Source organism: Sphingomonas sp. BE123, from assembly GCF_031456015.1.
GTDB lineage: Bacteria > Pseudomonadota > Alphaproteobacteria > Sphingomonadales > Sphingomonadaceae > Sphingomonas.
The window spans coordinates 1397213-1505365 of record NZ_JAVDTW010000002.1; the positions used below are offsets into that span (position 1 = coordinate 1397213).

Genomic DNA, 108153 nt, shown 5'->3' on the forward strand with positions numbered 1-108153 from the left:
GGCGTCGATTGCCATCTGCTTGCCGGGCATCGCGTCGAGGCTGAAGCGCGCGGCGACTTCGGCGATGCGGCCTGCGCCCTTGGTGATGACGACGAAGTTGATGACGATAAGGATGATGAAGATGGTGAGGCCGATCACCATCTGGCCGCCGATCAGAAAGTCGCCGAACGCCGCGATGACGCCGCCGGCCGCATCCGGCCCCTCATGGCCGTGCGCCAGGATCAGGCGGGTCGACGCGAGGTTGAGGCCCAGCCGCAGCATCGTCGCGATCAGCAGGATCGTCGGGAAGGACGACAGCTGCAGCGGCTTTTCGATGAACAGCGCGGTCATCAGGATCATCGCCGACAGCGTGATCGACAGGGCCAGGCCAAGGTCGAGCAGCCAGCCCGGCATCGGCAGGATCAGCATGCCGATGATCGCGATGACGCCGACCGCGAGCGCGATGTCGCGCGTCGCGCCGATGCGGGTCAGAAAGGCGTTCAGGCCGTCCATGGTTCAGCTTTCGTCAGGTGGCCGGGGCGACGGCGATACCGGCCTCGACAAAGGCCTTGAGCTTGTTGCGCATCGTGCGGACCGAGATGCCGAGGATTTGCGAAGCCGAGGTGCGGTTGCCCTGGCAGCGCTCGAGCGTCTCGAGGATCAGCGCGCGCTCGACCTCCTCGACCGTCTGGCCGACGAGCGAGGCGATGATCGGCTTGTCGCCGCCCGGGACTGGCGCGGCGATCCGCGATCCATCGGCCAGCACGATCGCCTCCGGCCCGATATAGCCGTCGGGCGACAGCAGCACCGCGCGGTGCATCGCATCCTGCAGCTCGGCAACGTTGCCGGGCCAGTCATAGCTGGTCAGCAGCGTCTCGGTCGCCGGATCGATCAGCGGGGAGGGCAGGCCCTGCATCGCGGCAAAGCGAGCGGCAAAGGTCGCGGCGAGCAGCCGGATGTCGCCGCCGCGCGCGCGTAGCGGCGGCAGGGCGATCGTCGCCAGGGCAAAGCGGGCGAGCAGGTCGCTGCGGAACTGGCCTGCTTCGACCATTTCCGACAGGTCGCGCCGGGTGCTGGCGATGACATTGGGCGCGCCGGGTGCGGTCATCGCCTTGAACAGGCGCAGCTGCAGCGCGGCGGGAAGACGGTCGATATCGCGCAGGAACAAGGTGCCGCCGCTGGCGGTGGCGACGGCGCCACGCCGGTCGGCCAGCGCGCCTTCGAACGCCCCGGCGACATGGCCGAACAATTCGGATTCGAGGACTTCGGGTGCGACGCCGGCGCATTCGATCGTGACGAATCCGCTGCGCCCCGACGCGGCATGGGTGGCATGCGCGACGCGCTCCTTGCCGGTCCCGCGTTCGCCGCTGATCAGGATCGGGGCATGGGCAGGGGCCATGGCGCGGGCGAAATCGAGTGCGCGCAGCCATGCCGGATCCTCACCCACCATCGGGGCAAAGTCCGCTTCGGCGATCTGCGCGATCGCGGCGGCGATCAGCTCGCGATCGGGGGGCAGGGGGATATAGTCGCGGGCACCGGCGCGGATCGCCGCGACCGCGCGCTCGGCCGGCGCATCGATGCCGCAGGCGAGCACCGGCACGGCAAAGCGTTCGGCGATCAGCGCGCGCATGAAGCCCGGAACATCGCTTTCCACGTCGATCATCACCAGCCCGGCGCCGGTTTCGCGCAGATGGGCGAGTGCCTCGGCAGGGGTGTCTGCAATCATCACCTCGGCGCCCAGGTTGCGCGCGATCCGCGCGGCTTCCCCGAACGGGCCGCTGCCGGCGCCGACGATCATCAGGCGAAGCTGCATGATCAGCTGTCCTGCCGCACGATTTCGGTCAGCGTCACGCCCAGCGCGTGATCGACCAGCATGACTTCGCCGCGCGCCACCAGGCGGTTGTTCACGAAGACGTCCACCGGCTCACCGACGCGACGGTCGAGTTCGAGCACCATGCCCGACTTCATGCGGATCAGCTCGCCGACCGGCACGCGCGCGCGGCCGAGTACGGCCTGAACCCGCACCGGGACCTCGGCGACGGCATTGAGCGAGGCCTGACCGCCCACGTCGCCCATCGGGCCGTCGGAGTCGAATTCCTCGAACGAGGGCGGCGTTTCCGTTTCGATCATGGCACCGCTTTCGGGCGTCTCGATCGGTTCGCCGGGGTCGGACATCGGGGTCTCCATCATGCGTTCATCCACTGGCGGATCACGGCGGTCGCTTCGGGGGCGTTGGCGGCGACCATGTCGCCGATCTTGCGCACCTGCGACGCCTTCACCTGGCCATCGACATTGTTGAGGGTGATGTCATGGTCGAGCAGCGGCACATTGGCCTGCCCGCCCTGCATCGCTTCGAGCTGCTTGAGCGCGTCGGGGTCGCCATCGGCGGCCTGCTGCGCGATCGCGAGCATCTCGGCATTCTGGTCGCTCGGCAGCAGCGGCGGACCGGCTTCCGCCTCGGCCTCCTTGTTGGCGCGCGAGCGGAGCATGCTCAGCACGATCAGGCCGATGATGCCGACAATCAGGATCTTGAGCAGCCCGACCACCTGGTCGGAGGTGAAGAAGCTGTACCATGCCGACTGGGCGTCGGCCGGCTCGGCCGGGGCGGCGAAGGCCAGGCTCTCGACCACCACGCTGTCGCCGCGTTCGGTGTCGATGCCCACGGCGTTCTCGACCAGCCGGGTCAGCTGCTGCTTGCGCGCCTCGGGCAACCCCTGCGCGCCGCCGTCGATCGTCACCGCAACCGACAGTCGCGTCACCTTGCCCGGTTCGCGCGTCACCACGCTGCGGGTCGAGCTGTTGGCATAGGTCACGTCTTCCGACGTTTCCTTGCGCGCCTGTTCGCGCGTGTCGCCGCCATTGGCGCCGACCGGCTGCTGCTGTGCTTCGGGAAGCTGGTTGCCGACCGTGGCGGCCTGTTCCTGATTATTCTCGCGCGACTGGTCGTCGCTTTCGACCGTCACCTGGCGGGCAATCACCTGCTTGTCGGGGTCGAAGACGTTGGATTCCTCGCGCGTCGCGTCACGATCGATCTGTGCGGCGACTTCGGCGCGCACCTTGCCCTGGCCGACAATCGGTTCGAGCAGCGCGATGATCTCTTCGCGCATCTTGGCTTCGATCTTGGCCTGGCGCTCGTCGATCGTGCCGCCGCCGGCCGCACCCTGTTCGCCCGCACGGGCCAGCAGGGCGCCGGACTGGTCGACGATCGACACCGATTCCGGCGACAGTTCGGGCACGGCCGAGGAAACGAGATAGCGGATCGCTTCGATCGTCTCGGTCGGCAGGCGCCCGCGCGTCTTGACCGTGACCGATGCGGTGGCGGGGCGGGCTTCGGCCGCGAACATCGCGCGTTCGGGCATCACGATGTGAACGCGCGCGCCAGTGACGGCGTCGAGGCTCTGGATCGAGCGGACCAGTTCGCCCTCGATCGCGCGCGTCTCGTTCATCTTGGCGCGGCTGGCGGAAACGCCAAAGGGCTGTTCCTCGTCGAGCACCTCATAGCCGATCTTGCCGCCCAGCTTTTCGCCCGCCATCGCCATGCGCAGCTCGGCCAGCTTGTCGACCGGTGCCATCACCGCGGTGCCGTCTGCCGACAGCTCGAACGGGACGTTCTGCGCCTTCAGTTTTTCGGTGATCGCGGCAGCGCCGGCGGGGTCCAGATCCGTGTACAGGAACCCCATCGTCGTATTCTCGCCGCGCAGCGCGACCATGGCGAGCGCCGCCATGATCAGCGCCGCGACACCGCCCATGATGATGAGCCGCTTGGCTCCCAACTGTGCGATCAGCCCTTTAACCTGCTCCAAGCGGCACCCTATCAGCCTAGCGGGACGGCGTGTCCCTCAGGTCAATTATAGATGCCGGGTGCGCGGCAGGTTTTGCCGGTGGGAAAAAATTGCCGAGCGGATCCGGGCGGGTTGCCGGACGCCACGATGGGGATAGGCCCAAACGTAAAACGCCCCCGGACGGGGGAGTCCGGGGGCGTCAAACAGGCGGAGGGGCCGGGCAGGGGAGCCGGGCCGTCCGACACTGACCTTATAGAGTTTTATTCGGCGGGACCGTCGCCGGCCGGAAAAAGATTGTTGAGTTCACGCAGTACCGCGGCCTCGCGCATTGCACGGTCGAGGGTCAGGCCGCCCTCGTCCCATTCGATCCGCGCGTCGCCGGCCGCCAGCCCCGCATCGGGGGTGACGTGGAGGTTCAGCCGGCGGCGATCATTGGCCTGACGCGCGGCAATCCGCTCCTCGATCTGCTCGGCCATGTCGGGATGGACGCGGACCACCAGCTCGGTGCCGCGGGCGACCTGGGACAGCGCGCGGCCGATGGCGTCGTCGATCGCTTGCGCGGGCGAGGCGAGCAGCGGGTGGCCGGCGAGATGCTGCGCAACGGCCAGCACCAGCTCGGCGGCTTCGCGCGCGGTATCGGCGCGAAACCCGGCGCGTTCCTCGACCATGCCCTCGACTTCGGAATGCAGCGCATCCATCGCCGCGAGCAGGGCGTTTTCGCGATCGCCGCGCGCCGCATCGAGCCCGGCCTGAAAGCCGTCGGCGCGGGCGCGGGCCAGCTCCTCATTCTGCATCTGGCGCAGATGGGCGAGTTCGTCCTCGAGCGCTTCGATCTTGATGACCAGCGACAGGGTGTCGTCATGCTGGACGGTACGGGTCGGCTCGCCATTCGCGAAGACGCGGTCGAACCCGAACGGCTTGGTACTGAACGAAAGGTCCATCGGCCGTCCCCTAGATGATCATCGTGTCGTCGCTCTTGGGGTCGACCAGCACGATCTCCCCCATGTCGGCGAGGTTCTTGGCCAGGCGGACCAGCGCGGACTGGGCCTCTTCGCAGTCGCGGGCGCGCACCGGGCCCATCGACGCCATGTCCTCGCGCAGCAGCTTGGCCGAGCGTTCGGTCATGGTCGAGAAGAACAGCGCGCGGATCGATTCCGGCGCACCCTTGAGCGCGAGCGCCATCTGGCGCTTGTCGGCCTGGCGCACGATCACCGCGATCGATGCCGGCAGCAGCCCGCCCAGATCCTCGAAGGTGAACATCAGCGAGCGGATGCGGTCGGCCGCATCGGGCGAGCGCGCGTCGAGCGCGGACAGCATGCTTTCCTCGGTCGAGCGGTCCATCGCGTTGAAGATTTCGGCCATCGCCTCGTGCGGATCGCGGCGCTGCGCGCGCGCGAAATTGGCCATGAATTCGGTGCGCAGCGTTGCCTCGACCTGCGCCAGCACTTCCTTCTGCACCGTTTCCATGCGCAGCATGCGCTGGACGACATCGACGGCGATGTCGCGCGGCAGGGCGCCGAGCACGCGGGCGGCGTGGTCGGACTTGAGCTTCGACAGGATCACCGCGATCGTCTGCGGATATTCGTTGCGCAGATAGCCGGCGAGCACGCCTTCGTTGACGTTGGACAGCTTGTCCCACATCGTCCGGCCCGACGGACCACGGATATCCTCCATGATCTCCTTGACCCGCTCGGGGTCGAGGACGCTGTTGAGCAGCCGCTCGGTCGTCTCGTACGACCCGTGGCACGAGCCCATCGAGGTCATTTCGACCTGGAACTGGTTCAGCAGATATTCGACGAGGTTGGCCGGGATCCGGCCGAGCTGCGACATGCTCGACGACAGCTCCTTGACCTCGTCGATCGACAGCTGTTCCCAGATCGGCCCGCCATGCTCCTGCCCCAGCACGAGCATCAGCGCGGCGGCACGCTCGCGCTGGTTGAGCCGCTTATATTCCGGCGGTTCGACGACCGGATTCATCAACATCGTCTACATCCCCTGCATTTATTCATGGTCACCGCGTCGGTAACGCGCGCGCCCCTTCTATTATGGACTCGAAAGGGGGCGAGCGGTCGCGTGAGGACAGGATGATGAATATCTCCTCGGGATTGGCAGGACTGACCTTGCTGGGTGGCGACACCAGCTGGTACTCGGCGTCGGGCGCGGGCCTGACCGTCGAGAGCAAGGCCGTGCGCGAGGCCAAGGCCCAGTTCACGCTGCCCGAAACCACGCCGCCCTGGCGCGAGGCCGGCGCCACCGGATCGATCTCGACCCAGGTTGCGACGATCCGGCGCCTCGCCACCATCATCGACAAGCCGTTGACGGGGGCGCGCGCGCTGCCGACCGACGTGCAGACCGCCTTCACCACCTGGAAAGCGCTCGACCGGCTCAACATCCTCGCCCAGACCGCGGCGAAGCCGGGGCTGTCGGCGACCGAGCGCGGGCAACTCGCCGCGACCTTTGCCAAGGGGCTGGCCGACCTGCAGACCTATATGGGCACCGCGCCGTCCGACAAGCTGGAGCTGTCCTTCGGCCAGCCGGTCCGCCGCGCCGAAAGCACGGTGGTGGCGCCTGGCACCGGCGGGCTGACGGTCAGCGTGTCGGGCAAGGGCGTCGTTGCCAAGCGCGACGAGGTCCTGTCGCAAATGTCGGGAACCGAGCGGTTTCGCGTCACGCTGGAACGCGGCAGCTCGGTCGATACCGTCGTGATCGACCTCGGCTCGCTGCCTGAACCGCCCACGCTCGACAGCGTCGCCAACCTTGTCAATCAGGCGATCGCGAACATCCCGATGCGTGATGCCGGTGGCAATGTCATGCTCAATGACGACGGCACGCCGGTCCCGAAATGGAAGGTCTCGTTCGAGCCGAAAAAGACCGAAAAAGACGGCTGGACCATGGGGATCAACCGTCAGGGTCTGGAAAGCGTGTCGATCGACCAGGTCGATGCGCCGGACGCGCTGATTGTCGCGACCGGGCGGACCGGGCTCGAGACGCCAACCGCCGCGCGCGTGCTGCGGATCGACGATCCCGAAGCGGCGATGACCAACAGGACGCTGGCGACGATCGAGGCGAAGGACCGGCTGACTGCCAAGGCGGTGGCGACGACCACCGATGCGGTCGCGACCGATGCCGACGGCTTCGCCTATGTCGTCGGAACCGCGTCGGGCGATCTCGACGAACTGCGTGCCGCCGGGACCCAGGACCTGTACCTCACCAAGATGGACAGTGTCGGCAATGTCGTGTGGCAACGCGCGCTGGGCGCCGCCGACAGCGCGTCGGGTGCTGCGGTCACGGTTGCGCAGAATGGCGACATTGTCGTTGCCGGCACCGTGTCGGGCAATTTCGGCGGCACCGATGCCGACGCCGACATGCTCGTCGCGCGCTTTGCCAATAATGGCGACGAGATGTTCGCCAGCCGCATCCGGTCGTCGGGTGACGATCGCGCGACCAACATCGCCATCGCCGATGACGGCGCGATCCTCGTCGGCGGGCGGTCTGCGCAGGGCGGAGGCGACTCATTCGTCGCCCGGCTCAGCGGCACCGGAGCGGTGACGCAGCGCGTGAAGCTGCCCGGTACCAGCGGCGACGAAAGCATCACCGCGATGACGATGACCGCCGACGGTCGTCTCGCCGCGCTGACGAAGGAGGGCGCGACCTCGAAGCTGCGCTTCCTCGATCCGGCCAATCCCGGCACCGCGCTCGACACGATCGACCTTGGCACCGCCGATGCACGCGCGATCGCGATTGCCCCGGACGGATCGATCGCGATCGGTGGCACGACGCTGGCGGCGCTGCCCGGTAGCCAGGTCAACGGCATCAGCGGTGGGCGCGACGGATTTGTCATGCGCCTTGCTGCGGACGGCAGCGGCATGGCGACCACCTATCTCGGCACGGCCGGTAACGAACAGGTCGACAGCATCGCCTTCAGCAATGGCAAGCTCTATGTCGGCGGCCGCACCACCGGCGATTTCGGAGGGACGCGTAGCGGCCCGACCGATGGCTTTGTCGCGCGGATCGATCCGGCCAGCGGCGGCCTCGAGAAGGTCACACAATTTGGCCAGCCGACCCTGCGCACCGAGCCGGTGCGCGTAGCCGCATCCGAAGGCGGATCGAGCAAGGTCGACGCGCTCGGCCTGGGCCGAGGTGTCGCGACGCCCGACGGCTCGCTTCGCCTGACCACGGGGTCCAGCCTGCGCGAAGGCGACGCATTCCAGATGCGCGTCGCTGGCGGCCCGCTCCGCACGATCACGATCGCCAAGGAAGAAACGCTGGCCAGCCTGGCCGACAAGATCCGCAAGATCACCGGGTCAAAGGCGCTGGTGACGACGCCCAAGAAGGACGATGGCGCCATGCTGCGCGTTGCGCCCAAGGCGGGGATCGACATCGAATTCGTCGCCGGGCCTGCCGGTCGCGACGCGCTTGAGAAGCTTGGCCTGCCTGCGGCACGCGTGTCCGGCATGGATCCGATCGACAAGAACGCGCCGCGCGTCCGCCCGGGCGGCAGCTATGGCCTCGGCCTCAATCCGGGCCTGTCGATCGTGGATCAGAAGGCTGCCACTGCCACGCTCGCCAAGCTGAAATCCGCGCTGTCGGTCGCCCAGACCGGCTATCGTTCGCTCTATTGGGACGATGGCAAGCAGGCGCTGGTCGAGGGCGCGCGCAAGGGCGGCAGCACCGCGCGCGAACAGGCTCAGATGGCAAATTATCAGGCGGCGCTCAGCCGCCTCTCGACCGGCCCCTCGACATCGATAGGGTTCTGACATGACTGATCTGATCGGCGGCATCGCCCGCAACATGAAGCATCTCTCGGAACGCCAGCGTGTCGTTGCCGAGAATATCGCCAATAGCGAGACGCCGGGGTTCAAGGCACGCGACGTGCGCGCGCCCGATTTCGGCGACCTGATCGATACCGGGTCGAGCAGCGCGTCGGTCGCGCGTCCGCGCGTCCAGCTTACCGGTGGCATGGCCGCGCTTGGCGCCCGTGCGCCGATCTCGGCGGGCAGCCTGATGCTCGACAACGGGACGAGCGAGACCAAGCCTGACGGCAACAATGTCACGCTGGAAGACCAGCTGCTCAAGATGGGGCAGATTCAGGCGGACTTTGCCGCGATGACCAGCCTGTATCGCAAGAGCCAGGGGCTGATTCAGTCGGCGCTCGGGCGCAAGGGCGGCGGCTGACCCGCGCAATTCTCGGGTTTCCGGCACGAAAAAGGGGCCGTCCCAGCCGGGACGGCCCCTTTTTTGTTGCGCGCGTCCGCGCCGCCCTCAGGCGGCGTGGCGCAGCGGGACCGGAATGTCGCTGTCATCGAAGCTGAACCGTTCGGTCAGCCGCGCCAGGGCGCGGGCCTCGTCCGACAGCGCGCGTGCCGCCGCGTTGCTTTCCTCGACCATCGCCGTGTTCTGCTGGGTTGCATCGCTCAGGCTGCCAAAGGCGGCGCTGACGTCGCTCAGCGCCCCGGAATGCGATCCATAGTCCTCGGCCAGACCGGTCAGCAGGCCATGGACGCCTTCGACAACCCGCTCGATCCCGTTCAGCGCCCCGTCGATCTGGCCGATCGCGGTGACTGCGCTGGACACCTGATCCTGGGTCGAGGTGAGCTGTTCGCGGGCGCGCTTGGCCTCTTCCTCGGACCGCATCGCCAGCTGGCCGACTAGGTCGGCAACGACCGCAAAGCCGCGCCCCGCCTCGCCGGCGCGCCCGGCCTCGACCGCTGCGTTCATCGCAAGGACGCGGGTCTGGAACGCGATCTTGTCGAGCCCCTCGATCACCGCATCGATGCCGCGGGCGCTGTCGGATACGCGCTCCATCGTCTGCACGGCTTCGTCGGTGACGGCGCGGCCGCGCTGGACGCTTTCGATCGCTTCGTCGGCGCGCGCCACGGTTTCACGTACCGTGTCGTTGCCGCCGCTCAGCCGCGCGTCGATCCGGGCGATGGCGGCCGATGCTTCCTCGATCCGCGCACTGGTCCGTTCGCTGCGTTCGGCGAGCTGCTCGGCGGCCTGCGCGATCTGCGCCGAATTGCCTTCCAGCTCGACCGCGCCCCCGGAAACCGCACGCACCAGCATCGCCAGCGATTCGATGGCGTCGTTGAAATGGGTCTGGATCGTCGTGTAGCCGGCCGGCATTTCGCCGGCGATGCGATGCTGCAACTCGCCGCGGCTCAGCCCTTCCAGCCCGGTCGCCAGCGCGGTGGTTGCGCGCTCGAGTTCGCGCATCCGCTGCTCGCGCTCGGCGGCGACGGCGGCTTCGGTCGCACGCTGGGCGGCGTCCTTGGCGGCGATCGCGTCGAGCAGGGCGACCACGCGGGCGGAAATGAAGATCAGCGCTCCGGCCTCGGCCAGCAGGATCACCGCGTGCAGCAGGATCCGGACAAAGGAACTGCCGCCGCCGAACACCCAGTCGGGGATCGCCATGCCCAGCACCAGGTGATGGACCGCGACCACTGCCGTTGCCGCGAGAATCGCCCGCCAGTCGCACAAGACCGCGGTGATCGCGAGCGCGGCAAAGAAGATCATGTGCAGATCGACCTGCCACGCCATGCCGCGAAAGGCGAACAGCATCACTGCGGGAATGGCGACGATCGCCATGCTTGCCGCGGCGCGCGAAGTCGCCCCGGAATCGCCTTGGTGCCAGAGCCATGCGGGGAAGGCGAGCAGCGCCGCGAGCGCGATCGCGACGGTCAAAATATCTTCCGCCCCGATCACGACCATCGCCGCCAGCGCCGCCAGCGACAGCGCCGCGGCAACCCCCAGCACGAGGGTCAGGCCGGCCTTGCGGATGCCCTCCAGCGTCAGTTCATCCATTTCAGTTGGTCCTTGCCGTACAGTTATTGGGACGTGCCGCGACGACGATGGCGCCGTGGCGCAGGCTTTCGCGCACGATTGCAGAGCGGTTGCCCCATACGATCAGCGATCCCGGAACCGGACCGGTGCCGAGCAGCCCGGCATCGGCGCGGGCGATCCAGCCGATCATCTCGGCGTGCCGGGTGGGGGTGAGCGGGACGATCATCATCGCCCCGTCGCGCGGCGGCACCGCCAGCGCAGCGGCGGGCACTGCAAGCGGTGCGGCGATCGCCAGAACAAGGTGGGTCAGCTGGGTCAAAGGCTCGCGTTCACCGAAATCGGGATCGCGGTATAGGCGCCCGCCATCATCCCCGACGCGCCATAGGCGGCGCTGGCGCCACCGCGCCGGCGGCGGGCATCGGCGGCAATCTCGCCCATCATCTCGTCCGAAAGGTCGATCTGTCGCTTGAGCGTTGCACCGTTCTCGGCACTCACCTCGCGCAGCCGGGCAGCGAGGTCGGCGAGTTCTTCGCGCAGTTCTGCCGGCAGTGCGTCGCGCCATTGCGGCGTCACCCGGTCGAGCCGCGCGACTTCGCCGTCGACCGCGCCGACGAGGCGCGTCTTGGCTTGGACCAGCGCCGGAATCTCGCTGCGGCGCCCGTGGCGCAGCAACAATGTTTCCTCCTCGGTGATCGAGATCAGCGAGCGGAACAGGTCGACAAGGTCAGTCTGCATCGGGATTGCCCCCTTGGAGCTTGATGATCGTATCCATCACGGCGGGGGCGAGGCCGATCCCGCCCTTGGCCGCGATGGCAGTGCCCAGATTTTCGGCGAGCACGCCGCGGAACATCTGTTCGCCATGGCCGCCGGAAAACTCGCCATCCTCGACGCTCTCGAGCATCAGCTGGGTCATCTGGCCGATGAACACCGCTTCGAATGCCTGCGCCGTTTCCTTGCTCTTGGGCGTCGGAACGGCGGGGGCGGCGCCGGTCGTGGCGGCGGCGGGCGTCGTCAGCGGACCCATCACTGCACCTCGATATCGGCCTGGAGCGCACCCGCGCTCTTCACCGCCTGAAGGATGGTGATCAGGTCGCGCGGGCTGACTCCGAGCGCGTTGAGGCCCGCGACCAGCGATGCCAGCGACGTTTCGCCGCCCAGCGTGCCGAGCGAGCGGCCGCTGCCGTCATCGACCGTCACCTGCGTGCGCGGCACCACCTGGGTCTGGCCCTGCGACAGCGGCGCGGGTTGCGACACCTGCGGCGTTTCCGCGACGCTGATGGTCAGGCCGCCCTGCGCGATCGCGACCGGGCTGATCCGGACATTCGACCCCATCACGACGGTCCCCGATGCTTCGTTGACGATCACCTTGGCCGGCTGATCGACCGTAACGGGAAGGTTTTCGACGCGCGCGATCAGGTCGACGACCGATCCGGGGAAGCCCGGCCCGGGCTTGAGTTCGACGGTTGCGGGGTCGAGCACTTCGGCGGTCCCGGCAAAGGTCGAATTGATCACGCCCGCGATCATGTTGGCGGTGGTGAAATCGGGGTTCTTGAGCGCCAGCTTGAGGCTCTGGGCGCTGCGCAACGCAAACGGGACCTCGCGTTCGATGATCGCGCCATCGGCGATCCGTGCGCTGGTCGATACGCCGCGGCTGATGCTGGCTGCTGCGCCCTGCGCCTTGAAGCCCGAGACCGAAACCTGCCCCTGCGCGACCGCATAGATTTCGCCGTCCAGCGCCCGCAGCGACGACGCGATCAGCGTCCCGCCCTGCAGGCTGGTGGAATCGCCGATGGCCGACACGGTGACGTCGATCCGCGATCCGGCACGCGCAAAGGGCGGCATTGTGGCGGTGATCGACACGGCGGCGACATTGGCGGTCTTGAGCTGCGAACCGCGGACATTCACGCCCATCCGCTCCAGCATCGCCTGCATCGATTCCTCGGTAAAGGGCGTGTTGCGGGTGCGATCGCCGGTCCCGGCAAGCCCGACGACCAGGCCATAACCGACCAGCTGGTTGGGCCGGACATTCTCGATATCGACGATGTCCTTGATCCGGTGCGCGCTGTTGGCGGCAGCGGTGCCGGGCACCGCCAGCACCAGCGCCAGCATCAGGATTCTCAAAATGTGCATAAACCTGTCCATCGTCTCCGGAATGCTGTTAATCTTCTTATAGAAAGAGAAAGGCCGTTCCGGTCTTCGCGGAGGTGAGAAGGAAGTGCAGATCCAGGGCGTCTCGATGCCGGTGCAGATGGTGCTGAACGCACTGTCGAAGGCCGACGTCGCCCTGCCGCTGGCACTCGCCAAGGCGGCCATGCCCGAAGCGCCGCCGCCGACCCAGCCCCAGGCCGGGCCGACGCTGCAGGCCGCGACCACGGTTCATGTCCTGCTCGCCGCCGGGACCGCGCTCGAAACGCCGCGCGACAAGCGCCGCCGCGATGCGCGCCCGGCCGCCAGGGGTCTGGAAATCCTCGAAAAACTTCATGCCGCACAGGTCAAGGGCGTGCCCGGGGACCAGCTGCTCGACGCGCTGGCGCAATGGGCGGCGGTGTTCGAAATGCCCGACGATCCGGCGTTGGCCGAAATTGCGCGTGACGTCGAACTGCGCGTTCGCGTCGAGCTGGCGAAGCACGACCGCACGGTCTGACCGCAAGTTTCAATCGATACGGTTAACGGCGCGACCGACCGCCGCGCGGTATCAGCCGGGCTGTCCGCCCCCGCGCGCCAGCTTGAGGACGTAGCTGATGACTTCGGCCACCGCCTGATAATGTTCGAGCGGGATCGGATGGTCGATCTCGGCGCTGGCGTGCAAGGCGCGGGCGAGCGGGCGGTTTTCGACCAGCGGCACGCCGTTGGCGGTCGCGATTTCGCGGATCTTCAGGGCGATGGCGTCGGTGCCCTTGGCGACGACGATCGGCGCTGCCATCGCGCCATGATCATATTTCAGCGCGACCGCATAGTGGGTCGGGTTGGTGATCACGACGGTGGCTGACGGCACTGCAGCCATCATCCGCTTGCGCGAGCGCTGCATGCCGATCTGGCGCATCTTGCCCTTGATCTTCGGATCGCCTTCCTGCTCCTTGTGCTCGTCCTTCATGTCCTTGAGCGACATCATGTTCTTCTTGGTCCAGCTGTAGCGCTGGTAGAAGAAATCGATGGCGGCGATGATCGCGACCAGCACGACCACGATCACCAGCACCTTCATGATCATCTTCTGCGACAGGTCGGCGATTGTCGCCGGCCCGATTCCGACCATGGTTTCAAAGCCGGGGAGGAAGGGCGTCAGCACCAGCGTGCCGATCGTCGCGACGATGATCAGCTTGGCCAGGGTCTTGGCGAATTCGAACAATCCCTGCGCGCCGAACATGCGCTTCACGCCCGACACCGGGTTGATCTTGGAGAATTTGGGCGCAATGCGGCTGAAGCGGAGCATCGGCCGCCCCTGGGCAAGGCCGCCGAGCAGCGCGAAGCCGAACAGGGCGCCGAGCAGCGGCAACAGCCCGCCGGCAAGCTCGCCCAAGATATAGCCGCCGAAGCTCTGCGCTCCGTCGGGATTGAACATGAAGTCGTCGGCACGGCCCCAGATGCGCGCGAGCGACCCGGCCAGCGATGACGCGGCATGCGCGCCAAGCCCGCCGGTGACGACGATCAGGCCCATGAACATCGCCGCCTGGCGCATCTCCGGCGCCATCGGCACATCGCCCTTCTTGCGCGCATCGGCGATGCGCTTTTCGGACGGGGCGAATGTCTTGGAGTCCTTGTCCTGTGTGTCATCGGCCATGGCGTCAGCTCCAGCCCATGTTCATCCAGGTCGCGATGCTGTTGGCAAAGGCGATCAGCATCGCACCAAAGGTCGCGGCAGTGATGGTAACGCCAAGCAGCAGGTTGAGCGGCTGGGCAATGAAAAAGACCTGCAGCGCCGGGGCGACGCGCGCAACCAGGCCGAGCACGGTGTTGAACACGATGCCATAGACGAGCAGCGGGGCGGCGAGCGAAACGCCGAGCGCGAGCGCATTGCCGGCGACGCGCACCGCGAGCTGGGCGAAGTCATGCGTGTTCGGCAGCACCCCGACCGGGAACAGGCCATAGGATTTGATCAGCGCGCCGAGCCACAGGTGATGCACCGCCATGGCAAAGCATACGACTGCCGCCGCGACGCCGACGAATTTGGACAGGATCGGCGCCTGACCCGACTGGCCCGGGTCGAACACCATGGCCGAGGTCAGACCGATCTGCAGGCTGATCAGCGATCCGGCGATCGAAATCGCCTGGTACATCATCCGCATGATCAGGCCGAGGCCGATGCCGATCAGCAATTCGACCACCAAGATACCGGCAAGCACGGCATCAGTGACATCGGCGATCGGAAGGATGCGCGGCGAGAGGAAGCTCCACAGGCCGAGCGTCATGCCGAGCCCGGCGAACAGGCGGATCTGTGCCGGGACGGCGTCTTCGGAAAAGACCGGCAACAGCATCAGCACCGACCCCACCCGTGCGAACAGGATGAGGAAGGCAGTGACCTGAAGCGGCAGATCCTCGATCATCGGCGCGTCAGCCGCCCTGAACGATCTTGTCGCCGAGCACGCGCATGAAATCGCCGAGCGCGCCCCCGATCATCGGAAAGCTGAGCAACAGCGTGATGCCCATGATGATGATCTTGGGAACGAATGTCAGCGTCTGTTCCTGAATCTGGGTGAGCGCCTGGAGCAGGCCGATCGCGACGCCGGTGAACAGCGCGGCGAACAGCAACGGTCCGGCGACGGTGAGCGTCAGGATCAGCGCGGCGCGCCCGATCTCGATGGCGGAATTGGCATCCATCGTCCGCGCCTAGATCTGCATTCGCATGATTTCGGAATAGGCGTTGACCACCCGGTCGCGCACCGCGACGACGGTGTCGAGCGCGACTTCGGCCGCGCCCATCGCGGTCACGACGTCGATCAGGTCGCCCTTGCCGGCGATCTGGCGCGCCGATGCGGTCTCGGCCGCCTTCAGGCTGGACGATGCATCGCCGACCATCCCCTGGACCAGCTGGCCAAAGCCGCCGGCAACGGGGGCTTCGCCGGTCTGGGCCGGGGCAAGGCCGTTGCCGCCGCGCGAAAGCGGGGCGACGCCGGCGGCCCGGCCATAGGCAGTGGCTGCGTCAAGTGCTCCGATGGACATGGATTTCCCTTATTTCAGCAGGTCGATGGTGCGCATCGTCATGCCCTTGGCGGCTTCGATGGCGCTGAGATTGGCTTCGTAGGAACGCTGGGCCGCCTTCATGTCGGCGGTTTCGACCAGGCCGTTGACGTTCGGCATCAGCACATAGCCCTTGGCATCCGCCGCCGGATTGCCCGGCTGATAGACGCGCTGGAACGCCGACTTGTCGGCAGCGACGCCCTTGACCGACACCTTGGTCGCGCCCGTCGCGCGATCCACCTCGGCGGCAAAAGTTGCCACGCGGCGGCGATAGGGATCGCCACCGGGCGTCTGTGCGACCGAGCTCTGGTTGGCGAGGTTTTCCGCGATCACCCGCATCCGCAGCGACTGCGCACGCAGCCCCGAGGCGGAGACCGAGACGGCAGATTTGAGGTCCATGATCCCGTGTTCCGGCGCGGCGGGCAGGAATTGCCCCCGACACTCATCTTATAGGCAAGATTTTCCGGGTCGGTCGGACCGGGGGCAAAAACTGCCCCCTATAAACACGGTATGACAACCGTTCTGGGAAATGCCGTGCTCAACGACGTGATGGTCGAACTGTCGATCGTGCTGGGGTCCACCCAGTTGCCGATCCGTCAGGTCCTGAAGATGAGCCGCGGCGCGATCGTCGCCCTCGACTCCACCGACGCCGATCCGACGCTGATCTATGTCAACGAGACATTGGTGGCGCGCGGCCGGGTGATCGTGAGCGGCGAGCATATGTCGATCGAGATTTCCGAAGTGCTTCCGGCGACCGGTGCGGCATGACCATTCTTGCGCTGCTTCGCATGTTCGGTGCGCTCGCGATCGTGCTCGGCCTGCTGGCCGGCGCGCTCTGGGCGGTACGCCGCTTCGACATTCGCCTGCCAGGGCGACTGGGGGCAGGGGGCGCGCCCGACAAGCGGCTGGAGGTGGTCGAGCGGCTGACCGTCGATCCCAAGCGTTCGCTACTGCTGGTCCGGCGCGACAATGTCGAGCATCTGGTGCTGATGGCGCCCGAGGGCAATGTCGTGCTGCACGAAGCACGGACCGACAGCCCTGCGCTGCGCCTGATCGAGGCGCCGGCACGCACGCCGGCAGTTGCCGCTGCGCCCGAGCAACCGGTCTTCACCCTTCCGGACGATCCGGCGCCAGCAGTGATGTTCGACGCCGCCCGCGACGGCAGCAACGCGCCCGGATCGACCCGCTTTCTCAGCAATCTTGAGCGCGTTCAGGATTTTGCGAGCGCAAGGCTGGCGCGTCATGCCTAAGCTGCTGCGCATCGTGCTGGCCGCGGGCTTGCTGCTCGCGCCGATGGCCGCTGCGGCGGCAACCGGCGGGGCCGGGGCGGGTGGAAGCGCGGACTCCCCCTTGGGCCTGCTCGGCGGGTCGATGAGCGGCAAGGCGATCGGCCTGGTCGCGATGCTGACGGTGCTGAGCCTTGCGCCCGGCATCCTGATGACCGTCACGTCCTTCACCCGCATCGTCGTCGCGCTGTCGCTGCTGCGCACGGGGCTGGGCGCGCAGGGCGTACCGCCGAACCCGGTGATCATCAGCCTTGCGCTGTTCCTGTCAATGTTCGTGATGACGCCGACCTTCGAAGCGGCGTGGTCCGCCGGGATCAAGCCCTATACCGAGGGCAAGATCAGCGAGGACGTCGCGTTTCAGAAGACGGCCGAGCCGTTCCGCAAATTCATGCTGAGCCAGGTGCGCGACGACGACATCGCCCTGTTCAACGGGCTCGCCGCCGAACCGGCCAAGACCCGGGCCGAGGTGCCGCTGGGAACGCTGGTGCCGGCGTTCATGATCTCCGAACTGCGGCGCGCGTTCGAGATCGGGTTTCTGCTGTTGCTCCCGTTTCTCGTGATCGATCTGGCGGTGTCCGCCGTGCTGATGGCGATGGGCATGATGATGCTGCCGCCAACGACGATCGCGTTGCCGTGCAAGATTATCTTTTTCGTGCTGGTCGACGGCTGGGCACTGGTCGCGGGAAGCCTGATCCGCAGCTTCGGATCCGGCTGACCGCTCGTCAACCGCGATGGCCGAACCGGCTTGCCGGGTCGATCAGCCACGCCGACAGCGTCTCGAACCGCAACGCGGTCAGGAACTGCAGCCCGGCAACGTCCTCGCGCTGCCAACGGATCGTCGCGTTGACCGTGCCCAGATTGGGAATGTGCACCGACAGCGTGCCCATCGGCAACGTGCGCTGAATCCCCTCGATCCGCATCCCGCGCTGGTTGATGTCGCGCAGCGTCGCGGCGAGCCGGCGCCCGTCATAGGTGACGAGCACGGCACATTCGGCGGCAAGCCGGGGCAGGCGGTTGTGCCAGCCTTCTTCCTTTGGCGTCGGCTTCAGGATCAGTTCGGCCGGCACCGGCGACAGGAAGTGCAGGCCGCACGCACCGCCCTGGGCCCATGCGATTTGCGCGTCGAGCAGATCGGCGCCGCGCAGTTCGAGCTGGACCTTGTCCCCGCGTTCGAGCGGCAGCGCGCATTCGACCCGCGCGCCATGTTCGGAAATGTTCCGCACGCGGCACACCACGTCGCCGCGCGCACTCGCCAGTCGGCCGACCAGCAATGTGGTGACAAGCCGCGTGTCCCCGCCGGAGCGGCGATCCTGTTCGGGTGGCCGGTCGCGGTCCCAGCTGTCGGGGTTGTCGCTGTACATTACGCGGGTTCCGCCTTGGTGATGGTCACCTTGCGGACCTTGTCGGGGCCGATCGCCTCGCGTGCGGCCTCGATCACCACCCGACGAAAATTGTCGAGATCGGGCAGCATGCCGTCGGCGCCAGCCGCCATCGGAACCTTGAAGGTGCGCAGGTTGATCGCATGCTGCAGGAACGGCAGCCGCGCAGTGACCGCGGCGGCATCGCTCTCGCTGACTTCCAGCTGGATCTCGAACTTGGCGTAGCCCGACAGCTTGCCGTCTTTCAGCACCAGCGGCGCCGTCATCTGCGGCACGGTGACGAACGTACCCGGCTCCTCCTCGGCAGGCTCGGGCTTTCCGGTGGCACCCGCCGGCGGGGCGAGGAACAGCGTCGTCGCATAGCCGCCGCCTGCGCCGATCGCGGCGCCGGTGATGAGAAGGATGAGGGGGAACAGGATCTTTTTCATCGGATCACATCTTGAAGCTGGAGTCTGCCGGGGTGGCGGGCGCCTCGCCCTTGACGATGATGGTGATACGGCGGTTTTCGGCGCGGTCGGGTTCGCCGGGATAGAGCGGCTGGCTCGAACCGCGCGCGGTGACGCCGGCTATCCGGTCGGGCGTGATCCCGCCGCCGAGCAGCACCGACCGTGCGGCAAGCGCGCGCTCGCCCGACAGGCGCCAGTTCGTCTCGGTGTCCCCGCCGGCGCCGTCGGTATGCCCCTCGATCGTCAGCCGCGCGCCGGACCGGACCAGCTTGTCCGCGACCACGCCGATCTGGCGTCGCGCGAAATCGTTGAGCTGCGCCGTGCCGGGGCGGAACATCGGCTGGCGGACGCTGTCCATCAGCGTGATGCGCAGCCCGTCCTCGTCCGATTCCACCTTTTGCTGCTGGCTGGCATCGCTCGCGATCGCGTCGAGCGACACGCGCAGTTCCTGGGCAAGCACGCGCATGGTCGCGTCGGGAATCGTGGCGGTGCCGCCACGCGCCGTGCCGACGCTCTGCGATTCCATCGCTGGAACGCCGACGGCCTTGGCTTGGTCGGCATTCTTCGCGCGGCCATGGCCGCCCGATCCGGCCTGTGCGCCGCCGGCGGCGTTGCCGGCGCTGCCCACCATCGGCGGGCCGGGCGAGAAATATTCGGCAAGCCCCTTCAGCGTATCCTTGTCCGGATTGCTGATCAGCCAGAGCAGCATGAAGAACGCCATCATCGCGGTCACGAAATCGGCATAGGCAACCTTCCACGCACCGCCGTGATGGCCGCCGACCACTTTCTTGACCTTGCGGATGACGATCGGGCGCGTGTTGGGTGCCTGGCTGGCCATGGTCAGTGCGCCGCCTGCAGCGCGGCGTGCAGCCGTTCGTGGATCTGGCCGAGACGGACCGGGGCGATCGCGCTGCGGGTGCAGGCGCCATCAGCCAGCCGGTCGAGTACGGCCGCGCTTTCCTCGGTGCACTGGACGAGCAGGTCGAACGCCTGGAGCTTGTCGAGATAGCGGTCGACGAAATGCTCGTCGCCGACCAGCACTTCGGCCAGTTCCTCGATCAGCGCGCGAACATGGCGCAGCTCGCCCGCGACCGCGCTGTGCAGCGTGCTGATCAGCGGATCGGTCGCGGCGGTGACGCTCACGGAATTGCGGTTCTCGTCCATAACTAAACCCTTCAGAACAGGTCGATCTCGCCGCCATGGGCGGGCATCTTTGGCGGCAGCGTGACCGGCGGCGGCTCGGCAACATAGGTGCATCGGATTTTCCCGTCATAAGGCCGGAACTCCACCTTGCGCGGCTGGGTGCCGCCGGTGTCGTTCAGGCCGATGGCGATGCCTTCGGTCTGCAAGAAGCGCAGCGCGAACGCGGCGTTGGCGGTCCCGATCCCGCCAAGGCCGGCGATGATGTTCGCGCCCCCATAAAGGTGCGCACGCAGCTGGGCGCGCTCGGCCCCGGCCTTCATCATGCCGTTGATCAGCAATTCCATCGCGTGCACGCCATAGCGCTGCAGCTCGGTCGCGCTGACCTTGTGGTCCGGGCTCGGCTCGCCCAGCAGGAAATGGTTCATCCCCCCGATGCGCCCGCGGGCATCGTGCAGGCACACGGCGATGCACGATCCCAGCAGGGTGGAGATGACCATCTCCGGCTTGGAGACGACCGCGAACTCGCCCTGGATGATCGAGATTTTGCTGGCGGTTGCGACGCTCATGAGAGGGCGCCGAACACGCGCTCGATCTTTTCCTTGAGCGCCGCCGGCGCAAAGGGCTTCACGAGATAATTGTTGACGCCCAGCGCCGCTGCCTTGGCCACGACCTCGCGGTCGGACGAGCCGGTCAGCATGATGAACACGGTTTTGGCCAGCACGGAATCGTTGCGGACTGTCTCGAGAAACTCGAGGCCGTCCATCTCGGGCATGTTATAGTCCGAGATAATCAGGTGCACACGATCGACACGCATCGCCGACAGCGCTTCGGGGGCAGTCGCCTTGTCGCGAATGTCCTTGAACCCGAAGTCCTGCAGGGCGCGGCGAATCATCGCGCGCATACTCGTCTGGTCGTCCACGACCATGACTCGAATGGCTGACGCGGCGGGCATTTAACGCTCCTGGTGCAGGCCGCCCCGAGAGGCGGCAAGGATTGCGCCTGCCATTGCGGACAGGCTGGTTTCGGTTTCCACGGCGCCGATCTGGAGCGCCGCACGGGGCATGCCCCAGACGACGCAATCGTCGCGGGACTGGCCAAAGGTTCGGGCACCGGTCTGGCGCATGGCCAGCATCCCGGCGGCGCCGTCGCTGCCCATGCCGGTCAGGATCGCGGCAACCGCGCCCTTGCCCAGCCGGGCGACCGAGTTGAACAGCATGTCGACCGAGGGACGGTGGCCATTGACCGGATCGCTGGCGACCAGCTTGATCCGCCCGCGGCTGCCGCCGTCGAGGATCATGTGGTTTGCGCCACCCGGGGCGATGTACACCGTGCCCCGCTGCAGCTGCATGCCGTCGGTCGCTTCGACCACCTTGACCGCGCACCCGCGGTCGAGCCGCGCGGCGAAGCTGGCGGTAAAGGCCGCCGGCATGTGCTGGACGACCAGCACGGGCGGGCAGTCGGGCGGCAGTTCGCCGAGCACGCGGAACAGCGCTTCGACGCCGCCGGTGGAGGCACCGATCGCGATCACGACATCGCGAAACGGCGCCTGGCTGCTCGCCGGGCTGGCGGGGCGGACCGCATCGCTGCGCATCCCGGCGCGGGCACGCGAACGCGCCGCACCCTTGACGATTGCGCGCAGCTGCTCGGCGCCGAGCGCCAGCTCGACCGGGCCGCCGGCGGGCTTGGCGATGCAGTCGACCGCGCCCAGGCGCAGCGCCTCGATCGTGACGTCCGCGCCCGCCGCCGTCAGCGACGAGCACATCACGACCGGCATCGGCCGCAGCCGCATGATCCGCTCCAGGAACGACAGGCCGTCCATTCCGGGCATCTCGACGTCCAGGGTCAGAACGTCGGGATTGAGTTCCTTGATCATCTCGCGTGCCCGGTGCGGTTCGGGCGCGGCGCCGACGACCTCGATCTCCGGATCACCCGACAGGATGCGCGTCAATGCTGCCCGCATCGACGGGCTGTCATCGACGATCAGGGCGCGAACCGGGCTCATGCGGCACCGTCCGTGCGCTGATAAATGGTATTGCCACAGCTGCGCATCCGCGCGACCGCCGGGCCGATCAGCCGCTCGCTATGGCCGATATACAGGAAGCCGCCGGGCTTCAGCAGCTCGACCAGCCGCGCTTCCAGCTCCGCTTTCGCGGTGTCGTCGAAATAGATCATGACGTTCCGACAGAAGATCGCGTCGTAACGCTGGCGCATCGGCCAGTCGCCGAACAGGTTGAGGACACGCGCGGTGACCAGCGCGCGCGCCGCTTCCGCCATGCGGTACCCGCCATTTTCGGGCACCATCCACGCCTTGAGATAGGAATCGGGGATCCCGTTGATTCCGCCAGCGGGGTAAAAACCTTCTGCTGCGGCCTTGACCACCGGCTCGGAAATGTCGGTCGCCAGCAGGCGGACGTCGCGGTTGCGCATCCATTCTGCCTGCGACCGGTCGGGACCGAGCAGGGTCATCGCCAGCGTGTAGACTTCCTCGCCGCTCGAGCAGCCGGCCGACCACATTCGCACCGGGGCGCGGCTGGGATCGCTCTTCAACTGCGGCATCAGCACGTCGCGCAGATGGTCGAAGTGATGGCTCTCGCGAAAGAAGTGCGTGTGGTTGGTGGTCAGCGCCGTGACCAGCAACCGCAGCTCCTCCGGATCGGACTCGGCAAAGGCGATATAGTCCTTGAACGACGCCAGCTTGCGGTCGCGCAGCCGGCGCGCAAGGCGCGAATGCACCAGCACCTTCTTGGTCGGCGGGAGGTGGATCCGCGCCTCGGTCTGCATGATCCGCGCGATCGCTGCGAAATCGCTGTCGCCGAGCGGCGGAGCGCCGTCGGACAGCAGCGGGTTCGCGCCAGCGGGGGCAAGGACGGTGCTCATCAGGCGGCCAGGTCCAGGTGACGGGTGATCGACAGCGCGTCGAGATCGAGCAGCAGCACCATCTGGGGCTTGGGCTCGCTGCCGTCGCGCGAACGGGTGGTGATCTGGACCAGGCCCGAAATCACATTGGCTTCCTGCAGCTCGACATCCGGCGCCGGCTGGATCGCGCTTTCCTGGATCGCGACGATGTCATCGACTTCATCGACGAGGAAACCGGCCTGCTTGCCCGCGATGTTGACGACCAGCACGCACGAGCGGGCATGGATCGTGCTCGGCGTCCAGCCCAGCCGGTCGGCAAGGCCGACGACGGGCACGACATTGCCGCGCAGGTTGGTCACGCCCAGGATGTAGCCCGGAACGCTGGGGAGCGGGGTCGGCTCGGCCCATTCGCGGATTTCGATCAGCGAGCGCATGTCGATGCCGAAATGACGGCTGCCGAGCGTGAAGGTAACGATCTTGATCTCGTCGGCGGGGGTTTCATGTTCGTTCATGCTGCCAGTCCTCTCAGGAGGTTGCGGGTCTGCGGGCCGTTCGAGGCGACCAGCGCCTCGACGTCGAGGATGAGGGCGATCGATCCGTCGCCCAGGATCGTTGCTCCGCCCAGCCCGCGGATCGGGTGGAGATTCTGCTCGAGGCTCTTGATCACGACCTCGCGGCGATCGTCGATCGTGTCGACCAGCAGGCCGACGCGGCCGGCGCTCTCGCTTTCGACGATGATCACCAGGCTCTCGTGCACCGGCCGGTCTTCATTGGCATGCAGCCCGAAGACCTGGGTCAGGCGCCGCACCGGCAGATAATCGCCGCGCAGTTCGATGACCTCGCTGCCCGGGGTGGTCGCGCTGACCTGGCCCGGTTCGGGGCGGATCGCCTCGATCACCGTCGCCAGCGGCAGCACGAAGCGCTGTCCGGCGAGGCGCACGACCATGCCGTCGAGGATCGCCAGCGTCAGCGGCAGGACCAGGGTAAAGGTCGTGCCCTTGCCCGGAACCGACGCGATTTCGACCCGTCCGCCCAGCGCTTCGACATTGGAGCGGACCACGTCCATGCCCACGCCGCGGCCCGAGATGTTCGAGATCGTCGCGGCGGTCGAGAAACCGGGGGCGCAGATCAGCTGATCGATTTCCTCGTCGCTCAGCACGGCGTCGGCCGGAATGATGCCCTTTTCCACTGCCTTGGCGCGGACGCGGGCACGGTCGATTCCCTTGCCGTCGTCCGACACGGTGACGATGATGCGGGCGCCCTTCTGCTCGGCCGACAGCACGATCGTGCCCTGCGGCGACTTGCCGGCGCGCAGGCGATCCTCGGTGCTTTCGAGGCCGTGGTCGACCGCATTGCGGATGAGGTGGGTCAGCGGGTCGCCGATCTTCTCGATCACGCCCTTGTCGACTTCGGTCATCTCGCCATGCGTCTGCAGCTGCACCTGCTTGCCGGTTTCGGCCATCAGGTCGCGCAGCATGCGCGGCACGCGGCTGAACGCCTGCTTGATCGGCTGGGCGCGCAGGCTCATCACATTGTCCTGGATCTCGCGCGTCAGGCGGGCGAGTTCGGGCAGCTCGACGCGCTCCTGGTCCTTGGCGCTCAGCCGATCGGACAGGATCGAGTTGCGGATGACCAGCTCGCCGACCAGGTTGAGCAGCATGTCGAGCTTGACCAGATCGACGCGGATGGTCTGCGATGCATTGTCGCTGGCGCGCATCTCGGTCGCGGGCGGGGCCGCGGCTGCCGGAGCGGCCGGGACTGCGGCCGGCGTCGGCGCGGTCGCTGCCGCGACCTGTTCGATCAGCGCGAGCGCATCGTCCAGCCGTTCGCTGCGCGCATCTGCGGCCGGCGTTTCGACCGCCGCTGCCTCGACCCGCTCGATCACGATGTGCGAATCCGGCGCGACGAAGTCGAATGCGTCGCGAATGCGCGACTCCTCGGTCCAGCCGGGCAGTTCGATCGTCCAGCGCAGATAGGCCTGTTCCGGGTCGAGGTCGCGCAGCGGGGGCAGCGTGTCGGCATCGACTGCGACGACGCGGCCGCCATTATCTTCGAGCTCGCGGATCACCAGGATCGGCTCGGCGCCGGCGGCCATCGCGTCGCGCGACGGGCCGAACTCGACGCGCCACACCGCTTCGGCGGGGGCAGCAGCCGGCGTTTCTGCCGCATCGGCATCGGCCGGCGCGTCGAAATCGAAATCGAGTGCCACGGCGACCGGTTCGAACCCGAACGGATCCGGCTCCGCTTCGACTGCGGCTTCCGGCTGCGCCGCAGGCGCTTCGGGGGCAGGAGCGGGGGCCGAGTGATCGGCGTCGAGGATCGCCTGGATCGCGGCGAGCGAGTTGCTGTCATCGGGCAACGGGACGGTACCCTGCGACGCACCGACATGGTCCGACAGGATGTCGAGCGCGGAGAGCATGACGCCCACCGTCGCCGGGGTCGGGGCGATCCGTCCGGCGCGCACTTCGTCGAGCAGATTCTCGAACTTGTGCGCAAAGGCGGTCAGCGCGACATGGCCGAACGCACCCGCGCCGCCCTTGATCGAGTGCACCGCGCGGAACACGGCCGCGATCGTGCCGGCCGACACGTCGCCGGCCTGCATTGCCGACAGCCCCTGTTCGGCGGCGGCCAGCCCCTCGGCGCATTCTTCGAAGAAGATCGCCTGGATATCGTCCATATCGTCGCTCATGGGCAGACGCGGCGGATCGCCGCTCCCAGCTTCTCGGCCTCGAACGGCTTTGTGATCCAGCCGGTGGCGCCGGCGGAGCGGGCGCGCGCCTTCTTCTCGTCCGAGAATTCGGTCGACAGGACCAGGATCGGCGTGCCGCGGAATTCGGGCAGGCCGCGCACTGCTTCGATCAGCTCGAAGCCGTCCATTTCGGGCATGTTGATGTCGGTGATGAGCAGGTCGGGCTTGACCTCTCGCATCCGCTCAAGACCATGGCGACCATCATTGGCGCTTTCGATCTTGAAACCCTGGGCGCTGAGCGACGCCTTGAGCAGCATGCGCATGCTGGCGGAGTCGTCGACGGTAAGAATCAGCTTGCTCACGATTGCAGTTCCTCTGTGTGGCTCAGGCCCAATCGGTCGGTCAGACCAAGCGCCTCGGTCCTGGCCAGGAAGGCGGGGCTGGGGTTTTGGATGATGAAACGATGGCCATTCGCTTCAGCTTCGGTTCGGGCGGCCAGCAGCAGCTGCAGCACGGCCTGGCCGACACTTTCGACCGCGCTCGCATCGACGAGAATGTCGCTCTGGGCATCGGCGGCGAGCACCAGGCGCACCTTCAGCTCTTCCGCGGTCACGGTAACCCCGTGGGCGGGAAGGCCGATGATGCCGCCGGGCGACGGCGCCAGTTCAGGCGGGTTGGGCTGCGAAGTCACTCTTTGCCTCCTCGAGCGCGGATTCGAGTTGCTGGAAGGTCGGCGCCTTGTCCGAAGGCGTCGCGCGGCGGGCGATTTCGACCGCGACCTGGGTCGGCATGCCCTGAGCATGTGCGACGATCGCGGTCTTGGCGATGACGAACGGCTTGCCGTCCGCCTCGATCACCTGGCCAAGCTTGGCGGCCAGCGGGCCGACGAAGCAGTAGGACAGGAGCACGCCCAGAAAGGTGCCGACGAGCGCGCCGCCGATCATGGCGCCGAGCACCTCGACAGGCTGGTCGATCGACCCCATGGTCTTGATCACGCCCAGCACCGCAGCGACGATGCCAATCGCGGGCAGGCCGTCGGCCATCTGCTGCAGCGCGTGCTGCGGGTGCATCTCGTGATGATGATGCGCCTCGATGTCGTTTTCCATCGCCTCGGCGATCTGATGCGGATCCTCGAAATTCACCGTCATCATGCGCAGATAGTCGCAGATGAATTCGATCAGGTGGTGATCGGCGAGCAGACGCGGAAAGCGGCTGAAGATCGGGCTGTCCTTGGGCGAATCGAGATGCGGCTCGATCGCGGTCGCGCCGCCCTTCTTGAACGCCGACAACAGTCCGAACATCAGCGTCAGTAGGTCGCGATAGTCGCTGTCCTTCCAGCGGCTGCCCTTGAACGATTTGACCACGCCCTTGCCGGCGGCCTTCACCACCGACATCTGGTTGGACACCAGGAACGCGCCGATTGCCGCGCCGCCGATCGCCATCATTTCGTGCGGCAGCGCGTGCAGAATCACGTCCATCTTGCCGCCAGCCATGATGTAGCTGCCGAACACGCAGATCATGATGATCACGAAGCCGATGCCGTTAAGCATGTTGGTGGCGGTCCCCTGCCGTAAGTGGTGGTCCCGTGGATTATAGGGCGGGGGCAGGGGCGGCGGACGCGCCGGACGTGTTTTAGATATTTGTTTGCCACGCCGCGCGTGGCGCGACCGGAGGCGCGTGGACCACTCTAGATAGGGATAAACGCGAACGAGGAACCCGCATGTCGCTTAGCGCCTATCAACGTGCCCGCACGCTCGTCGAAACCCCGCGTGCTACCGAGCAGCGGCTGATCCGCGCAGTGACTGCGTCGCTGATCGAAGCGCGCGATCAGGGCTATAGCGGCGGGCGCCTGATGGAGGCGCTGCACTGGAATCGCGAAATGTGGGATACGTTCGCCAGCGCCTGTGGCGCTCCCGGAAACGGGCTGCCCGACACGCTGCGCGCGTCGATCATCTCGATTGCGCTGTGGGTCAACCGCCACGCCAGCGAAGTGATGAAGGGGCGCGAAAGCATCGACCCGCTGATCGAAGTCAACCGCTCGCTGCTCGAAGGGCTCGGCGAAGGCCGCATGGCCGCCTGAGCGCACGGACCGCCTGCTTCATCGGCCCGTCGCCGGCCCGCCCCGCACCATGGTGTGCAGGGCGGGCAGGGCGGCGGGCCGATGGCATTTGGGCCATCGGCGATCGCTTCAGACCGGCGCTGCGACCTCCGCCGCATAGGCCAGACGCAGTGCTTCGGACAGGCTGCTGACGTCCAGCTTCTCCATCATGTTCGCGCGGTAGATTTCCACCGTGCGCGGCGACAGGTCGAGCTGGTGTGCGATCACCTTGTTCGGCCGGCCTTCGATCAGGCCCATCAGCACCTCATGCTCGCGCGGCGAGAGTCGGGCGATGCGTTCGCGCGCCTGTTCGCGGCGCTGGGCAATCCCGTTCGTCTCGTTGAATCGCTCGAAGGCATGGTCGAGCAGGTTGAGCAGGTGATGGGGATCATAGGGCTTTTCGAGAAAGTCGGTTGCCCCCGCCTTCATCGCCTGAACCGCGAGCGAGATGTCGCCCTGGCCGGTCAGCATGATCGTCAGGAACTTGGCGTTGCGCTCCTGCAGCTCGCGCATCACCTCGATCCCGTTGCGGCCCGGCATCTGGAAATCCAGCAGCAGGACGCCGCCATCGCTCGGCTCGAGATTGTCGAGTAACGCGTCGCCGGATGCGAACACCCGGATGACCAGATTGGGCCGTTCTGACAGCAGTCCGTGCAGCGACTGGCGGACCGCCTGATCGTCGTCGACGATATATACGCTCTGCATTACTCCTCCCCTGTCTCCCGTCCGGCGCCGGGAACGGTAAAGCGGAAGGTTGCCCCCCCCGCGTCGTTGTTGTGCGCCGACATCGCCCCGCCATGTGCCTCGACGATCCTGCGACAGATCAGCAGGCCGATGCCCATATTTCCCTGACCCTTGGTCGATGCGAAGGGTTTGAACAGATTGTCCAGCTTTTCCGGGCACAGCCCCGGGCCATTGTCGGCAACGGAAAACTCGATCCAGTCGTCATCGATACGGCGGGTCGCGACCCGAATACTGGGCTGGGTGGCGGCGGTTGCACGCACGGCCTCCAGCGCGTTGCGCATCAGATTGACCAGAACCTGTTGGATCTGGATCTTGTCGGCGAACATGTAAGGCGCCTCTGGAGCAAGATCATAGCTGAAGGATACGTCGATCCGTTGTGATCCGACAAGTACCAAAGCAACTGCTTCGCGAATTGCCGTTTCGACCGGCTCGACGCGCAGATCCACTTCGCGCCGGCTGACAAATTCGCGCAGGCGCCGGATGATCTCGCCGGCGCGCAACGCCTGCTCGCGGGTCGATTTGAGCTGCAGGATCAGGCGGTCGTGCAGCGGGTCGGGAACGCGCTCGTCCTCCAGGATCATCTCGGCGGTCGCGACATGATTGGTGATTGCGGCGAGCGGCTGGTTGATCTCGTGCGCCAGCGCGGCGGCGAGTTCGCCCATCGCGTTGATCCGTCCGATCTGGGTCAGCTCGCTGCTCAACTGTTCCAGCTTTTCCTCGGTCCGCAACTGGTCCGACAGGTCGGTGATGAACGCGGTGAAGATGCGGCGGTCCTCATGCACCGCTTCGCCGACATTGAGTTCGATGGGAAACTCGGTGCCGTCGGCATGCAGCGCGCTCAAAATCTGCGGCTTGCCGATGATCCGCCGCTCGCCGGTGCGCAGATAGCGCGCGAGTGCCGCGTCGTGCCGGGCGGCATAGGCGTCGTTCATCAGGATCGCGACGCTCGATCCGATCACGCTATTGGCCTCATACCCGAACATCCGTTCTGCGGCCGGGCTGAAGCTCAGAATCCTGCCCTGTACGTCGATCGTGACCATCGCGCTCGGAACGGTCTCCAGGATTGAGCGCATTTGCGCCTCACGCGCAGCGAGCTGGGACGTCTGTTCGACCCGGTCGGTCACATCGATGCTTGCCCCGACCAGCCGGACAAGCTGGCCATTTGCATCATAGAAGCAGCGCGCCGAGCCCTCGATTGCCCGGATCGCGCCATCGGGAAGACGCAGACGGTAGAAAAAGCTGATCTGGTCGGCCTTGGCCCAGGTTGCCGCCTCAATTCGCTTGCGCAACATGTTCCGGTCGTCGGGTACCACCGCGCGCTGCCAGCCTTCAAAGGTGCTCAGCATCCCTTCGGGGACGCCCATGAACGGCTCGGTCCCGGCAAACCAGGTCAGCTGTCCGCTGGGCACGTCCATGTCGAAAATCCCGATGCGATGCGCCTTCGCGGCCAGAATCAGGCGCTGGTCGCTGTCCGCGCTCGCGCTTCGCACCTCATCCAGCGTCGATCCCTGACGCGCCAGCCGGATCACCGCCCACAACAGCACCGACCCGACCACCAGCGTGTTCGCGAACATCCCCCAAATCTCGGTGGACGCAGGAAAGCCGCTGTTGCGGAACAGGATCAGGCCGCCCGCCAGCACCAGCGCGGGCGCAACCATCAGTGCCGGTACCGCGCGCAACAGGATCGGGCGCGGACCATGGCCCTCGGTGCGGTACTCCGCCAGCGTCCGCTGGGTCGCCAGCAATAGCAGGCCCGCGCCGATCGCCAGTTCGGCCAGATTGGTCGGAATCGGAATATGCCACGGCAGGTCCGCGCTGGCTGGCGCGCCGCCGCCGATCAGCTGCCCGGCAAGGATCAGCAGTGCAAAGCTGATCACCAGTGCAGCGATCAGTGCGGCAATCGGCGCTGCCGGCGCGTCGCGGCGCATCAGTCCCAGAGCCGATACCGCCAGTCCCGTCACCAGCAGGCACGAGACCGGGCTGCCGCGTGTCTGGCCGGCCAGCGACAGGATCAGCATCACCAGCGCGCCGCCTGCGACTGCGGCGGCGATGATCGGGGCGGCGCGGTGGAGCCACGATAGTGGAGGGCCCAGCGTCAGCACGAGCAGCATCGCTGCCAGTATCAGCATGGCGATCAGCGAAGGGGGCCAGACCGGCGCCGAGCCCGGAAGCGGGCTGCTCAGCGCCGGAACCGCAAAGATGGCACCGGCCAGCCCGGCGAGGCAGATCAGGCAGGCGAGCGCAAAGCAGATGGCGGCCGCCTTGCCGCGCATCGTGCCCTGCGGGAGTGTTGAAACGCCCCTTGCCACAGTCTGCCCACCACCGTCCCGGTCGCCCCGGGCAGTGGTGACTTTAGCGCACATGCGCGACAGAACAACCGTTTACAGAAAACGCGCCGCAACCACGGCGTGAACATCATCCTGGGTCAGCGGGCTGAGCGGCAGGGTAAGCGGCGGCTGCTGGCTATGGCCGACCAGCACCCCGTCGCGATCGATCGTGACCGCCAGAATACGAAACCCGCCCGCCTCGCGCAGTGCGGCCAGCCCGCCCGCGACCGGATAGCGGTCCGGGTCCACGAACAGGATCGCCTGGCCGGGCAATCCGGCGCCCAGCGTCGCGCGGCACAGCCGCAGCGCAATGACCCGGGCGCCGCACCCCGGCGGCGGCTGGATCCGCTCGCCGGTCGGATCGTCGAGGATCAGGCCATCGGCGCCGGCGATCCCCCGCACCGCGAGCGTGCCGCTGGTCGTGGCGGCGAATTCGGCTGGCGCAGCTGTGGCGAGCGGCGCGCGGGCGCCGGCGGTGGTGCGGTCACCCGCCAACTCCGCGCGCAAGGCCGCGATCCGCTCGCGCGTGCGCCGCAGCCGTTCGCCCGGATCGGAAACCGCCGGGATCCAAGGATCGAGTTCGCCCGCGCGATGCAATTGATCGATGCGCGCGCGCAGCGCAGCGGTGCTGCCGGTTCCCATCAGCGTCGCGATCGCGGCCTGCGTCGCCGGATTCCAGTCCTCGAAATGCCGCTGGGCATTCTCGATCCGCGACAGATTGACCGCGGCGATGCCCAGCCGCTCGCCAATTGCCTGGATCGTCAGCGCGCGGTCGGTGGAGCGGATGTGGCGAACCGCCGCAGCGACCAGAATGGCGAAGCGCTCGCGTTCGATGTCGAGCGTTCCGGGATCGATGAACGGTGCCGCCCAGCTATCGATGGCAAAGCCCGGCGCGTCGACATCGACCAGCAGCGCGTCGGGCGCCACGCCCAGCACCGCGGCGATCTCCACCAGCTCGGCCGCGCGGGCAATCACCTCGCCGCGCTCGATCTTCGACAGGCGGATATAAGTGATGCCCGGCAGTCGATGGGACAGGACGATCAGTTTCTGCAGACCCGCGCGGCGGCGCAGCTCGCGAATGTGGTTGGGAAAGATGAACGCGCGATAGGGGTCGATCGGCATCGCCCCCGCGCCGGGCGCGGGTTTGAGCTTGACCGGCGCGTCCATCTCCACCTCCGCTGAACTATCCCAAATTGAGTATAGGATAGCATTACTGTCCCGATGTTCCAAATGTCGGGATTGCAGCGACTTGGTGAGGAAACTTAACTAATCTGACGCGCCGCCGACGTGCGCGGCGGATGGGAGATCAGCGCCCAGTTACCGGCCGGGTCGAAACGCCGCAGCGCGACCAGGCTGCCGGGCCGGGCGATCCGGCGGTCGAGCCAGCCCGGAGCGAGCGGCCAGGGGTCCTCCGGCGCCAGCGCAACGCCGGTTCCATCGCTCAACAGGCCGATGCTGTGCGGCGCGGTGCCCAGCGGCCAGCGGTGGCGGACGCGGTCGAGCAGCTGAGCTGCCAGCCGTTCGGCCGGACGCGCGCTGCGCGCCGGGGCGATGTCATGACGCTTCAGCCAGCGATCCCAGCTGGATCCGAAATTACCGTTGGCCCCGGTGCCCCACACCGCGATCAGATGGCCCGACTGGTCCAACCAGTGCCGGGCGTTGTGACAGAATTCGCGGACGACCTCGTCCAGTCCCGGTTCGATGAACGGCATCAGCGGTTCGGCGGCGGCGTGCGCGGTCATGGTGCTCTCGCGGATCATGGCGACGGCTCAGCGCGAACGGACAGTGCCGGGGGTGAGTGCGGCGTCGCGCTCGTCCCGATCGATCTCCGGGCTGTCCGGCGTCGGGGCCGGGATGACCGCGATCACCCGGCTCAGCCGGTTGTGCGGGGCATTGTGGTCGGGAAGCACGCTGCTGGCGACCGGTTCGACCGTGTCGCTCGCGCGGCGGCGGGGCTGGGCGCGGGGGCGCTCGAACATCCCGCCAAAACGCGGATCGTTCGCGGCGATGTCGGCGATCGTCTTGGCGGCGCGCTTGGCCACCTGGCGCTGACGCTCGCGCTCCTGCGGGTCGCACTCGACATCCAGGTCGGCGGCATCGTCGGACAGGCGGCGCGCAACCATGCGGCGCTGCGCGTCCAGCTTTTCCTCGAGCTCGGCGATCTCCGCCGGATCGATGATCGCGGCACCGGCGCGATAGCGGGGCAGGCGGGGGTCCTGAACCTGCACCGACCGGGCATTGCGGGCGCGGCGCTTCATCTGCTCCATCGCGACGCCGCGCAGATGCTCGACATAGGCGTCGAGCAGTGCCTCGCGGGTCTTGACGGCGAGATGCTCGCCAGCCGCCGCTTCGGTGCGCTCCAGCGCGAATTCGTCCTCGATCATGCTGTCGAGCGTGTTGGCTTCGCCTTCGGCCCCGACGCTGATCGCGTGGAGCGAGACGGTGGTCGCCTCGACCTTCTTCGCCGACGGGCGCTGGTCGGTCATCACGCGGAAACGCAGGCTCTGCAGTTCGCCGCGCAGCTGCCAGTTGACGAAGGTGGTGAACTGGGCGCGCTCGGGGTCATAGGCCTGGATCGCGCGGTGCACGCCGATCGCGCAGCACTGCTCGGCATCGTCCCAATGGGCGGCAAGGCCATACTGACGGATGAAGTGGCGGATGCGCGGCGCGAGCAGCTTCAGCACCTGGGCGAAGGCGCGCTCGCCATACACGCGCTGGCGATTGGTCTGCGCCTGACCGTCCTTGGGCAGGTTCTCGATAACGACGGCAACTGCGGCTTCGAGCGCGGCGGTGGTGTTCGACATGATCGTCCCCTCGATCGTCTTCGCCGTCCGCCATGAGTGCGTCGGCTACAGGGACATCATCGCCGTTTGCGGTAAATAGGAGTAAACCACTCCTATACGTAATTCCACAATATGTACTTCTACGGTAGTTTCGGTCTTACGCCGCGCGGACCTGTTCGACGAAGCGATGGACCTGATCCGACAGGGTCCCGGCCTGCCCCGACAGGGCGCTGGCGGAGGAGAAAATCTGCGTTGCGGCGGTCCCCGTCGCCTCGGATGCCTGGCTCACGCCGACGATGTTTGCCGACACTTCATGTGCCGCCTGGGCGGTCTGCTGGATGTTCCGGCTGATGTCTGCGGTTGCGCTGTTCTGCTGATTGATCGCACTTGCGATCGTGTTGCTGATCTCGGCGACCTCGCTGATCGTGCGCGTGATGTTGCCCAGGCCCGATACGGCGCGGCGAGTCGCGTCCTGAATCTCGCGGATCTGGCTTTCGACTTCCTCGGTCATGCGTTCGGTCTGGCTGGCGAGCGCCTTGACCTCGGCGGCGACCACCTCGAACGCCTTGCCCGCCTCGCCGGCGCGCGCGGCCTCGATCGATGCATTGAGCGCGAGCATGTTGGTCTTGCCCGCAATCTGGCCGATCAGGCCGACGACGGTGCCGATCCGCTCGGCCGCCTCGTCGAGCGCGCGGACGACCTGGTCGGTCTGCTCGGCATCGTGCACCGCACGGCTGGTCGTGCGGCTCGAATCCGCCACTTGCTGAGCGATCATCTGGATCGACGCCGAAAGCTGCTCGGCGGCCGAGGCGACGGTCTGAACACCTGCGCTGGCCTGTTCCGCCGCAGCGGCGACGGCGAGCGCGCGGTTGTTCGCCTCACCGGTATTCTGGGTCATCGTTTCCGCGCTGGCTTCCAGTTCGGTCGATGCGACGCTCAACTGGTCGACCAGCCCGGCTACCTGCGCCTCGAACTCCGCCGCGAGCGCGGTCAGTTTCTCGTCATAGGTAACCTTGTTCTCAAGGATATAGCCCGAGATGGCGAGGTCCATGTCGATCATCGCCGCCATGTTGATCGCGGTGCACAGGTCGCTCGTGCGACGGGCCGCGGCGCCGGTCAGGGTGCGGCCCTGGCTCCGCGCGGCAAGCGCGAACAGGTGCTGCAGGATGAAGCTGTAGCCGCCGATATACCAGCGCGGGCTCAGCCCGATCTTGCTGTGCATCAGCCCGATCCGCTTGACGGATTCGACATAGGCATCGTTGAACCGCCCGGAGAACAGAGCCTCCCAGTGGGTTGCCTGTGCCCGTGCGGCGCGCGGCATCGCCTCGGCATCGGTGAACATCGCGGCGAGCTCGGGCCAGGTGCGCAGGTTGGCGTAGAATTGGTCGAGAATGCCGGGCAGCGCGCGCTTCAGCGTCGGACCGAACCGGATCAGGGCGTCGCGATGCGCGTCGGTAAACCCGGCAAAGGCGAGGCGATCAACCAATTCCGCGCTGATGGACATGACGAACCCTTCGAACTCAAACTTGTCCTACCCATATAGGATAAATACCGGAGGGTTGGTCGGGCTCCGCAAACTTACCTAGATTTAAGCATAACGCTCGGGGCGCACGCGGCTGCCGACATAATTGTCCAGCCAGGCGCGGTGCGCGGCGCTGGCGTCGCCCGTCCGGGCAATCGCCTGCTGCGCGCGCGGCGAGCCGATCTGGGCGCGCAGCAGCAGCCCGGCGCGCTCGTCGGTCAGGCCGGACTTGAGATATTTGATCGCGTCGCCCGGGCCGAGATGGTGCGCCAGATAGGCGGTGCGGGCGACTGCCGACGGATCGCTGCCAGTCGCCACGCCCGAGCGCTCGAGCAGCTTGAGGTTGTTGCGTGCGTAGTCGGCGGTCGTTTCGATCGACGCCGTGGCGTTGTAGCGCAGTTGCAGCAGCTCGGCGCGGGCGCCGGCGCGGACTTGCCCGGAACGGTCGAGCCAGCCTTTCGCCTGTGCGGTCTGGTTCAGCCAGGTTCCCCGCGTTTCGGCCATCCCCTCCCAGGTGCGGCTGAGAAACTGGCCAAGCCCGGCGGCGGACGATCGGCTGTTGCGCGAATAGACATTCCACTGGCCGGACGAATCCTTGGCCGCCTCGGCGTTGACGATCGCGGCCAGTGCGGTCGCGGGAATGCCGGTGCGCTCCGCTGCCCGCTCGAGCGCCGGGGCATGGCGGGCATTGGCACCCAGCCGCGTCGCGTCCAGCGGCAGCGCGCCGCTGGTGCTTTCGATCGCGATCGCCGGCGTTGCCTGGACGTCGAACCCGCGAAAATCCGGACTGTGCAGATCGGCGGCAGTGATGCGGGGCTGGGTCGCCTTGCCTGCCAGTTCCAACAGGCTGTCGAGGTCGATCTGCTCGTTGCCCGGCAGCGGCTGGGTCTTGGCCTCGACATCGGGCGACGCGGTACCGATCGCGGCGGCCCATAGCCGCTTCTGGGCAGCGCCCAGCGCGTTGCGATGGATCGCCGCAGCGGTCGCGGCGGTGTCGGGTGACCCCAGCGGGCGGGTGTGGATGGTGGTCATCGGTGGTTCCTCCGGGCCTCGCGCGCGCGGCGCACGAAGCGCGATGCGGTCAGGTCGTCGAGCATCGCCTGCTCGGCGGCCTGCAGCGCGCGTTCCGCTTCGGCCTTGTACTGATCGGCAGCGTTGCCGATCGCCTTCATCGATGCATATTGCTGGGCGGCCTGGCGGCGCAGCATCGCCAGTTCGACCTCGGCCTCGTGGCGCAGCTGCTCGAGCTGGCGGCGCTCGGTGCGCGCGCGTTCGAGATAGGCGTCGCCGTACAGCTGCCAGTCCATCGCCGACAATTGCCGCTCGCGCACGATCTGCGTGCTCAGCGCGTCGTGCAGCGTCGCCATTTCCTCAAGCCGCGCGGTGGCGTCGGCGATCAGCCCCTTGAGCGCGTCCATGTCACGGTCGAGCGCGCGCAGCGCGGCGTCATAGGGCGTGCGCATGCGCTTCCTCCACCAGTGCATTGAGTTCGGCAAAGGACTGGTCGGCATTGCCGCGATCGCCCTTGCCCTGAGTCAGCATCGCCTCGATCCGGGGCGCGATCGCGACGGCGCGGTCGACCTCGGGGTTGGACCCCATCTTGTAGGCGCCGAGCCGCACGATCTCTTCCATGTCGGCATAGGTGCCGAGCACGCGCCGCGCGGCGAGCCGGGTCGCGTTCTGATCCTCGTTGAGGCAGCGGGGCAGGGTGCGCGACACCGATTTGAGCAGGTCGATCGCCGGATAGCGGCCGCGCTCGGCAATGCGGCGCGTGATGACGACATGCCCGTCCAGAATGCCGCGTACCGCGTCGGCGACCGGCTCATTATGGTCGTCGCCATCGACGAGCACGGTGAACAGGCCGGTGATCGATCCTTGTCCGGGCAGGCCGGGGCCAGCGCGCTCGAGCAGGCGGGGCAGCTCGGCAAAGACGGTGGGGGTATAGCCGCGCGTCGCCGGTGGCTCGCCATTGGCGAGGCCGATCTCGCGCTGCGCCATGGCAAAGCGCGTGACCGAGTCCATCAGGCACAGGACGCGCAGTCCCTGATCGCGAAAATATTCGGCGAGCGCGAGTGTCGTCCATGCCGCCTGGCGCCGCATCAGCGCGGGCTCGTCGGAGGTCGCGACGACGACGATGCTGCGGGCGAGACCTTCCGGCCCCAGATCGTCCTCGACAAATTCCTGCACCTCGCGTCCGCGCTCGCCGATCAGGCCGATGATCGCGACATCGCATTCGGTCCAGCGCGCCAGCATCGACAGCAGCACCGACTTGCCGACGCCCGATCCGGCGAACAGGCCAAGTCGCTGGCCGGTGCACAGCGGTACGAACAGGTCGAGCGCGCGGACGCCGGTCTCGATCCGGTCGCCGACGCGTGCGCGCGCGGCGGCGGGGGGCGGGGGCGCCTTGATCGGCTGGCGGGTCGGGCCAAGCGGCAGTTCGCCCTTGCCATCGACCGCGCGGCCAAGGCCGTCGACCATCCGTCCCAGCCAGCCATGCGACGGGCGCAGCGACAGGGCGCCGGGATGCAGCCAGGCAATCGTCCCCGAACTCAGCCCCTGCGGTTCGCGGAACGGCATGCACTGGGCAATGCCGGCCTCGATCCCGGTCACTTCCGACGGGACCATCCCCTCGGGCGTGTCGATGTCGATCCGCGCGCCGATCTGCGCGGCGCCGGCCAGTCCCTCCACCTCGATCAGCGCGCCGCGGACCGCGGTGACGCGGCCATAGCGTTTCTCCAGTGGCAGGCTGGAAATCGTGCGCGCAGTGGAGGACAGGCTGTGCACGGCGATGGCCTCAGGCCGCCTCGTCCGCGGGCGCGGTTGCGGCGTCCTCGAACTCGATCAGGGTGCGGCAGGCGCCGAGACCCCGGTAATAATTGCCCTCTGCCACCAGCCGGGCAAAGCGGACGCACGCCGCGCGGCCCTCGTCGCTCGTCATCGTCGGGATGAGCAGCGTGAGCTGGTCGATGACCTGGTTCTTGTGCTCCTCGGGCGAGTCGCCAAGATATGCCATCATCGTGGCCAGATACAGTCGGCGGGCCGTCGTCGTCGCCTCTTCCGGCGCCATGATCTCGCGCCCGCGCAGCAGCGCGACCTTGTTCTCGATCACCAGCTCGGTGCGGCCCTTGGCGCGCAGCAATGCGCCGTTGATGATCAGCGCCTCGCCGTCGCGCAGGGAAATTCGCAGCATGGGTTCGTCCTCGTCACTTGGGTTGCTGCTTTCATAGAGGGGCGGGGAAGGGCGCGGTCCCGCACCCGGAAATTTTTGCCCACCAGGAAATATTGGCGTGCCGCGCGAACCGGCCACCCTCCCGACTGTCTATCATGGCCATGTCCTGCCCGTTGGGGCGTGAACTGGAGACAGTCCTTGAGCCTTTATTCCGCTCTGTATGCCGGCGTGTCCGGCCTTGGCGCCGAAGCTACCGCAATGGCGGTCGTCGCCGACAATATCAGCAACATCAACACGATCGGCTACAAGGGGAACGATACCCAGTTCCGCACGCTGGTCAGCGACGGACGGGCCAAGTCGACCTATACCGCAGGCGGCGTGATGGCCGCGCCCCAGGCGCTGATCTCGAAGCAGGGCCTGCTTCAGGCGTCGAGCAGCACCACCGATCTCGGCATCGAGGGCGGCGGCTTCTTCGTCGTGCGTGAAGCGCTGACCGGCAACGATGTCGCCTTCACCCGCGCCGGCTCGTTCCGGCCCGACGAATTCGGCTATCTGCGCAACGCGGCCGGCATGTATCTGCAGGGCTGGCGCCTCGACAGCTTCGGTGAATTCACCAACACCGGCAACGTCGCGGCGTTGACGCCGGTTCGCGTCAGCGACCTGACCGGTGCTGCCGCGCCCTCGACCAAGATCGACGTGCGCGCCAATCTTCAGTCGACCGCACCGATGCACACCGGCGCCTATGCGTCGGGCGACATCGCCAATGGCACGGTCGAGCCGGCGTTCAGCCGCTCGTTCGACATTTTCGATGCGCAGGGCACGTCGCACCGCGTGACCATGGCCTATATCCGCACCGGCGCGAACACCTGGCAGGGCGAGCTTTATGCCGAGCCGGCGAGCGACGTCACGTCGGCGAACGGCGTGCTGGCGAGCGGCGAATTGCGCTTCAACCCGGACGGCAGCCTGATCCGTGACGACAGCGTCTACACCTCGGGCCTGTTCGATCCGGTCAACGTGACCTGGACCAACGGCGCGGGCTCGGTTCCGATCCGGCTGGGCCTCGGTGAAGACGGCACGATCAGCGGCCTCAGCCAGTTCGGCTCGGAATCGGCGATGATCGCCGCGACCACCGATGGCGGTGTGCTCGGCAACATCGCCTCGATCCAGGTTTCGGAAACGGGCCTGCTCAGCGCCGTGTTCGACAATGGCGTAACCCGCCCGGTGTTCCAGCTTCCGGTCGCGACCTTCCCGAACCCGGACGGCCTGACCCGCATTTCGGGCAACGCCTATCTGCTGTCGGACAAGTCGGGCAATGCGTCGATCGACATCGCCGGGGCGCTTGGCGCCGGCACGATCCGTTCGAGCACGCTCGAGGCGTCGACCGTCGATCTGGCGCAGGAGTTCAGCAACATGATCCGCTTCCAGCGCGCCTACAGCGCTGCGTCGAAGATCATCACGACGGTGGACGACATGCTGTCCGAAGTCAGCAACCTCAAGCGCTGATCGCTGAAACTGCGGGGGACTGGACGTGTCGATCGGGGAAATTCTGGGGGCGGCCGTATCCGGCATGAGCGCGGCGCAGGCCGGGCTCAAGACGGTGTCGACCAACATCGCCAATGTCGGCACCCCCGGCTATGCCCGCGAACGCGCGAACCAGTCCGCCTCGGTTCATGGCGGGCGGGTCACCGGCGTTGTCGTCGGCGAGCCGACCCGCATCGCGGACAAGTTCCTCGAAGCGGCGGTCTATCGCCGCGCCAACGATCTCGGCAATTCCGAGGTGACGGCAAGCTATCTCGACCGGATGCAGACCCTGTTGGGCGCACCCGGATCGGAGTCGGGGATCCCGGCACGGCTCAACGCGATCAACAGCGCGGCGATCGCCATGACCGGGGCGCTCGGTGCCGAGCAGAATGCCGCCGATTTCGTCGCGCGCGCGACCGATGCGGTCGGCACGCTGCAGCGGCTCGACACCGATATCTCGATGCTGACCGGTGACGTCGATGCCGAAACCGGACTGACGGTCGAGCGGATCAACGCGCTGCTCAAGCAGATCCATTCGCTCAACGATGCCGTCTCGCGGCTCGACGGGCTCGGTCGCAGCGCGGCCGGCACCGCCGACCAGCGCAACAATGCGGTTCAGGAACTCAGCACGCTGATGGCGGTCACGGTCCGTGAACAGCCCAATGGTCGCCTGATGATCGAAACCGCGGGCGGCGCGCCGCTGCTCGACACGCGGATGCGGCTGCTGTCCTATCCGACCTCGAAATCGGGGTCGGGCGCCGCGCTTGCCGAATATCCCGGCATCGATATCCGCTTTGCGACCGACTCCGGCGCGCTCGGCGCAGCGACCGGCGATCGTGTCGAATCCTCGGCAGTGGGTGGCAAGCTCGGCGGGCTGCTCGAACTGCGCGACCGCACGCTCCCCGGATTTCGCGACCAGCTCGGCACCTTGTTCACCGGGCTCGCCCGCGCGATCAACGGCGCGTCCAATGCATCCAGCGCGGCGCCGCCGCCGTCGCGGCTCAACGGCGCGACCACCGCGCTCGCCACGACCGACCGGCTCGGCTTCACCGGCGCCAGCATCTTTGCGGTCATGGGTTCCGACGGCACGATCGTGGCACGCACGCGGGTCGATTTCTACGCGCTCGGCCCCGGCGCGACCGTTGCCGATGCGGTTGCGGCGATCAACGCCGGCCTCGGCGGCGCCGGCACTGCCAGCTTCACCGACGGGCGGCTGACGATCGACGCCGTCGGGGTCGGACGCGGCGTCGCCGTGGCGGACGATCCGCTGACCCCGTCGAACCGCGGCGGGACCGGCTTCAGCCAGTATTTCGGACTCAACGACGTCATCCGCACCGAAGGCGCGCTGATGGTGCCTGCCGGCTTTGCCAGCGGCGATCCGCACGGCTTTGCCGATGGCAGCACGTCGGACATCATGCTGCGCGATTCCTCCGGCCGTGTCATCGCCCGGACCACGCTGACCGCCACCGGCGGCGGGACGATGGGCGACCTCGTCACCCAGCTCAATGCGAGCGAGGTCGCCAGCTACGGCACCTTCTCGATCGACTCGAGCGGGCGATTCCGGTTCGACCAGGCCGCCGGCGTAACCGGGACCAGCATCTCGATCCCGTCGGACTCCACCGGGCGCTACGGCACCGGGATTTCGTTCAGCGCGCTCTCGGGACTGACCGGCAGCACCAGCGGCCTCGCCGCCGGGCAGGTCTCGCCCGAATTCCGCAACAGCCCCGGTCGTCTGCCGCTCGCGGTGTTCGATACCGATGCGGTGGTGGGGGAGCGCGGCGTGCTCGCGTCCGACACCCGCGCCGCCCAATTCTATGCCGACAGCTTCGGCAAGGTCACCGACCTTGGCAAGGAAGGCAATGTCACGCTCGAGCGCTACGCTTCGCTGATCCTTGGCGAAACCGGCACCACCGCCGCGAACGCCCAGACGCGCTACGAAGACGCCAGCGCGCGCAGCCAGGACGCGATCACGCGTCGCGACACCTATTCGGGCGTCAACATCGACGAGGAACTGTCGATGATGATCGTGCTCCAGAACAGCTATTCCGCCGCAGCCCGCGTCGTGCGCGTGGCCGATGAAATGTACCAGGCCCTGCTCGGGACCGTGGGTTGAGGATCTGACCGATGCGCGTCGCTACCATTCCGCTCCAGCAGACCACGGCCTTTTCGATCCAGCGCACGCAGGGCAAGCTGGCCGAAACCCAGGCGCAGTTGTCGACCGGCAAGAAAGCGCCCGATCTCGCCGCGCTCGGCAGCGAGGCGGTGCGCACGCTGTCGGCGCACACGCTGCTCGCCAAGCAGGAATCGCACGCGCAGAACGCGACCCGGCTCGGCACCACGCTCAGCCTGTACGAAACCTCGATCACCGCGATCGAAAACGGATCGATGGAGCTGGGCAACCGGCTGTCGCTGGCCGTCGGCACCGGCGAGGCCGCCGGCCTCGGCGAGGCAATTTCGGCTGCGTTCGATCAGTTCCGCTCGATGCTCAACACCTCCGAAGGCGGGCTGCCGCTGTTCGGCGGCGGCATCGCGACCACGCCCTATACCCCGTCCAAGATCGAGGATCTGGTCGGCACCGTGCCGGCGGATCATTTTGTCGATGGCAAGGCGATCGCCCGGGCGCGTGTCGGCGACGGTCTCGACCTCAACTATGGCATCACCGCCACCGAGCTCGGCACGGCGATGACCGAAGTCTATCGCAAGCTGCAGGAGGCGGGTCCGTTCGGTGAACTGCTCACCGACGCTCAGAAAACGGCGCTGACCGATATCAAGATCGAGCTTGATGCCGCCGTCACCGACATCCGCCGTGTGAACTCCGAGAACGGCCGACGCCTGGCGCAGACCGAGACCCTGGTCGATCGCGCCAACGAACGCGCGCTGGTGCTCAAGGACGTGATCAGCCGCAACGAGGATGCCGACCTGGCACAGGTCGCGATGGACCTCGCCCTGCACAAGACGACGCTGGAGGCGAGCTATTCGGTCTTCAGCCAGCTCAGCGATCTGAGCCTGCTCAACTACCTGCGATAAAGCGAAGAATGCGATCTGCGGCGCGGACGACAAACTCCGGCGCGATGCGGAACCGGCAGAAAGAGAGAATTTGATGAACGCCTTCACCAATTTGAAGATCGCCTACAAGATCGCGGCGCTGATGCTCATGCTCGGCGCGGTCACGCTCGCCCTGGTGCTCAACGGCGTTACTTCGATCCGCTCGGTCGATCGCAGCTATTCGCAGCTGACCGACGTCACCCTGCCCAACAATGTCGAGCTCGCCCGAGCCTATCAGGGGACGATCGACATGACCCTGGCCGGCTATCACGTCATGGCCTATCCCGGCGGCAGCGCCGAGGGGAAAGCGGCGGTTGCGCGCGAAAAGCAGGTCTATGACGAAACGCAGAAGCGTCTGCGCGACATGGCCGCAGCCGAGCCCGAGACCAAGGCGACGATCGACGGCATCACTGCCCAGATTGACGGGCTGCACCGGACGGTGGGTGAGGCAATGGCTTTTGGCTCCGTCAATCGCAACGAAGAGGCGCGCCTGAAGCTCGCCGAAGCTGATGCGCTCGCGCTCAAGATTCGTGCGGATCTGCGCCAGTTCACGCGCGATCGTGCGGAAAAGGCGACGGCGGACGCCCACGCGCTCACCGCGTCGACCAACACCACGGTCACGACGATGCTGCTCGTCGGTCTGCTCGGCCTCGCGGTCGCGGTCGGCCTTGGCATCTTCATCGCGCGCCGCACCATCATCGCGCCGCTGCTCGGGGTGGAGGGCGCGATGCGCACGCTGGCCGGCGGCAACAACAACGTCGCGGTCGAGGGGACCGACCGTCGCGACGAAGTGGGCGCAATGGCCCAGGCAGTGCTCGTCTTCCGCGACGCGGCACAGGAACAGGAGCGCGCGCAGGTTGCAAAGGCCGCCGCCGATGCCGAACAGCAACAGGTCATCGACACCGTGTCGGCGCATCTCGAGGCGCTCGCGCAGGGCGACCTCAGCCGCCCGATCAACGCCCAGTTCACCGGCCCCTATGTCGCGCTCAAGGACAATTTCAACAACGCCATCACCTCGCTGCGCGACCTGATCGTCTCGGTTACCGAAAGCGTCCGCTCGATCAGCTCGGGATCGACCGAGATCCAGGCGGCGTCCGAGGATCTGGCGCGGCGCACCGAAAGCGCGGCAGCGTCGCTCGAGGAAACTTCGGCCGCGATTGCCCAGATCAACGATCGCCTGCGCACCGGCGCCGAATCCGCCAGCCGCACCGTCGGCCGCGCCGATCAGGCGATGGCGACGGTCGGCACGGGCCGCGGTACCGCCGAGGAAGCGGTCTCGGCGATGGGCCGCGTCGCCGACAGCGCCAAGGGCATCGACAGCGTGATCGAGGGTCTCGACAAGATCGCGTTCCAGACCCGCGTCCTTGCGATGAACGCCGCGGTGGAAGCGGGCCGCGCCGGCGAGGCTGGCCGTGGCTTTGCGGTCGTCGCCGATCTCGTCGGCCAGCTCGCCATGCGCTCGGAGGAAGAGGCCAAGCGTGCGCGCGAACAGCTGACCACGACCCAGAATGACGTCGAGATCGCGGTTGGCGCGGTTGAGCGCGTCGATGGCGCGCTGGTCGGTATCTCGGCCGACGTGACTGCGGTTCACGAACTGCTCAGCGCCATGGCGCAGGACAATCAGGCGCAGGCAGCAGCCATCCAGCAGATCGCTTCGGCGATCGGCACGATGGACGAATCGACCCAGCAGAATGCGGCGATGGTCGAAGAGACGTCGGCCGCTGCGCGCAGCCTCAATTCCGAGGTTCGCCTGCTCGGCGATCGCGCCGCCACCTTCCGTACCGGTAGCGAAGGTCCGGCGCGTGCGATCCCGGCGGCCCCCGTGCCGATGCCTGCCAAGCCCAAGGCCGCCGCACCGGCGCCTGCCAAGCCCAAGCCCCAGCCCCAGCCCAAGCCGGCGCTCAAGGCCGCCGCCGGCGGTAACGCTGGTGCCATGTACCAGTCGCCGATCAAGCCGCTGCCGGCTGCAGCGATCCCTGCGCTGGTCCGTCGCAACGACGATTGGGACGAATTCTGATCGGATCCCCAGACCGGCCGGGCTCTGCTTCCGGCCGGATCGACACCTGACGGCGGCATCCCTGCGGATGCCGCCGTTTTTGTATGCGCCGCTGGCTCAGGGCCGGGTTCCGCGCGATCGGAACGCAGGCGTCAGCAATCGGCCCGCGCCGTTGCGGCGCATCCGGATTGCAACGATCGGATGGGGAGGGGGCTGCGGCTCAGCCGCGGCCGAGCAGCAGCAGGTCGCTGTCCGCTGGCGGTTCGCTCAACCCGGCCATGGCGGCGTCGAGTGCCGCAGGGTTCACCGCGCCGGTGGCATTGGCCAGAGCGCCGAGCGCCTCGCCGGCCTTGGTCCCGCGTAGCGAAGCGAGGTAGCGTGCCCGCAGCGCCGCAAGACCGGGCTCGTCGCCCAGCATCACCAGCGCGACCGCCTGGCGCAGGATCGGGCCGCTGCGCCGCGGCGCCAGCAATGCGCGGTTGGCCTCGGCGAACCGGGCCCAGTCGCGCGCCTGCCACAGCATTTCGGCGCGCAGTCCATCGGGCGAATCGACCTGATCCAGCATCGCCAGCGCATCCTTGCGCCGGCCCATGCGATAGGTTGCGATCACCTCCATCCGGCGCCGATCCTGCTGGATCGTGGCGGGATAGTCGGGTCCGTCGCTGCGTCGCATCACTGCCAGCACCTGATCGGGCTTGTCGGCGAGCAGCAGCAGGCGGGCGATCCGCACCGACAGCGGGCCCTTGGCAATGTCGATCGCGCGGTTCAGCATCTGGTGCTGCAGCAATTCTGCGGCGCGCTGATGCAGCCCGGCGGCGGACAGCCGGTCGGCCAGCTGCATCACCAGCAGGTCGCCCGGCGCGCCGGTCGGGGTCAGGTCGCGATATTCCCAGAACAGTCCGGCGGCGTCGGAAATCTTGCGCTTGGGGTCGTCGACCAGCGCCTTGAGCTGTGCCTGGATACGCGTGAGCGTCGGGCCGGTCTGCGCGCCAAGGTCGAAATGACGGAACAGCGTTGCCGACGCGATCAGCGCGCGCACCGGATCGCCGGCACGCTCGGCAATCTGCCACTTCAGCGTCAGCGCATCCTGCTCGATCGTGCCGCCGCGCCACCGGAAGGTGAGGGCGTCGAGCTGCTTCATCGCGTCGCCGGGCTTGACTGCACCCCGCGCCACCGCATCGCGGATCAGCGCCAGGTCGGCGGCGGCGCGTTCTTCGGCGCTGCCCGAAAGCAGGACGCGCTCCAGCCGCAGCTTACCCGCTTCCTTCTGACCGGTGGCGAGCAGCGCGATGCCGCGCTGCAGATTGGCGGGCGCCGACTGGTCGGGCAGCACTGCCAGGAAGCGCAGCGCGCGGTCGGGATGGCCCGATTGCATCAGCCCGCGCGCGGTCGCCAGCAGAAATGCCGACCGCTCGGCGCCACGCCGCGCGAGCATCGCGGGGAGCGCACAGCGAACCAGGATACCGCCGGCCGGCCCGTCAATCGCTGCGCCGGCTCGGATCCGCCAGGCGCAGGCCTCGGCATCGTTGATCAGTTCGGGGGCATTGAACCAGGCGATCGCGGCGGCGTTGCGGCCGGCCAGGACGCTCGCGGTCCCGATCGCCAGCCGCCATGCCGGCACCATGTCGAGCGCGGGATCGTCGCGCTGCATTGTTTCGAGCACGCCCAGCGCTTCGGGCCCCCGCTGATCGGCGAGCAGCGCGGTGGCAAGCTTCCAGCGCGCTGGCTGGCGCGTCTCGGCGGTACTGCGCGCGATCATCGACCAGGCGAGCGGCACGTCGATTGCGGGGCGCTCGCCGGGGGCTGCGCGCGGCTGCTCGGCAAGGAATGCGGCAAAGGGCGCTGGCTTGACCACCGCGCCGCCCGGCGCCGCTTTGGCCTTGGGCGCAGCGTCCGCCGCCGGAGCCGCGGCTGGCGCGGGCTTGGGATCTCCGGCGGCGACCGCCGCGCTGGCGGAACTCGCGAGCAGCGCCGCGAGCAGCAGGCGATGGGTCAGGGTCATGCGCGCAGGACCAGAATTGCCTGGGCAATGCCGCCGATCAGCGCCGCCCCGAGGAACAGGAATGCGATCATCCCGCGGCCCAGCCCCGGCGCGGCCGGCGGCTTGGGGCGCGGCGCCTTGCGGGCCGGGCCGGTGGCAAAGCTGCCGCCCAGCGGCCCTTTGCCAAGGCCGCTGCCGACGATGCGGATCCGCGCAGGCTTTTGATCGTGGCTCATTCCGGTCCCAACACGGGGTTTTGCGTCTATTATAGAGAAATGGGGGGCGATCCGGTCCCCGCCTGCTGCTTTCATGGAGTGCTCATGCGCCGACCCGTTGCCCGCCTGACTGCCGCTGCGGCACTGCTCGCCGTTGCCGCGCCTGCCGGAGCCGCCGGAGGGGGCGGGGGCGGTGACAGCGCCGTCGTTCCGCTCGGCAAATTCCGCGTGCCGATCATTGATGCCGGCCGCATGGACGGCGATCTGGAGCTCGAGCTGGCGGTGACCCCGGGCGAAGGCGGCGATGCCGCGGCGCTCGGTGCGGCGCAGCCTGCGCTGCGCGCGGCGATGCTCTCGGCATTGCTCGATTTCGCCCAGTTGCGCGCCTCGCCGCGCGTCGCGGTGGATGCAGAGGCGCTCGCCACGCTGCTCGACAATGCCGCGCACGCTGCCGACCCCCAGGCCGGGCATGTCCTGATCCTTGAGGTAAAGACGCGGGCGGCGCGCGGCGCGCCCTGAGCGTCAGACGCCGCGCAGCCCGGTCCGCGGCAAGACGTCGCGCATCACCTTGTCGATCGCGCTGACCAGCGCATCGTCGCCGTCGCGCGTTGCCTGACGGATCAGGTCCTCCAGCCCGTCCAGCGCCATGCGGCCGATGCGGCGCATGTGATGCGGCGCGCCGGCCTCTTCCATGATCCGCACCGCGACGTCTTCGAGTGCCGGGATCGCCCGCGCCGGAAAATCGGGCCGCGGCTTGGTGTCGGCGGCGATCACCGTGCCGATCGCGGTGCCGCCAACGCCGCGTAACGGTGCGGCGGCATAGGCCCAAAAATTGAGCGGCGCGCGCGTCAGCAGGCCATCGGCATGCTGCGGTTCGGTCGTCAGGTCGGCAAAGGCGATCGGGGTCAGCGTTTCGACCACCTGCACCGCAAAGGTGTCACGCTCGGCAATCGGCGCGCTGGCCAGGCCGTGCGCGACCGGCAGCCAGCAATGGCCATGGCCAAGAACACAGATTCCGGCGATCGGTACGGTCAGCGCGTCCGCCAGCTCTGCAAGCAGTTCGTGCAGCCGCGGCGATTCGTGCAGCGCCAGCAGGCCGGACGCGAACAAGGCCGCGCGGCGGTACACGTCGTCACTCGAACGAGACCCGTCGTCCGCACCGGACTCAGCCACGCAACTCTCCGTCCATTTCCCCCGTTCCGTGGAGGATGGGCGTGATCGCGGGCGTCTGTCAGTATTGTAGAATTACAATAAGCCTGTCCTGCTATCGTGCCGCCGGGCGCGCGCCCTTGCTGGCCGGGGCGGGGGCGGGCTTGGCGGCGCCGGTCCCGCCGCGCGCCAACGCCATGCCCAGCGTCGCCGCCGCGTCCGGAGACATTGCCTGCATCATCAGCGCCGCGTTGCGCTCGCGCATCCGCTGCGCGACCTGATATTGCACATCGGGACTCAGCTTCTCGAACACGGGCGCGGCCTTGGCCGGCTTCATCGACTGGAAGATGCGGGCAAGGTCGCTGTAGCGCTGTTCCTCCGCCGTCGGCGCACCGGCGGCGGCACCGGGCGCGCCGGCTGCGGGCGCTGCAGCGGCGGCATCGGCCGCGGCCTTGGCCTCGGCCTGCTGGCGCTGGAGCCGCAACCGCGCCGCCTTCAGCGCCTGTTCGCGCAGGTCGAGCGCGCGCCGCCGTTCGGCTTCCTTGCGCTGCGCATCGTTGAGTTCGCCTTCGATCTGGCTGCCCAGCCGGGTCTTGGGCACGGCGGATTCGCCGACCGTCACGGCTGCATCGACGCCATTGGCCACCGCGCCAATTCCGGCAGCGGCGGCAGTCAGCAACAGGAAGGGGATCCGCATCAGTAACGCTCCACCGGCTCGGCGCGGCGTGCGGCGGCGGCCGCCTCGACCAGGCGCTCGGCGGTCGAATCGGCGATTTCGATCATCATCTTCAGTTCGTCCGCGACCGCCTTGGCACGCGCGGCGTCGTGCGTGCCGCGCGCATATTGCGTCAGCGTCCCCTTGAGTTCCGACAGGACCAGCCGGGCCTGCACCGTTGCCTGATCCAGCGTCGACACGACCTGTGCCAGGTCATTGCGCTTGAGCGCGTTGAGCGCACGCATCATGCGGATGCTCTGGACGAACACCACGGTGCAAAACACCATCGTCAGCACATTCGCTGCCAGCGAATAGGTCATGCGCGCTTCTCCTTGGCGATGTCGGACACCAGCCGCACCGCAATCTTGCTTGACCGCTGCCCGATCTGGGCCCGGCCGACGGTGACGCCGCCACATTGCATGTCGAGCGGCTGGTCTGGATCGGCGAACAGCGGGATGGTGTCGCCGACCTTGAAGTTGCGGACCGTGCCGAGCTGCATCTCGCGTTCGCCCAGCACGACGTCCAGCGTCACGTCGACCTTGCGGACTTCGGACGCCATGTGCGATTCCCAGATCGTGTCGCGGCCCAGCTTTTCGCCCATGAACCGCTGGCTCAGCAGGTGGCGGACCGGTTCGATCGTCGCATAGGGCAGCAGGATGCTGAACCGTCCGCCGCGCTCGTCCATGTCGACGCGGAAGGTTGCGACCGCGCAGACGTTGGTCATGCCGGCGATCGCGACGAAGCGCGGGCTGCTCTCGACGCGTTCCAGCTCGATCGTGGTCGGCGTGATCGGCGCCATCGACGTCGACAGGTCGCTCAGCACATGGCCCAGCATGCGCGAGACCAGATCGGTCTCGATCGTGGTAAAGCCGCGCCCGTCGATCATCACCTGATCGCCACCGCCGCGCCGTCCGCCGAGCAGCGCGTCGACAACGGCATAGATCAGCCCGGAATCGACCGAGACCAGCCCGTAATTCTCCCACTCCTCGACCCGGAACACGCCGATCATCGCGGGCAGCATGATGTGGTTGAGATAGTCGCCGAAGCGGATCGAGGTCACTTCCTCAAGGCTGACGTCGATCGCGTCCGAGGTCAGGTTGCGCATCGAGGTCGCAAAGATGCGGACCATGCGGTCGAACACGACTTCCAGCATCGGCAGCCGCTCGCGGCTGATGACGTTGGACTCGATGACCGCGCGCAGGCCTTCCTTCGGCTGGCTGAAGCCGCCGACCTGGCCGAACAGCGCGTCGATCCCCGCCTGATCCAGCGCGCCATCGGCGCCGGGGTCGAGCACGGGCGGCTCGGGCAGTTCGAAATCGTCGAAATCGTCGCTCATTGTTGCACCAGATCCTGGATCAGCACGTCCTTGACCTGGTTCGGCCCCAGCGTCTGGGTCGCACGGACCAGCAGCTCTTCCTTGACGCGATAGACCGCGCCCGAACCGTTCAGATCTTCGGGGCGCAGCTCGCGCAGGAACGGCTGATAGGCATCGATCAGCAGTGGCAGCTTGCCCTGCAGCTTCTCGACCGAGCTTGCCGATCCGGGCACCAGCACGAAATGGACCTTCAGGAAGCGCGCGGCGCCGTCTGCGCTGCGCAGGTTCACGACCAGCGGGGGCACGTCGAGATAGGCGGCGCCGGCCTTGCCGTCCTTGCCGCCCTTTTCGTCGCCCTCGGCCTCACCCTCGGCTTCGGCTTCTGCCTCGGCTTCCGCTTCGGCCTCGCCCTCGGCAGTTTTTGCCGCCGGCTTGTCCGATCCCATCAGGAAGAAGGCCGCACCGCCGCCGCCGCCGCCCAGCACCAGCACGGCCGCGCCGATGATGATCATCAGCTTTTTCTTGCCGCCCTTGGGCTTGGCTGCCGCCTCGCCGTCCTTGGCCTCGACGATGATGTCGTCGCTCATGTCTTGCGTCCCAATCTCTTTGCCCATCCGCGACCGGACCGGCGGAATGTTCCTATTATAGGGGAGTGGGGCGGCAACATTTGCCTAGCCGCAAAAAACTTGGACGAATTTTTTCGAAGGGCGGTCGCGATGGATATCTCATCCTATGTGCTGCTGAGTCACAATCAGGCGCTCCGGCGTCGGCTCGACGTGAGCGCGAACAACATGGCCAATATCTCGACGGCCGGGTTCAAGCGCGAGGCGCCGGTGTTCCGCGAATTCGTGGAGCAGACGGCGGGCGGTTCGGACGCACCCGTGCGGACGACGTCGATGGTGCTCGACTATGGCGCAGTGCATGACCAGAGCGCGGGTGCGTTCATGGCTACCGGCAACCCGATCGACGTGATGATCGACGGGCCGGGCTATCTGGCGGTCGAAACGCCCGAAGGCGGCACCGCCTATACGCGCGCGGGGTATCTCAAGGTCGGTGAGGACGGGACGCTGCAGACCGCAGGCGGCCTTGCGCTGCTTGGCGAAGGTGGCCGGCCGATCACGATCCCGCTCGAACAGGCCGGACAGGTCAGCATCGGCAAGGACGGCACGGTCAGCGCGGGCGACGCGCAGGTCGGTCGCGTCGCGGTGACGGTGTTCGACGACGAACGCATGGTCGATCCGCGCGGCGACGGCACCTTTGCCGGCACCGGCGGGCGCGAACTCGCCGCTGCCGATACGAAGCTCAAGACCGGCGGGGTCGAAGGATCGAACGTCCAGGCGATCGTCGAAACCACCAACATGGTCGAAATCCTGCGTGCCTATCAGACCAGCATGAAGATGTCGGAGGCGCTGGGCGACTTGCGCAAGTCCGCGATCGACAAGCTTGGCCGCTTCGGCTGACCCCATTTCCACGGAGACTGATCCATGCGTACCCTCTCCATTGCCGGCACGGGCATGCTCGCGCAGCAGACCAATGTCGATGTCATCTCGAACAACATCGCGAACATGAACACGACGGCGTACAAGCGCCAGCGTGCCGAGTTTCAGGACCTGCTCTATCAGCAGGTGACCCGGCCCGGCGGCGCGTCCGGCCCCGACAGCCGCGTGCCGACCGGCATCCAGATCGGCGCGGGCGTCAAGACCGGCGGCGTCTATCGCATCGCGACCCAGGGCGCGATGACCCAGACCGACAACCGCTATGACATGGCGATCCAGGGGCGCGGCTATTTCGCGGTCACGCTGCCGTCGGGTGAAACCGCCTATACCCGCGACGGTTCGTTCCAGCTGTCCGACCAGGGCGAACTGGTCAACGCCGACGGCTTCCCGGTTCAGCCCGGGATCACCATTCCGGCCGAGGCGATCGACGTCACCGTGTCGAAAACGGGTGAGGTCCAGGTGATCCTCGCCGGCCAGCCCGAGCCGCAGAATGTCGGCCAGCTCCAGCTCGCGACCTTCATCAACGAAGCCGGGCTTGAAGCACAGGGCGGCAACCTGTTCCTCGAAACCGCGGCATCGGGTCAGGCGACGCTCGCCAATCCGGGCGAAGCCGGGTTCGGCGTGCTGCAGCAGGGCTTTGTCGAGGCGTCGAACGTCAATCCGGTGGCCGAAATCACCGCGCTGATCACCGCGCAGCGCGCCTATGAAATGAACAGCCGCGTCGTGAAGACCGCTGATGAAATGCTGGCCACGACCAGCCAGCTGCGCTGATGGTCTACCGTCTCGCCTTCATCGCACTGGCGCTCGTGCCGGTGCCCGCCCCCGCCCAGACCGGAGCTGCACCTGCTGCCGTGCGGACCGCGCCGGCCCAGGTCGAGGTCGCGATCCTCGCGCGTCCGGTTCAGCGCGGCGAACTGCTTTCCGCCGACGATTTCGTCTATGAAAAGCGTTCGCCCAACATGGGCCGCGGTGCCCTGGAAGCCAGCGCCGCGCAGGGGCTCGAAGCGCTGCGCCCGCTGGCGCCCGGATCGATCGTCCGGATCAGCGACGTGATTACCCCGCGGCTGGTCCGCCGCGGTGAACCGGTGCTGATCGCCTACAAGACCGGCGGCCTCACCATCACCACCCAGGGCCGTGCCCTGACCAGCGGCGGTGCGGGCGATTCGGTCCGCGTCGTCACCAATTCGACCCAGCGTACGCTTGACGGCTTTGTTGCCGGCAACGGGCTGGTGCGCATCGCTTATTGAGGGAAGACCCGATGAAGAAGATCGTTCTCGCCATTACCGCAGCGACGCTCGTCTCCGGCTGCGGCTCCGTCGAGCGCCTCGGCCGGATCGGCAAGGCGCCCAAGATGACCGCGCCCGAGGAAATGGCGATGCCGGGCGGCGAACGCTCGCTCGGTACGCCGGGCTATAGCGGCGGTGCGGTTGCCGCGGCCGTCGCCAATGCGCCGGCGGCACCCGGCGCCGCGCCCGCCAGCGCGCCCGCGCCATCGGCCTCGCTGTTCCGCGCCGGCGCCGGCGCATTCCTCAGCGACCAGCGCGCGACGCGGCTCGGCGACATTCTGACGATCAAGATCAACATCGCCGACAAGGCCGAGGTCGGCAACAACACCTCGCGCGTGCGCAACGGGTCGGAAAGCGCCAGCATCGCCTCGCTGCTCGGCCTTGAAAAGCTGCTGCCCAAGTCGCTCGACCCGACCAATCTCGCCAGCACCAATTCCAAGTCGCAATCGGGCGGCGGCGGTAACATCAGCCGGTCCGAAACGATCAACATGACCATGTCGGCGATCGTCACCAACGTCTTCCCCAACGGCAATCTCGGCATTCGCGGCCGTCAGGAAGTGCGCGTGAACAACGAACTGCGCGAACTGGTGGTCAGCGGCGTGGTCCGTCCGCAGGATATCGGCCGCGACAATTCGGTCCGCCACAGCCAGATCGCCGAAGCGCGGATCAGCTATGGTGGCCGTGGCCAGCTGTCCGATGCGCAGCAGGCACGCTGGGGCCAGCAGATCTACGACGCGCTCTTCCCGTTCTGAGGACGCCGTCACGAGCTTGTCTGTCCCAGCCGGGGGGCCGTGGACGGACAAACCCCTTTCCCAGCCGGGGGGCCGTGGAAAGGGAAGGGCGCGCAGAAGCGCTGCCATTCCAAAGAGGGGGAGGGAGAAACCCTCCCCCTTCTTTGCCTGCTAGATCAGCGATCCGCGCCGCCGCGCCGCGCATCCCACCAGGCAAGCCGCTCGGCAATCCGCTTCTCCGTCCCGCGATCGGTCGGCGCGTAGAAGATTTGCGGCGTCATTTCCTCGGGCCAGTAATTGGTGCCGCTGAACCCGTCCGGCGCATCATGGTCATAGGCATAGCCCTTGCCATAGCCGATGTCCTTCATCAGCTTGGTCGGCGCGTTGAGAATGTTCTGCGGCGGCATCAGCGACCCGGTTTCCTTCGCCGACCGCCACGCCGCCTTCATTGCGGCATAGGCTGCGTTCGACTTGGGCGCGGTCGCGCAATACAGGCACGCCTGTACGATCGCCAGTTCGCCCTCGGGCGACCCCAGAAACTCGTAACTGTCCTTGGCGGCAAGACACTGGACCAGCGCCTGCGGGTCGGCGAGGCCGATATCCTCGCTGGCAAACCGCACCAGCCGCCGCAGGACGTAGAGCGGCTCTTCGCCGGCAACCAGCATCCGCGCGAGATAATAGAGCGCCGCCTGCGGATCGCTTCCGCGCAGCGATTTGTGCAGCGCTGAGATGAGGTTGTAATGGCCGTCGCGATCCTTGTCGTACACCGCCACGCGGCGCTGCAGGAATGCCGACAGGCCCGCCGGGTCGAGCGGCGCGTCGAAGCTGACCGAGTAGAGCGTTTCCGCCTGGTTGAGCAGGAAACGCCCGTCGCCATCGGCGCTCGCTACCAGCGCATCGCGCGCCTCGGCGGTGAGGGGCAGGGGGCGCCCCTCCAGCGTTTCGGCGCGGTCGAGCAACTGGCTGAGCGCGCGATGATCGAGCCGGCGCAGGATCAGCACCTGGGCGCGGCTCAGCAGGGCGGCGTTGAGCGCAAAGGACGGGTTTTCGGTCGTCGCCCCGACCAGCGTGACCGTGCCGTCCTCGACAAATGGCAGGAACCCGTCCTGTTGCGCGCGGTTGAAGCGATGAATCTCGTCGACGAACAGCAATGTGCGCGTGCCCGACCGGGCATGCGCCTTGGCCTCGGCGAACACCTTCTTGAGGTCGGCGACGCCCGAAAACACCGCGCTGATCGCAACGAAGCGCAGGCCGACCGCGTCTGCCAGCAGCCGTGCCGTCGTCGTCTTGCCCGTCCCCGGCGGTCCCCACAGGATGATCGACGACAGCCGCCGCGCCGCGACCATGCGCCCGATCGCGCCCTCCGGCCCGGTCAGGTGATCCTGCCCGACCACGGCGTTCAGGTCGTGCGGGCGCAAGCGGTCGGCAAGCGGCCCGCCCGCAGCGGCGGCGTCCATGGGGGCGGGGTCGTGAGCGGCAAAAAGGTCGGCCATGTCCTGCCTAAATAGGCGGTGCAGCACGATTTTGCATCCGGATTGACGCAGCGCAAATCGCTGCGCGCCGCTTCCTCGCACCGCCGGGGAATGAAAACCGAATTCGATTGCGACATTGTCATCGTCGGCGCTGGCCCGGCCGGTCTTGCCTTTGCCCGTTCGCTCGCCGGCAGCGGGCTCGCGGTCGCGCTGGTCGAGGCGCAGTCTGCCTCGGCGCTTGCCGCCCCGGCCTATGACGGCCGCGAAATCGCGCTGACCTGGCGCTCGGTCGCGATCCTGCGCGATCTTGGCATCTGGCCGATGCTGCCGGCGGCGGATGTCGCGCCGTTGCGCGCGGCGCGGGTGCAAAATGGCGTGTCCAGCTTCGCGCTCGACTTCGATCCGGGGGAGGCGGGGCAGCTTGGCTGGCTCGTGTCCAACCATCGCATCCGCGCGGCGCTATGGGCGGCCGTGCAGGGGCAGGCGGGGCTGACGCTGAACACCGGCCGGCGTGTCGTCGCGGCGCAGGCGGATCGACGCGGCGCGCAGGTCCGGCTCGATGACGGAACCCAAATTGCCGCGCGCTTGCTTGTCGCTGCCGACAGCCGCTTCTCGCCGGTGCGCACGATGCTCGGCATCGCGGCGGCGTTGACTCCGCTCGACCGGTCGATGCTGGTATGCCGGGTCGCGCACGATCTTCCGCACGACGCGGTCGCGACCGAATGGTTCGGCCTCGATCAGACCGTCGCGATGCTCCCGCTCAACGATCAGCAGACCTCGATCGCGCTCACTCTGCCCACAGAAGCGATCGCAGCGCTGGCGCAGTGCGACGATGCCGTGCTGGCGGCGGAACTGACCCGGCGGACCGACCGGCGGCTCGGCGAACTCCGGCTCGCCAGCACGCGCCACGTCTATCCGCTGGTCACCGCCTGGGCACATCGCTTCGTCGGGCCGTGTTGTGCGCTGATCGGCGATGCCGCCGTCGGCATGCATCCGGTGACCGCGCATGGCTTCAACCTCGGCCTGTCGGGGCAGGCCCTGCTCGCGCAACAGGTGCTGCGCGCGGTGCGGCGGCGTCGCAACCCCGGCGCAGCGCCGGCGCTGTGGCAATATGAGGCGGGACATCGCGCGGCGGCGGCGCCGCTGTTCGCTGCCACCAATGCGCTGGTGCGGCTCTACACCGATCCGCGTCCGGCCGCCCGCGTCGCGCGCGATGCGGTGCTGCGGATCGGCGCGAAGATGCCGGTTGTGCAGGCGGGTATACGCTCGATGCTCACGCGCGGCTGAAAAAATCCGTCGATCCGGACTTGCACACAGCCTTACAAGATATATCTTGGGCGCATCGAGAATCGCTCAAGAAGGATTAGAGCATGTTTGGAAGACAGCATCGCGGACCTGGCCCGCACGGGCTTCACGCCGGTCGCGGCCGCCGCCAATGGGGGCCGTTCACGGTCGAATGGGACATTGCGGGGGAAGCGCCGCGCGGCGGCGGTCGCGGGCGGCGCCGCATTTTCACCGGCGACGAGCTGCGGCTCGTCCTGCTCGCGTTGATCGCCGATCAGCCGCGCCACGGCTATGATCTGATCCGCGAGATCGAGGAGCGCACCGGCGGCGCCTATGCGCCCAGCCCGGGCGTGGTCTATCCCACCCTGACCCTGCTCGCCGAGATGGATCATATCGCCGAACAGGCGGCCGAGGGCGCCAAGAAGCTCTACGCGATCACCGCGGCGGGGCAGGCGCATCTGGAGGAACATGCCGAACAGGTGACGCTGCTGATGGGCCGCCTTGCCGAACTCGGCACCCAGCGCGAGCAGAGCGGGCGCAGCCCCGTGCGCCGCGCCATGGGCAACCTCAAGATGGCGGTGATGCAGCGGCTGGGCGATGGCGACGCCGATCAGGAGACGCTCGACGCGATCGTCGACATCATCGACGCCGCCGCGCGCAAGGTGGAGCGACTCTGATGACCGCAACCGCAACTGGCTTTGCCGCAACCGACAAGGCGTCGCGCTACCTGCAGCAGCTGTGCAAGCATTGGGAGCATAATCTGAAGGTCGACTATACCGCCGACCACGGCACGATCGTGTTCCCGAAGGACGCGCGCGGCGCGAACTGGCCCGGCGACGGGCTGGTCACGCTCGACGCCAGACCCGACGGCATCGCGATCCGCATCGACGCCAGCGCTCCCGAACAGGCCGAAGGTCTGAAGGGCGCGATCGAACGCCATCTCGACCGCTTCGCGTTCCGCGAGGACGGGTTGAAGTACGATTGGGCCTGATCAATCCTCCCCCGCAAGGGGGAGGATTGATGGGCTCAGCGCCCCGCCATCACCTCCAGATATGCGTCCAGCACCGCCTGATTGACCTGTGGCCAGACATGCGCCTGCATCCGCCGGTGCCCCAGCGCGCCGAACCGGTGGCGCATGTCCGGATCCTGCGCGAGCCGCGCGATCGCGTCGGCATAGGCGGTGACATCGCGTGGCGGGACCAGGAATCCCGTTTCGCCCTCGACCACCAGGTCCATGGCTCCGGTCGCGCGCGCGGCGACGACCGGGACGCCGCACGCCATCGCTTCGGACGTCACATTGCCGAACGTCTCGGTCACCGACGGGTTGAAGAACACGTCCATCGACGCCACCGCGCGGCCCAGCGCGTCGCCCGACTGAAAGCCGGTAAAGATCGCCTCGGGCACCTGCTCCGCAAACCATTCGCGCGCCGGCCCTTCACCGACGACCAGCACCTTGTGCGGCACCCCGCGCCGGGTCAGTTCGCGCGCGACCTCGGCAAAGATGTCGAGCCCTTTTTCGAGCACCAGCCGCCCCAGAAAGCCGATGGCCGGGACATCGTCGGCGATCCCCAGACCGCGCCGCCACTCCAGATCGCGCCGCTGCGGGTTGAACCGGGCATGGTCCACCCCGCGTGACCAGATCCCGACCGGGGTCGTCACGCCCCAGCTCTGGATCAGGTCGGCGATCGACTTCCCCGGCACGACCACCCGGTCGACCTTGTTGTAAAAGCGGGTGAGGCGGCGGATCAGCCATGGCTCGACAAAGCCGAGCCCATAATAACGCGGATAGGTTTCGAACCGCGTGTGCAGCGATGCTACCGTCGGCAGGCCGTTGCGCTTGGCCCAGGCAACCGCGGCATGGCCCAGAAATTCCGGTGCGGACACGTGCACCAGGTTCGGCCGGAACGTCTCCAGATCCGCGCGCGGCGCCTTGGGCAGGCCCAGCGCGATCTTGTACTCGCCGCGCCCGCCCGGAACCGGCAGCGCCGGCACGCTGACCAGATCCCCCTCGGGCGCGAACGCCGGCTGTGCCACGGTCGGCGAATAGACGCGCACCTGTACGCCCGCGTCGAGCAGATGGCGCACCAGCTTGTTCAGCGCCTGGTTCGCGCCGTCGCGGACATAGTTGTAATTGCCGCTGAACAGCGCCACGCGAAGATCGGTCGGGTTCATGCGCGCGCCCATAACGCCGGGATTGCGGCATTCCTATGTCGGAGTCGATGTCAAATCGGCCCGGGGGGCGGGTTCGCCACGTCGCGTCCGTCCGGCGATGGCGCGGGCGTCGGCGGCGACCCGGTGCTATTCATTGCGCATTCACGCCAATGGTGTTCAGATCGCGTGTCGCCCCGAGACGGTCGGCCTGTGCCCCGTTCCACGCCGTTTGATGGAGGGCTTCGATGTCCGTTCTCGCTCCCTTCGCTGCGCTGTTGCTGTCCGCGCCGATCCAGACGGCTCCTCCGCCCGGTGCCGCGACGGGGGATGAAGCGGCCAATCACAATACGGCGCGGTCGAACAAGTCGACCATCGCGGCACCGGATGGACCGGCGGTCGAGACGGGCGATGCCAAGGCCAATCACAACACCGCCCGGTCGAGCAGGAACAAGGGCGGCCGTGGCCCGGCTCCCGCCAGCGGCGGCCCCCCGCCGCCGGGCAACACGCCGGAAAGCGCGCCGAAACCCGATTGATCGCCCCCCGTTTCTAAACGCATATTCCCTTTTCGTTCCGCTCGGGTTAGGCATGGCGCATGGCCAAACCCAAGAAGCGTTACGTCTGTCAGGCATGCGGGTCGGTGACCGCGCAATGGGCGGGGCAATGCGCCGATTGCGGCGAGTGGAACACGCTGGTCGAGGATGCCGGCGCGGTCGTCACGCCGTTTCAGGCCAAGCATAATCTTCAGGGCGGCGGGCGGATGATCCTGCTGTCCGGGCTTGATGCCGATGTCCCGCTGCCCGCGCGGATGGGGACCGGCATCGCCGAGCTCGACCGTGCGCTCGGCGGCGGTTTTGTCGAGGCATCGGCGACGCTGATCGGCGGCGATCCCGGCATCGGCAAATCAACGCTGTTGCTGCAGGCGGCGGCCAGGATGGCGCTGGCGGGCAAGAGCGTCGCCTATGTCTCGGGCGAGGAAGCGGCGGATCAGGTGCGGTTGCGTGCCCGCCGTCTCGGCCTTGGCAATGCCCCGGTTCAGCTCGCTTCGGCGACCAGCGTGCGCGACATTTTGACCACGCTCGGCGGCGCGACCCCGCCGGACCTGCTCATCATCGATTCGATCCAGACGATGCACAGCGACCTGATCGAAGGCGCGCCCGGCACGGTCAGTCAGGTGCGCGCTTCGTCGCAGGAGCTGATCCGCTTCGCCAAGGAACGCGGCACCGCTTTGGTGCTGGTCGGCCATGTCACCAAGGATGGCAGCCTCGCCGGGCCGCGCGTGCTCGAACATATGGTCGACACCGTGCTCGCGTTCGAGGGTGAGCGCAGCCACCAGTATCGCATCCTGCGCGCGGTCAAGAACCGCTTCGGCGGCACCGACGAGATCGGCGTGTTCGCGATGCAGACCGAGGGGCTGACCGAAGTCGGCAACCCGTCCTCGCTGTTCCTCACCAGCCGCGACGAAAGCGTCAGCGGCACCGTTGTCTTCCCCGCGCTGGAGGGGACGCGCCCGGTGCTGGTCGAGATTCAGGCGCTGGTCGTCCGCCTCGCTTCCGGCGCCACCCCGCGCCGCGCGGTGGTCGGCTGGGACAGCGGGCGGCTCGCCATGATCCTCGCGGTGCTGGAGGCCCGCTGCGGGCTCAGCTTCGCGACCAGCGAAGTCTATTTGAACATTGCCGGCGGCTATCGCGTGCAGGATCCCGCCGCCGACCTCGCCGTCGCCGCCGCGCTGATCTCGGCCCTCTCCGAACGCCCGGTCGCGACCGACATGGTCGCGTTCGGCGAGATTGCGCTGTCGGGGGAGGTGCGCCCGGTCGCCCATGGCGCGCTGCGCCTCAAGGAAGCGGGGAAGCTCGGCTTCACCCGTGCGCTCGCCCCGTCGGCACAGGCGCAGGAGGGGAGCGTCGCGCTAACCGGGTTTCGCAACCTCGCCGGGTTCGTCGACCATATGCTCGGGCGCTGAGCGCCTGCGCCGCCGCCCGAGCACGCGCCGCGCCGGGTCGAGGATCGCGAGCATCGCCGCGGTGGCGGCAATATCGGCGAACCAGTCGTCGAGCGATGCAGTTCGGCCCAGCGCAGGATAAAGCTGCGCCAGTTCGATCAGCGCGCCGAACAGTGCAAAGGCCAGCAACAGCGTCAATGGCCGCATCCGCGGATAGGCCAGCCGCGCCAGCCCGGTCAGCACGACAAAGGCGATGATATGCTGGACCTTGTCGCTCGGCTCCCCCGGCAGGGCCGGCGGCTGGGGCAGCACCGCCAGCACGAATGCGGTGATCAGGGCCACCCAGAAGGCGACCAGGAAGAAACGGCGAACCAGGGTCATGCGCTTGAGATAGGGCGTGCCACACCGTTTATCCAAAGCCGATCCGCGCGTCATACGCTCCGCTTCACCGGGGGGCGCCGCGCGCGCCACGCCGCGAGGATGCCCGACGCGGCGATGATTGCCATGCCGGTCATGCTCCAGCCGTCCGGAATATGCGCAAAGATCAGCCAGCCGAGCAGCGCGACGAACAGCAATTGCAGATAGTTGAGCGACGCCAGCACCGACGCCGGCGTGTCGCGATACGCCGCAGTGAACAGGAAATGACCCAACCCGCCATAGACGCCCAGGCTCAGCAACAGAAGCAGGTCGAACCCGCCGGGCATCTGGTCGGGGATGAACCATGGTGTCATCGCGCCAAAGATTACCGTCCCGGTCAGGGTGGTGTAGAACAGCATCGCGATGGTGCTCTCGGTCCGCGCCAGGCTGCGTGACAACAGCTGGTAGATGCTCGTGGTCACCATCCCGACCCCGGCCAGCAGCACGCCGACCGGATCGAGCCCGCCGCCGGGCCGGACGATGAACAGCACCCCGACAAAGCCCAGTGCCGCCGCGCCGATTCCCGCCATGCCGACCTTCTCGCCCAGCAGTGGCCCGGCCGCCAGGATCACCACCACCGGGGCAAAGAACAGGATGGCGCTGGTCTCCGCTACCGGCATCCGCTGCAGCGCAAGGCCGATCGACAGCGATCCGATCGACAGCGCCAGCGCGCGGGCGATCACCCATCCGGTGCGCTGCGTGCGCAGCATCTCTGGCCCGCGACGCGGCGCGAGCAGCGCAGTCATCAGCACCAGATTGCATGCATAGCGGATCGCGACGATCATCGGCACATCGTACCGCGCCCCCAGATATTTGACGGTCACGTCAAGGCACGCGAACAGCAAAATCCCGAAAATGAACAGGGATGCGCCGCGCAGCGGGTGATGGGCAGTCATGCGGGGCTCCCGATGGCGGTGTGCAGCGGCCATGCGCATAAATCGGGGCTTCGACAAGCTGCACGCTGCGGCTATGACGCTGCGGACCGAGGGAGCAGGCAATGGGACTGACGGCAATCGACATCTTGGTGCTGCTGGGGATTGGCGCGGCGGCGATCACCGGGGCCATGCGCGGCTTCGTCACCGAAGTGCTGTCGCTGATGGCGTGGCTGCTCGTCGTCGCGGCGATCCGCTTCCTCCACACCCCCGTCGCCGCCGCGCTGGCCGAACCGGTCGGGACGGTGCAGGGGGCGGCGGTGCTGGCCTTCGCGCTGCTCGGCGGCATCGCCTATTTCGGCGGGCGGATCGTCGCCAATGCGATCGGATCGCGCACCCGCTCGGGCTTTCTCGGTCCGGTCGATCGCGCGCTCGGCCTCGGCTTCGGAGCGGTGAAGGGCCTGATTCTCGCCAGCCTCGCCTTCCTCGTCGTCGCGCTCGCGGTCGACACGGTCAGCGGCGGCCCGGCGCAGCGCCCCGAATGGATGACCGCCGGCCGCACCTATCCGTTGCTCAACGCGACCAGCGCCAGCATCGCCGAATTTGTCGACCGCCGGCGCCGCGGCGAACCGGTATTCGGCAATGATACCGATGCCGATGCGCTTGCGAACGGGTCGGAGCAGGTTACATCGGAGCCATGACGGCTCCGCTCTACAACACCGAAATCCTGCGGCTCGCCGCCACCGTCCCGCATCACCAGCGCCTGCCCAACCCGATGGCGAGTGTCGAGAAACGCTCGCCCGTGTGTGGCAGCCGCGTGACCGTCGACGTCGATCTCGACGGGGCGGGTCGCGTCGCTGCGCTCGGCATTCAGGTCCGCGCCTGCGCGCTGGGGCAGGCCTCCGCCGCGCTGATGGGTGCGCATGCCGTGGGGCGCACCGCGGCAGAACTCGACGCGACCCGCGCCGCGCTGACCCGCTGGCTGGCGGGGGAGGGCGATACGCCGCCCGACTGGCCTGGCCTCGCGCTGTTCGCCCCCGCGCTCCCGTACAGCGCGCGCCACCCCTCGATCCGCCTCGCGTTCGAGGCGGTTGCCGAAGCCGCCGCGCGCGCCGGCACCGAACGGGCCGCCTGATGGATCACGGTGCCGCCCACAGCTTCGTCGCCGAAAGCGCCCCGCTGCTCGGCTTTGCGCTGCTGTTCGTCCTGATCTTCCGCCGCATGGGGCTGGGCGCGACGCTCGGCTATCTCGTCGCCGGCGCTTTGGTCGGGCCGCAACTGCTCGGGCTCGTCGGCGGTGCGGAAAGCAAGATGGGCATCGCCGAATTCGGCATCGCCCTGCTGCTGTTCCTCGTCGGCCTCGAACTCAGCCCGTCGCGATTGTGGCGGATGAAGCGCGACATTTTCGGTTTCGGCCTGTTGCAGGTTGCGCTGTGCGGCATCGCGCTCAGCGTCGTGATCGGCTTCGGCGCGAATTTCTCGCTCGCCGCCGCACTCGCGCTCGGCCTCCCGCTCGCTCTGTCCTCGACCGCACAGGTGCTGCCGATGCTGCAAAGCGCCGGCCGCCTGCGCACCCCGTTCGGCGAGCGCGCCTTTTCGACCCTGTTGTTCCAGGACATTTCGATCGTCCCGCTGATCACGATCATCGCGATCCTCAGCCGCAATCCGGCGGATGCGCAGGGTCCTCCGGGCTGGCTGCTCGCGATCTACACCGTCGCCGCGATCACCGGGCTGGTGCTGGCCGGCCGCTATCTGCTGCGCCCGCTGTTCCGCCTGATCGGCAATTGGGGCGAGCGGGAGCTGTTCGTGTTCGCCGGCCTGTTCACCGTCGTCGGCGCCGCCGCGCTGATGCAATCGATCGGCCTCTCCACCGCCCTCGGCGCATTCATCGCCGGCGTGATGCTCGCCGACAGCCCCTACCGGCACGAGATCGAGGCGGATATCGAACCGTTCCGTTCGATCCTGCTCGGCCTGTTCTTCCTCTCGGTCGGCATGATGCTCGACTTGACCGCCATCGCCGAGCGCCCGGTGTTCGTCCTCGGCATGGCCGCCGCGCTGATCGCGACCAAGACGGTGGTCATCACCGGCCTCGCCATGGCCTTCCGCATGCCATGGCGCCAGGCGCTCGGCCTCGGCCTGTTGCTCAGTCAGGGCGGCGAGTTCGGCTTCGTCCTGTTCGCCCAGGCACAGAACGCCCTGCTGATCGCGCCCGAGGCGGTGAGCATATTCAGCGCGGTCGTCACCCTGTCGATGGCCACCACCCCGTTCCTGATGATGTTCACCAAACGCTTCCGCGCCGATGCGGTCGCGGTGCAGGGTGAGCGCGAAGGCCCGGTGTCCGATGGCTCGAACGCGCTCATTATCGGCTATGGCCGCTTCGGTCAGACGGTCGGCCAGATGCTGAATGCGCAGGGCATCGCCGTCACGCTGATCGACACCGATATCGAGATGATCGACATCGCCGGCCAGTTCGGCGCCAAGGTCTATTATGGCGACGGCACCCGCATCGACATGCTGCGTCAGGCCGGGGCGGGGGAGGCGCAGCTGATCCTGTTCTGCCTCGATGGCGACAAGATCGAACCGGAACTGGTCGAGGCGGTCCACGAATCCTTCCCCAACGCATCGATCTTCGTGCGCGCCTATGACCGCCGCGCGCTGCTCAAGCTCAAGGGCGGCCCGGCCGCCGGCGTCGTGCGCGAAGTGCTCGAATCCGCTATCGTCATGGCGCGCAAGGCGATGGCCGCGGTCGGCGTCGATATCGAAGAGATCGAGCGCACCGAGGATCTCTACCGCCGCCGCGACCGCGAACGGCTGCGCATCCAGCACGAAGCCGGCAGCCTGACCGCCGCGCGCGAAGCGATCATCGGCGACCCCGACCTCGACTGGCGACCGGGCCGGCGTGACGCGCCCGACCCGCTTGAACCCAAAGCCGCGACCGGGAGCGAATGCGGATGAACCTGATCGTGGCCCTCGCCGCGCTGTCCGGCGCCATCGCGGTTGGCGCGGGTGCGTTCGGTGCGCATGGTGCGGAGGGCAAGGCCGCGGAATGGCTGCGTACCGGCGCAACCTATCAGCTGATCCATGTCGTCGCCGCGCTGGTCGCGGTGCAGATGGGCGCACGCAGTGCAGGCTGGCTGTTCGTCGCCGGGGCGGCGATCTTTGCCTTCACCCTCTACGCCATGGCGTTCGGCGCCCCGCGCTGGCTCGGCGCGATCACCCCGATCGGCGGCACCGCGCTGATCGTTGGCTGGCTGTGGCTGGCATGGCACGCACTACGCGGCTGAGCGTCTGTCGCCGCAAGCGCAGGTTCGCGGATGAAGGGGAGGCGATTACCGCTGCACTGGCCGCGACCATCACCCTGCGCCCCTATCGCTGCGACCGCTGTTTCGGCTTTCATCTGACGGGGCGGACGAAAGGCAAGCGGGTGCTCTAAAAATCCTCCCCGGAACGGGGAGGGGGACCATGCGAAGCATGGTGGAGGGGGCTCGAGGCAAGGGATTCCGGTGCCTCGGGCCCCCTCCGTCAGCGCTGCGCGCTGCCACCTCCCCGTTCCGGGGAGGATTGTTCAACCCGCCGCCCGCAGCTCCATCGCCGCACCCCGGATCGCCGCCAGTGGCTGCGGCCGCCCCAGCAGATACCCCTGGATCAGGTCGATCCCCAGCGCCCGCAGCACGGCCAGCTCATCCTCGCGCTCGACGCCCTCGGCGATCAACCGGCTGCCGGTGTCGCGCGCAAACATCATCAGCCCGGCGGCCAGCGCGCGGCGGCCCGGATCATGCTGGATATCCTCGATCAGGAAGCGGTCGAGCTTCACCAGATCGGGGCGCATCTGGATGATCTGCTGCAGCCCGCTATAGCCCGATCCGGCATCGTCGACCGCGATCTTCAGCCCCTCCGCCCGCAGCGGGGCGAGCCGGTCGAGCAGCGTGGCGACGTCCGAAACCCGGTCATGCTCGGTGACTTCCAGCACCACCCGGTCCAGCGGCGCGCGCCGCAGGATCGCGGGCAGCTCGGGCGACATCGCGGTCGCGGGGCTGGCATTGACCGACAGATAGGCATGGTCGGGCAGCTGCGACAGGCCCTGCAGCGCGCGGTCGATTGCGAACAGCTCGAACGCCTCGCCCATGCCGACCAGCGCCGCCTGGATGAACCATTTGTCCGGCGAGCGATATGGCTCGACCGTGATCCGCGCCAGCGCTTCATAGCCGGCCGGGCGGTTCTGCGAGAGGCTGAAGATCGGCTGATAATGAATGTCCATCAGCCCGTCGGCGATGACCTGCTCGATCGCGCTGCGCGATGCCGCCGCTTCCTCGCGATTGCCCAGATCGCGCTCGATCTCGTACGCGGCGAGGTCGGCAAAAGCGCGCATCATGCCCAGATCGCGCGGGTTCAGCGTGGGGCTTGCAAAGGGGCCAAGGCAGCAGAACATGCCATAGGTGCGTCCGTCCGACAGGCGGATCGGCACGCTGACATGCGCACCGATCGGCACCGCTGCCGTGATCGGCATGGCCGCGGCAATCGGCTCGACGGCGGTATCGGGGATCAGCTCGGGGAGCCGCCCGGCCAGGATATGGCGGCAATAGACATCGTCGAGCGAATGGACGTCGCCCGCCTTGGCCAGATGCTCCAGCCCCGGCGCGTCGACCACGCGGAACACCGAGTCATTCCCGACGAACTCGGACACATAGGCGACCTGCAGGCCCAGATGCGCGCGCACCGCCTGCAATGCGCGGGCGATGATCGCATCCGAACTGCCAGTGCTGCTCGCCGACGATATGATCTCGCGCAGCGCCGTTGCGCCCAGCGTCTCGCCGTCAACCGTCATCTCGCCTTCACCCCGTCCAACCGTCACATGCGTAGTTCTACGGGGTGGAGTATGAAGATTCGGTCAGCGCGCCTCTAGGATCCGCGTGACTGCCCCGACCGTCACCGGATGATATCCCGGCTTGGCCTTGGCGAAGATCCGCTGCGCGATCGGCATGCCCCACTCGCCCTGTGCCTTCAGCCCGCGATAAAGCGGCGTCACCAGCAGGTTGCGGCCAACCCGCGTCAGATACGCCTCCAGCGCGGGGACCACCGGTGCATAGCGGTTGGCGATCGCCAGGTCGAACCAGGCCGACTGGACATAGGCGTTCTGCGACTTGGTCAGTCCCAGCGCCGCGTCCAGCTCGGCCAGTCGCGCCGCGCTTTGCTGACGCGGCAGGCCGCCCAGCAGCCGCTGCCACTGCTGGGTCTGCCAGCCCGTCGTGTCGATCGCCGCCGCCGGCCCGCCCGCATTGAACGCGGCAAGCTGCGCATCGACCTTCGCCAGTGTCTCCGACTTCACCTGCACCGCGTTCGACGGCACACCGGGCTCATAGACCCAGCGGTCGAGCTGCAGCTTGGCCTCCAGCGCCGTGTCGCCCTTGATCAGGTGCGTGCGGATGTCCGCCAGGAACCCCGCGCTGGTCTGCGGCTGGAAGGCGTGGCGGTCGAAATAGCCGCGCAGATAGGCGTCGAACCGCTCGCGCCCGACCGCGTATTCGATCGTGCGCAGGAAGGTGCTGCCCTTGAGGTAATCCAGCTGCCCCGCGCCTTCGCCCGGCGCGCCGTGCAGTCGCGTCGACGGCGCGCTGTCGCCGCCGGCATTCTTCACGTCGCGCAGCATCCCGGCATAGTCGAGGTCGGAATAGATCGCCGCGCGCTCCTTGCCGTACAGCGCCTCCATGATCCGGTTCTCGAAATAGGTGGTGAAGCCCTCGTTCAGCCAGCCGTCCGCCCAGGTCGCGTTGGTGACAAGATTGCCCGACCAGCTATGCGCCAGTTCATGCGCCAGCACATCGGTGTTCGACCGGTCGCCGGTGATGATCGTCGGGGTGAAGAAGGTGAGATTGGGGTTCTCCATCCCGCCATAGGGAAAGGATGGCGGCAGGACGAGCATGTCGTAACGGCCCCAGCGATACGGGCCGTACAGCGCCTGCGCCGCATCGATCATCTTTTCGATATCGGCAAACTCGGACACCGCGGCATCGATCATGCCCGCCTCGGCCCAGACGCCGGTGCGCGGCCCGACCTCCTTGAACTTGAGGTCGCCGACCGCAATCGCGATCAGATAGGGCGGTACCGGATTGTCCATGCGAAAGCGGAACTTGCGGCGCTGGTGCGGCAGCAGCTCGCCATTGGCGCCGTCCAGCATCTGCGCGCTCATCACCGGGATAAACCCGTCGGGCACGGTGATCGTCGCCGACCAGGTCTGGCGGATGCCGGGGCTGTCCTGGGTCGGGATCCAGCTGCGATTGTTGATCGCCTGTCCCTGGCTGAACAGAAAGGGCAGGGTCTTGCTCTGCGTCTGTGCCGGGGTCAGCCACTGCAGCGCGCGGGCGCCGGGGCTGGCGGTATAGGCGATGCGGATCTTTTTCGCGCCATTGAGCTGCACGGTCAGCGGGCTGCCCAGCTGCGGGTCCTTCGCACCCAGTTGATGCGCCAGCTTCACATGGTTCTCGTCGGTCACGGCGGCGATGGTCAGGTCGAGCGTGTCGAGCACGATCTCGCGCGCGCCCTTGGCCGCCGCAACATCGAGCACCGCGACGCCGCTGATCGTCCGGCTCGCGAAATCGATGCGCAGGTCCAGGTCGACATGCGTCACCCGCGCCTCGGCCGGGCGGGCATAGGTCCACACGTCCTTCGCCTCGGGCGTGGTCAGCACCGGCGCGACCTTGGCGGTCTGGGGATGGGCGAGCGCGGGGGCGGCGGAGGCGAGCAGCAGAGCTGCAAGGGTCAGGATACGCATGGTGTCATCTGCTACGACCCGATTTGGTTCGGCACAAGCGCGGCGCTCATGCGTTGAAGGCATATCCCTGAAATTGAAGGAGAGATGCGATGAACACCGCCGTCGACAGTCCCAACCGCCTGATTGCCTCCGACCGGGTCGAAGGCACCAGCGTCTACGATCCCAGCGGCGAAAAGCTCGGCCATGTCGAACGCTTCATGGTCGACAAGGTATCGGGCCGCGCCGAATATGCCGTGATGGCGTTCGGCGGCATTCTCGGCATCGGCCACCGCCACTATCCGGTGCCGTGGCAGGCGCTGACCTATGACACCGACAAGGACGGCTATGTCGTGTCGCTCAGCCGCGAAAAGCTCGAAAATGCGCCGAACTACGACCGCGAGGGCGAAGAGCCGAGCTACGACCGCGCTTATGGGCAAGAGGTCTACGCCTATTACGGCATCCCCGCGCTCTAGTCGCGCGGCAGGCTCCAGCGGCCGGTTTCCATCCAGCGCAGCAACGGCTTCAGCGGCAGGATCCAGACGACCCCGGTGAAGAGATAAAAGACCAGCTGGATGAGGACCGGCCACTGGCCGACGGTCTGCGACAGGCTCGCGACCGCGACGCACCATATCAGGATGAGCGCGATGATCGCAAACGCGCCAACGGGCTTGCGCCAGGACGGGGTCATTCGGCCAGGTCTCCATAGGCTGCCGCTTCGGTGACCACGCCATGCAGCGGCATGTCCCAGCTGTCCACTGCCAGTGCCTCCACGCGCTGTACCGACCACGCCACGCCGATGCGCCACGCGTCGGGCAGGCGGGCGAACACGCGGTCATAATGCCCGGCGCCCTGGCCCAGCCGGTTCATCGCGGGATCGAACGCCAATAACGGCGTCAGCACGATCTGCGGATTGCATTCGGGCCCGCTGTCGTCGGGCTGGCGCAGCCCCAGCGGCCCGTCGACCAGCGCATGTTCGGGCTCCCACACAAAGAACCGCACCGGTGACTCGCGGCTGGTGACGTGCGGCAGCACGATCCGGCACCCGGCCTCGCGCGCGGCCCAGGCGATCGCGGTCGGATCCGCCTCGCTCCCGACCGGCACATAGGATGAAACCGTAACCCCCGGCGCAAACCGCGCGAGCAGCGCGGCGGGCGGCTGGATCACCCCGCCGATCGTCATCGCGAACTCGTCGCGCAGCGCCCGCATCCGGGCGCGCAGGGTCCGTTTGTCGTCAGCCATAATCGCGCTTCGCACCCTGCGAAGCCGCGGCCTCGCTGACTAAATCCGTTGGCGGGACCACCATGGGCCGTTTGCGGTGATATCCACTGACGCCCAAAACGTCAGGTGGGGACCATGTACGTCAGACCTGGATCTGCGCAGGGACAGTCCCCGTGGATGAAGAATAGCCTCAGGGATGATCGTACGCTCGTACCGGGCAGTACCCGCCGCCGCCAATTTAGGGGGGTGTCGCGAAATCCTCAAGGGCCGCCGCCACTGCCTCCAGCCGATCGGCCAGATTCTCGAGCAGCACGGGCGACACGCCGCCGGGCGGGTTGCGCTCCGCCTCGTCCAGCTGGTCGGCCAGGATCAGCGCGAGGAACAGCATCGTGCGCTCGCCGCTCAGCCCGCCCGACGCGCGCGTCGCCGTCTCGGCGTGCCGTTCGAGCAACGCGCCCAGCCGCTCGATATGCAGTTCCTCGCCATCGCGGCACGCGATGCTGTGGCTGCGCCCGGCGATGGTCAGCGTGACCTGGCCCATCAGTCCGCGCCCTCGGCGTCGCTTTCCTGCGCGATCAGCGTGTCGAGCGCAGCGATCGCCGCCTCGACCCGACCGCGCATCGCGGCGTGGCGCCGCTCCAGCCGTTCGGCATCGAACGCGCGGCGCGCCGCTGCCGTCTCGATACGCGCCAGCGCCCGTTCGATCCGCTCCAGCGCAGGGGGTGTCGCATCCGCCATCGCTGCGGGGATAGAGTCGCATGACGTGCACGGCAACCCCATGTGCACCGCCGCCGGTTGACGCCCGCGTCCGCGCGCCCCATTGGCACGCCAACTTCGATTCGCCGGGCCGTGGCGAGACTCAACGCGACGCGCGCAGGCCCGAAAGGGGATATGCCGTGACCATTTCATTCGCCGACCGCGCCAACGCCATCCGCGCCCTGTCGATGGACGCGGTCGAGGCCGCCAATTCCGGCCATCCCGGCATGCCGATGGGCATGGCCGATGTCGCGACCGTGCTGTTCAGCGACTATCTGAAATACGATCCGACCGACCCCAAATGGGCCGACCGCGACCGGTTCGTGCTGTCCGCCGGTCACGGCTCGATGCTGATCTATGCGCTGCTGCACCTGACCGGCTATGCGCGCCCGACGCTCGACGACATCAAGAATTTCCGCAAGGTCGGCAGCCCCTGCGCCGGCCACCCGGAGAATTTCGAGCTGCCCGGCGTCGAATGCACCACCGGCCCGCTGGGTCAGGGCCTCGCCATGGCGGTCGGCATGGCGCTCGCGGAGCGTCACCTCAACGCCGTGTTCGATGACTCGATCGTCGACCACCGCACCTGGGTGATCGCTGGCGACGGCTGCCTGATGGAGGGCATCAACCACGAGGCGATCGGTCTTGCCGGGCACCTCAAGCTCGGCCGCCTGATCGTGCTGTGGGACGACAATGACATCACCATCGACGGCAAGGTGTCGCTGTCGTCGAGCGAGGACATCCCCGCACGCTACGCCGCGACCGGCTGGCACGTCGTCGCCTGTGACGGTCACGATCCCGCCAGCATCGCCGCCGCGTTCGACGCCGCCATCGCCGATCCGCGCCCCTCGCTGGTCCGCTGCAAGACCGTGATCGGCAAGGGCGCCCCGAACAAGGGCGGCACCAGCAAGGTCCACGGCTCGCCGCTCGGCGCGGACGAAGTCGCCGCCGCCCGCGCAGCGCTCGGCTGGGGCCACGCCCCGTTCGAAATTCCCGCCGACATCGCCGCGGCATGGGCAGAGGCCGGCAAGCGCGGCGCCGCACCCCATGCCGAGTGGAAGGCGCGCCTCGCCGCCCATGCCGACCGCGCCGAGTTCGAGCGCCGGATGGCGGGCGAACTGCCGGACTTCGACCTCGATGGTTACATCGCCGACCTGCTCGCCAACCCGGCCAAGGTCGCGACGCGCAAGTCGAGCGAGATGGCGCTCGAGCCGCTGACGGCGAACCTGCCCGAACTGATCGGCGGCTCGGCCGACCTCACCGGCTCGAACAACACCAAGACCAAGGCCACCGGCCCGCTCACCGCCGAAAACTATGCCGGCCGCTATGTCTATTACGGCATCCGCGAATTTGGCATGGCCGCCGCGATGAACGGCATGGCGCTGCATGGCGGGATCATCCCCTATGGCGGCACCTTCCTCGTTTTCTCCGACTATGCGCGCGGCGCGATCCGCCTCTCGGCGCTGCAGCGCGCGCGCGTCGTCTATGTGATGACGCATGACAGCATTGGCCTCGGCGAAGACGGTCCGACCCATCAGCCGATCGAGCATCTGCAGAGCCTGCGCGCGATGCCGAACCTGAACGTGTGGCGTCCTTGCGATGCGGTCGAGACCGCCGCCGCCTGGGACATTGCGATCCGGACCTGGGACGGCCCGTCGCTGCTGGTGCTGACGCGTCAGAACCTGCCGCAGCTGCTCGGCGAAGATCATGTCGCACAGGTCGAATCCGGCGGCTATCGCCTGCGCGCGGCGACGGCACCGCGCAAGGTGGTGCTGGTCGCGACCGGTTCGGAGGTCGAGATCGCGGTCGCCGTGCGCGATGCGCTGGAAGCGCAGGGGATCGGTGCCGATGTCGTCTCGATGCCCAGCACCGATGCGTTCGACGCCATGTCGCCCGATTATCGGGCGCACATCCTGCCCGACGATGCGCTGCTTGTTTCGATCGAGGCCGGCACCACCTTTGGCTGGGAACGCTATGTCGGTCGCGACGGCCTGCGCTTCGGCATCGACGGCTTCGGCGCGTCGGGTCCGGCCGAAGACCTGTACAAGCATTTCGGGCTGACCGCCGACGCGATCGTGCCCCAGATCATCGAACGGCTCGGCGCGTAACGCGCGATCATCCCGCGGCTTGCCGCGAAAAAGGCCCATCATTCAGCGGCTTGCCGCGAAAAGGAGAGACGAATGACGAAGGTTGCGATCAACGGGTTCGGACGCATCGGGCGCCTCGTGGCGCGCGCCATTCTGGAGCGTCCGGAAAGCGGTCTGGAACTGGTCACGATCAACGATCTGGCCGATGCCAAGTCGAACGCCTGGCTGTTCAGCCGTGACAGCGTGCACGGCAGGTATCCGGGCACCGTCGCGGCCGACGGCGATGACCTGGTCATCGACGGCAAGCGGATCAAGGTGACCAAGGAGCGCGATCCGGCGAACCTGCCGCACGCCGCCAACGGCGTCGATCTGGTGCTCGAATGCACCGGTTTCTTCACCGATCGTGCATCGGCCCAGAAGCATATCGATGCCGGCGCGAAGAAGGTGCTGATCTCGGCCCCGGGCAAGAATGTCGACTTGACCGTCGTCTATGGCGTCAACCACGACAAGCTCGAGGCGGGTCACACGATCGTGTCGAACGCATCGTGCACCACCAACTGCCTCGCGCCGGTCGCCAAGGTGCTTAACGACGCGATCGGCATCGAACGCGGCCTGATGACCACGGTTCACGCCTATACCAACGACCAGAAGATCCTCGACCAGATCCATGACGATCTGCGCCGCGCCCGCGCTGCGGCGATGAGCATGATCCCGACCACCACCGGCGCTGCCCGCGCGGTCGGCGAAGTGCTGCCCGAGCTCAAGGGCAAGCTCGATGGTTCGGCCATCCGCGTGCCCGTGCCCGATGGCTCGCTGATCGACCTGACCTTCACGCCGAAGCGCGACACGACCAAGGAAGAGGTCAACGCGCTGCTCAAGGCCGCGTCGGAATCGGGCCCGCTCAAGGGCGTGCTCTATTATTCCGACGAGCCGCTCGTCTCGATCGACATCGTCCACACCCCGGCCAGCTCGACCATCGACAGCCTGGAAACCGCAGTGCTCGACGGCAAGCTCGTCCGCGTCGTCAGCTGGTACGACAATGAATGGGGCTTCTCGAACCGCATGGTCGACACCGCCAGCACCATGGCGAAGCTGGGCTGAACCAAAGCCGCTGACTGAACTCTATACCGTCACCCCCGCGAAAGCGGGGGCCCATCTCCGAACCGTGCCGCTTGGCGAGCGGGCAGGAGATGGGTTCCCGCTTTCGCGGGAATGACGAGGGAGGGAGGTGGGCCGGCTTTCCTACAGCCGCTCCTTTAGGTTAGGGTCGAACCATGACGCACCGTCACCCCCTCCCTGGCCGAACCGACACGACAAACTGCACGCCGGACACCCTCTCACATATGGGCAAAGACGTCCGATTTGTCCGGAACGGGTATCTTGCTACCCGAAAAACCGGAGAAGCCGCATGACTGGCCGCATTGCTGGCATCGCCCGCCACGCCATCCCCAAGGGGCCGATGGAGGTCATCGATCGTGCCACCGTCACGCTCGAAGCCGGCATCGCCGGCGATTTTCGCGGCGCGATGAAGGGCAAGCCGTACAAGCGGCAGGTCAGCCTGATCGAAGCCGCCGACTGGGATGCGGCGATGGCCGAGGTGGGGCATTCGATCCCCTGGGAACAGCGCCGCGCCAACCTGCTGGTCGAAGGGCTCGACCTGCCCCAGATTGTCGGCGCGCGGCTCCGCATCGGCGCCGATGTCGTGCTCGAAGTGCGCGACGAAACCAACCCGTGCGAGCGGATGGAAGCGCTCGCTCCCGGCCTTCGGGCGGCGTTGACGCCCGACTGGCGCGGCGGCGTGTTGACCATGGTAATCCAGCCCGGCGAGATCGTCGTCGGCGACAGCATCAGGATCGAAGAATGACCCGAGCCTTCAAGACCCTCGACGATATGGGCGACATCACCGGCAAGCGCGTGCTGGTGCGCGAAGACCTGAATGTGCCGATGGCCGATGGTGCGGTCACCGACGACAACCGCTTCCGCGCTGCCGTACAGACCGTTGCCGAACTCGCCGACAAGGGCGCGATCGTCCTGATCCTCGCGCATTTCGGCCGCCCCAAGGTGCCGAGCCCCGAGCATTCGACCGCGCAGCTCGCCCGCCCGTTCAGCCAGGTGCTGGGTCGCGAGGTGCGGTACATCGACTGGGAGGGCGACGCCGAATCCACCGCCACGCTTCAGCCCGGCGACATCGCGCTGCTCGAAAACACCCGCTTCTTCGGTGGTGAAGAAAAGAACGATCCGGCGACGATCGACCGTTTCGCTGCGCTCGGCGACCTCTATGTCAACGACGCCTTCTCCGCCGCGCACCGCGCCCATGCCTCGACCGAGGGGCTGGCGCACCGTTTGCCCGCATTCGCCGGTCGCCAGATGGAGGCTGAACTCGACGCGCTCGACAAGGCGCTGGGCAACCCCGACCACCCCGTCGCCGCAGTCGTCGGCGGGGCCAAGGTGTCGACCAAGCTCGATGTGCTCAAGGCCATGGTGGGGAAGGTCCATCACCTCATCATCGGCGGCGGCATGGCCAACACCTTCCTCGCCGCGCGCGGCGTCGACGTCGGCAAGTCGCTGTGCGAGCATGAGCTGACCGGCACGGCCGAGGAGATCTTCGACGCAGCGGACAAGGCGAACTGCACGATCCATCTGCCCTATGATGTCGTGGTGTCGAAGGAATTCGCCGCCAATCCGCCTAGCTTGCGCACCTGCAACGTCCATGAGGTCGCCGCCGACGAGATGATCCTCGACATCGGCCCGGCGGCGAGCGAGGCGCTGGCGGATGTGCTCAAGAATTGCCGCACATTGGTGTGGAACGGCCCGCTCGGCGCGTTCGAAACCAAGCCGTTCGACACCGCCACCATGGCGCTCGCTCACACCGTCGCCGCGCTGACCAAGGAAGGCTCGCTCGTCTCGGTCGCCGGGGGCGGGGACACCGTCGCCGCGCTCAACCAGGCCGGCGTCGCGGGCGACATGAGCTTCGTCTCGACCGCCGGCGGCGCGTTCCTCGAATGGATGGAGGGCAAGGAGCTGCCCGGCGTGGCGGCACTGACGCGCTGACGGCATTTTTTCGGTCGGTTGGCTATCGTTGTCAGTCTTTTCAGCCCGTTGCCGCGCTGCAATAGGCCGCGCAACAAAGTGTCGGAACAGGGATGCCAGCGATGAACACCGCCGAAATGACCGCCAAGATCGCCGAAGGTAACGGCTTCATCGCCGCGCTCGACCAGTCGGGCGGTTCGACGCCCAAGGCGCTGGCCGGCTATGGCGTGGCGGACGATGCCTGGTCGACCGAAGAGGAAATGTTCGGGCTGATCCACGCGATGCGCAGCCGCATCATCACGTCGCCCGCCTTTTCGGGTGACAAGGTGATCGGCGCGATCCTGTTCGAACGCACCATGGACGGACAGGTCGATGGCAAGCCGACCCCGGCAGCGCTGATCGAGCGCGGCGTCGTGCCCTTCATCAAGATCGACAAGGGCCTTGAGGCTGAGGAAAACGGCGTCCAGCTGATGAAGCCGATGCCCGATCTCGACGCGCTGTTGACCAAGGCCAAGGGCCTCGGCGTGTTCGGCACCAAGGAGCGCTCGGTCGTCAACCTCGCCAATGCCGAAGGCATCGCCGCCGTCGTGAAGCAGCAGTTCGAGATCGGCGCGCAGGTGCTCGGCCACGGCATGATGCCGATCATCGAGCCTGAGGTGAACATCAAGTCGCCCGAGCGCGCTGAGGCCGACGCGCTCCTGCGCGACGAAATCCTGAAGGCACTCGACGCCCTGCCCGAGGGGCAGCAGGTCATGCTCAAGCTGTCGATCCCCGCGACCCCCGGCCTGTTCGACCCGCTGGTCGATCACCCCAAGGTGCTGCGCGTGGTGGCACTGTCCGGCGGCTACAAGCGTCCCGAAGCCTGCGCCGAACTCGCCAAGAACCGCGGCATGATCGCCAGCTTCAGCCGCGCGCTGCTCGAAGACCTTCGCCATGGCATGACCGATGCCGAATTCGATGCGGCGCTCGCCGGGGCGATCTTCGACATTCACACGGCCTCGACCCGCAAGGTCGCACTGGCTGCCTGAGATGGACAGGGGGCTGCGAAACGGGTGCTTCCCGTTCCCCGTTTCGCGGCCTATCAGCGGCGCATGATCGACGACGACGACCTGCCCCCGCTCGGCCCCGAATTTGCTGCCCAGTTCAAGCGCGACGACAAACGGCCGCCCTGCCAGCTCTATCTGATTTCCCCGCTCGACGTTGCCGGCGGTTTTGCCGACCGGCTGGCCCGGGCGCTGGACGCCGGCCCGGTCGCGGCCTTTCAGTTCCGGGTCAAGGACGTCGATCAGCACCAGGCCGCCCGCCTCGCCGAACCGCTGCAGCGCATCTGTGCCGACCGCGAGGTCGCGTTCGTCGTCAATGACAGCATCAGCCTCGCCAAGCGGCTCGGCGCCGATGGCGTCCATCTCGGTCAGGGCGATGGCGACCCCCGCGAAGCCCGCACTACCCTCGGCCCGGCGGCGCAGATCGGCGTGACCTGTCACGACAGCCGCCATCTGGCGATGGAGGCAGGCGAGGCCGGGGCCGATTATGTGGCGTTCGGCGCCTTCTATCCGACGACTACCAAAGCGACGCACCACCGTCCCGATCCGGCCATTTTGTCGTGGTGGACGACCGTGTTCGAAATACCCTGTGTCGCCATCGGCGGCGTCACCCCCGGCAACTGCGCGCCGCTCGTCGCCGCCGGCGCCGACTTTATTGCCGTGTCCAGCGCCGTCTGGGACGGAGACGAAGCTGCCGCAGTGCGGGCATTCGATGCCGCGCTAAATGCGGCCCGCTGATTGAAGGGGGACGCGACGATGCTCGACCGGGTGTTCACGATCGTCGCCGGTCGCATCGCCGCGCTGGCAGGACAGCCGGTCGCCTTCATCGTCGCGGTGCTGCTGATCCTCGGCTGGGGGCTGACCGGTCCGGTATTCGGCTTTTCGGACACGTGGCAGCTCATCGTCAACACCTCGACCACCATCGTCACCTTCCTGATGGTGTTCCTGATCCAGAATTCGCAGAACCGCGACGCAGCCGCGCTGCAGGCCAAGCTTGACGAGCTGATCCGGTCGATGGAAGGCGCTCGCAACGAGTTCATCGGGATCGAGCATCGCAGCGACCGCGAGATCGAATCGATCCGCGCCGCGATCGAGGGCGAGGTGCGCGAGGATGCCGACGCGCATTCCGCCGCGACCGTCGACCGGTTGCGCAACCGCTATTGATGAAACCGCACCCGCGCTGCCTCGTTATCCTGCTGGAACAAGAGGGAGAATCGATGTGCGTCGCGGAGTGTTGGGTGTAATCGGCATCGCCGCGCTTGCGACGTTGGTCGGCACGGGGGCGGGGCACGCACAGAATAGCACGGTGCAGCAGGCAACCCCGGCGCCCGCCGCGCTCAGCCGCGACATCCTGCATGTCCAGGTCATCCTCGATCATCTCGGTTTCCCGCCGGGGCCGCTCGATGGGCGCGACGGACCCGGATTGAGCTCGGCGCTCAAGGCGTTTCAGATCACCCGCCAGATCCCGGTAACCGGCCGCACCGATGCGCGGACGCTTCAGGCGCTGCACGCCCATCGCGCCCTGCGACCGACCCGGATCGTCCGGCTCACCGCCGAGATGCTGGCAGGGCCCTATGTCCGGCCATGGCCGCGCGATCCGCAGGCACAGGCGAAGCTGAAGACGATGGGCTATCGCTCGGCGATCGAGAAGCTGGCGGAGATGTTCCACACCACGCCCCAGACGCTGATCGAGCTCAACAGCCCCGACACCCGCCTCGCCCCCGGGGTCCCGGTCCAGGTGCCCAATGCCATTCCCGGCTCGACCGACTATCCTGCCGGGATCAAGCCCGAGTGGCGCCGGACGCTCGCCGACCTCAATGTCGGCGCGGCTCAGCCGAAAGCCGCGCGGATCGTCGTCGACAAATCGGACAAGGTCCTGCGCGTATTTGACGGTCGCGGCATGCTCGCCGCACAGTTCAACGTAACCGTCGGAAGCCGGCGGGACCCGCTGCCGATCGGGAGCTGGACGATCAACGGGGTCGCAACCAATCCCGAATTTCACTACAATCCCAAATTGTTCTGGGATGTGTCCGACAAAAAGCCCGACGCACTTCTCCCGCCCGGACCGAACAGCCCGGTCGGGGTGGTGTGGATCGATCTGAGCAAGCCGCATTACGGCATTCATGGAACTCCCGAACCGCATCTGATCGGGCGGAGCGAGAGCCACGGCTGCATTCGCCTGACCAACTGGGATGCGGCGCGGCTGGCGCTGATGGTCTCGCCCGGCACGCCGGTGATTTTTCAGGAATGAACTGGCGACGGATCGTGCTGTGGAGCGTGGCGGGGGCAGCGCTTGCGCTGGTCATTCTCCTGGCAGCGACGGTCCGCGTGGTGGAGCCGGTCACCGCGATCGCGCAACCGCAACCGCCTGCACGGGACCCCGCATCGACGCCCCCCGAGGGTGATGGCCGGCTGCGCGTCCCGGTGGCGGGCGTCGATCCGGCACGTTTGCGCAGCAACTGGGGCGACCCGCGCGGCGGCGGCCGGGTGCATCAGGGGCTCGACATTATGGCGCCCGCAAACAGCCGCGTGATTGCGGCGGGCCCCGGTCGCGTCGAAAAGCTGTTCTACTCGCGCGGCGGCGGCGGGATTGTACTCTACCAGCGGTCTTCCGACGGCCGCTTCAGCTATTATTACGCGCACCTTGCCGGCTATGCGCCCGGGATTGCGGAGGGGCAGGCGCTGCGAGCGGGCGATTTGCTCGGCTATGTCGGCGATACCGGGAATGCCGACAAGGGCAATTACCATCTCCATTTCGGTGTGAGCCGCATGGGACCGCAAGATCGTTGGGATCAAGGGGTCCCCATCGACCCCTATCCGCTGCTGTCGTCGGCCGCGCCCGCGCGCTGATCATGGTGTCCGGCCAAGTCGCCACGTGGGGCAAAGGCACGACAAAAGGTGTCGACCGCCCCGGCGATCCGCTGCGCGTTACGCCCGGGATCGTTGGGACAGCCAAAGCGCCGCTCAAGATCGCCCAGCCCCTTGCACATCGCGACGAACTGCTCGGCGGCCAATTCCGGGTCCGCAACGACGATCTCGCCTGCATCGTGCAGCGATTGCAGCAACAGCGTGAAGGCGCGCAGCATTTGGCGCGGACCTGCTTCGAGAAAGGCGTTGCCGATCGCCGGATCGCCCTCGGTCTCCGCCGCGATCCGGCGATCGAACTGGATCATCTCCGGCCGCGACATGAACGCCGTCATCGCGGTCCCGATCGCTTCAAGCCGTTCGCGCAGTCCGAGCCCGGGCATCGGCGCAATGCTGAAATGCTCGCCCATCCGCGCGCACTCGCGCTCGACTGCCGCTGCGAACAGTCCCCGCTTGTCGCCGAACTGATTGTAGATCGTGACCTTGGAAACATGCGCGTCTGCCGCCACCTGTTCGATTGCGGTCGCGGCAAAGCCGCGGTCGAAAAAGGATCGGCTGGCGGCGTCGAGAATCGCCTGGCGTTTCACCGGGTCGATTGAGCGTTGCGCACGCGTAAGGGTTTCGCTTGACAGAGTGAACGGTCCCGTTCATTTGAACGACAACGTTCAATCTAGCCTGATTCGATGCCATGGCGCAAGCAGGGGGCAGTGTCGCATGATCTGGATTGCCATCCGCATGCTCACCGGCGACGGCCAGAAATTCTATGGACTGGTGTTTGGCATCGCCTTTTCCACGCTGCTCATCACCCAGCAGCTGACGATCTTCGTCAATCTGCTCGAACGCGGCGCGAGCGCGGTGTTTAACGTACCGGCGGCCGATATCTGGGTGATGGACCGGGTCAGCCGCACCACCGACGTTGCCTATCCGATGCCCAGCACCGCGCTCGACAAGGTGCGGTCGGTCCCGGGGGTCGAATGGGCCGCGCCGCATCTGCGCGCGACCGCGTCGGTACGCACCGGCGACGGCGACCTTGAGGGCGTGGCGATCGTCGGGGTGGACGACGCGACGCTGATCGGACTGCCGCGGCGGATGGCGCAAGGCAGCATCGATGTGCTGTCGCGCCCCGACACGGTGATCATCGACGATGTCGGTACCACCAACATGTTCGAGGATGGCCGCAGCCCGATCGGCGAGCGACTGGAGCTGAACGACCAGCGCGCGGTGATCCGCGGTATCGCCGATGCGGTGCCGAGCTTCACCAGCCAGGTCACGCTCTACACCAAATACAGTCAGGCGCTGCGCTATGTGCCCGGCACGCGCAACCGGCTGTCGTTCGTGCTGGTCGGCGCCGCGCCGGGCGTGGATCATCAGCAGCTGGTGACGCGGATCGAGGCAGAGACGGGGCTGCGCGCGCGCACCCGTGATCAGTTTGCGCAGGACGGGATCGATTTCATCGTCGAAAATACCGGCATTCCGCTCAATTTCGGGATTACCGTCGCGCTCGGCTTCGTTGTCGGCGTGGCGATCGTTGGGCTGACCTTCAGCCTGTTCATCCGCGACAATATCAAGCAGTTCGGCGCGCTGAAGGCGATCGGTGTGGCCAATGGCACGATCCGCCGCATGGTCGCGGCACAGGCGGCACTGGTCGGCCTGATCGGCTATGGCCTCGGCGTGCTCGGCACGATCGCGTTCATCTGGAGCTTCTCTGCCGTCCCGACCTTCAAGGGTTTCTACATCCCCTGGCAGATCCCCCTGATCAGCCTTGCCGCAGTCGTACTGATCCTTGCGCTCACCGGCTGGATCGCGTTGCGTCGCGTACTCAAGACCGAACCGGCGGCGGTGTTCCGGTGAGCGATACGTCAACTCAGCCGGCGATCCGCACGCGCGGCGTGACCCGCGACTTCATGGCGGGGAGCCAGGCGATCACCGTGCTGCATGGCATCGACGTCGAGATTCGTGCCGGCGAGCTGACCTATCTGGTCGGGGAGAGCGGGTCGGGGAAGACCACGCTGATCTCGATCATGTGCGGCATCCTCTATCCGACGCTGGGCGAGGTGGAGGTCTTCGGCACCGACATCTACCGCCTGTCGGACGCCGAACTGGTCGCGTTCCGGCTGCGCAATATCGGCTTCATCTTCCAGCAATATAATCTGATCCCGTCGATCGACGCCGCGAGCAACGCCGCCGTGCCGCTGATCGCGCAGGGCGTACCCCGGGCCGAAGCACGCGCGCGGGCGGTCGAGATGCTCGCCGCGCTCAACATCGCCGATCAGGCCGACAAGCTGCCCAGCCAGCTGTCGGGCGGACAGCAGCAACGCGTGGCGATTGCCCGCGCGCTGGTCCACCGCCCCCGGCTGGTGGTGTGCGACGAGCCGACCGCGGCGCTCGATGCCCGTTCCGGTCGGCGCGTGATGGACCTGCTGCGCGAGGTGGCGGTCGCGCCTGACCGCGCGTGCATCATCGTCACCCACGACAACCGGATCTTCGATCTCGCCGACCGCATCCTCCGGCTGGAGGACGGTTACATTACTCATGACGGCGCCCATATGCCGGAGGACCATTGATGCCCGACTGGAAACAGCTGAGCTTTGCCCGGACGATCCTGCCGCTGATCGCGGTGGCGGGCCTGGTGCTGGCGGCCCTGTTCATCTGGGGCGGCTTGCCCGACCGCAGCCCGAGCGCGCCGCAGCGCGAACCGGCCAAGGCGCCGCCCGCACTCGCCAATGCCGAGCGCGTGGCCGGGGCAGGGGTGGTCGAACCGTCGAGCGAGACGATCGACATCGGTGCGCCGCTGTCGGGGCTGGTGATGACCGTCGCGGTCAGCCCGGGCGTGCGCGTGGTGCCGGGCCAGCCGCTGTTCACGATCGACGACCGCGCGGTGCGCGCGCAACTGGCCGAGGCGCTCGCCGCGATCGGCGAGGCCCGCGCCGCGATTGCCGAGGCGCAGAGCGCGCGGGCGACCGCCGAACGCCAGCTTGCTTTGTATCGCGCGGTGGACGATCCCGCCGCGGTCGCGCGCGCGGAAATCGTGCGGGTCGAGGGTGAGGCCGCCGCCGCTGCGCAGCGCGTCGCGCTGGCCCGCGCGCGCCTTGCCGCGGCACAGGCGCGGGCAGGGACGGCGCGGACCGAGCTTGGTCGCCTGACCGTGCGCGCGCCGATCGCGGGCGAAATCCTGACCGTCGCGATCCGGCCCGGCGAATATGTCTCGACCATGGGCGGGACCAGCCAAGCCTTTATCCAGATGGGCGCGACCGACCCGCTGCATGTTCGAATCGACATCGACGAGGAACAGGCGCCGCGCGTGGCGCTGGGTGCCGCGGCCATCGTGTCGCCGCGCGGCGCTGCCACGCGGCGGGTCGAGGCGCGCTTCGTCCGCGCCGAGCCCTTGATCGTACCCAAACGCTCGCTGACCAACAGCGCGCAGGAGCGGGTCGATGTGCGGGTGTTGCAGCTGATCTATGCGCTGCCCGAAACCAATGGCGCGTTCCGCGTCGGGCAACAGGTCGACGCCTTCATCCCGGCGCGCAAGGACGGCAAATGAGCCGGGGTCAACGCCTTGCCGCGCTGGCGCTCAGTGCGGTCCTTGCGGGGTGCGTGGCAGGTCCGGCTCCGGAGATCGCGACGCCGGTGCCCGAGCTGCCCGCGCGTTTTGCGCTGGTCCCGCCTGAAACGGGCGGTGCCGTCGCCGACTTGTTGCCGAACGGCGATCCGGGGTTTCTGCGGCTGTCGCGCGCGGCACTGGCGAGCGCGCCGACCCTTGGCGAAGCGCTGGCGCGGGTCGATGAGGCGCGCGCGCGGCTCGGGCGGGCGCGGGCGGAGGCGCTGCCGACCATCGGTGCCAATGGCGCGGTGACCGGCACGCGCAGCAACCCCGACCAGTTCGGCGCGAGCCTGCCTCCCGGTGTCGAGATCGCGGCGGAACGCGCGAGCTATGCTGCCAACCTGACCGCGCAATGGGACGTCGACTTGTTCGGACGCGTGCGGGCGCAGCAGCGGGCGGCGCAGGCGCGGCTCGACGCCGCCACCGCTTCGGCGCAGGCAGTGCGGATCGCGCTGGTCGGCGAAATCGCCGCATCCGTGATTGACTGGCGCACGCTGTCGGCGCGCCGCGATGCGCTGACCGAGGATCTCGCGGCGGCCGAGCGGCTGGGCGCGCTGGCTGGCAGCCGTGCGCGCGCGGGCCTCGTCTCCGGCCTCGATCCGGTGCAGGCGCGCGCGCTGGCAGAGACTGCGCGGACCCGGCTGGCGGCGCTGGCAGGCGAAGAAGCGCGACTGATCGGGCGGCTGACCACCCTCACGGCACAGGATGCGGAACGCGTGCGCGCCGCGCTGCGGATGCCGCCGCAACCGGTGTTCGTCGAGCCAGGCGAACCGCTGCCAGCTCCCGCGGCGATCATCTACCCCGCGCCGCCCGCATTGCCGGCGACCCTGTTGCAGAACCGGCCTGACATTCTTGCGGCGGCGGCGATCCTGGAGGCGCAGGATGCGGACCTCGCGGCGGCGGCGCGGCGGCGCTTTCCGGCGCTGCGGCTCGATGCCTCCTTGGGGCTGCTCGCATTCGGCCTTGGCAATCTGTTCGACAGCGAGTCGCTAGTCGGGTCGCTCGGCGCCTCGCTCGCCGCGCCGTTGCTCGATTTCGGGCGGATCGCGGCGGATATCGACGCGGCGGTGGCGGGCAAGCGCGCGGCGTTTCAGGCCTATCGTGGCGCGGTCTATACGGCGCTGGGCGAGGCCGAGGCAGCCTATGGCGCGATCGCTGCCGCCGATCGCGAGGAAGTGTCGGCGCGGCGCGAACTGATCGCGCTTGACCGCGCCGTCCGGCTGATCGCGCAACGCCAGCGCGCCGGGCTTGCCGACATGACCGCGCTGACCGAGGCGCAGCGGCAGGCACTCGCCGGTCGCGAGCGGGCAGCGGCGGCGGAGGGACGCGCCGGGCGCGCGCGGGTCGTGCTGTGGCAGGCGCTCGGCGGGACGCCTTAGCGCCAACTGCGTCGAGGAGCGGCTGTTATGCCACCGCTTGCCGGATCGTGCGCAGGTCGCTAAGGGGCGCGACGTTGTTTGGCCTTTGGGGAACACCCCGACGGCTTTGTCTTTCTCAGCACTGTAGGCGATCCCCATGAAGATCAGCGGCGTGGACATCCGTCCCGGCAACATCATCGAATATGAAGGCGGCATCTGGCGCGCGGTCAAGATCCAGCACACCCAGCCGGGCAAGGGCGGCGCCTATATGCAGGTGGAGATGAAGAATCTCCGCGACGGCCGCAAGAACAACGTCCGTTTCCGCTCGGCCGAGACGGTCGAGCGCATCCGTCTCGACACCAAGGATTTCCAGTTCCTCTACCCTGAAGGCGACATGCTCGTGTTCATGGACAAGGAGACGTACGACCAGACGACGCTGCCGCGCGATCTGCTCGGCGACGCGGCGGCGTTTCTGCAGGACGGCATGGACGTCGTCATGGAACTCTATGAGGACGAAGCGATCAGCGTGCAGCTGCCCGACACGATCGAGGCAACGATCGTCGAGGCCGACGCTGTGGTGAAGGGGCAGACGGCGTCGTCGTCCTACAAGCCCGCGATCCTCGACAACGGCGTGCGCATCATGGTCCCGCCGCACATCGCCAGCGGCACGCGCATCGTGGTCGATGTGTACGAGCAGACCTACGTCCGCCGCGCGGACTGACGAATTCCCTCTCCCCCTCTGGGGAGAGGGCCGGGGAGAGGGGCCTGCATTCCAGGGCTGTCTTCCTTCATTCCCCTCTCCCAACCCGCTCCCCTGAAGGGGAGAGGGCTATAGGTGCTTTATGGTTTCCCATTCCGGCCTCATCACCGTCATCGAGCGCGCCGCGCGCAAGGCAGGCCCCCGGCTGCGCCGCGACTTCAACGAAGTCCAGCAGCTGCAGGTCAGCCGCAAAGGGCCGGCGGATTTCGTGTCGATGGCCGACAAGCGCGCCGAGGACACGCTGATCGAGGAACTGCGCAAGGCGCGGCCCGATTGGGGGTTCCTGGTCGAGGAGCGCGGGCAGATCGCGGGCGATCCGGACAAGCCGCGCTGGATCATCGATCCGCTCGACGGCACGACCAACTTCCTCCACGGCATCCCGCATTTCTGCATGTCGATCGCGGTCGAAGATCCGCACGGGGCGCAGGGCAAGCCCGAGATCACGCACGGCTATGTCTATCAGCCGCTGACCGACGAGAGCTTCTGGGCCGAGAAGGGCCGGGGCGCGTGGTTGCAGGACCAGCGGCTGCGCGTCTCGTCGCGCCGCGACCTCGCCGATGCGCTGATCGCGACCGGCATCCCGTTCCTGGGCCATGGCAATTTCGCCGAGTGGAGCCGCATTTTCGGTGCGGTTGCGCCTGAAGTCGCCGGCATCCGCCGCTTCGGTTCGGCCGCGCTCGACCTCGCCTGGGTCGCGGCGGGCCGCTATGACGGGTTCTGGGAAAGCGGCCTGAAGCCGTGGGACACCGCAGCCGGTATCCTGCTGGTCAAGGAAGCGGGTGGCTTCGTCACCGACTTCCGCGGCACCGACAATGCCCATGCCAAGGGCGAGATTCTGGCCGCGACCGACGCGATCCATTCGAAACTGCACAAGCTGCTCGCCGGGTCGCTGCGGTGATCCGCGCGGGAACGCTGCTGCTGGCCCTGACGGCCTCGGCGGACGCTCCCGAAACCGTCTATTCCGCGCCTGCGCAGCATCGCCTGATCGAAGGGGTGGCGACCGATGGCCGGACCATCTGGCTGTCGAGTGTGCTCGATCGCACCATCCTGGCCCACCGGGCGGGGAAGGGCGACAGCCGCATCGCGATGCCGGCTGGTACGCTGCACCCGCTGGGACTGGCATGGGATTCGCGCCGCAACTGGCTGTGGGTCGCCACCGACTGTCCCGACCTCCCCGGCGTGGCGAAATGCGACTCCGGTGCGCTGATCGCGCTCGACCGTAGCGGGCGGCTCAAGGCCAGGCTCTCGGCCGGGCCCGGCTTTCACCCTGGCGATGTCGCGGCAGCGGGCGGTGCGGTGTTCGTGTCCGACAGTCTCAACGGGGCGGTCTATCGCCTGAATGGCAACACGCTCGACCCGCTGATCGCCCCGGGCATTGCGCGGTCGGCGCAGGGAAGCGCGCTCAGCCCCGATGGTAAGCATTTGATCGTCGCCGATTATGGCCGTGGCGTCGCGACCATCGACCTGAAGACGCAGGTACGGACATTGCTCCCGATGGCGGATGGCAAGCCGCTGCGCGGGCTCGACGGGCTCGTTCGCGTGGGGGCGGATTATTACGCGATCCATAACGGCAGCAGCCCCGGATCGCTGCTCCGCTTCCGCATCACCGGGGCGCAGATCGCGGTCGCGGTCGTGCATCGTGGCGCGCCGCTTGCCGACCCGACTCAACTCGCCAGCGACGGTCGGCGCCTGCTGATCGTTGCCGATGCCGGCTGGCCCGCGGCGAGCAAGCCGGACCAGCCGCCGCGCGGTGCCGGCACGCTGGTGGCGATGCCCTTCCGATGACCGCGTAGTTGCGAGTGATTCTCAAGGCTTTCCGCCCTTGATGCCCCCCTGCCATCGGCCTAAAGCGACCCGAAGATTCCGCAACCGCGAGGGGCCGTCTTGGTCGACCTTATCGAATATCTGCCGATCCTGCTGTTCCTGGGGGTGGCCCTGGTGCTGTCGAGCGCCTTTGTCTTCCTGCCCATGATCGCAGCCCGCTTCACCGGCGCGCATCAGCCGACGCCCGAGAAGCTCACCGAATATGAATGCGGCTTCCCCGCGTTCGAGGATTCGCGCAGCCAGTTCGACGTGCGCTTCTACCTCGTCGCGATCCTCTTCATCATCTTCGATCTGGAAGCGGCGTTCCTGTTTCCCTGGGCGGTCACGGTGTTCGACCTGGGCTGGGCCGCGTGGATCAGCATGATGATCTTCATCGCCGAACTCGCGCTGGGCCTCGCTTATGCGTGGAAGGTCGGCGCGCTGGATTGGGAATGAGCCAGATGAATACGACCTCTCCGATCCTCAATGCCCAGGGCCAGCCCATGACGGGCGGCGCAGTGGTGCAGCCCGATCAGGCGTTCTTCAACGACCTGAATGGCGAACTGAATGACAAGGGTTTCCTCGTCACCTCGACCGAGGAGCTGTTCCAATGGGCACGCACCGGCTCGCTGTGGTGGATGACCTTCGGCCTTGCCTGCTGCGCGGTCGAGATGATCCACGTCAACATGCCGCGCTATGACATGGAGCGGTTCGGCGCCGCCCCGCGCGCATCGCCGCGCCAGTCGGACGTGATGATCGTCGCTGGCACGCTGTGCAACAAGATGGCCCCGGCGCTGCGCCGCGTCTACGACCAGATGTCGGAGCCGAAATACGTCATCTCGATGGGCAGCTGCGCCAATGGCGGCGGCTATTACCATTACAGCTACAGCGTCGTGCGCGGCTGTGACCGGATCGTGCCGGTCGACATCTATGTCCCCGGCTGCCCGCCGACTGCCGAGGCGCTGCTGTACGGCGTGATGCAGCTTCAGCGTAAGATCCGCCGGATCGGGACGGTGACGCGGTGAAGGCGCCTGCTCCCAAATATGCCGCCAATGACGGCGTGATCGCGGCGGCGCAGGCTGCGCTGGGCGACATGCTGATCGAGGCGACGGATCTGGTCGGTGAGGTCAATCTGACCGTCGATCGCACGCGGCTGGTCGAGGCGATGATCGCGCTGCGCGATGGCGCTGGCCTGCACTATCAGGCGCTGATGGAAATCGCCGGGGTCGATTACCCCGAGCGCGCCGAGCGGTTCGATGTCTGCTACATGCTGCTCAGCTACACCCGCAACCACCGCATCCGCGTCCGCGTGACGACGGACGAGCTGCAGCCGGTGCCGTCGGTAACGTCGATCTGGCCGGTCGCCGGCTGGCTCGAGCGCGAAGTATACGACATGTACGGCGTGCTGTTCGAGGGGAATAGCGACCTGCGCCGCATCCTGACCGACTATGGCTTTCGCGGGCATCCGCAGCGCAAGGACTTCCCGCTCTCCGGGTTCGTCGAGCTGCGCTACTCCGAAGCCGAAAAGCGCGTGGTCTACGAGCCGGTGCAGCTGGCGCAGGATTTCCGCAATTTCGATTTCATGAGCCCGTGGGAAGGCGCGCAATACGTGCTGCCCGGCGACGAGAAATACGTCGCACCCCCGCCGCCGCCCGCACCTCCGGCTCCGCCGCCTGCGGCGAAGGTCGAAGACAAGCCCGCCGCTGCCCCCGAGGCAAAGGGCGCGCCGACTCCTGCGACCGCCGATCAGGTCAGGGAAGCCGACGATTCGGTGAAGCCGGTCAAGGCGCGCGTGCGCAAGCCCAAGACCAGCGACGGTCCCGAGGACACCGGCATCGGCAAGGCCTCGCCCCATGCAGGTCCGGCGCCGGTCGAGTCCGACGTGCCGCAGGAAGATGCCAAGAAGCCCCGCAAGCCGCGCGCCCCGCGCAAGCCCAAGGGGGAGGGTGAAGCGTAATGTCCGAGTATCTCGACGAAATCGCCGGTCGCACCGACGCCGCTGACCCCAGCGTGGGCGATACCGCGATCGCCAACTACACGATCAACTTCGGCCCGCAGCACCCGGCGGCGCACGGCGTGCTGCGCCTCGTCACCGAGCTGGACGGCGAGATTATCGAGCGGATCGACCCGCATGTCGGCCTGCTCCATCGCGGCACCGAAAAGCTGATCGAGTACAAGACCTATACGCAGGCGCTCCCGTACATGGACCGCCTCGACTATTGCTCGCCGCTGGCGATGGAGCACAGCTTCGTGCTCGCGGTCGAAAAGCTGCTCGACCTCGAAGTGCCGGTGCGCGCGCAATATCTGCGCGTGTTCTTCGCCGAGCTGACCCGCATCTGCAACCACATGCTCAACCTCGGCGCGCACGTCATGGACGTCGGCGCGATGACGCCGAACCTGTGGATGTTCGAACTGCGCGAGGATTGCCTCAACTTCTTCGAGCGCATGTCCGGCGCGCGCATGCACCACAATTATCTGCGCCCGGGCGGCGTGCATCAGGACGTGCCGCTCAAGCTGCTCACCGATATCGGCGACTGGCTCGACACGCGCCTGCCGCAGCTGTTCGGCGACGCGATCAGCCTGGTCGCGGAAAACCGCATCTTCAAGCAGCGCAACGTCGACATCGCGATCGTCAATCGCGACGACGCGGTCAAATGGGGCTTTTCCGGCCCGATGATCCGCGCCGCCGGCATCCCGTGGGATCTGCGCAAGTCGCAGCCCTATGACGTGTATGACCGCATGGATTTCGAAATCCCGGTCGGCACGCGCGGCGACTGCTATGACCGCTTCATGGTCCGCGTCGAGGAAGTCTATCAGTCCGCGCGCATCATGAAACAGTGCCTGAACGAGATGCCGTCCGGCCCGATCGCGTCGCTCGACCGCAAGGTGGTGCCGCCCAAGCGCGCCGAGATGAAGCAGTCGATGGAAGCGCTGATCCATCACTTCAAGCTGTATACCGAGGGCTTCCACGTCCCGGCGGGCGAGGTGTACGTCGCGACCGAAAGCCCCAAGGGCGAATTCGGCATCTACATGGTCAGCGACGGGTCGAACAAACCCTATCGCTGCAAGATCCGCCCGACCGCCTTCAGCCATTTGCAGGCGATGGACTTCATGTCGCGCGGCCACATGCTGGCGGACATCACCGCGATTCTGGGCGCGATGGATATCGTGTTCGGGGAGTGTGACCGGTGAGCATTGAGGCGAAGTATCCCTCATCTCAAAGTGTTCCGACCGCGCTGTGGGAGCGGTTTTGCTTTGGGGCAGCTGTTTTTATGCTCGTGACGGTTGTGGGTAGTGTGATCGCTATCGGCTTCCAAGGTGCCAGCTCTTCAGATCAGATGCGCATGGTCCTCGGCGCGGCGCCGTCGATCTTGGTTTTAATCGGCGTAGCGCTGTTCTTTCGCGTCCGAAGGACCCGACGTGTCCGAGCGCGGGCCGAGTTTTTGGCGAGCTTGAGGGCGTCCAATCATGGCTGACACCCTCATCCTCCACGACGCCCCCGTGAGCACCCGCATCGCCACCGCGCACGCAATGATCGCGCATTACAACGCGCAGGATGCCGACGCCTATGTCGCGCTGATGACCGACGATGCCTGTGAAGCGGGCTATCGCGGCGCGGTGCTGCGTGAGGGCAAGGAAGGCGTCCGCGCGGGGCTCAAGGCGATGTTCGCCCAGTTCCCGCACAACCGCGCCGACATCCTCGCCAGCTATGAGCTGGGGGAGACGGTGCTGCTCCACGAAACGGTCTCGCGCGCGCCCGATGGCGAGCAGTTCGAGGTCATGTCCATCTACACCTTCAGCGGCGACAGAGTGAGCCGCGTGGAGTTCATCCGCTAATGGCCGACGCACACGCAATCGAAGACACGCCGGAACTCCGCGCACGCTGGGGCAATTTCGCCTGGACGCCGGAGAATGCCGCCAAGGCCGCGACCATCCGTGCGCGCTATCCCGAGGGGCGGCAGATGAGCTGCACCATCCCTTATCTCGACCTGGCGCAGCGTCAGGTCGGGGCGGAGACGGATACGCAGGGGTGGCTGCCGATCCCGGTGATCGAATTCGTCGCGCGTGAGCTCGACCTCGCGGTGATCCGCGTGCTGGAGGTCGCGACCTTCTACACGATGTTCAACCTGCACCCGGTCGGCAAATATCATGTGCAGGTGTGCGGCACGACGCCGTGCTGGCTGCGCGGGTCGGACGAGGTCTTCGCCGCGTGCAAGAACCGCGGCATGGCCAAGGGCAAGACCACGCCCGACGGCCTGTTCACGCTGACCGAAGTCGAGTGCATGGGCAATTGCGCCTCTGCGCCGATGGTCCAGATCAACGACGATAATTTCGAGGATCTGAACTACGATCGCACCGTCGCGATCCTCGACGCGCTGGCGCAGGGCAAGTCGCCCAAGGCCGGGACGCAGGAGCCTGGCCGTCACACCGTCGAACCGCTGGGCGGCCCGACCACGCTGACCGCGATGGTGAACGAGAATCACGATTACAGGAGCGAATGGTGAGCAAGAACACGATCGTCACGATCCTTGCCGTCATCGGCGGCATCGTCGTCCTTGGCTGGGTGCTCAAACTTGCCGCGAAACTCTTCGTGCCGCTGCTGCTGATCGGCATCGGCGTCGCCGTCTATCTGGCGGTCAAGGATAACAAGCGTATCGGAGGGCCGCGCTAACATGCTTAGCGACAAGGACCGGATCTTCACCAATCTCTACGGCTATCAGCCGTGGACCCTTGACGCTGCGATCAAGCGCGGCGCGTGGGACAATACCAAGGCTCTACTCGACCTTGGCCCCGACACGATCATCGAAAAGATCAAGGCGTCGGGCCTGCGCGGGCGCGGTGGGGCGGGGTTCCCGACCGGCATGAAATGGTCGTTCATGCCCAAGAACCCGACGCCGGAACGGCCGAGCTTCCTGGTCATCAATGCCGACGAATCCGAACCGGGTTCGTGCAAGGACCGCGAGATCATTCGCCACGACCCGCATCTGCTGCTCGAAGGCGCGCTGGTCGCGGGCTTCGCGATGCGCGCGCGCGCGGCGTACATCTACATTCGCGGCGAGTATATCCGTGAGGCCGAGACGCTGTTCAAGGCGATCGAGGAAGCCTACGCCAAGGGCCTGCTGGGCAAGAATGCCTGCGGGTCGGGCTATGACTTCGACGTCTTCTGCCATCGTGGCGCGGGCGCGTACATCTGCGGCGAAGAGACCGCGATGATTGAGAGCCTGGAGGGCAAGAAGGGCCAGCCGCGGCTCAAGCCGCCCTTCCCGGCGGGTGCGGGCCTTTATGGCTGCCCGACCACGGTCAACAATGTCGAATCGATCGCCGTTGCCCCGACGATCCTGCGCCGCAGCCCCGAATGGTTCGCGAGCTTCGGCCGTGAGAACAACAAGGGCACCAAGCTGTTCCAGATCAGCGGTCACGTCGAAAAGCCGTGCGTGGTCGAGGAAAGCATGTCGATCCCGTTCCGCGAGCTGATCGAAAAGCATTGCGGCGGCATTCGCGGCGGGTGGGACAATCTCCTCGCGGTGATCCCCGGCGGCTCCTCGGTGCCACTGGTTCCGGCGGCGGAGATCATGGACGCGCCGATGGATTTCGACGGCCTGCGCGCGCTCGGCTCGGGCCTTGGCACGGCGGCTGTGATCGTGATGGACAAGTCCACCGACATCGTCGCCGCGATCAGCCGCATCAGCTATTTCTACAAGCATGAAAGCTGCGGCCAGTGCACCCCGTGCCGTGAGGGCACCGGCTGGATGTGGCGCGTGATGGAGCGGATGCGCACCGGCGACGCCGACATCAGCGAGATCGACACGCTGTTCAACGTGACCAAGCAGGTCGAAGGCCACACCATCTGCGCGCTCGGCGACGCGGCGGCGTGGCCGATCCAGGGCCTGATCAAGCATTTCCGCCCCGAAATGGAGCGGCGCATCCTTGAAAAGCAGGGCGGCGGACTGAACCCGATGCAGGAGGCTGCGGAATGATTCTGGCACTGACCCTGGCGCTTGCCGCGCCTGCTGCCCCCGCCGTTCAGTCGGTCGATCCGCGCAGCTATCGCATCATGCAGCAATTCGCTGCCTGCGTGGTGCGCGGCGACAAGGGGGAGGCGCGCGCCTTCCTCGCCACCGCGCCGGAAAGCAAGGAAGCCGAGGCGGCGATGAACCGCATGGCAAAGGATCGCAGCGCGTGCCTGCGCGGCCCCGCCGGTGATGGCGGCAAGCTCAAGATGAAGCCGGCGTCGCTGCGCGGCGCGCTGGCCGAGCAGCTGTACCTCGCCGATTACGCCGCCGCTCCCGCCGCACCGACGGGCGAGCCCGCGCCGTTCCAGGGCAGCGGCGATGAAAAGCGCGCCAGCTATGACGTCACCCGCTGTGCCGCGATGCGCGACCCGGTCGGTGCCGACGCCCTGCTGCGCGCCGAGCTCAACTCGAATGCCGAGCGTGAAGCGCTGCGCAAGGTGATGCCCGCGATTGCCGGCTGCACGCCCAAGGGTGCCAAGCTCGGTTTCGACCGTGAATTGCTGCGCGGCCTGATGGCCGAGGGGCTGTATCTGCACCGCACCGGCGCCGGCGCCTGAACTGGATCTGAAGTTATGCCGAAGCTGACTGTCGACGGAATTGAAGTGGAGGTGCCGCAGGGCGCCACCGTGCTCCAGGCGTGCGAAGCCGCGGGCAAGGAAATTCCGCGTTTCTGCTATCATGAACGGCTGAGCATCGCCGGCAATTGCCGCATGTGCCTGGTCGAGGTGAAGCCCGGGCCGCCCAAGCCGCAGGCGTCGTGCGCGCTGCCCGCCGCCGACAACCAGGACGTCCGCACCGACAGCGCGATGGTGAAGGCCGCGCGCGAAGGCGTGATGGAGTTTCTGCTGATCAATCACCCGCTCGATTGCCCGATCTGCGATCAGGGCGGCGAGTGCGACCTGCAGGACCAGTCGGTCGCTTATGGTCGCGGCCATTCGCGCTACACCGAGAACAAGCGCGCGGTGACCGAGAAGTACATGGGTCCCATCGTCAAGACGGTGATGACCCGCTGCATCCAGTGCACCCGCTGCGTCCGCTTTGCCGAAGAAGTTGCGGGCGTTGAGGAAATCGGCGCGATCTATCGCGGCGAGAACATGCAGATCACGTCTTACCTGGAGAAGGCGGTGACGTCCGAACTGTCGGGCAATGTCGTCGATCTGTGCCCGGTCGGTGCGCTGACGTCGAAGCCCTATGCGTTCGAAGCGCGCCCGTGGGAGCTGCGCAAGACTCTGGCGATCGACGTGATGGACGCGGTCGGCACCAACATCCGCATCGACAGCCGCGGTCGCGGCGTGTTGCGCGTCCTGCCGCGCATCAACGAAGACGTGAACGAGGAATGGGCGCACGACAAGACCCGCCACCATGTCGATGGCCTCAGCTACCGCCGGCTCGACAAGCCCTATGTCCGCAAGGACGGCAGACTGGTCGAAGCGACGTGGGACGAGGCGTTCGCCGCCATCGCCGTCGCCGCGAAGGGCGCGGGGGACAAGGTTGCCGCGATCCATGGCGATCTGCTCGATTGCGAGACGATCTTTGCCGCCAAGAAGCTGGTCCAGTCGTTCGGCTCGGACCTGCTCGAAGGGCGTCAGACCGGCATGGCGTATGACACGTCGTCGCTGTCGGCGGTGAATTTCAACACCACCATTGCCGGCGTCGAGACGGCGGACGTGATCCTGCTGGTCGGCACGAACCTGCGCTGGGAAGCGCCGCTGGTGAACACCCGTGTGCGCAAGGCGATCAAGCGCGGTGCGAAGGTGTTCGCGATCGGGCCGGAAACCGACCTGACTTACAAGACCACGTGGCTCGGCAACGATCTGTCGCTGCTCGGCAAGCTGCCGCAGGCGGCGGCGGATGCGTTCAAGGATGCCAAGCGCCCGATGGTCATCGTCGGCGGCGCGGCGCTCAAGAACGGGCATGGCGCGGCACTGGCGCTGGCCAAGAAGCTCGACCTGGTGCGTGAAGGCTGGAACGGCTTCAACGTCCTGCACATGGCGGCGAGCCGCATGGGCGGCCTGATGCTCGGTTTCGCGTCGAAGGGCGGCATTGCCGATATCGTCGCGGCGGAGCCGAAGCTGACCTTCTTCATCGGCGCGGACGAAGTGGATTTTTCCAACTTCGCCAACAGCTTCAACGTCTATATCGGCCATCATGGCGACAAGGGCGCGCATGCGGCGGACGTGATCCTGCCGGGCGCGAGCTATGCCGAAAAGCATGGCACCTATGTCAACCTGGAAGGCCGGGTCCAGCGCAGCGAGAAGGCGGTTTCGGCCCCCGGCGACGCGCGTGAGGACTGGACGATCCTGCGCGCGCTGTCCGAAGTGATGGGCAAGACGCTGCCGTTCGACAGCTTCGGCGAACTGCGCGCCGCGATGGCCGCCGAGGTGCCGGCGCTGGGCAGCGAAGGGCTTGCCAGCTTCGAGTGGAACCCGCCGGCGCTCGACGCCAAGGGGGAAGGGGAGGTCGCTTACCCGATCGCCGACTTCTACCTGACCAACGCCATCTGCCGCGCATCGCCGACGATGCAGCGCTGCTCGGCCGAACTGATCCACGGCCAGGATTTCGCGGAGGCCGCAGAGTGACCGCTTTCTTCCAATCCCTCGGCATGTCCTTCGAGTGGGCGTGGTTCGTCGCCACAATCGCGGGCATCCTGCTGATCGCGCTGCCGCTGATGCTGGCGGTCGCGATGATCATCTATGCCGATCGCAAGATCTGGGCGGCGATGGCGCTGCGGCGCGGTCCGAACGTCGTCGGTCCGCTCGGCCTGCTCCAGTCGTTCGCGGATGGTTTGAAGGTCTTCCTTCAGGAAACCATCATCCCGTCGAGCGCGAACAAGGGGCTGTTCCTGCTCGCGCCGATCATCACCTTCACCGTCGCGCTGATCGTGTGGGCGGTGATCCCGTTCCAGGCGGGCGTGGTGCTGGCGAACATCAATGTCGGGCTGCTCTATATCCTCGCGGCCTCGTCGCTGGGCGTCTATGGCGTGATCCTGGCCGGCTGGGCGTCGAACTCCAAATACCCCTTCTACTCGGCGATCCGCGCTGCGGCGCAGATGGTCAGCTATGAAGTCTCGATCGGCTTCGTGCTGATCGCGGTGGTGCTGTGGGCGGGGACGTTCAACCTGTCGGGCATCGTCAACGCGCAGCAGGGGCATGTGCTGGGCATGTTCAACGGCTTTGGGTTCAACCCGCTGCTGTTCCCGATGGCGGTGGTGTTCCTGATCTCCGCCCTCGCCGAAACCGCGCGCGCGCCCTTCGATCTGACCGAGGCGGAGAGCGAGCTGGTCGCGGGCTATCAGACCGAATATTCGTCGATGGCCTTCGCGCTCTACTGGCTCGGCGAATATGCCAACGTCATCCTGATGTGCACGCTCAACGCGCTGCTGTTCTGGGGCGGTTATCTCCCGCCGCTGGACATCCCGATCCTTTACGCGGTGCCGGGCATCCTCTGGCTGTTCATCAAGATCCTCGTCTTCTTCTTCATCTTCTCGTGGATCAAGGCGACCGTCCCGCGCTACCGCTATGACCAGCTGATGCGCCTGGGCTGGAAGATTTTCCTGCCGCTGTCGCTGTTCTTCGTGTTCGCGGTGTCGGGCTGGCTGATGATCCAGCGGGTGGGGCTGTGAGCGTGGGCAAGCTCGCGTCACTCTTGTTTGGCCTTACGTCGATGTTCGTTGGAGCGTCGCCCGTTTCCGCACAGGAGCAGGGGGTTGTGCCCGCGTCTGTCGCTGGCAAGGCCTTTGCGTGCTATTTTCGCCCACTCAAACCGGGCAAAATTGACGACCTCATGGCTCAAGAAGGTCAGTTACTCGGGTTTGTGTTGTCATTGGACGGCGGCAAGATGTCGGTCGTTTTTCACGATCCGCATGGAATTGCTGAAAGCCTTCCATTCGAGCGGGCTATTTCGCCGACCTCGGACGGGGGGACGATCGTGCTACTTGGCAAAAATGATGCCAGCGGGCTGCTGATCAGTGTAGATAAACCAAACCAGGCCATGGCTGGCGGGGCCGGCGCGACAATATTCAGGCGCAGCAAGAGCGATGCCGCGATTCAAGCCCGCAATGAATGGTTTGGTTCTTGTGGTAGCCAAGCTGGGAACGCTGCTGCCGCACTCCAGGCTTTGAAAACATTACCTGAGAAGACGAAAGGCCGTTCTTCACAATGAGCATCGCCCAACTCGTCCGTTCGTTCACCCTGTGGGAATTCGTGAAGGCGCACGCCCTCACGCTGAAGTATTTCTTCAAGCCCAAGGCGACGATCAACTATCCCTACGAGAAAAACCCGCTGTCGCCCCGCTTCCGCGGCGAGCATGCGCTGCGTCGTTATCCGAACGGCGAAGAGCGCTGCATCGCGTGCAAGCTGTGCGAGGCGATCTGTCCGGCGCTGGCGATCACGATCGAGGCCGAACCGCGCGACGACGGCAGCCGGCGCACCACGCGCTACGACATCGACATGACCAAGTGCATCTATTGCGGCCTGTGCCAAGAAGCATGCCCGGTGGACGCCATTGTCGAGGGGCCGAATTTCGAATTCGCGACCGAAACCCGTGAGGAGCTGATCTATCACAAGGACAAGCTGCTCGCGAACGGCGACCGCTGGGAACGCGCAATCGCCGCGAACCTTGCCGCCGATGCACCGTACCGTTAAGCGCGCGGCACCAAAGGGGCACATGATTCCGTGATTCAAGCAATCGCCTTCTATCTCTTCGCCGGGGTGGTGATCCTCTCCGCCGCGATGACGATCACCGCCCGCAATCCCGTTCATTCGGTGCTGTGGCTGATCCTGGCGTTCTTCAACGCCGCCGGCCTGATGGTGCTGGCGGGGGCGGAGTTCATCGCGATGCTACTGGTCATCGTCTATGTCGGCGCGGTCGCGGTGCTGTTCCTGTTCGTCGTGATGATGCTCGACATCGACTTTGCCGAGCTGCGCGCCGGCTTCGTCCGCTACGCCGTGTTCGGCCTGGCCATTGCGGTGGCGCTGGCGGCGGAGATCGTGATCGGGACGATGGCGTGGACCGCGGGCAAGATCGACCTTGCCAAGCGGATCGCGCCGATCGACCCGCAGGTGTCGAATATCGAAGCGATCGGCATGCTGCTCTACGGCCGCTATTTGTATCTGTTCGAGGCCGCCGGCTTCATCCTGCTCGTCGCCATGGTCGGCGCGATCGTGCTGACCCACCGCCAGCGCGGCGGGGTGATGAAGCAGAATGTCTGGCGCCAGATCAACCGGCGTCAAAAGGACGCCATCCGCAACGTTAATCAGCCCGTCGGGCAGGGGGTGGAGCTGTGATCGGCCTCACGCATTACCTCGTCGTCAGCGCGATCCTGTTCACCATGGGCGTGCTCGGCATCTTCATGAACCGCAAGAACCTCATCGTCATCCTGATGGCGATCGAGCTGATCCTGCTGAGCGTGAACCTCAACCTCGTCGCCTTCTCGTCGTATCTTGGCGACCTGGTGGGGCAGGTGTTCGCGATGTTCGTGCTGACCGTTGCGGCGGGTGAGGCCGCGATCGGCCTTGCCATCCTTGTCATCTATTTCCGCGGCCGCGGCACGATCTCGGTCGACGACGTCAATCGGATGAAGGGCTGATGTCTTCGATCCATTTCATTGTATTCCTGCCGCTTCTGGCAGCGATCGTCGCGGGCTTTAGCAACCGCGCGTTCGGCACCGCATTCCCGAAGATCGTCACCACCGGCGGCCTGTTCGTCGCGGCGATCCTCAGCTGGATGACGTTCATCCCGTTCCTCAATGGCACGGCGGAGCCGCAGGTCATCAAGGTGCTGACCTGGATGAACTCGGGCGACCTGATGGTCGACTGGGCGCTGCGCGTCGACAGCCTGACCGCGGTGATGCTGGTGGTGGTGACGAGCGTTTCGGCGCTGGTCCACCTCTACAGCTGGTCGTACATGGAAGAGGACCCGGATCAGCCGCGCTTCTTCGCGTACCTCTCGCTGTTCACCTTCGCCATGCTGATGCTGGTGACCGCCGACAACCTGCTGCAGATGTTCTTCGGCTGGGAAGGCGTGGGCCTCGCAAGCTACCTGCTGATCGGCTTCTGGTTCAAGAAGCCGTCGGCCAATGCGGCGGCGATCAAGGCGTTCGTGGTCAACCGCGTCGGCGATCTTGGCTTCATGCTCGGCATTTTCGGCGTGTTCCTGGTGTTCGGGACTATTTCGATCCCCGAGATCCTGGAAGCCGCGCCCGGCATGGCCGGTAGCACGATCGGGTTCCTCGGCTATCGCGTCGACACGTTGACCGTGCTCTGCCTGCTGCTGTTCGTCGGTGCGATGGGCAAGTCGGCGCAGCTCGGTCTGCACACTTGGTTGCCCGACGCGATGGAAGGCCCGACCCCGGTGTCGGCCCTGATCCACGCGGCGACGATGGTCACCGCGGGCGTGTTCATGGTGTGCCGCCTGTCACCGCTGTTCGAACAGGCGCCGATCGCGCTGGACTTCGTCACCTTCATCGGTGCCGCGACCTGCCTGTTCGCCGCGACGGTCGGCACGACGCAGACCGACATCAAGCGCGTCATCGCCTATTCGACCTGTTCGCAGCTCGGCTACATGTTCTTCGCCGCGGGCGTCGGCATGTATGGCGCGGCGATGTTCCACCTGTTCACCCACGCCTTCTTCAAGGCGTTGCTGTTCCTGGGTGCCGGTTCGGTGATCCATGCGATGCACCATGAGCAGGACATGCGCTACTATGGCGGTCTGCGGAAGCACATCCCGGTCACCTATTGGACGATGATGGCGGGCACGCTCGCGATCACCGGCGTCGGCATCTACTGGCTTCACGCCGGGTTCGCGGGCTTCCACTCCAAGGACGCGATCCTTGAGGCAGCGTACGCAGCCGGGGGTGGCGGTCAGGCAGCGTTCTGGGTCGGCGTGTTCGCCGCGCTCCTCACCAGTTTCTACAGCTGGCGCCTGATGTTCCTGACCTTCTTCGGCACACCGCGCTGGACGCAGTCGGAGCATATCCAGCACGCGCTGCATGACTCGCACGGCCATGACCATGCGCATGATGAGGCCCACGGCCATGCGGTCGCGCATGCGGAGAACCCGCCGGCGCAGGAAGATGCGGGCCACGAACCCCACGCCCATGCACCGGGCGCGCATGAAACGGCGGACGGCACTGGCGGATACCATCCGCACGAAAGCCCGGTGCCGATGATGATCCCGTTGCTGGTGCTGAGCCTTGGCGCGGTCTTCGCCGGCTTCGTCTTCAACAAGTTCTTCATCCAGCCCGAGGCGGGTGAGATCTTCTGGAAGGGCGCGGTCGCGTTCGACACCCACCTGGCGCACGCGATGCATGAAGTGCCGCTGTGGGTGAAGCTGTCGGCCAGCATCGTCATGCTGCTCGGCCTGTTCGGGGCGTGGGTCGCGTACATCAAGTCGCCGACCATTCCCGCGCGCTTCACCGAGACGTTCTCGCTTCTCTACAAGTTCCTGCTGAACAAGTGGTATTTCGACGAGCTGTACAATGTGCTGTTCGTGAAGCCGTCCTTCTGGTTCGGCCGCCTGTTCTGGAAGCAGGGTGACGAGGGGACGATCGACCGCTTCGGCCCGAATGGCTCCGCCGCGCTGGTCCGCTTTGCGGGCGTGTGGAGCGGGCGCCTCCAGTCCGGATATGTCTATAGCTATGCGTTCGTCATGCTGATCGGCCTGACCGCAGCCGTTACCTGGGTGATCACGCGATGAGCGGCATTCTCTCCATCATGCTGATCGTGCCGCTGGTCGCGGCGATCGCATGCCTGTTCACCACCGCGAACAATGCGCGCTGGATCGCGCTGATCGCGACGCTGATCGACCTGGTGCTGGGCGGCGTGTTGTGGGCCAATTTCGAGATTGGCGGCCCGCAGTGGCAGTTCGTCGAGTACACGCCGATCTTCGGCCGCTTCGCCTGGGCGCTGGGCATCGACGGGTTCGCGCTGCTGCTGATCATGCTGTCGGTGTTCCTGATGCCGATCTGCATCGGCGCCAGCTGGACCGCGATCGAAAAGCGCGTGCCGGAATATATGGCGGCGTTCCTGATCACCGAAGTGCTGATGATCGGCACCTTCGCGGCGCAGGACATCTTCCTGTTCTACATGTTCTTCGAAGCCGGCCTGATCCCGATGTTCCTGATCATCGGGATCTGGGGCGGGGCGAACCGCATCTACGCGTCGTATAAATTCTTCCTCTACACGCTGCTCGGCTCGCTGCTGATGCTGATCGCGATGATGTACATGAGCATCACCGCCGGCACGACGTCGATCCCAGAGCTGATGGCGTATGACTTCCCGGCGGATGTCCAGACCTGGCTGTGGCTGGCGTTCTTCGCATCGTTCGCGGTCAAGATGCCGATGTGGCCGGTCCACACCTGGCTGCCCGACGCACACGTGCAGGCGCCAACCGCAGGGTCGGTGATCCTGGCGGGCGTGCTGCTGAAGCTTGGCGGATACGGCTTCCTGCGCTTCAGCCTGCCGATGTTCCCCGAAGCATCGGCGCAGCTGATCTGGCTGGTGTTCGGCCTGTCGTGCATCGCGGTCGTGGTTACCTCGCTGATCGCGCTGGTGCAGAACGACATGAAGAAGCTGATCGCCTATTCGTCGGTCGCCCATATGGCGATCGTGACGCTAGGTCTCTTCACCTTCAACCGGCAGGGGATCGAGGGCGCGATGATGGTGATGCTGGGCCACGGCCTGGTGTCGGGCGCGCTGTTCCTGTGCGTCGGCGTGATCTACGACCGTCTGCATACGCGTGAGATCGACCGTTACGGCGGCCTCGCGATCAACATGCCGAAATACGCGGTCCTGTTCATGCTGTTCACGATGGCGTCGGTCGGCCTGCCGGGGACGAGCAACTTCGTCGGCGAATTGCTGGCACTGATGGGCACGTATCAGGTGTCGACGCTGGCGACGCTGATCGCGACCACCGGCATCATTCTGGGCGCGGCGTATATGCTCTACCTCTACCGCCGCGTCGTGTTCGGTGACCTGACCAAGGACGACGTCAAGGCGATGCCGGACCTGAACAAGCGCGAAATGGCGCTGCTGGCGCCGATCGCGGCGGCAGTGCTGTGGATGGGCGTCTATCCCGAAAGCTTCCTCGCCCCGATGCGAGCCGACGTTGCGACCTTGCTGGCGCGGATCGAACGCGCGCGTCCGGCGGGCGACAGCCTGCCGACCCCGGGCAATCCGGCTGCGGCCAAGGCCGCGCATACGCCTGAGCACAAAACTGCCGAGCATGGAGCGGCACACTGATGGATTACGCCGCACAACTTTCGATGGTCCTGCCCGAGATCGTCCTGTCGCTGGGCGGTCTGGCGCTGCTGATGGTCGCAGCCTGGGGCGGCCCGGCCGTGTCCCGTGCAGTGAGCTGGGTCGCGGTTGCCGTGCTGATCGGCGGCGGCGTCGCCCTGACTGGCCCGGCATCGTCGGGTGGCACCGCATTTGACGGGCTGTACCGCGCGGATCTGTTTTCGGCCTATGCCAAGGCGCTGATCTTCTTCGCCGCCGCGATCTCGATCATCATCGCCCCGCGCTTCTTCGCGCGCACCTCGGGTGAGGATCTGCGTCCCGAATATCCGATCCTGATCCTGTTCGCGACCGCGGGCATGGGGATCATGGTGTCGGCGAACGACCTGCTGACGCTCTATGTCGGGCTCGAGCTCAACAGCCTTGCGTCCTACGTCCTCGCCAGCTTCATGCGCCGCGACGTGCGCTCGGCCGAAGCGGGTCTGAAGTATTTCATCCTCGGTTCGCTCGCCTCGGGCATCCTGCTCTACGGCATCAGCCTGGTGTACGGGTTCAGCGGCACGACGGTGTTCGGCGACATCGCCGCCGCCTATGCGGCGGGCAGCAACACCGGCCTGCTGTTCGGCCTGGTGTTCGTGTTCGCCGGCCTTGCATTCAAGATGTCGGCGGTGCCGTTCCACATGTGGACCCCGGACGTGTACGAAGGCGCGCCGACCCCGGTGACGACCTTCTTCGCCAGCGCGCCCAAGGTTGCGGCGATGGCGCTGTCGGTCCGCGTCGCGATCGAGGCGATGGGTCCGGTGACCAGCGACTGGCGCCAGATCGTGATCTTCGCGGCGCTCGCCTCGATCGTGCTCGGCGCGGTCGCGGCGATCGGGCAGCAGAATATCAAGCGACTGCTCGCTTACTCGTCGATCAACAATGTCGGCTTCGCGCTGATCGGCCTTGCCGCCGGGACTGCCGAGGGCGTGGCGGGCGTGCTGACCTATCTCACCATCTATGTGGTGATGACGCTGGGCAGCTTCCTCGTCGTGCTGCAGATGCGCGACGCCGATGGCCAGCCGGTCGAGACAATCGCCAGCCTGTCGGGCCTGTCGCGCACGCGCCCGGCGCTGGCGGCGGCCCTCGCGATCTTCATGTTCAGCCTTGCGGGCATTCCGCCATTGTTCGGCTTCTGGGCGAAGTTCGCGGTATTCGAGGCAGCGGTGAAGGCGGACCTGTTCGCGCTCGCGGCAATCGGTATCGCCGCGTCGGTGATCGGTGCCTTCTATTACCTCAAGATCGTCAAGACGATGTACTTCGACGAACCGGCCCCGGCCTACGCTAAGGGCGACAGCGCGCTTGAAGGCGGGCTGATCGCGGCAGCGGCAGTGTTCGTTTCGCCGCTCGGCTATCTGCTGATCCCGGTGCTCGGCGCATGGTCGATGGCGGCGGCGCAGGTGCTGTTCCGGACGACATGATCCGGACCGTCGCGGAGACGGGCTCGACCAACGCCGATATGCTGGCGCTCGCTGTGGCGGGCGCTAGCGAGGGCAGCTGGCTACGCGCCGAACGTCAGACGGCGGGCAAGGGGCGACAAGGCCGGGCGTGGGAATCGCCGGTCGGAAATTTCTACGGCAGCACGCTGGTCCGCCTGCGCCCGACCGACCCGCCCGCGCCGGCGCTGGCGCTGGTGACCGTCGTGGCGCTGGAGGAAGCGGTGCGCGTGTTCCTCCCCGCGGGCGCGACGATCAAATGGCCCAACGATCTGCTGATTGGCGGCGCGAAGCTGTCGGGTGTGCTGCTCGAGCGCGCCGGGGAGGCGGTCGTCGTCGGGATCGGCGTCAACCTGACCCACCATCCCGAACTGCCCGATCGCCCCGCGACCAGCCTGGCCGCGCAGGGCGTGGCGGTGGATGCTGCGACCTTTGCCGAGGTGCTTGCCGAAAGCTTCGCCCGCTGGCTGTCACGCTGGCGCGGCGAGGGGCTGGAGCCGGTGCGCCAACGCTGGCTCGACCGCGCGCATCCAATCGGTACCGCGCTCACCGCCCGTCTGCCTGACGGCACCGGCCATGACGGCCTGTTCGACGGCCTGTCCGGCGATGGCGCGCTGATCCTGCGCTTGGCCGATGGGTCGCGGCATGTCATTCATGCGGGCGACGTCTTCCTGATCTGAAGGACCAATCCATGCTGCTCGCGATCGACGCCGGCAACACCAACATCGTCTTTGCGCTGGTCGAAGGGCGCACGGTCAAGGCGCGCTGGCGCATCGCGACCGATCCGCGCCGCACCGCCGACGAATATGCCGTCTGGCTGAGCCAACTGCTCACCCTTGAAGGCTATGAGCGCAGCGTCGTCACCGGCGTCATCATCGGCACCGTCGTGCCGCGCGCGCTCCACAATCTGGAAGTGCTGTCGCAAAAATATTTCGGCTGCACCCCGCTCGTCGCGGGCCGCGACGGCTGGCCGATCGCGCTGGACGTCGAGGAGCCGCAAAGCGTCGGCGCCGACCGCGCGCTCAACATCATCGCCGCGCATGAAAATCACCCGGGCGATCTGATCATCATCGATTTCGGCACCGCCGCCACCTTCGACGTCGCCGACTATACCGGAGCCTATAAGGGCGGGATCATCGCGCCGGGCATCAACCTGTCGCTCGACGCTTTGGTCACCGCCGCCGCGAAGCTGCCGCGCATCGCGATCGAGGCGCCCGCCAATACCAGCGTCATCGGCCGCAACACGGTCGATCAGATGCATATCGGCATCTACTGGGGCTATATCGCGATGATCGAGGGGCTGGTCGCGCGAATGAAGGCCGAGATCGGCCGCCCGGTGAAGGTGATCGCCACCGGTGGCCTGGCGGTATTGTTCGAAAAGCAGACCGATGTGTTCGACGTGATCGAACCCGACCTGACGATTCAGGGTTTGGCGATGCTGTGGGAGCGAGCAGGGTCGAAGTGATTTGCTTTTTTGCGTCACCCCCGCGAAAGCGGGGGCCCATCTCCTCCCTGTTCGGCATGCGGCGCGTTCACGAGATGGCTCCCCGCATTCGCGGGGATGACGATGTTGATGTGAAGGACACCTATTGACCCCCGGTAACGAACTCCTCTTCCTCGCGCTCGGTGGCTCGGGCGAGATCGGCATGAACGTCAATCTCTATGGCTGTCAGGGCAAATGGATCATGGTCGATTGCGGCGTGATCTTTGGCACGCCCGACTATCCCGGCATTGACCTGATCCTGCCCGACCTGCAGTTCATCGAGGAGCGGCTAGACGATCTGCTCGGCATCGTGCTGACCCATGGGCATGAGGATCATATCGGTGCGCTGCCCTATCTCGCGGGTGACCTTGGCGTACCGCTCTATGCAACGCCGTTCACTGCCGGCCTGATCCACGGCAAGCTGGACGAAGAGGGGCTTGCCGACCGCGTCGAGCTGAACGTCGTGCGCGAAGAGGAGCCGTTCCAGATCGGCCCGTTCGGCATCCGTTACCTGCCGCTCGCGCACTCGATCCCCGAGGGGAATGCGGTGCTGATCGACACGCCCCATGGTCGCGTGTTCCACACCGGCGACTGGAAGATCGACGAAACCCCGGTGATGGGCGGCGCATCGACTGCCGAGGAACTGACCGCGATCGGCGACGAAGGCGTGCTGGCGCTGGTGTGCGATTCCACCAACGTTTTCAATCCCGAAGCCTCGGGCTCCGAATCCGCCGTGCGTGAGGGGCTGGACGAAGTCGTCGCGGGCATCAAGGGCCGGGTGCTCGTCACCACTTTCGCTTCCAACGCCGCGCGGCTGCAGACGCTCGGCGAAGTGGCCAGGGATACCGGGCGCGCGATGTGCGTCGCCGGGCGCTCGCTCGACCGCATCCTGCGCGTTGCCAAGGCGACCGGCTATCTGCGCGACTTCCCCGAGACGGTCGATTTCGAAACCGCGATGAAGCTGCCGCGCGACAAGGTGATGATCATCGCCACCGGCGGGCAGGGCGAACCGCGCGCCGCGCTCGCCCGCATCGCCGACGAGACGCATCAGCTGAAGCTCGAATCCGGCGATACCGTTGTCTTCTCGTCCAAGCAGATCCCCGGCAACGAAATGGCGATCGGGCGGATCATGAACACGCTGGCGGGCAAGGGGGTCGAGATGATCACCGACCGTCAGGCGTTCGTCCACGTCTCCGGCCATCCCGGCCGCCCGGAGCTGGCGGCGATGTACGACTGGATCCGCCCCGACATCCTCGTCCCCGTCCATGGCGAGATGCGCCATATCGCCGAACATGCCCGGTTCGGTCGCGCGCATGGCATTCCCAATGCGGTGGTGCAGAATAATGGCGAGATCATCCGCCTTGCGCCGGGCAAACCGAAAAAGGTCGGCACTGCGCCGGCGGGACGGCTGGTGCTGGACGGCGACGTGATCCTGCCCGCCGATGGGACGACGATCAACGAACGGCGCAAGCTCGCCCTGTACGGCCAGATGTCGGTCGCGGTGGCGATCAAGGCCAACGGCAAGCTGGCCGGCCAGCCCGAGGTGCGCATTCAGGGCGTGCCGGCGGAGGAAGATCGCGACGCGCTGATCGCCGACGCCAGCGACGCCGCGGCGAAGGCGGTAAGCGAGGCGCGCGGCGCAGATCGCGAAAAGCTGCGCGAGGCGATCCGGCTCGCGGCACGCCGGGTCGCGGTGCGCTATACCGGGAAGAAGCCGGTGATGGACGTGATGCTGATCGAGGTTTAAACAGCAGCCATGAACTGGTTCAGCGCGCTCGCAATCTATTTCCTGTTCTGGTTCCTCGCCCTGTTCCTGGTGCTGCCCTTCTTCGCGCGCACCGGGGTCGAGGCGGGGGAGGTGCTGATCAAGGGCCAGGCCGAAAGCGCGCCGCAGCGTTTTCAGGCGCGTGCGATCGCCAAATGGACGACGATCGTCGGTACCGCGCTGTTTGCGGCCTTCTACCTCAATTACGTCAATGGCTGGATCACCGCCGACATGCTCGATTACTGGAACTGAGCTTAGGTCAGGTCGAGCGCGTAGAAGCGGTTGAAATCGCTTTCGACATAGCCGGCAAAGGGCGGGCAGGCGACGAACCCGTAGCGGCGGTAAAGCGCGTGCGCCGCCTCGAACAGCGGCCCGGTGCCGGTTTCCAGCTTGAGCGCGGAATAGCCTCGGTTGCGCGCAAGGCCGACAATATGGTCGAGGATCGCGAACCCCACGCCCGTGCCGCGCGCGGCGGCGGTGGCGCGCATCGACTTGACTTCACCCGTCAGCGGATCGAGCTGCTTGAGCGCGCCGACCCCGAGCAGCGTGTCGCCATCCCATGCACTCAGGAAGGTGATGTCGGGCGTCTTGAGACCGGAGAGGTCGAGGAAATGGCACGTCCCCGGCGGGGAATGATCCGACATCTCCCGCGCGTGCAGTTCGAGCAGCGCGATCACCTGTGGCGCGTCGAGGTCGCCGGTGCGGATCATCGTCGCGGGCGCTCCACACCGAAGCTGAAGCGGGCGGCCACGGCGCGCCCGTCGCGCTCGCGCGCGGGTTCGAACTTCACCGCGCGCAGTCGTTCGCACATCTGGATGTCAAAGGCGTCGACCTGCGTCGGTGCGGCGAGCATGCAGCCGCTGACGCTGCCATCCGCCTCGACCTTCAGCGAGCCACTGGTGCCGCCGACGCTTGAGGGCAGGCCGTCATCCGGGCCGAACCCGACGGTCGCGGCGCTGATCGGCGTCAGCGGCCTCGGCATCGGGCGCGCGACCATCGGCATGACGCCGCCCGCTGCGGTCTGCATGCGGATGCGGCCAGCGGTATAGCGCACACGGATCGCCAGCGTCCCGCCAAGGCGCGTGCCCGACCGGTTGAGTGCGGGGTAGAAGCGCAGATAGCGCATGAGGTGCGGGCAGGCATGATCGTCGAACGCTGCGCTACCGCTCGGCAC

124 protein-coding genes (2 of these 124 only partly in view) are annotated in these 108153 nt (G+C 67.0%); 65 read left to right on the forward strand and 59 right to left on the reverse strand.

What is annotated here, in order from left to right:
- The 6 genes from flhA to J2Y54_RS14880 form a co-directional block, all read right to left on the reverse strand.
- Positions 1-492 carry the beginning of a flagellar biosynthesis protein FlhA gene (flhA, locus tag J2Y54_RS14855; protein ID WP_310040837.1) on the reverse strand. 1590 nt of this gene lie to the left of the window's left edge, so 492 of the gene's 2082 nt are visible here — the first part of the coding sequence; the start codon lies at positions 490-492; its stop codon lies beyond the left edge, outside the window.
- 13 nt (positions 493-505) lie between these two features.
- Positions 506-1792, reverse strand: a complete 1287-nt coding sequence (locus tag J2Y54_RS14860) for a sigma-54 dependent transcriptional regulator (RefSeq protein WP_310040838.1) — start codon at positions 1790-1792, stop codon at positions 506-508.
- A gap of 2 nt (positions 1793-1794) precedes the next feature.
- Positions 1795-2154 carry a flagellar motor switch protein FliN gene (fliN, locus tag J2Y54_RS14865; protein WP_310040839.1) on the reverse strand — a complete coding sequence of 120 codons (360 nt, stop codon included), beginning with the start codon at positions 2152-2154 and terminating at the stop codon, positions 1795-1797.
- An 11-nt stretch (positions 2155-2165) separates the two neighbouring features.
- Positions 2166-3782 (reverse strand): flagellar basal-body MS-ring/collar protein FliF, encoded by a 1617-nt coding sequence (gene fliF / locus J2Y54_RS14870; RefSeq protein ID WP_310040840.1) that lies wholly within the window; start codon positions 3780-3782, stop codon positions 2166-2168.
- A gap of 239 nt (positions 3783-4021) precedes the next feature.
- Positions 4022-4702: a FliH/SctL family protein gene (locus J2Y54_RS14875; protein WP_310040842.1), complete on the reverse strand. Its 681-nt coding sequence runs from the start codon at positions 4700-4702 to the stop codon at positions 4022-4024.
- Positions 4703-4712: 10 nt separating this feature from the next.
- The gene (locus J2Y54_RS14880) at positions 4713-5744 is read right to left on the reverse strand and encodes a flagellar motor switch protein FliG (RefSeq protein WP_310040843.1); all 1032 of its coding nucleotides are present in this window, start codon (positions 5742-5744) and stop codon (positions 4713-4715) included.
- Between the two features lie 104 nt (positions 5745-5848).
- Between J2Y54_RS14880 and J2Y54_RS14885 the strand changes: the two genes are divergently transcribed.
- On the forward strand, positions 5849-8518 hold the full coding sequence (locus J2Y54_RS14885; RefSeq protein ID WP_310040844.1) for a hypothetical protein: 2670 nt from the start codon (positions 5849-5851) through the stop codon (positions 8516-8518).
- A gap of 1 nt (position 8519) precedes the next feature.
- Positions 8520-8936, forward strand: coding sequence for a flagellar basal body protein (locus tag J2Y54_RS14890; RefSeq protein WP_310040845.1), 417 nt, complete (start codon positions 8520-8522; stop codon positions 8934-8936).
- 87 nt (positions 8937-9023) lie between these two features.
- Here the strand turns inward: J2Y54_RS14890 and J2Y54_RS14895 are convergent, their stop codons facing one another.
- From J2Y54_RS14895 to J2Y54_RS14915, 5 genes are read right to left on the reverse strand one after another with little or no spacing between them, the layout of a single operon-like run.
- Positions 9024-10562 (reverse strand): methyl-accepting chemotaxis protein, encoded by a 1539-nt coding sequence (locus J2Y54_RS14895; RefSeq protein ID WP_310040846.1) that lies wholly within the window; start codon positions 10560-10562, stop codon positions 9024-9026.
- Between the two features lies 1 nt (position 10563).
- Positions 10564-10860, reverse strand: a complete 297-nt coding sequence (locus tag J2Y54_RS14900) for a hypothetical protein (RefSeq protein ID WP_310040849.1) — start codon at positions 10858-10860, stop codon at positions 10564-10566.
- Positions 10857-11276 (reverse strand): flagellar biosynthesis protein FlgN, encoded by a 420-nt coding sequence (locus J2Y54_RS14905; RefSeq protein WP_310040851.1) that lies wholly within the window; start codon positions 11274-11276, stop codon positions 10857-10859. Before J2Y54_RS14905 ends, J2Y54_RS14900 begins: the two co-directional genes overlap by 4 nt.
- Positions 11266-11565, reverse strand: coding sequence for a rod-binding protein (locus tag J2Y54_RS14910; RefSeq protein ID WP_310040852.1), 300 nt, complete (start codon positions 11563-11565; stop codon positions 11266-11268). The genes J2Y54_RS14905 and J2Y54_RS14910 overlap by 11 nt, the downstream gene beginning before the upstream one ends.
- The gene (locus J2Y54_RS14915) at positions 11565-12650 is read right to left on the reverse strand and encodes a flagellar basal body P-ring protein FlgI (protein ID WP_310041334.1); all 1086 of its coding nucleotides are present in this window, start codon (positions 12648-12650) and stop codon (positions 11565-11567) included. Before J2Y54_RS14915 ends, J2Y54_RS14910 begins: the two co-directional genes overlap by 1 nt.
- A gap of 106 nt (positions 12651-12756) precedes the next feature.
- Between J2Y54_RS14915 and J2Y54_RS14920 the strand changes: the two genes are divergently transcribed.
- On the forward strand, positions 12757-13185 hold the full coding sequence (locus J2Y54_RS14920; RefSeq protein ID WP_310040853.1) for a flagellar assembly protein FliX: 429 nt from the start codon (positions 12757-12759) through the stop codon (positions 13183-13185).
- A gap of 51 nt (positions 13186-13236) precedes the next feature.
- Here the strand turns inward: J2Y54_RS14920 and flhB are convergent, their stop codons facing one another.
- From flhB to flgC, 5 genes are read right to left on the reverse strand one after another with little or no spacing between them, the layout of a single operon-like run.
- Complete coding sequence (gene flhB, locus J2Y54_RS14925) at positions 13237-14319, reverse strand: flagellar biosynthesis protein FlhB (protein ID WP_310040854.1); 1083 nt, start codon at positions 14317-14319, stop codon at positions 13237-13239.
- Positions 14320-14323: 4 nt separating this feature from the next.
- Positions 14324-15082: a flagellar biosynthetic protein FliR gene (gene fliR, locus J2Y54_RS14930; RefSeq protein ID WP_310040856.1), complete on the reverse strand. Its 759-nt coding sequence runs from the start codon at positions 15080-15082 to the stop codon at positions 14324-14326.
- A gap of 7 nt (positions 15083-15089) precedes the next feature.
- On the reverse strand, positions 15090-15356 hold the full coding sequence (locus tag J2Y54_RS14935) for a flagellar biosynthetic protein FliQ (RefSeq protein ID WP_310040857.1): 267 nt from the start codon (positions 15354-15356) through the stop codon (positions 15090-15092).
- Between the two features lie 9 nt (positions 15357-15365).
- Entirely contained in the window at positions 15366-15698 is a 333-nt protein-coding gene (locus J2Y54_RS14940; protein WP_310040859.1) for a flagellar hook-basal body complex protein FliE, read from the reverse strand.
- Positions 15699-15707: 9 nt separating this feature from the next.
- Positions 15708-16115: a flagellar basal body rod protein FlgC gene (flgC, locus tag J2Y54_RS14945; RefSeq protein WP_310040861.1), complete on the reverse strand. Its 408-nt coding sequence runs from the start codon at positions 16113-16115 to the stop codon at positions 15708-15710.
- Positions 16116-16226: 111 nt separating this feature from the next.
- On the opposite strand from flgC, the gene J2Y54_RS14950 reads away from it, so the two are divergent.
- The 3 genes from J2Y54_RS14950 to fliP are packed head-to-tail and all read left to right on the forward strand — an operon-like array spanning position 16227 to position 17717.
- Complete coding sequence (locus J2Y54_RS14950) at positions 16227-16484, forward strand: FliM/FliN family flagellar motor switch protein (protein WP_310040864.1); 258 nt, start codon at positions 16227-16229, stop codon at positions 16482-16484.
- A complete protein-coding gene (locus tag J2Y54_RS14955; RefSeq protein ID WP_310040866.1) occupies positions 16481-16966 on the forward strand; it encodes a flagellar biosynthetic protein FliO in 486 nt (161 codons plus the stop codon). The genes J2Y54_RS14950 and J2Y54_RS14955 overlap by 4 nt, the downstream gene beginning before the upstream one ends.
- Positions 16959-17717, forward strand: coding sequence for a flagellar type III secretion system pore protein FliP (gene fliP, locus J2Y54_RS14960; RefSeq protein WP_310040867.1), 759 nt, complete (start codon positions 16959-16961; stop codon positions 17715-17717). Before J2Y54_RS14955 ends, fliP begins: the two co-directional genes overlap by 8 nt.
- Positions 17718-17724: 7 nt before the next feature.
- On the opposite strand, the gene J2Y54_RS14965 is transcribed toward fliP, so the two are convergent.
- The 13 genes from J2Y54_RS14965 to motA are packed head-to-tail and all read right to left on the reverse strand — an operon-like array spanning position 17725 to position 27065.
- Positions 17725-18363, reverse strand: coding sequence for a PilZ domain-containing protein (locus tag J2Y54_RS14965; protein ID WP_310040869.1), 639 nt, complete (start codon positions 18361-18363; stop codon positions 17725-17727).
- Positions 18363-18809: a flagellar basal body-associated FliL family protein gene (locus J2Y54_RS14970; protein ID WP_310040870.1), complete on the reverse strand. Its 447-nt coding sequence runs from the start codon at positions 18807-18809 to the stop codon at positions 18363-18365. Before J2Y54_RS14970 ends, J2Y54_RS14965 begins: the two co-directional genes overlap by 1 nt.
- Before the next feature lie 4 nt (positions 18810-18813).
- Entirely contained in the window at positions 18814-19665 is an 852-nt protein-coding gene (locus J2Y54_RS14975) for a flagellar motor protein MotB (RefSeq protein ID WP_310040871.1), read from the reverse strand.
- Positions 19666-19667: 2 nt separating this feature from the next.
- Positions 19668-19991, reverse strand: a complete 324-nt coding sequence (locus tag J2Y54_RS14980) for a hypothetical protein (protein ID WP_310040872.1) — start codon at positions 19989-19991, stop codon at positions 19668-19670.
- Positions 19992-20002: 11 nt separating this feature from the next.
- Positions 20003-20536 (reverse strand): chemotaxis protein CheD, encoded by a 534-nt coding sequence (locus J2Y54_RS14985; protein ID WP_310040873.1) that lies wholly within the window; start codon positions 20534-20536, stop codon positions 20003-20005.
- Positions 20533-20922 (reverse strand): response regulator, encoded by a 390-nt coding sequence (locus tag J2Y54_RS14990; protein ID WP_310040874.1) that lies wholly within the window; start codon positions 20920-20922, stop codon positions 20533-20535. The genes J2Y54_RS14985 and J2Y54_RS14990 overlap by 4 nt, the downstream gene beginning before the upstream one ends.
- On the reverse strand, positions 20923-21972 hold the full coding sequence (locus J2Y54_RS14995; RefSeq protein ID WP_310040876.1) for a chemotaxis response regulator protein-glutamate methylesterase: 1050 nt from the start codon (positions 21970-21972) through the stop codon (positions 20923-20925).
- Positions 21969-22847: a protein-glutamate O-methyltransferase CheR gene (locus J2Y54_RS15000; RefSeq protein WP_310040878.1), complete on the reverse strand. Its 879-nt coding sequence runs from the start codon at positions 22845-22847 to the stop codon at positions 21969-21971. Before J2Y54_RS15000 ends, J2Y54_RS14995 begins: the two co-directional genes overlap by 4 nt.
- Complete coding sequence (locus J2Y54_RS15005) at positions 22847-23338, reverse strand: chemotaxis protein CheW (RefSeq protein ID WP_310040880.1); 492 nt, start codon at positions 23336-23338, stop codon at positions 22847-22849. The genes J2Y54_RS15000 and J2Y54_RS15005 overlap by 1 nt, the downstream gene beginning before the upstream one ends.
- A complete protein-coding gene (locus J2Y54_RS15010) occupies positions 23335-25515 on the reverse strand; it encodes a chemotaxis protein CheA (RefSeq protein WP_310040881.1) in 2181 nt (726 codons plus the stop codon). Before J2Y54_RS15010 ends, J2Y54_RS15005 begins: the two co-directional genes overlap by 4 nt.
- Entirely contained in the window at positions 25512-25877 is a 366-nt protein-coding gene (locus tag J2Y54_RS15015) for a response regulator (RefSeq protein WP_310040883.1), read from the reverse strand. The genes J2Y54_RS15010 and J2Y54_RS15015 overlap by 4 nt, the downstream gene beginning before the upstream one ends.
- A complete protein-coding gene (locus J2Y54_RS15020; protein WP_310040884.1) occupies positions 25874-26206 on the reverse strand; it encodes an STAS domain-containing protein in 333 nt (110 codons plus the stop codon). Before J2Y54_RS15020 ends, J2Y54_RS15015 begins: the two co-directional genes overlap by 4 nt.
- The gene (gene motA / locus J2Y54_RS15025; RefSeq protein ID WP_310040886.1) at positions 26181-27065 is read right to left on the reverse strand and encodes a flagellar motor stator protein MotA; all 885 of its coding nucleotides are present in this window, start codon (positions 27063-27065) and stop codon (positions 26181-26183) included. The genes J2Y54_RS15020 and motA overlap by 26 nt, the downstream gene beginning before the upstream one ends.
- 170 nt (positions 27066-27235) lie before the next feature.
- Here motA and flaF point away from each other — a divergent pair, with 170 nt between their 5' ends.
- The gene (gene flaF, locus J2Y54_RS15030) at positions 27236-27595 is read left to right on the forward strand and encodes a flagellar biosynthesis regulator FlaF (protein ID WP_310040888.1); all 360 of its coding nucleotides are present in this window, start codon (positions 27236-27238) and stop codon (positions 27593-27595) included.
- Between the two features lie 108 nt (positions 27596-27703).
- On the opposite strand, the gene J2Y54_RS15035 is transcribed toward flaF, so the two are convergent.
- From J2Y54_RS15035 to J2Y54_RS15080, 10 genes are all read right to left on the reverse strand, one after another.
- Entirely contained in the window at positions 27704-28318 is a 615-nt protein-coding gene (locus J2Y54_RS15035; RefSeq protein WP_310040889.1) for a response regulator, read from the reverse strand.
- Complete coding sequence (locus J2Y54_RS15040) at positions 28318-30630, reverse strand: PAS domain S-box protein (protein ID WP_310040890.1); 2313 nt, start codon at positions 30628-30630, stop codon at positions 28318-28320. The genes J2Y54_RS15035 and J2Y54_RS15040 overlap by 1 nt, the downstream gene beginning before the upstream one ends.
- 108 nt (positions 30631-30738) lie before the next feature.
- On the reverse strand, positions 30739-31851 hold the full coding sequence (locus tag J2Y54_RS15045; protein ID WP_310040891.1) for a helix-turn-helix transcriptional regulator: 1113 nt from the start codon (positions 31849-31851) through the stop codon (positions 30739-30741).
- Positions 31852-31946: 95 nt separating this feature from the next.
- On the reverse strand, positions 31947-32426 hold the full coding sequence (locus J2Y54_RS15050) for a hypothetical protein (protein WP_310040893.1): 480 nt from the start codon (positions 32424-32426) through the stop codon (positions 31947-31949).
- Positions 32427-32453: 27 nt separating this feature from the next.
- Entirely contained in the window at positions 32454-33488 is a 1035-nt protein-coding gene (locus tag J2Y54_RS15055; RefSeq protein WP_310040894.1) for a sigma-70 family RNA polymerase sigma factor, read from the reverse strand.
- A gap of 136 nt (positions 33489-33624) precedes the next feature.
- Entirely contained in the window at positions 33625-34971 is a 1347-nt protein-coding gene (locus J2Y54_RS15060; protein WP_310040896.1) for a globin-coupled sensor protein, read from the reverse strand.
- 84 nt (positions 34972-35055) lie between these two features.
- Positions 35056-36021 (reverse strand): peptidoglycan-binding protein, encoded by a 966-nt coding sequence (locus tag J2Y54_RS15065; protein WP_310040897.1) that lies wholly within the window; start codon positions 36019-36021, stop codon positions 35056-35058.
- Positions 36018-36452, reverse strand: coding sequence for a hypothetical protein (locus J2Y54_RS15070; RefSeq protein ID WP_310040898.1), 435 nt, complete (start codon positions 36450-36452; stop codon positions 36018-36020). Before J2Y54_RS15070 ends, J2Y54_RS15065 begins: the two co-directional genes overlap by 4 nt.
- Positions 36436-37773: a flagellar protein export ATPase FliI gene (fliI, locus tag J2Y54_RS15075; RefSeq protein WP_310040899.1), complete on the reverse strand. Its 1338-nt coding sequence runs from the start codon at positions 37771-37773 to the stop codon at positions 36436-36438. The genes J2Y54_RS15070 and fliI overlap by 17 nt, the downstream gene beginning before the upstream one ends.
- Positions 37774-37783: 10 nt before the next feature.
- Positions 37784-38179 carry a flagellar biosynthesis repressor FlbT gene (locus J2Y54_RS15080; protein WP_310040900.1) on the reverse strand — a complete coding sequence of 132 codons (396 nt, stop codon included), beginning with the start codon at positions 38177-38179 and terminating at the stop codon, positions 37784-37786.
- A gap of 177 nt (positions 38180-38356) precedes the next feature.
- Here J2Y54_RS15080 and J2Y54_RS15085 point away from each other — a divergent pair, with 177 nt between their 5' ends.
- The 4 genes from J2Y54_RS15085 to J2Y54_RS15100 all read left to right on the forward strand — a co-directional run bounded on the left by J2Y54_RS15085 (position 38357) and on the right by J2Y54_RS15100 (position 44741).
- A complete protein-coding gene (locus tag J2Y54_RS15085) occupies positions 38357-39661 on the forward strand; it encodes a flagellar hook protein FlgE (RefSeq protein ID WP_310040902.1) in 1305 nt (434 codons plus the stop codon).
- A gap of 25 nt (positions 39662-39686) precedes the next feature.
- On the forward strand, positions 39687-41792 hold the full coding sequence (gene flgK, locus J2Y54_RS15090; protein ID WP_310040904.1) for a flagellar hook-associated protein FlgK: 2106 nt from the start codon (positions 39687-39689) through the stop codon (positions 41790-41792).
- Between the two features lie 11 nt (positions 41793-41803).
- Entirely contained in the window at positions 41804-42706 is a 903-nt protein-coding gene (locus J2Y54_RS15095) for a flagellin (protein WP_310040905.1), read from the forward strand.
- A 73-nt stretch (positions 42707-42779) separates the two neighbouring features.
- Positions 42780-44741, forward strand: coding sequence for a methyl-accepting chemotaxis protein (locus J2Y54_RS15100; protein WP_310040906.1), 1962 nt, complete (start codon positions 42780-42782; stop codon positions 44739-44741).
- A gap of 199 nt (positions 44742-44940) precedes the next feature.
- Here the strand turns inward: J2Y54_RS15100 and J2Y54_RS15105 are convergent, their stop codons facing one another.
- Positions 44941-46722, reverse strand: coding sequence for an endoglucanase (locus tag J2Y54_RS15105; RefSeq protein WP_310040907.1), 1782 nt, complete (start codon positions 46720-46722; stop codon positions 44941-44943).
- On the reverse strand, positions 46719-46937 hold the full coding sequence (locus tag J2Y54_RS15110; protein WP_310040908.1) for a hypothetical protein: 219 nt from the start codon (positions 46935-46937) through the stop codon (positions 46719-46721). Before J2Y54_RS15110 ends, J2Y54_RS15105 begins: the two co-directional genes overlap by 4 nt.
- A gap of 84 nt (positions 46938-47021) precedes the next feature.
- Here J2Y54_RS15110 and J2Y54_RS15115 point away from each other — a divergent pair, with 84 nt between their 5' ends.
- Positions 47022-47435, forward strand: coding sequence for a hypothetical protein (locus tag J2Y54_RS15115; RefSeq protein ID WP_310040911.1), 414 nt, complete (start codon positions 47022-47024; stop codon positions 47433-47435).
- A gap of 3 nt (positions 47436-47438) precedes the next feature.
- On the opposite strand, the gene J2Y54_RS15120 is transcribed toward J2Y54_RS15115, so the two are convergent.
- The 5 genes from J2Y54_RS15120 to J2Y54_RS15140 form a co-directional block, all read right to left on the reverse strand.
- Complete coding sequence (locus J2Y54_RS15120; RefSeq protein WP_310040912.1) at positions 47439-48089, reverse strand: GAF domain-containing protein; 651 nt, start codon at positions 48087-48089, stop codon at positions 47439-47441.
- Positions 48090-48180: 91 nt separating this feature from the next.
- Positions 48181-48762, reverse strand: coding sequence for a magnesium transporter MgtE N-terminal domain-containing protein (locus J2Y54_RS15125; RefSeq protein ID WP_310040913.1), 582 nt, complete (start codon positions 48760-48762; stop codon positions 48181-48183).
- Positions 48762-49100 carry a DUF6468 domain-containing protein gene (locus J2Y54_RS15130; RefSeq protein ID WP_310040915.1) on the reverse strand — a complete coding sequence of 113 codons (339 nt, stop codon included), beginning with the start codon at positions 49098-49100 and terminating at the stop codon, positions 48762-48764. Before J2Y54_RS15130 ends, J2Y54_RS15125 begins: the two co-directional genes overlap by 1 nt.
- Positions 49097-50116, reverse strand: coding sequence for a flagellar motor switch protein FliM (fliM, locus tag J2Y54_RS15135; RefSeq protein ID WP_310040917.1), 1020 nt, complete (start codon positions 50114-50116; stop codon positions 49097-49099). Before fliM ends, J2Y54_RS15130 begins: the two co-directional genes overlap by 4 nt.
- A complete protein-coding gene (locus J2Y54_RS15140; RefSeq protein WP_310040918.1) occupies positions 50113-50682 on the reverse strand; it encodes a flagellar basal body-associated FliL family protein in 570 nt (189 codons plus the stop codon). Before J2Y54_RS15140 ends, fliM begins: the two co-directional genes overlap by 4 nt.
- Before the next feature lie 129 nt (positions 50683-50811).
- Between J2Y54_RS15140 and J2Y54_RS15145 the strand changes: the two genes are divergently transcribed.
- From J2Y54_RS15145 to flgH, 4 genes are read left to right on the forward strand one after another with little or no spacing between them, the layout of a single operon-like run.
- Positions 50812-51555 (forward strand): flagellar hook-basal body complex protein, encoded by a 744-nt coding sequence (locus J2Y54_RS15145; RefSeq protein ID WP_310040919.1) that lies wholly within the window; start codon positions 50812-50814, stop codon positions 51553-51555.
- A gap of 24 nt (positions 51556-51579) precedes the next feature.
- A complete protein-coding gene (flgG, locus tag J2Y54_RS15150; RefSeq protein WP_310040920.1) occupies positions 51580-52362 on the forward strand; it encodes a flagellar basal-body rod protein FlgG in 783 nt (260 codons plus the stop codon).
- Positions 52362-52838: a flagellar basal body P-ring formation chaperone FlgA gene (gene flgA, locus J2Y54_RS15155; protein WP_310040922.1), complete on the forward strand. Its 477-nt coding sequence runs from the start codon at positions 52362-52364 to the stop codon at positions 52836-52838. The genes flgG and flgA overlap by 1 nt, the downstream gene beginning before the upstream one ends.
- Positions 52839-52849: 11 nt before the next feature.
- On the forward strand, positions 52850-53629 hold the full coding sequence (gene flgH, locus J2Y54_RS15160) for a flagellar basal body L-ring protein FlgH (RefSeq protein WP_310040924.1): 780 nt from the start codon (positions 52850-52852) through the stop codon (positions 53627-53629).
- Between the two features lie 155 nt (positions 53630-53784).
- Here the strand turns inward: flgH and J2Y54_RS15165 are convergent, their stop codons facing one another.
- Positions 53785-55101, reverse strand: coding sequence for a replication-associated recombination protein A (locus J2Y54_RS15165; protein WP_310040925.1), 1317 nt, complete (start codon positions 55099-55101; stop codon positions 53785-53787).
- A gap of 90 nt (positions 55102-55191) precedes the next feature.
- Between J2Y54_RS15165 and ubiM the strand changes: the two genes are divergently transcribed.
- The 3 genes from ubiM to J2Y54_RS15180 all read left to right on the forward strand — a co-directional run bounded on the left by ubiM (position 55192) and on the right by J2Y54_RS15180 (position 57355).
- Positions 55192-56367 carry a 5-demethoxyubiquinol-8 5-hydroxylase UbiM gene (gene ubiM / locus J2Y54_RS15170; protein WP_310040927.1) on the forward strand — a complete coding sequence of 392 codons (1176 nt, stop codon included), beginning with the start codon at positions 55192-55194 and terminating at the stop codon, positions 56365-56367.
- 83 nt (positions 56368-56450) lie between these two features.
- The gene (locus tag J2Y54_RS15175; RefSeq protein WP_310040928.1) at positions 56451-57041 is read left to right on the forward strand and encodes a PadR family transcriptional regulator; all 591 of its coding nucleotides are present in this window, start codon (positions 56451-56453) and stop codon (positions 57039-57041) included.
- Complete coding sequence (locus J2Y54_RS15180) at positions 57041-57355, forward strand: DUF2218 domain-containing protein (protein ID WP_310040930.1); 315 nt, start codon at positions 57041-57043, stop codon at positions 57353-57355. Before J2Y54_RS15175 ends, J2Y54_RS15180 begins: the two co-directional genes overlap by 1 nt.
- Before the next feature lie 35 nt (positions 57356-57390).
- Here the strand turns inward: J2Y54_RS15180 and J2Y54_RS15185 are convergent, their stop codons facing one another.
- Positions 57391-58536 (reverse strand): glycosyltransferase family 1 protein, encoded by a 1146-nt coding sequence (locus tag J2Y54_RS15185; protein WP_310040934.1) that lies wholly within the window; start codon positions 58534-58536, stop codon positions 57391-57393.
- A gap of 224 nt (positions 58537-58760) precedes the next feature.
- Here J2Y54_RS15185 and J2Y54_RS15190 point away from each other — a divergent pair, with 224 nt between their 5' ends.
- Positions 58761-59048, forward strand: coding sequence for a hypothetical protein (locus J2Y54_RS15190; RefSeq protein ID WP_310040935.1), 288 nt, complete (start codon positions 58761-58763; stop codon positions 59046-59048).
- Between the two features lie 59 nt (positions 59049-59107).
- The gene (gene radA, locus J2Y54_RS15195; RefSeq protein ID WP_310040936.1) at positions 59108-60475 is read left to right on the forward strand and encodes a DNA repair protein RadA; all 1368 of its coding nucleotides are present in this window, start codon (positions 59108-59110) and stop codon (positions 60473-60475) included.
- Here the strand turns inward: radA and J2Y54_RS15200 are convergent.
- Together J2Y54_RS15200 and J2Y54_RS15205 are read right to left on the reverse strand one after the other, a co-directional pair.
- Entirely contained in the window at positions 60422-60835 is a 414-nt protein-coding gene (locus J2Y54_RS15200; RefSeq protein ID WP_310040937.1) for a hypothetical protein, read from the reverse strand. The genes radA and J2Y54_RS15200 overlap by 54 nt on opposite strands.
- Before the next feature lie 50 nt (positions 60836-60885).
- Positions 60886-61767 carry a DMT family transporter gene (locus J2Y54_RS15205; RefSeq protein ID WP_310040940.1) on the reverse strand — a complete coding sequence of 294 codons (882 nt, stop codon included), beginning with the start codon at positions 61765-61767 and terminating at the stop codon, positions 60886-60888.
- A 101-nt stretch (positions 61768-61868) separates the two neighbouring features.
- On the opposite strand from J2Y54_RS15205, the gene J2Y54_RS15210 reads away from it, so the two are divergent.
- Genes J2Y54_RS15210 through J2Y54_RS15230 form a run of 5 tightly spaced genes read left to right on the forward strand, consistent with a single transcriptional unit; the run spans position 61869 to position 65176 of the window.
- Positions 61869-62444: a CvpA family protein gene (locus tag J2Y54_RS15210; RefSeq protein ID WP_310040942.1), complete on the forward strand. Its 576-nt coding sequence runs from the start codon at positions 61869-61871 to the stop codon at positions 62442-62444.
- The gene (locus J2Y54_RS15215) at positions 62441-62878 is read left to right on the forward strand and encodes an iron-sulfur cluster assembly scaffold protein (RefSeq protein ID WP_310040943.1); all 438 of its coding nucleotides are present in this window, start codon (positions 62441-62443) and stop codon (positions 62876-62878) included. Before J2Y54_RS15210 ends, J2Y54_RS15215 begins: the two co-directional genes overlap by 4 nt.
- On the forward strand, positions 62878-64698 hold the full coding sequence (locus J2Y54_RS15220) for a cation:proton antiporter (protein ID WP_310040946.1): 1821 nt from the start codon (positions 62878-62880) through the stop codon (positions 64696-64698). The genes J2Y54_RS15215 and J2Y54_RS15220 overlap by 1 nt, the downstream gene beginning before the upstream one ends.
- A complete protein-coding gene (locus J2Y54_RS15225) occupies positions 64695-65027 on the forward strand; it encodes a DUF423 domain-containing protein (protein ID WP_310040948.1) in 333 nt (110 codons plus the stop codon). Before J2Y54_RS15220 ends, J2Y54_RS15225 begins: the two co-directional genes overlap by 4 nt.
- Positions 65006-65176 (forward strand): hypothetical protein, encoded by a 171-nt coding sequence (locus J2Y54_RS15230; protein WP_310040949.1) that lies wholly within the window; start codon positions 65006-65008, stop codon positions 65174-65176. Before J2Y54_RS15225 ends, J2Y54_RS15230 begins: the two co-directional genes overlap by 22 nt.
- A 132-nt stretch (positions 65177-65308) precedes the next feature.
- Here the strand turns inward: J2Y54_RS15230 and J2Y54_RS15235 are convergent, their stop codons facing one another.
- Both J2Y54_RS15235 and J2Y54_RS15240 read right to left on the reverse strand, forming a co-directional pair.
- A complete protein-coding gene (locus J2Y54_RS15235; protein WP_310040950.1) occupies positions 65309-66568 on the reverse strand; it encodes an EAL domain-containing protein in 1260 nt (419 codons plus the stop codon).
- A 63-nt stretch (positions 66569-66631) separates the two neighbouring features.
- Positions 66632-68512: a M1 family metallopeptidase gene (locus J2Y54_RS15240; RefSeq protein WP_310040951.1), complete on the reverse strand. Its 1881-nt coding sequence runs from the start codon at positions 68510-68512 to the stop codon at positions 66632-66634.
- Between the two features lie 89 nt (positions 68513-68601).
- On the opposite strand from J2Y54_RS15240, the gene J2Y54_RS15245 reads away from it, so the two are divergent.
- Positions 68602-68964: a PRC-barrel domain-containing protein gene (locus J2Y54_RS15245; protein WP_310040952.1), complete on the forward strand. Its 363-nt coding sequence runs from the start codon at positions 68602-68604 to the stop codon at positions 68962-68964.
- Here J2Y54_RS15245 and J2Y54_RS15250 read toward each other — a convergent pair.
- The 4 genes from J2Y54_RS15250 to J2Y54_RS15265 all read right to left on the reverse strand — a co-directional run bounded on the left by J2Y54_RS15250 (position 68961) and on the right by J2Y54_RS15265 (position 70447).
- Positions 68961-69179 carry a DUF2842 domain-containing protein gene (locus tag J2Y54_RS15250; protein ID WP_310040953.1) on the reverse strand — a complete coding sequence of 73 codons (219 nt, stop codon included), beginning with the start codon at positions 69177-69179 and terminating at the stop codon, positions 68961-68963. The two genes, J2Y54_RS15245 and J2Y54_RS15250, sit on opposite strands and share 4 nt — an antisense overlap.
- The gene (locus tag J2Y54_RS15255) at positions 69176-69730 is read right to left on the reverse strand and encodes a 5-formyltetrahydrofolate cyclo-ligase (protein ID WP_310040954.1); all 555 of its coding nucleotides are present in this window, start codon (positions 69728-69730) and stop codon (positions 69176-69178) included. Before J2Y54_RS15255 ends, J2Y54_RS15250 begins: the two co-directional genes overlap by 4 nt.
- 217 nt (positions 69731-69947) lie before the next feature.
- The gene (locus J2Y54_RS15260) at positions 69948-70250 is read right to left on the reverse strand and encodes a cell division protein ZapA (protein ID WP_310040956.1); all 303 of its coding nucleotides are present in this window, start codon (positions 70248-70250) and stop codon (positions 69948-69950) included.
- The gene (locus J2Y54_RS15265; RefSeq protein WP_310040959.1) at positions 70250-70447 is read right to left on the reverse strand and encodes a hypothetical protein; all 198 of its coding nucleotides are present in this window, start codon (positions 70445-70447) and stop codon (positions 70250-70252) included. The genes J2Y54_RS15260 and J2Y54_RS15265 overlap by 1 nt, the downstream gene beginning before the upstream one ends.
- Positions 70448-70605: 158 nt before the next feature.
- On the opposite strand from J2Y54_RS15265, the gene tkt reads away from it, so the two are divergent.
- From tkt to J2Y54_RS15310, 9 genes are all read left to right on the forward strand, one after another.
- The gene (gene tkt, locus J2Y54_RS15270; RefSeq protein WP_310040961.1) at positions 70606-72570 is read left to right on the forward strand and encodes a transketolase; all 1965 of its coding nucleotides are present in this window, start codon (positions 70606-70608) and stop codon (positions 72568-72570) included.
- A 72-nt stretch (positions 72571-72642) separates the two neighbouring features.
- Positions 72643-73650, forward strand: coding sequence for a type I glyceraldehyde-3-phosphate dehydrogenase (gap, locus tag J2Y54_RS15275; RefSeq protein WP_310040963.1), 1008 nt, complete (start codon positions 72643-72645; stop codon positions 73648-73650).
- Positions 73651-73957: 307 nt separating this feature from the next.
- The gene (locus J2Y54_RS15280; protein ID WP_310040964.1) at positions 73958-74413 is read left to right on the forward strand and encodes an MOSC domain-containing protein; all 456 of its coding nucleotides are present in this window, start codon (positions 73958-73960) and stop codon (positions 74411-74413) included.
- Positions 74410-75600 carry a phosphoglycerate kinase gene (locus tag J2Y54_RS15285; protein ID WP_310040965.1) on the forward strand — a complete coding sequence of 397 codons (1191 nt, stop codon included), beginning with the start codon at positions 74410-74412 and terminating at the stop codon, positions 75598-75600. The genes J2Y54_RS15280 and J2Y54_RS15285 overlap by 4 nt, the downstream gene beginning before the upstream one ends.
- A 101-nt stretch (positions 75601-75701) precedes the next feature.
- Positions 75702-76607: a fructose bisphosphate aldolase gene (locus tag J2Y54_RS15290; protein ID WP_310040967.1), complete on the forward strand. Its 906-nt coding sequence runs from the start codon at positions 75702-75704 to the stop codon at positions 76605-76607.
- Positions 76608-76670: 63 nt separating this feature from the next.
- Positions 76671-77360 (forward strand): thiamine phosphate synthase, encoded by a 690-nt coding sequence (gene thiE, locus J2Y54_RS15295; RefSeq protein WP_310040969.1) that lies wholly within the window; start codon positions 76671-76673, stop codon positions 77358-77360.
- Between the two features lie 18 nt (positions 77361-77378).
- Positions 77379-77786 carry a low affinity iron permease family protein gene (locus J2Y54_RS15300; protein ID WP_310040971.1) on the forward strand — a complete coding sequence of 136 codons (408 nt, stop codon included), beginning with the start codon at positions 77379-77381 and terminating at the stop codon, positions 77784-77786.
- Between the two features lie 142 nt (positions 77787-77928).
- Positions 77929-78873, forward strand: a complete 945-nt coding sequence (locus J2Y54_RS15305; RefSeq protein WP_405052935.1) for a L,D-transpeptidase family protein — start codon at positions 77929-77931, stop codon at positions 78871-78873.
- Positions 78870-79472: a M23 family metallopeptidase gene (locus J2Y54_RS15310; RefSeq protein WP_310040973.1), complete on the forward strand. Its 603-nt coding sequence runs from the start codon at positions 78870-78872 to the stop codon at positions 79470-79472. Before J2Y54_RS15305 ends, J2Y54_RS15310 begins: the two co-directional genes overlap by 4 nt.
- On the opposite strand, the gene J2Y54_RS15315 is transcribed toward J2Y54_RS15310, so the two are convergent.
- Positions 79436-80074, reverse strand: a complete 639-nt coding sequence (locus tag J2Y54_RS15315; RefSeq protein ID WP_310040974.1) for a TetR/AcrR family transcriptional regulator — start codon at positions 80072-80074, stop codon at positions 79436-79438. The two genes, J2Y54_RS15310 and J2Y54_RS15315, sit on opposite strands and share 37 nt — an antisense overlap.
- A 127-nt stretch (positions 80075-80201) precedes the next feature.
- On the opposite strand from J2Y54_RS15315, the gene J2Y54_RS15320 reads away from it, so the two are divergent.
- From J2Y54_RS15320 to J2Y54_RS15460, 29 genes are all read left to right on the forward strand, one after another.
- A complete protein-coding gene (locus J2Y54_RS15320; RefSeq protein ID WP_310040975.1) occupies positions 80202-81338 on the forward strand; it encodes an ABC transporter permease in 1137 nt (378 codons plus the stop codon).
- Entirely contained in the window at positions 81335-82051 is a 717-nt protein-coding gene (locus J2Y54_RS15325; protein WP_310040976.1) for an ABC transporter ATP-binding protein, read from the forward strand. The genes J2Y54_RS15320 and J2Y54_RS15325 overlap by 4 nt, the downstream gene beginning before the upstream one ends.
- On the forward strand, positions 82051-83028 hold the full coding sequence (locus J2Y54_RS15330; RefSeq protein WP_310040978.1) for a biotin/lipoyl-binding protein: 978 nt from the start codon (positions 82051-82053) through the stop codon (positions 83026-83028). Before J2Y54_RS15325 ends, J2Y54_RS15330 begins: the two co-directional genes overlap by 1 nt.
- The gene (locus J2Y54_RS15335) at positions 83025-84467 is read left to right on the forward strand and encodes an efflux transporter outer membrane subunit (protein ID WP_310040979.1); all 1443 of its coding nucleotides are present in this window, start codon (positions 83025-83027) and stop codon (positions 84465-84467) included. Before J2Y54_RS15330 ends, J2Y54_RS15335 begins: the two co-directional genes overlap by 4 nt.
- Positions 84468-84603: 136 nt before the next feature.
- A complete protein-coding gene (gene efp, locus J2Y54_RS15340; protein WP_066576045.1) occupies positions 84604-85167 on the forward strand; it encodes an elongation factor P in 564 nt (187 codons plus the stop codon).
- A gap of 121 nt (positions 85168-85288) precedes the next feature.
- Positions 85289-86104, forward strand: a complete 816-nt coding sequence (locus tag J2Y54_RS15345; protein ID WP_310040981.1) for an inositol monophosphatase family protein — start codon at positions 85289-85291, stop codon at positions 86102-86104.
- Positions 86101-86991 carry a hypothetical protein gene (locus J2Y54_RS15350; protein ID WP_310040982.1) on the forward strand — a complete coding sequence of 297 codons (891 nt, stop codon included), beginning with the start codon at positions 86101-86103 and terminating at the stop codon, positions 86989-86991. The genes J2Y54_RS15345 and J2Y54_RS15350 overlap by 4 nt, the downstream gene beginning before the upstream one ends.
- Positions 86992-87090: 99 nt before the next feature.
- The gene (gene ndhC, locus J2Y54_RS15355) at positions 87091-87465 is read left to right on the forward strand and encodes an NADH-quinone oxidoreductase subunit A (protein ID WP_066663173.1); all 375 of its coding nucleotides are present in this window, start codon (positions 87091-87093) and stop codon (positions 87463-87465) included.
- A 5-nt stretch (positions 87466-87470) separates the two neighbouring features.
- Positions 87471-88034 (forward strand): NADH-quinone oxidoreductase subunit B family protein, encoded by a 564-nt coding sequence (locus J2Y54_RS15360; protein WP_310040983.1) that lies wholly within the window; start codon positions 87471-87473, stop codon positions 88032-88034.
- Positions 88031-88966: an NADH-quinone oxidoreductase subunit C gene (locus J2Y54_RS15365; RefSeq protein WP_310040984.1), complete on the forward strand. Its 936-nt coding sequence runs from the start codon at positions 88031-88033 to the stop codon at positions 88964-88966. Before J2Y54_RS15360 ends, J2Y54_RS15365 begins: the two co-directional genes overlap by 4 nt.
- Positions 88966-90201: an NADH-quinone oxidoreductase subunit D gene (locus J2Y54_RS15370; protein ID WP_310040985.1), complete on the forward strand. Its 1236-nt coding sequence runs from the start codon at positions 88966-88968 to the stop codon at positions 90199-90201. Before J2Y54_RS15365 ends, J2Y54_RS15370 begins: the two co-directional genes overlap by 1 nt.
- Before the next feature lie 276 nt (positions 90202-90477).
- Positions 90478-90846 (forward strand): nuclear transport factor 2 family protein, encoded by a 369-nt coding sequence (locus J2Y54_RS15375; RefSeq protein WP_310040986.1) that lies wholly within the window; start codon positions 90478-90480, stop codon positions 90844-90846.
- Positions 90846-91514 carry an NAD(P)H-dependent oxidoreductase subunit E gene (locus J2Y54_RS15380; RefSeq protein WP_310040987.1) on the forward strand — a complete coding sequence of 223 codons (669 nt, stop codon included), beginning with the start codon at positions 90846-90848 and terminating at the stop codon, positions 91512-91514. The genes J2Y54_RS15375 and J2Y54_RS15380 overlap by 1 nt, the downstream gene beginning before the upstream one ends.
- Positions 91511-91681 (forward strand): hypothetical protein, encoded by a 171-nt coding sequence (locus tag J2Y54_RS15385; protein WP_310040988.1) that lies wholly within the window; start codon positions 91511-91513, stop codon positions 91679-91681. Before J2Y54_RS15380 ends, J2Y54_RS15385 begins: the two co-directional genes overlap by 4 nt.
- Before the next feature lies 1 nt (position 91682).
- Positions 91683-92987, forward strand: a complete 1305-nt coding sequence (gene nuoF / locus J2Y54_RS15390; RefSeq protein ID WP_310040989.1) for an NADH-quinone oxidoreductase subunit NuoF — start codon at positions 91683-91685, stop codon at positions 92985-92987.
- On the forward strand, positions 92984-93580 hold the full coding sequence (locus J2Y54_RS15395) for a hypothetical protein (protein ID WP_310040991.1): 597 nt from the start codon (positions 92984-92986) through the stop codon (positions 93578-93580). The genes nuoF and J2Y54_RS15395 overlap by 4 nt, the downstream gene beginning before the upstream one ends.
- A gap of 15 nt (positions 93581-93595) precedes the next feature.
- Entirely contained in the window at positions 93596-95602 is a 2007-nt protein-coding gene (nuoG, locus tag J2Y54_RS15400) for an NADH-quinone oxidoreductase subunit NuoG (protein ID WP_310040992.1), read from the forward strand.
- Entirely contained in the window at positions 95599-96645 is a 1047-nt protein-coding gene (gene nuoH, locus J2Y54_RS15405; RefSeq protein WP_310040993.1) for an NADH-quinone oxidoreductase subunit NuoH, read from the forward strand. The genes nuoG and nuoH overlap by 4 nt, the downstream gene beginning before the upstream one ends.
- A gap of 2 nt (positions 96646-96647) precedes the next feature.
- Positions 96648-97184: a hypothetical protein gene (locus J2Y54_RS15410; protein WP_310040995.1), complete on the forward strand. Its 537-nt coding sequence runs from the start codon at positions 96648-96650 to the stop codon at positions 97182-97184.
- Positions 97181-97666, forward strand: a complete 486-nt coding sequence (gene nuoI / locus J2Y54_RS15415) for an NADH-quinone oxidoreductase subunit NuoI (RefSeq protein ID WP_310040998.1) — start codon at positions 97181-97183, stop codon at positions 97664-97666. Before J2Y54_RS15410 ends, nuoI begins: the two co-directional genes overlap by 4 nt.
- A gap of 30 nt (positions 97667-97696) precedes the next feature.
- The gene (locus J2Y54_RS15420; protein WP_310040999.1) at positions 97697-98308 is read left to right on the forward strand and encodes an NADH-quinone oxidoreductase subunit J; all 612 of its coding nucleotides are present in this window, start codon (positions 97697-97699) and stop codon (positions 98306-98308) included.
- Positions 98305-98610, forward strand: a complete 306-nt coding sequence (nuoK, locus tag J2Y54_RS15425) for an NADH-quinone oxidoreductase subunit NuoK (RefSeq protein ID WP_066663206.1) — start codon at positions 98305-98307, stop codon at positions 98608-98610. The genes J2Y54_RS15420 and nuoK overlap by 4 nt, the downstream gene beginning before the upstream one ends.
- Complete coding sequence (nuoL, locus tag J2Y54_RS15430) at positions 98610-100718, forward strand: NADH-quinone oxidoreductase subunit L (protein ID WP_310041001.1); 2109 nt, start codon at positions 98610-98612, stop codon at positions 100716-100718. The genes nuoK and nuoL overlap by 1 nt, the downstream gene beginning before the upstream one ends.
- Positions 100715-102262 (forward strand): NADH-quinone oxidoreductase subunit M, encoded by a 1548-nt coding sequence (locus tag J2Y54_RS15435; protein ID WP_310041003.1) that lies wholly within the window; start codon positions 100715-100717, stop codon positions 102260-102262. The genes nuoL and J2Y54_RS15435 overlap by 4 nt, the downstream gene beginning before the upstream one ends.
- Positions 102262-103716, forward strand: coding sequence for an NADH-quinone oxidoreductase subunit NuoN (gene nuoN, locus J2Y54_RS15440; RefSeq protein ID WP_310041005.1), 1455 nt, complete (start codon positions 102262-102264; stop codon positions 103714-103716). The genes J2Y54_RS15435 and nuoN overlap by 1 nt, the downstream gene beginning before the upstream one ends.
- Positions 103713-104411, forward strand: coding sequence for a biotin--[acetyl-CoA-carboxylase] ligase (locus J2Y54_RS15445; RefSeq protein ID WP_310041006.1), 699 nt, complete (start codon positions 103713-103715; stop codon positions 104409-104411). Before nuoN ends, J2Y54_RS15445 begins: the two co-directional genes overlap by 4 nt.
- Before the next feature lie 11 nt (positions 104412-104422).
- A complete protein-coding gene (locus J2Y54_RS15450; RefSeq protein ID WP_310041007.1) occupies positions 104423-105196 on the forward strand; it encodes a type III pantothenate kinase in 774 nt (257 codons plus the stop codon).
- 124 nt (positions 105197-105320) lie between these two features.
- Positions 105321-106961: a ribonuclease J gene (locus J2Y54_RS15455; RefSeq protein ID WP_310041009.1), complete on the forward strand. Its 1641-nt coding sequence runs from the start codon at positions 105321-105323 to the stop codon at positions 106959-106961.
- 9 nt (positions 106962-106970) lie between these two features.
- Complete coding sequence (locus J2Y54_RS15460; RefSeq protein ID WP_310041011.1) at positions 106971-107231, forward strand: DUF1467 family protein; 261 nt, start codon at positions 106971-106973, stop codon at positions 107229-107231.
- A gap of 2 nt (positions 107232-107233) precedes the next feature.
- Here the strand turns inward: J2Y54_RS15460 and J2Y54_RS15465 are convergent, their stop codons facing one another.
- The gene (locus J2Y54_RS15465; protein ID WP_310041014.1) at positions 107234-107689 is read right to left on the reverse strand and encodes a GNAT family N-acetyltransferase; all 456 of its coding nucleotides are present in this window, start codon (positions 107687-107689) and stop codon (positions 107234-107236) included.
- A protein-coding gene (locus tag J2Y54_RS15470; RefSeq protein WP_310041016.1) for a hypothetical protein crosses the window boundary here: on the reverse strand, positions 107686-108153 show its 3' portion. The gene runs 300 nt beyond the window's last position; 468 of the gene's 768 nt are visible here — the last part of the coding sequence; the start codon falls outside the window, past its right edge; its stop codon occupies positions 107686-107688. Before J2Y54_RS15470 ends, J2Y54_RS15465 begins: the two co-directional genes overlap by 4 nt.

Excerpts from the sequence above, each read along its gene's own strand:
- J2Y54_RS14860 (WP_310040838.1), bottom strand. The coding sequence starts at position 1,792 with ATGCAGCTTCGCCTGATGATCGTCGGCGCCGGCAGCGGCCCGTTCGGG.
- fliN (WP_310040839.1), bottom strand. The coding sequence starts at position 2,154 with ATGTCCGACCCCGGCGAACCGATCGAGACGCCCGAAAGCGGTGCCATG.
- J2Y54_RS14875 (WP_310040842.1), bottom strand. The coding sequence starts at position 4,702 with ATGGACCTTTCGTTCAGTACCAAGCCGTTCGGGTTCGACCGCGTCTTC.
- J2Y54_RS14880 (WP_310040843.1), bottom strand. The coding sequence starts at position 5,744 with ATGTTGATGAATCCGGTCGTCGAACCGCCGGAATATAAGCGGCTCAAC.
- J2Y54_RS14885 (WP_310040844.1), top strand. The coding sequence starts at position 5,849 with ATGAATATCTCCTCGGGATTGGCAGGACTGACCTTGCTGGGTGGCGAC.
- J2Y54_RS14890 (WP_310040845.1), top strand. The coding sequence starts at position 8,520 with ATGACTGATCTGATCGGCGGCATCGCCCGCAACATGAAGCATCTCTCG.
- J2Y54_RS14895 (WP_310040846.1), bottom strand. The coding sequence starts at position 10,562 with ATGGATGAACTGACGCTGGAGGGCATCCGCAAGGCCGGCCTGACCCTC.
- J2Y54_RS14905 (WP_310040851.1), bottom strand. The coding sequence starts at position 11,276 with ATGCAGACTGACCTTGTCGACCTGTTCCGCTCGCTGATCTCGATCACC.
- J2Y54_RS14910 (WP_310040852.1), bottom strand. The coding sequence starts at position 11,565 with ATGGGTCCGCTGACGACGCCCGCCGCCGCCACGACCGGCGCCGCCCCC.
- J2Y54_RS14915 (WP_310041334.1), bottom strand. The coding sequence starts at position 12,650 with ATGCTGGCGCTGGTGCTGGCGGTGCCCGGCACCGCTGCCGCCAACAGC.
- flhB (WP_310040854.1), bottom strand. The coding sequence starts at position 14,319 with ATGGCCGATGACACACAGGACAAGGACTCCAAGACATTCGCCCCGTCC.
- fliR (WP_310040856.1), bottom strand. The coding sequence starts at position 15,082 with ATGATCGAGGATCTGCCGCTTCAGGTCACTGCCTTCCTCATCCTGTTC.
- J2Y54_RS14935 (WP_310040857.1), bottom strand. The coding sequence starts at position 15,356 with ATGGATGCCAATTCCGCCATCGAGATCGGGCGCGCCGCGCTGATCCTG.
- J2Y54_RS14940 (WP_310040859.1), bottom strand. The coding sequence starts at position 15,698 with ATGTCCATCGGAGCACTTGACGCAGCCACTGCCTATGGCCGGGCCGCC.
- flgC (WP_310040861.1), bottom strand. The coding sequence starts at position 16,115 with ATGGACCTCAAATCTGCCGTCTCGGTCTCCGCCTCGGGGCTGCGTGCG.
- J2Y54_RS14950 (WP_310040864.1), top strand. The coding sequence starts at position 16,227 with ATGACAACCGTTCTGGGAAATGCCGTGCTCAACGACGTGATGGTCGAA.
- J2Y54_RS14955 (WP_310040866.1), top strand. The coding sequence starts at position 16,481 with ATGACCATTCTTGCGCTGCTTCGCATGTTCGGTGCGCTCGCGATCGTG.
- fliP (WP_310040867.1), top strand. The coding sequence starts at position 16,959 with ATGCCTAAGCTGCTGCGCATCGTGCTGGCCGCGGGCTTGCTGCTCGCG.
- J2Y54_RS14965 (WP_310040869.1), bottom strand. The coding sequence starts at position 18,363 with ATGTACAGCGACAACCCCGACAGCTGGGACCGCGACCGGCCACCCGAA.
- J2Y54_RS14970 (WP_310040870.1), bottom strand. The coding sequence starts at position 18,809 with ATGAAAAAGATCCTGTTCCCCCTCATCCTTCTCATCACCGGCGCCGCG.
- J2Y54_RS14975 (WP_310040871.1), bottom strand. The coding sequence starts at position 19,665 with ATGGCCAGCCAGGCACCCAACACGCGCCCGATCGTCATCCGCAAGGTC.
- J2Y54_RS14980 (WP_310040872.1), bottom strand. The coding sequence starts at position 19,991 with ATGGACGAGAACCGCAATTCCGTGAGCGTCACCGCCGCGACCGATCCG.
- J2Y54_RS14985 (WP_310040873.1), bottom strand. The coding sequence starts at position 20,536 with ATGAGCGTCGCAACCGCCAGCAAAATCTCGATCATCCAGGGCGAGTTC.
- J2Y54_RS14990 (WP_310040874.1), bottom strand. The coding sequence starts at position 20,922 with ATGCCCGCCGCGTCAGCCATTCGAGTCATGGTCGTGGACGACCAGACG.
- J2Y54_RS14995 (WP_310040876.1), bottom strand. The coding sequence starts at position 21,972 with ATGAGCCCGGTTCGCGCCCTGATCGTCGATGACAGCCCGTCGATGCGG.
- J2Y54_RS15000 (WP_310040878.1), bottom strand. The coding sequence starts at position 22,847 with ATGAGCACCGTCCTTGCCCCCGCTGGCGCGAACCCGCTGCTGTCCGAC.
- J2Y54_RS15005 (WP_310040880.1), bottom strand. The coding sequence starts at position 23,338 with ATGAACGAACATGAAACCCCCGCCGACGAGATCAAGATCGTTACCTTC.
- J2Y54_RS15010 (WP_310040881.1), bottom strand. The coding sequence starts at position 25,515 with ATGAGCGACGATATGGACGATATCCAGGCGATCTTCTTCGAAGAATGC.
- motA (WP_310040886.1), bottom strand. The coding sequence starts at position 27,065 with ATGCTTAACGGCATCGGCTTCGTGATCATCATGATCTGCGTGTTCGGC.
- flaF (WP_310040888.1), top strand. The coding sequence starts at position 27,236 with ATGTCGCTTAGCGCCTATCAACGTGCCCGCACGCTCGTCGAAACCCCG.
- J2Y54_RS15035 (WP_310040889.1), bottom strand. The coding sequence starts at position 28,318 with ATGCAGAGCGTATATATCGTCGACGACGATCAGGCGGTCCGCCAGTCG.
- J2Y54_RS15040 (WP_310040890.1), bottom strand. The coding sequence starts at position 30,630 with ATGCGCGGCAAGGCGGCCGCCATCTGCTTTGCGCTCGCCTGCCTGATC.
- J2Y54_RS15045 (WP_310040891.1), bottom strand. The coding sequence starts at position 31,851 with ATGGACGCGCCGGTCAAGCTCAAACCCGCGCCCGGCGCGGGGGCGATG.
- J2Y54_RS15050 (WP_310040893.1), bottom strand. The coding sequence starts at position 32,426 with ATGACCGCGCACGCCGCCGCCGAACCGCTGATGCCGTTCATCGAACCG.
- J2Y54_RS15055 (WP_310040894.1), bottom strand. The coding sequence starts at position 33,488 with ATGTCGAACACCACCGCCGCGCTCGAAGCCGCAGTTGCCGTCGTTATC.
- J2Y54_RS15060 (WP_310040896.1), bottom strand. The coding sequence starts at position 34,971 with ATGTCCATCAGCGCGGAATTGGTTGATCGCCTCGCCTTTGCCGGGTTT.
- J2Y54_RS15065 (WP_310040897.1), bottom strand. The coding sequence starts at position 36,021 with ATGACCACCATCCACACCCGCCCGCTGGGGTCACCCGACACCGCCGCG.
- J2Y54_RS15070 (WP_310040898.1), bottom strand. The coding sequence starts at position 36,452 with ATGCGCACGCCCTATGACGCCGCGCTGCGCGCGCTCGACCGTGACATG.
- J2Y54_RS15080 (WP_310040900.1), bottom strand. The coding sequence starts at position 38,179 with ATGCTGCGAATTTCCCTGCGCGACGGCGAGGCGCTGATCATCAACGGC.
- J2Y54_RS15095 (WP_310040905.1), top strand. The coding sequence starts at position 41,804 with ATGCGCGTCGCTACCATTCCGCTCCAGCAGACCACGGCCTTTTCGATC.
- J2Y54_RS15100 (WP_310040906.1), top strand. The coding sequence starts at position 42,780 with ATGAACGCCTTCACCAATTTGAAGATCGCCTACAAGATCGCGGCGCTG.
- J2Y54_RS15105 (WP_310040907.1), bottom strand. The coding sequence starts at position 46,722 with ATGACCCTGACCCATCGCCTGCTGCTCGCGGCGCTGCTCGCGAGTTCC.
- J2Y54_RS15110 (WP_310040908.1), bottom strand. The coding sequence starts at position 46,937 with ATGAGCCACGATCAAAAGCCTGCGCGGATCCGCATCGTCGGCAGCGGC.
- J2Y54_RS15115 (WP_310040911.1), top strand. The coding sequence starts at position 47,022 with ATGCGCCGACCCGTTGCCCGCCTGACTGCCGCTGCGGCACTGCTCGCC.
- J2Y54_RS15125 (WP_310040913.1), bottom strand. The coding sequence starts at position 48,762 with ATGCGGATCCCCTTCCTGTTGCTGACTGCCGCCGCTGCCGGAATTGGC.
- J2Y54_RS15130 (WP_310040915.1), bottom strand. The coding sequence starts at position 49,100 with ATGACCTATTCGCTGGCAGCGAATGTGCTGACGATGGTGTTTTGCACC.
- fliM (WP_310040917.1), bottom strand. The coding sequence starts at position 50,116 with ATGAGCGACGATTTCGACGATTTCGAACTGCCCGAGCCGCCCGTGCTC.
- J2Y54_RS15140 (WP_310040918.1), bottom strand. The coding sequence starts at position 50,682 with ATGAGCGACGACATCATCGTCGAGGCCAAGGACGGCGAGGCGGCAGCC.
- J2Y54_RS15145 (WP_310040919.1), top strand. The coding sequence starts at position 50,812 with ATGGATATCTCATCCTATGTGCTGCTGAGTCACAATCAGGCGCTCCGG.
- flgG (WP_310040920.1), top strand. The coding sequence starts at position 51,580 with ATGCGTACCCTCTCCATTGCCGGCACGGGCATGCTCGCGCAGCAGACC.
- flgA (WP_310040922.1), top strand. The coding sequence starts at position 52,362 with ATGGTCTACCGTCTCGCCTTCATCGCACTGGCGCTCGTGCCGGTGCCC.
- flgH (WP_310040924.1), top strand. The coding sequence starts at position 52,850 with ATGAAGAAGATCGTTCTCGCCATTACCGCAGCGACGCTCGTCTCCGGC.
- J2Y54_RS15165 (WP_310040925.1), bottom strand. The coding sequence starts at position 55,101 with ATGGCCGACCTTTTTGCCGCTCACGACCCCGCCCCCATGGACGCCGCC.
- ubiM (WP_310040927.1), top strand. The coding sequence starts at position 55,192 with ATGAAAACCGAATTCGATTGCGACATTGTCATCGTCGGCGCTGGCCCG.
- J2Y54_RS15175 (WP_310040928.1), top strand. The coding sequence starts at position 56,451 with ATGTTTGGAAGACAGCATCGCGGACCTGGCCCGCACGGGCTTCACGCC.
- J2Y54_RS15180 (WP_310040930.1), top strand. The coding sequence starts at position 57,041 with ATGACCGCAACCGCAACTGGCTTTGCCGCAACCGACAAGGCGTCGCGC.
- J2Y54_RS15185 (WP_310040934.1), bottom strand. The coding sequence starts at position 58,536 with ATGAACCCGACCGATCTTCGCGTGGCGCTGTTCAGCGGCAATTACAAC.
- J2Y54_RS15190 (WP_310040935.1), top strand. The coding sequence starts at position 58,761 with ATGTCCGTTCTCGCTCCCTTCGCTGCGCTGTTGCTGTCCGCGCCGATC.
- radA (WP_310040936.1), top strand. The coding sequence starts at position 59,108 with ATGGCCAAACCCAAGAAGCGTTACGTCTGTCAGGCATGCGGGTCGGTG.
- J2Y54_RS15200 (WP_310040937.1), bottom strand. The coding sequence starts at position 60,835 with ATGACCCTGGTTCGCCGTTTCTTCCTGGTCGCCTTCTGGGTGGCCCTG.
- J2Y54_RS15205 (WP_310040940.1), bottom strand. The coding sequence starts at position 61,767 with ATGACTGCCCATCACCCGCTGCGCGGCGCATCCCTGTTCATTTTCGGG.
- J2Y54_RS15210 (WP_310040942.1), top strand. The coding sequence starts at position 61,869 with ATGGGACTGACGGCAATCGACATCTTGGTGCTGCTGGGGATTGGCGCG.
- J2Y54_RS15215 (WP_310040943.1), top strand. The coding sequence starts at position 62,441 with ATGACGGCTCCGCTCTACAACACCGAAATCCTGCGGCTCGCCGCCACC.
- J2Y54_RS15220 (WP_310040946.1), top strand. The coding sequence starts at position 62,878 with ATGGATCACGGTGCCGCCCACAGCTTCGTCGCCGAAAGCGCCCCGCTG.
- J2Y54_RS15225 (WP_310040948.1), top strand. The coding sequence starts at position 64,695 with ATGAACCTGATCGTGGCCCTCGCCGCGCTGTCCGGCGCCATCGCGGTT.
- J2Y54_RS15230 (WP_310040949.1), top strand. The coding sequence starts at position 65,006 with ATGGCACGCACTACGCGGCTGAGCGTCTGTCGCCGCAAGCGCAGGTTC.
- J2Y54_RS15235 (WP_310040950.1), bottom strand. The coding sequence starts at position 66,568 with ATGACGGTTGACGGCGAGACGCTGGGCGCAACGGCGCTGCGCGAGATC.
- J2Y54_RS15240 (WP_310040951.1), bottom strand. The coding sequence starts at position 68,512 with ATGCGTATCCTGACCCTTGCAGCTCTGCTGCTCGCCTCCGCCGCCCCC.
- J2Y54_RS15245 (WP_310040952.1), top strand. The coding sequence starts at position 68,602 with ATGAACACCGCCGTCGACAGTCCCAACCGCCTGATTGCCTCCGACCGG.
- J2Y54_RS15250 (WP_310040953.1), bottom strand. The coding sequence starts at position 69,179 with ATGACCCCGTCCTGGCGCAAGCCCGTTGGCGCGTTTGCGATCATCGCG.
- J2Y54_RS15255 (WP_310040954.1), bottom strand. The coding sequence starts at position 69,730 with ATGGCTGACGACAAACGGACCCTGCGCGCCCGGATGCGGGCGCTGCGC.
- J2Y54_RS15260 (WP_310040956.1), bottom strand. The coding sequence starts at position 70,250 with ATGGGCCAGGTCACGCTGACCATCGCCGGGCGCAGCCACAGCATCGCG.
- J2Y54_RS15265 (WP_310040959.1), bottom strand. The coding sequence starts at position 70,447 with ATGGCGGATGCGACACCCCCTGCGCTGGAGCGGATCGAACGGGCGCTG.
- gap (WP_310040963.1), top strand. The coding sequence starts at position 72,643 with ATGACGAAGGTTGCGATCAACGGGTTCGGACGCATCGGGCGCCTCGTG.
- J2Y54_RS15280 (WP_310040964.1), top strand. The coding sequence starts at position 73,958 with ATGACTGGCCGCATTGCTGGCATCGCCCGCCACGCCATCCCCAAGGGG.
- J2Y54_RS15285 (WP_310040965.1), top strand. The coding sequence starts at position 74,410 with ATGACCCGAGCCTTCAAGACCCTCGACGATATGGGCGACATCACCGGC.
- J2Y54_RS15290 (WP_310040967.1), top strand. The coding sequence starts at position 75,702 with ATGAACACCGCCGAAATGACCGCCAAGATCGCCGAAGGTAACGGCTTC.
- thiE (WP_310040969.1), top strand. The coding sequence starts at position 76,671 with ATGATCGACGACGACGACCTGCCCCCGCTCGGCCCCGAATTTGCTGCC.
- J2Y54_RS15300 (WP_310040971.1), top strand. The coding sequence starts at position 77,379 with ATGCTCGACCGGGTGTTCACGATCGTCGCCGGTCGCATCGCCGCGCTG.
- J2Y54_RS15310 (WP_310040973.1), top strand. The coding sequence starts at position 78,870 with ATGAACTGGCGACGGATCGTGCTGTGGAGCGTGGCGGGGGCAGCGCTT.
- J2Y54_RS15320 (WP_310040975.1), top strand. The coding sequence starts at position 80,202 with ATGATCTGGATTGCCATCCGCATGCTCACCGGCGACGGCCAGAAATTC.
- J2Y54_RS15330 (WP_310040978.1), top strand. The coding sequence starts at position 82,051 with ATGCCCGACTGGAAACAGCTGAGCTTTGCCCGGACGATCCTGCCGCTG.
- J2Y54_RS15335 (WP_310040979.1), top strand. The coding sequence starts at position 83,025 with ATGAGCCGGGGTCAACGCCTTGCCGCGCTGGCGCTCAGTGCGGTCCTT.
- efp (WP_066576045.1), top strand. The coding sequence starts at position 84,604 with ATGAAGATCAGCGGCGTGGACATCCGTCCCGGCAACATCATCGAATAT.
- J2Y54_RS15345 (WP_310040981.1), top strand. The coding sequence starts at position 85,289 with ATGGTTTCCCATTCCGGCCTCATCACCGTCATCGAGCGCGCCGCGCGC.
- J2Y54_RS15360 (WP_310040983.1), top strand. The coding sequence starts at position 87,471 with ATGAATACGACCTCTCCGATCCTCAATGCCCAGGGCCAGCCCATGACG.
- J2Y54_RS15370 (WP_310040985.1), top strand. The coding sequence starts at position 88,966 with ATGTCCGAGTATCTCGACGAAATCGCCGGTCGCACCGACGCCGCTGAC.
- J2Y54_RS15375 (WP_310040986.1), top strand. The coding sequence starts at position 90,478 with ATGGCTGACACCCTCATCCTCCACGACGCCCCCGTGAGCACCCGCATC.
- J2Y54_RS15380 (WP_310040987.1), top strand. The coding sequence starts at position 90,846 with ATGGCCGACGCACACGCAATCGAAGACACGCCGGAACTCCGCGCACGC.
- nuoF (WP_310040989.1), top strand. The coding sequence starts at position 91,683 with ATGCTTAGCGACAAGGACCGGATCTTCACCAATCTCTACGGCTATCAG.
- J2Y54_RS15395 (WP_310040991.1), top strand. The coding sequence starts at position 92,984 with ATGATTCTGGCACTGACCCTGGCGCTTGCCGCGCCTGCTGCCCCCGCC.
- nuoG (WP_310040992.1), top strand. The coding sequence starts at position 93,596 with ATGCCGAAGCTGACTGTCGACGGAATTGAAGTGGAGGTGCCGCAGGGC.
- nuoI (WP_310040998.1), top strand. The coding sequence starts at position 97,181 with ATGAGCATCGCCCAACTCGTCCGTTCGTTCACCCTGTGGGAATTCGTG.
- nuoL (WP_310041001.1), top strand. The coding sequence starts at position 98,610 with ATGTCTTCGATCCATTTCATTGTATTCCTGCCGCTTCTGGCAGCGATC.
- J2Y54_RS15435 (WP_310041003.1), top strand. The coding sequence starts at position 100,715 with ATGAGCGGCATTCTCTCCATCATGCTGATCGTGCCGCTGGTCGCGGCG.
- nuoN (WP_310041005.1), top strand. The coding sequence starts at position 102,262 with ATGGATTACGCCGCACAACTTTCGATGGTCCTGCCCGAGATCGTCCTG.
- J2Y54_RS15445 (WP_310041006.1), top strand. The coding sequence starts at position 103,713 with ATGATCCGGACCGTCGCGGAGACGGGCTCGACCAACGCCGATATGCTG.
- J2Y54_RS15450 (WP_310041007.1), top strand. The coding sequence starts at position 104,423 with ATGCTGCTCGCGATCGACGCCGGCAACACCAACATCGTCTTTGCGCTG.
- J2Y54_RS15460 (WP_310041011.1), top strand. The coding sequence starts at position 106,971 with ATGAACTGGTTCAGCGCGCTCGCAATCTATTTCCTGTTCTGGTTCCTC.
- J2Y54_RS15465 (WP_310041014.1), bottom strand. The coding sequence starts at position 107,689 with ATGATCCGCACCGGCGACCTCGACGCGCCACAGGTGATCGCGCTGCTC.